Source organism: Streptomyces chengmaiensis, from assembly GCF_029846775.1.
GTDB lineage: Bacteria > Actinomycetota > Actinomycetes > Streptomycetales > Streptomycetaceae > Streptomyces > Streptomyces chengmaiensis.
Genome location: NZ_JARWBG010000017.1, coordinates 1 through 113068 on the forward strand (window position 1 = coordinate 1; position 113068 = coordinate 113068).

107 protein-coding genes, 3 pseudogenes and 1 riboswitch (1 of these 111 cut by a window edge) are annotated in these 113068 nt (G+C 71.6%); of the genes and pseudogenes, 59 read left to right on the plus strand and 51 right to left on the minus strand.

Features of this window, described 5'->3' with window-relative positions; genetic code table 11:
- Positions 1–169: 169 nt before the first annotated feature.
- The gene (locus QCN29_RS16155; RefSeq protein ID WP_279928786.1) at positions 170–1078 is read right to left on the minus strand and encodes a carbohydrate kinase family protein; all 909 of its coding nucleotides are present in this window, start codon (positions 1076–1078) and stop codon (positions 170–172) included.
- 202 nt (positions 1079–1280) lie between these two features.
- Between QCN29_RS16155 and QCN29_RS16160 the strand changes: the two genes are divergently transcribed.
- From QCN29_RS16160 to QCN29_RS16235, 16 genes are all read left to right on the plus strand, one after another.
- The gene (locus tag QCN29_RS16160) at positions 1281–1709 is read left to right on the plus strand and encodes a Rieske (2Fe-2S) protein (RefSeq protein WP_279928788.1); all 429 of its coding nucleotides are present in this window, start codon (positions 1281–1283) and stop codon (positions 1707–1709) included.
- Positions 1710–2093: 384 nt separating this feature from the next.
- On the plus strand, positions 2094–4169 hold the full coding sequence (uvrC, locus tag QCN29_RS16165) for an excinuclease ABC subunit UvrC (RefSeq protein WP_279928790.1): 2076 nt from the start codon (positions 2094–2096) through the stop codon (positions 4167–4169).
- Positions 4169–5107 carry an RNase adapter RapZ gene (gene rapZ / locus QCN29_RS16170; RefSeq protein WP_279928791.1) on the plus strand — a complete coding sequence of 313 codons (939 nt, stop codon included), beginning with the start codon at positions 4169–4171 and terminating at the stop codon, positions 5105–5107. Before uvrC ends, rapZ begins: the two co-directional genes overlap by 1 nt.
- A complete protein-coding gene (locus tag QCN29_RS16175; protein ID WP_279928792.1) occupies positions 5104–6138 on the plus strand; it encodes a gluconeogenesis factor YvcK family protein in 1035 nt (344 codons plus the stop codon). Before rapZ ends, QCN29_RS16175 begins: the two co-directional genes overlap by 4 nt.
- Positions 6129–7118 carry a DNA-binding protein WhiA gene (whiA, locus tag QCN29_RS16180; RefSeq protein WP_240135884.1) on the plus strand — a complete coding sequence of 330 codons (990 nt, stop codon included), beginning with the start codon at positions 6129–6131 and terminating at the stop codon, positions 7116–7118. Before QCN29_RS16175 ends, whiA begins: the two co-directional genes overlap by 10 nt.
- Positions 7119–7458: 340 nt before the next feature.
- Positions 7459–10434 carry a M14 family metallopeptidase gene (locus QCN29_RS16185; RefSeq protein ID WP_279928793.1) on the plus strand — a complete coding sequence of 992 codons (2976 nt, stop codon included), beginning with the start codon at positions 7459–7461 and terminating at the stop codon, positions 10432–10434.
- A gap of 204 nt (positions 10435–10638) precedes the next feature.
- Complete coding sequence (gene gap / locus QCN29_RS16190) at positions 10639–11643, plus strand: type I glyceraldehyde-3-phosphate dehydrogenase (RefSeq protein ID WP_279928794.1); 1005 nt, start codon at positions 10639–10641, stop codon at positions 11641–11643.
- A 119-nt stretch (positions 11644–11762) separates the two neighbouring features.
- On the plus strand, positions 11763–12974 hold the full coding sequence (locus QCN29_RS16195) for a phosphoglycerate kinase (protein WP_279928795.1): 1212 nt from the start codon (positions 11763–11765) through the stop codon (positions 12972–12974).
- Positions 12975–12981: 7 nt separating this feature from the next.
- Positions 12982–13758 carry a triose-phosphate isomerase gene (tpiA, locus tag QCN29_RS16200; RefSeq protein ID WP_279928796.1) on the plus strand — a complete coding sequence of 259 codons (777 nt, stop codon included), beginning with the start codon at positions 12982–12984 and terminating at the stop codon, positions 13756–13758.
- A gap of 124 nt (positions 13759–13882) precedes the next feature.
- Positions 13883–14113 (plus strand): preprotein translocase subunit SecG, encoded by a 231-nt coding sequence (secG, locus tag QCN29_RS16205; protein ID WP_226735004.1) that lies wholly within the window; start codon positions 13883–13885, stop codon positions 14111–14113.
- A gap of 135 nt (positions 14114–14248) precedes the next feature.
- A complete protein-coding gene (locus QCN29_RS16210; RefSeq protein ID WP_267241347.1) occupies positions 14249–14584 on the plus strand; it encodes an RNA polymerase-binding protein RbpA in 336 nt (111 codons plus the stop codon).
- A 92-nt stretch (positions 14585–14676) separates the two neighbouring features.
- A complete protein-coding gene (locus tag QCN29_RS16215; protein ID WP_279928797.1) occupies positions 14677–15909 on the plus strand; it encodes an MFS transporter in 1233 nt (410 codons plus the stop codon).
- Positions 15910–15965: 56 nt separating this feature from the next.
- On the plus strand, positions 15966–17618 hold the full coding sequence (gene pgi, locus QCN29_RS16220) for a glucose-6-phosphate isomerase (protein ID WP_240135878.1): 1653 nt from the start codon (positions 15966–15968) through the stop codon (positions 17616–17618).
- Positions 17619–17622: 4 nt separating this feature from the next.
- Entirely contained in the window at positions 17623–18123 is a 501-nt protein-coding gene (locus QCN29_RS16225) for a PH domain-containing protein (protein WP_279928799.1), read from the plus strand.
- Positions 18120–19754 (plus strand): PH domain-containing protein, encoded by a 1635-nt coding sequence (locus QCN29_RS16230; RefSeq protein WP_279928800.1) that lies wholly within the window; start codon positions 18120–18122, stop codon positions 19752–19754. The genes QCN29_RS16225 and QCN29_RS16230 overlap by 4 nt, the downstream gene beginning before the upstream one ends.
- A 34-nt stretch (positions 19755–19788) precedes the next feature.
- Entirely contained in the window at positions 19789–20619 is an 831-nt protein-coding gene (locus QCN29_RS16235) for a poly-gamma-glutamate hydrolase family protein (RefSeq protein WP_279928801.1), read from the plus strand.
- Between the two features lie 48 nt (positions 20620–20667).
- On the opposite strand, the gene pgl is transcribed toward QCN29_RS16235, so the two are convergent.
- From pgl to tkt, 5 genes are read right to left on the minus strand one after another with little or no spacing between them, the layout of a single operon-like run.
- Positions 20668–21444, minus strand: a complete 777-nt coding sequence (gene pgl / locus QCN29_RS16240; RefSeq protein WP_240135873.1) for a 6-phosphogluconolactonase — start codon at positions 21442–21444, stop codon at positions 20668–20670.
- Complete coding sequence (gene opcA, locus QCN29_RS16245; protein ID WP_279928802.1) at positions 21441–22487, minus strand: glucose-6-phosphate dehydrogenase assembly protein OpcA; 1047 nt, start codon at positions 22485–22487, stop codon at positions 21441–21443. Before opcA ends, pgl begins: the two co-directional genes overlap by 4 nt.
- Entirely contained in the window at positions 22484–24007 is a 1524-nt protein-coding gene (gene zwf / locus QCN29_RS16250) for a glucose-6-phosphate dehydrogenase (protein WP_279928803.1), read from the minus strand. The genes opcA and zwf overlap by 4 nt, the downstream gene beginning before the upstream one ends.
- Before the next feature lie 15 nt (positions 24008–24022).
- Positions 24023–25141, minus strand: a complete 1119-nt coding sequence (gene tal, locus QCN29_RS16255) for a transaldolase (protein ID WP_279928804.1) — start codon at positions 25139–25141, stop codon at positions 24023–24025.
- Between the two features lie 45 nt (positions 25142–25186).
- Positions 25187–27289: a transketolase gene (tkt, locus tag QCN29_RS16260; RefSeq protein ID WP_279928806.1), complete on the minus strand. Its 2103-nt coding sequence runs from the start codon at positions 27287–27289 to the stop codon at positions 25187–25189.
- Between the two features lie 512 nt (positions 27290–27801).
- Here tkt and QCN29_RS16265 point away from each other — a divergent pair.
- The 3 genes from QCN29_RS16265 (at position 27802) to QCN29_RS16275 (ending at position 30356) form a co-directional block, all read left to right on the plus strand.
- Entirely contained in the window at positions 27802–28749 is a 948-nt protein-coding gene (locus QCN29_RS16265; protein WP_240135868.1) for a heme o synthase, read from the plus strand.
- An 80-nt stretch (positions 28750–28829) separates the two neighbouring features.
- Positions 28830–29156, plus strand: a complete 327-nt coding sequence (locus QCN29_RS16270; protein ID WP_279928807.1) for a hypothetical protein — start codon at positions 28830–28832, stop codon at positions 29154–29156.
- 72 nt (positions 29157–29228) lie between these two features.
- Positions 29229–30356 carry an amidohydrolase family protein gene (locus QCN29_RS16275; protein WP_279928808.1) on the plus strand — a complete coding sequence of 376 codons (1128 nt, stop codon included), beginning with the start codon at positions 29229–29231 and terminating at the stop codon, positions 30354–30356.
- 168 nt (positions 30357–30524) lie between these two features.
- Here the strand turns inward: QCN29_RS16275 and QCN29_RS16280 are convergent, their stop codons facing one another.
- The 3 genes from QCN29_RS16280 to QCN29_RS16290 all read right to left on the minus strand — a co-directional run bounded on the left by QCN29_RS16280 (position 30525) and on the right by QCN29_RS16290 (position 33703).
- Positions 30525–31496 carry a COX15/CtaA family protein gene (locus QCN29_RS16280; RefSeq protein WP_279928809.1) on the minus strand — a complete coding sequence of 324 codons (972 nt, stop codon included), beginning with the start codon at positions 31494–31496 and terminating at the stop codon, positions 30525–30527.
- Between the two features lie 148 nt (positions 31497–31644).
- Entirely contained in the window at positions 31645–32412 is a 768-nt protein-coding gene (locus tag QCN29_RS16285) for an ABC transporter permease (protein ID WP_279928811.1), read from the minus strand.
- A gap of 364 nt (positions 32413–32776) precedes the next feature.
- A complete protein-coding gene (locus QCN29_RS16290; RefSeq protein ID WP_240135863.1) occupies positions 32777–33703 on the minus strand; it encodes an ABC transporter ATP-binding protein in 927 nt (308 codons plus the stop codon).
- 314 nt (positions 33704–34017) lie between these two features.
- Here QCN29_RS16290 and QCN29_RS16295 point away from each other — a divergent pair, with 314 nt between their 5' ends.
- The 8 genes from QCN29_RS16295 (at position 34018) to QCN29_RS16330 (ending at position 40743) form a co-directional block, all read left to right on the plus strand.
- Entirely contained in the window at positions 34018–34749 is a 732-nt protein-coding gene (locus tag QCN29_RS16295; protein WP_279928813.1) for a helix-turn-helix transcriptional regulator, read from the plus strand.
- Positions 34746–36167: a Fe-S cluster assembly protein SufB gene (gene sufB, locus QCN29_RS16300; RefSeq protein ID WP_240135861.1), complete on the plus strand. Its 1422-nt coding sequence runs from the start codon at positions 34746–34748 to the stop codon at positions 36165–36167. The genes QCN29_RS16295 and sufB overlap by 4 nt, the downstream gene beginning before the upstream one ends.
- A gap of 158 nt (positions 36168–36325) precedes the next feature.
- Positions 36326–37552 carry a Fe-S cluster assembly protein SufD gene (gene sufD / locus QCN29_RS16305; protein ID WP_398859266.1) on the plus strand — a complete coding sequence of 409 codons (1227 nt, stop codon included), beginning with the start codon at positions 36326–36328 and terminating at the stop codon, positions 37550–37552.
- Positions 37549–37866 carry a non-heme iron oxygenase ferredoxin subunit gene (locus QCN29_RS16310; protein WP_240135860.1) on the plus strand — a complete coding sequence of 106 codons (318 nt, stop codon included), beginning with the start codon at positions 37549–37551 and terminating at the stop codon, positions 37864–37866. The genes sufD and QCN29_RS16310 overlap by 4 nt, the downstream gene beginning before the upstream one ends.
- A 7-nt stretch (positions 37867–37873) precedes the next feature.
- Positions 37874–38638, plus strand: a complete 765-nt coding sequence (gene sufC / locus QCN29_RS16315) for a Fe-S cluster assembly ATPase SufC (protein ID WP_279928816.1) — start codon at positions 37874–37876, stop codon at positions 38636–38638.
- Positions 38635–39903 carry a cysteine desulfurase gene (locus tag QCN29_RS16320; RefSeq protein WP_240135858.1) on the plus strand — a complete coding sequence of 423 codons (1269 nt, stop codon included), beginning with the start codon at positions 38635–38637 and terminating at the stop codon, positions 39901–39903. The genes sufC and QCN29_RS16320 overlap by 4 nt, the downstream gene beginning before the upstream one ends.
- A 13-nt stretch (positions 39904–39916) precedes the next feature.
- Positions 39917–40408 carry a Fe-S cluster assembly sulfur transfer protein SufU gene (gene sufU / locus QCN29_RS16325; protein ID WP_240135857.1) on the plus strand — a complete coding sequence of 164 codons (492 nt, stop codon included), beginning with the start codon at positions 39917–39919 and terminating at the stop codon, positions 40406–40408.
- Positions 40405–40743 (plus strand): metal-sulfur cluster assembly factor, encoded by a 339-nt coding sequence (locus QCN29_RS16330; protein ID WP_279928817.1) that lies wholly within the window; start codon positions 40405–40407, stop codon positions 40741–40743. The genes sufU and QCN29_RS16330 overlap by 4 nt, the downstream gene beginning before the upstream one ends.
- 93 nt (positions 40744–40836) lie before the next feature.
- Here QCN29_RS16330 and QCN29_RS16335 read toward each other — a convergent pair whose 3' ends face one another.
- Positions 40837–41796 carry a DUF7847 domain-containing protein gene (locus tag QCN29_RS16335; protein ID WP_279928818.1) on the minus strand — a complete coding sequence of 320 codons (960 nt, stop codon included), beginning with the start codon at positions 41794–41796 and terminating at the stop codon, positions 40837–40839.
- Positions 41797–42038: 242 nt separating this feature from the next.
- On the opposite strand from QCN29_RS16335, the gene QCN29_RS16340 reads away from it, so the two are divergent.
- From QCN29_RS16340 to QCN29_RS16355, 4 genes are all read left to right on the plus strand, one after another.
- Positions 42039–42359, plus strand: a complete 321-nt coding sequence (locus QCN29_RS16340) for a DMT family transporter (protein WP_450169498.1) — start codon at positions 42039–42041, stop codon at positions 42357–42359.
- A complete protein-coding gene (locus tag QCN29_RS16345) occupies positions 42359–42898 on the plus strand; it encodes a TetR/AcrR family transcriptional regulator (protein WP_279928819.1) in 540 nt (179 codons plus the stop codon). Before QCN29_RS16340 ends, QCN29_RS16345 begins: the two co-directional genes overlap by 1 nt.
- Before the next feature lie 116 nt (positions 42899–43014).
- Positions 43015–44016 (plus strand): 2,3,4,5-tetrahydropyridine-2,6-dicarboxylate N-succinyltransferase, encoded by a 1002-nt coding sequence (dapD, locus tag QCN29_RS16350; protein WP_279928821.1) that lies wholly within the window; start codon positions 43015–43017, stop codon positions 44014–44016.
- A gap of 115 nt (positions 44017–44131) precedes the next feature.
- Complete coding sequence (locus QCN29_RS16355; RefSeq protein ID WP_240135851.1) at positions 44132–44338, plus strand: hypothetical protein; 207 nt, start codon at positions 44132–44134, stop codon at positions 44336–44338.
- Here the strand turns inward: QCN29_RS16355 and QCN29_RS16360 are convergent.
- Both QCN29_RS16360 and QCN29_RS16365 read right to left on the minus strand, forming a co-directional pair.
- Positions 44323–44505: pseudogene (locus QCN29_RS16360) on the minus strand (4-hydroxy-tetrahydrodipicolinate synthase); the annotation flags it as partial. The gene QCN29_RS16355 and the pseudogene QCN29_RS16360 overlap by 16 nt on opposite strands.
- Before the next feature lie 77 nt (positions 44506–44582).
- Complete coding sequence (locus tag QCN29_RS16365) at positions 44583–46424, minus strand: endonuclease/exonuclease/phosphatase family protein (protein WP_279928823.1); 1842 nt, start codon at positions 46422–46424, stop codon at positions 44583–44585.
- Positions 46425–46717: 293 nt separating this feature from the next.
- Between QCN29_RS16365 and QCN29_RS16370 the strand changes: the two genes are divergently transcribed.
- Both QCN29_RS16370 and QCN29_RS16375 read left to right on the plus strand, forming a co-directional pair.
- Complete coding sequence (locus QCN29_RS16370; protein ID WP_279928825.1) at positions 46718–48190, plus strand: hypothetical protein; 1473 nt, start codon at positions 46718–46720, stop codon at positions 48188–48190.
- A 191-nt stretch (positions 48191–48381) separates the two neighbouring features.
- Positions 48382–49824, plus strand: a complete 1443-nt coding sequence (locus QCN29_RS16375) for an alkaline phosphatase PhoX (protein WP_279928826.1) — start codon at positions 48382–48384, stop codon at positions 49822–49824.
- A gap of 135 nt (positions 49825–49959) precedes the next feature.
- Here the strand turns inward: QCN29_RS16375 and QCN29_RS16380 are convergent, their stop codons facing one another.
- Both QCN29_RS16380 and QCN29_RS16385 read right to left on the minus strand, forming a co-directional pair.
- Positions 49960–51174 (minus strand): TerD family protein, encoded by a 1215-nt coding sequence (locus QCN29_RS16380; protein ID WP_279928939.1) that lies wholly within the window; start codon positions 51172–51174, stop codon positions 49960–49962.
- A gap of 107 nt (positions 51175–51281) precedes the next feature.
- Positions 51282–51521, minus strand: coding sequence for a hypothetical protein (locus QCN29_RS16385; RefSeq protein WP_279928827.1), 240 nt, complete (start codon positions 51519–51521; stop codon positions 51282–51284).
- Positions 51522–51574: 53 nt separating this feature from the next.
- On the opposite strand from QCN29_RS16385, the gene QCN29_RS16390 reads away from it, so the two are divergent.
- Complete coding sequence (locus QCN29_RS16390) at positions 51575–52537, plus strand: AraC family transcriptional regulator (protein WP_279928828.1); 963 nt, start codon at positions 51575–51577, stop codon at positions 52535–52537.
- A gap of 111 nt (positions 52538–52648) precedes the next feature.
- Here the strand turns inward: QCN29_RS16390 and QCN29_RS16395 are convergent, their stop codons facing one another.
- The 6 genes and pseudogenes from QCN29_RS16395 to QCN29_RS16420 all read right to left on the minus strand — a co-directional run.
- A complete protein-coding gene (locus tag QCN29_RS16395; RefSeq protein WP_279928830.1) occupies positions 52649–52861 on the minus strand; it encodes a hypothetical protein in 213 nt (70 codons plus the stop codon).
- Positions 52845–53513: a response regulator transcription factor gene (locus QCN29_RS16400; RefSeq protein ID WP_279928832.1), complete on the minus strand. Its 669-nt coding sequence runs from the start codon at positions 53511–53513 to the stop codon at positions 52845–52847. Before QCN29_RS16400 ends, QCN29_RS16395 begins: the two co-directional genes overlap by 17 nt.
- On the minus strand, positions 53510–54895 hold the full coding sequence (locus QCN29_RS16405) for a sensor histidine kinase (protein WP_279928833.1): 1386 nt from the start codon (positions 54893–54895) through the stop codon (positions 53510–53512). Before QCN29_RS16405 ends, QCN29_RS16400 begins: the two co-directional genes overlap by 4 nt.
- Complete coding sequence (locus tag QCN29_RS16410; protein ID WP_279928835.1) at positions 54853–55848, minus strand: hypothetical protein; 996 nt, start codon at positions 55846–55848, stop codon at positions 54853–54855. The genes QCN29_RS16405 and QCN29_RS16410 overlap by 43 nt, the downstream gene beginning before the upstream one ends.
- A 100-nt stretch (positions 55849–55948) precedes the next feature.
- Positions 55949–56419: a GNAT family N-acetyltransferase gene (locus QCN29_RS16415; RefSeq protein WP_279928836.1), complete on the minus strand. Its 471-nt coding sequence runs from the start codon at positions 56417–56419 to the stop codon at positions 55949–55951.
- 91 nt (positions 56420–56510) lie between these two features.
- Positions 56511–56621 (minus strand): annotated as a pseudogene (locus tag QCN29_RS16420) (IclR family transcriptional regulator); the annotation flags it as partial.
- A gap of 135 nt (positions 56622–56756) precedes the next feature.
- On the opposite strand from QCN29_RS16420, the gene QCN29_RS16425 reads away from it, so the two are divergent.
- A complete protein-coding gene (locus tag QCN29_RS16425; RefSeq protein ID WP_279928838.1) occupies positions 56757–57296 on the plus strand; it encodes a GNAT family N-acetyltransferase in 540 nt (179 codons plus the stop codon).
- A 65-nt stretch (positions 57297–57361) separates the two neighbouring features.
- Positions 57362–58420: an aminotransferase class V-fold PLP-dependent enzyme gene (locus tag QCN29_RS16430; RefSeq protein ID WP_279928840.1), complete on the plus strand. Its 1059-nt coding sequence runs from the start codon at positions 57362–57364 to the stop codon at positions 58418–58420.
- A gap of 456 nt (positions 58421–58876) precedes the next feature.
- On the opposite strand, the gene QCN29_RS16435 is transcribed toward QCN29_RS16430, so the two are convergent.
- On the minus strand, positions 58877–59395 hold the full coding sequence (locus QCN29_RS16435; protein WP_240135838.1) for a MarR family winged helix-turn-helix transcriptional regulator: 519 nt from the start codon (positions 59393–59395) through the stop codon (positions 58877–58879).
- A 145-nt stretch (positions 59396–59540) separates the two neighbouring features.
- On the opposite strand from QCN29_RS16435, the gene QCN29_RS16440 reads away from it, so the two are divergent.
- On the plus strand, positions 59541–60623 hold the full coding sequence (locus QCN29_RS16440; RefSeq protein WP_279928842.1) for an alkene reductase: 1083 nt from the start codon (positions 59541–59543) through the stop codon (positions 60621–60623).
- Positions 60624–60687: 64 nt separating this feature from the next.
- On the opposite strand, the gene thpD is transcribed toward QCN29_RS16440, so the two are convergent.
- The 4 genes from thpD to ectA all read right to left on the minus strand — a co-directional run bounded on the left by thpD (position 60688) and on the right by ectA (position 64062).
- Positions 60688–61584, minus strand: a complete 897-nt coding sequence (gene thpD, locus QCN29_RS16445) for an ectoine hydroxylase (protein WP_279928845.1) — start codon at positions 61582–61584, stop codon at positions 60688–60690.
- Positions 61585–61588: 4 nt separating this feature from the next.
- Entirely contained in the window at positions 61589–61987 is a 399-nt protein-coding gene (locus QCN29_RS16450) for an ectoine synthase (protein WP_240135835.1), read from the minus strand.
- A gap of 167 nt (positions 61988–62154) precedes the next feature.
- Positions 62155–63426 (minus strand): diaminobutyrate--2-oxoglutarate transaminase, encoded by a 1272-nt coding sequence (ectB, locus tag QCN29_RS16455; protein WP_240135834.1) that lies wholly within the window; start codon positions 63424–63426, stop codon positions 62155–62157.
- Between the two features lie 105 nt (positions 63427–63531).
- Positions 63532–64062 carry a diaminobutyrate acetyltransferase gene (gene ectA / locus QCN29_RS16460; protein ID WP_279928847.1) on the minus strand — a complete coding sequence of 177 codons (531 nt, stop codon included), beginning with the start codon at positions 64060–64062 and terminating at the stop codon, positions 63532–63534.
- 400 nt (positions 64063–64462) lie between these two features.
- Here ectA and QCN29_RS16465 point away from each other — a divergent pair, with 400 nt between their 5' ends.
- Together QCN29_RS16465 and QCN29_RS16470 are read left to right on the plus strand one after the other, a co-directional pair.
- Positions 64463–65551, plus strand: a complete 1089-nt coding sequence (locus QCN29_RS16465; RefSeq protein WP_279928849.1) for an amidohydrolase family protein — start codon at positions 64463–64465, stop codon at positions 65549–65551.
- A 314-nt stretch (positions 65552–65865) separates the two neighbouring features.
- Positions 65866–66972: an SCO1860 family LAETG-anchored protein gene (locus tag QCN29_RS16470; protein ID WP_279928850.1), complete on the plus strand. Its 1107-nt coding sequence runs from the start codon at positions 65866–65868 to the stop codon at positions 66970–66972.
- A gap of 200 nt (positions 66973–67172) precedes the next feature.
- Here QCN29_RS16470 and QCN29_RS16475 read toward each other — a convergent pair whose 3' ends face one another.
- Together QCN29_RS16475 and QCN29_RS16480 are read right to left on the minus strand one after the other, a co-directional pair.
- Entirely contained in the window at positions 67173–67589 is a 417-nt protein-coding gene (locus QCN29_RS16475) for a VOC family protein (RefSeq protein WP_240135830.1), read from the minus strand.
- A 10-nt stretch (positions 67590–67599) separates the two neighbouring features.
- Positions 67600–68043: a helix-turn-helix transcriptional regulator gene (locus QCN29_RS16480; protein ID WP_279928851.1), complete on the minus strand. Its 444-nt coding sequence runs from the start codon at positions 68041–68043 to the stop codon at positions 67600–67602.
- Between the two features lie 133 nt (positions 68044–68176).
- Between QCN29_RS16480 and QCN29_RS16485 the strand changes: the two genes are divergently transcribed.
- The gene (locus QCN29_RS16485) at positions 68177–68587 is read left to right on the plus strand and encodes a VOC family protein (RefSeq protein ID WP_279928853.1); all 411 of its coding nucleotides are present in this window, start codon (positions 68177–68179) and stop codon (positions 68585–68587) included.
- Positions 68588–68724: 137 nt separating this feature from the next.
- Positions 68725–71118 (plus strand): excinuclease ABC subunit UvrA, encoded by a 2394-nt coding sequence (locus QCN29_RS16490; protein WP_279928854.1) that lies wholly within the window; start codon positions 68725–68727, stop codon positions 71116–71118.
- A 224-nt stretch (positions 71119–71342) separates the two neighbouring features.
- Here QCN29_RS16490 and cobC read toward each other — a convergent pair whose 3' ends face one another.
- Positions 71343–73091 carry an Rv2231c family pyridoxal phosphate-dependent protein CobC gene (cobC, locus tag QCN29_RS16495; protein WP_279928856.1) on the minus strand — a complete coding sequence of 583 codons (1749 nt, stop codon included), beginning with the start codon at positions 73089–73091 and terminating at the stop codon, positions 71343–71345.
- A 195-nt stretch (positions 73092–73286) separates the two neighbouring features.
- On the opposite strand from cobC, the gene QCN29_RS16500 reads away from it, so the two are divergent.
- Complete coding sequence (locus QCN29_RS16500) at positions 73287–74000, plus strand: ZIP family metal transporter (protein ID WP_279928858.1); 714 nt, start codon at positions 73287–73289, stop codon at positions 73998–74000.
- Between the two features lie 17 nt (positions 74001–74017).
- Here QCN29_RS16500 and QCN29_RS16505 read toward each other — a convergent pair whose 3' ends face one another.
- The 7 genes from QCN29_RS16505 to QCN29_RS16535 form a co-directional block, all read right to left on the minus strand.
- Positions 74018–75373, minus strand: a complete 1356-nt coding sequence (locus QCN29_RS16505; protein WP_240135824.1) for a cobyrinate a,c-diamide synthase — start codon at positions 75371–75373, stop codon at positions 74018–74020.
- Positions 75374–75410: 37 nt separating this feature from the next.
- Complete coding sequence (gene cobO, locus QCN29_RS16510) at positions 75411–76010, minus strand: cob(I)yrinic acid a,c-diamide adenosyltransferase (protein ID WP_279928859.1); 600 nt, start codon at positions 76008–76010, stop codon at positions 75411–75413.
- On the minus strand, positions 76010–78391 hold the full coding sequence (locus tag QCN29_RS16515) for a putative cobaltochelatase (RefSeq protein WP_279928861.1): 2382 nt from the start codon (positions 78389–78391) through the stop codon (positions 76010–76012). Before QCN29_RS16515 ends, cobO begins: the two co-directional genes overlap by 1 nt.
- 139 nt (positions 78392–78530) lie before the next feature.
- Positions 78531–80117: a cobyric acid synthase gene (locus tag QCN29_RS16520; RefSeq protein ID WP_279928862.1), complete on the minus strand. Its 1587-nt coding sequence runs from the start codon at positions 80115–80117 to the stop codon at positions 78531–78533.
- Positions 80118–80166: 49 nt separating this feature from the next.
- Positions 80167–81156, minus strand: a complete 990-nt coding sequence (locus QCN29_RS16525) for a cobalamin biosynthesis protein (RefSeq protein ID WP_279928863.1) — start codon at positions 81154–81156, stop codon at positions 80167–80169.
- Between the two features lie 53 nt (positions 81157–81209).
- A riboswitch (cobalamin riboswitch) is annotated at positions 81210–81354 on the minus strand.
- A gap of 132 nt (positions 81355–81486) precedes the next feature.
- Entirely contained in the window at positions 81487–81708 is a 222-nt protein-coding gene (locus QCN29_RS16530; protein ID WP_279928864.1) for a hypothetical protein, read from the minus strand.
- Positions 81709–81737: 29 nt separating this feature from the next.
- On the minus strand, positions 81738–83000 hold the full coding sequence (locus QCN29_RS16535) for an inorganic phosphate transporter (RefSeq protein ID WP_279928865.1): 1263 nt from the start codon (positions 82998–83000) through the stop codon (positions 81738–81740).
- Positions 83001–83277: 277 nt separating this feature from the next.
- Between QCN29_RS16535 and QCN29_RS16540 the strand changes: the two genes are divergently transcribed.
- Both QCN29_RS16540 and QCN29_RS16545 read left to right on the plus strand, forming a co-directional pair.
- Positions 83278–84402 carry an alpha/beta hydrolase gene (locus QCN29_RS16540; RefSeq protein WP_279928866.1) on the plus strand — a complete coding sequence of 375 codons (1125 nt, stop codon included), beginning with the start codon at positions 83278–83280 and terminating at the stop codon, positions 84400–84402.
- A 98-nt stretch (positions 84403–84500) separates the two neighbouring features.
- On the plus strand, positions 84501–85934 hold the full coding sequence (locus QCN29_RS16545) for a hypothetical protein (RefSeq protein ID WP_398859282.1): 1434 nt from the start codon (positions 84501–84503) through the stop codon (positions 85932–85934).
- Between the two features lie 67 nt (positions 85935–86001).
- Here QCN29_RS16545 and QCN29_RS16550 read toward each other — a convergent pair whose 3' ends face one another.
- A complete protein-coding gene (locus QCN29_RS16550) occupies positions 86002–86412 on the minus strand; it encodes a VOC family protein (protein WP_279928869.1) in 411 nt (136 codons plus the stop codon).
- A 244-nt stretch (positions 86413–86656) separates the two neighbouring features.
- Between QCN29_RS16550 and QCN29_RS16555 the strand changes: the two genes are divergently transcribed.
- The 3 genes from QCN29_RS16555 to QCN29_RS16565 all read left to right on the plus strand — a co-directional run bounded on the left by QCN29_RS16555 (position 86657) and on the right by QCN29_RS16565 (position 89802).
- Positions 86657–88255: an ABC-F family ATP-binding cassette domain-containing protein gene (locus QCN29_RS16555; protein ID WP_240135814.1), complete on the plus strand. Its 1599-nt coding sequence runs from the start codon at positions 86657–86659 to the stop codon at positions 88253–88255.
- Between the two features lie 396 nt (positions 88256–88651).
- The gene (locus QCN29_RS16560) at positions 88652–88873 is read left to right on the plus strand and encodes a helix-turn-helix domain-containing protein (RefSeq protein WP_240135813.1); all 222 of its coding nucleotides are present in this window, start codon (positions 88652–88654) and stop codon (positions 88871–88873) included.
- Between the two features lie 137 nt (positions 88874–89010).
- Positions 89011–89802 (plus strand): enoyl-CoA hydratase/isomerase family protein, encoded by a 792-nt coding sequence (locus QCN29_RS16565; protein WP_279928873.1) that lies wholly within the window; start codon positions 89011–89013, stop codon positions 89800–89802.
- A gap of 39 nt (positions 89803–89841) precedes the next feature.
- Here QCN29_RS16565 and QCN29_RS16570 read toward each other — a convergent pair whose 3' ends face one another.
- Positions 89842–90639: a hypothetical protein gene (locus QCN29_RS16570; RefSeq protein WP_279928874.1), complete on the minus strand. Its 798-nt coding sequence runs from the start codon at positions 90637–90639 to the stop codon at positions 89842–89844.
- 94 nt (positions 90640–90733) lie between these two features.
- On the opposite strand from QCN29_RS16570, the gene QCN29_RS16575 reads away from it, so the two are divergent.
- The 5 genes from QCN29_RS16575 to amaP are packed head-to-tail and all read left to right on the plus strand — an operon-like array spanning position 90734 to position 92973.
- The gene (locus QCN29_RS16575; protein ID WP_279928875.1) at positions 90734–91201 is read left to right on the plus strand and encodes an Asp23/Gls24 family envelope stress response protein; all 468 of its coding nucleotides are present in this window, start codon (positions 90734–90736) and stop codon (positions 91199–91201) included.
- 20 nt (positions 91202–91221) lie between these two features.
- The gene (locus tag QCN29_RS16580; protein WP_240135809.1) at positions 91222–91413 is read left to right on the plus strand and encodes a hypothetical protein; all 192 of its coding nucleotides are present in this window, start codon (positions 91222–91224) and stop codon (positions 91411–91413) included.
- A 6-nt stretch (positions 91414–91419) separates the two neighbouring features.
- Positions 91420–91776 (plus strand): hypothetical protein, encoded by a 357-nt coding sequence (locus QCN29_RS16585; RefSeq protein WP_279928877.1) that lies wholly within the window; start codon positions 91420–91422, stop codon positions 91774–91776.
- Positions 91773–92387: a DUF6286 domain-containing protein gene (locus tag QCN29_RS16590; RefSeq protein ID WP_279928878.1), complete on the plus strand. Its 615-nt coding sequence runs from the start codon at positions 91773–91775 to the stop codon at positions 92385–92387. Before QCN29_RS16585 ends, QCN29_RS16590 begins: the two co-directional genes overlap by 4 nt.
- A 7-nt stretch (positions 92388–92394) precedes the next feature.
- A complete protein-coding gene (gene amaP, locus QCN29_RS16595; protein ID WP_279928879.1) occupies positions 92395–92973 on the plus strand; it encodes an alkaline shock response membrane anchor protein AmaP in 579 nt (192 codons plus the stop codon).
- Positions 92974–92997: 24 nt separating this feature from the next.
- On the opposite strand, the gene QCN29_RS16600 is transcribed toward amaP, so the two are convergent.
- The 5 genes from QCN29_RS16600 to QCN29_RS16620 all read right to left on the minus strand — a co-directional run bounded on the left by QCN29_RS16600 (position 92998) and on the right by QCN29_RS16620 (position 97968).
- A complete protein-coding gene (locus QCN29_RS16600) occupies positions 92998–93753 on the minus strand; it encodes an SDR family oxidoreductase (protein ID WP_279928880.1) in 756 nt (251 codons plus the stop codon).
- Positions 93754–93758: 5 nt separating this feature from the next.
- Entirely contained in the window at positions 93759–95549 is a 1791-nt protein-coding gene (locus QCN29_RS16605) for a glycoside hydrolase family 15 protein (protein ID WP_279928881.1), read from the minus strand.
- A gap of 66 nt (positions 95550–95615) precedes the next feature.
- Complete coding sequence (locus tag QCN29_RS16610) at positions 95616–96410, minus strand: SURF1 family cytochrome oxidase biogenesis protein (RefSeq protein ID WP_279928882.1); 795 nt, start codon at positions 96408–96410, stop codon at positions 95616–95618.
- 78 nt (positions 96411–96488) lie between these two features.
- Positions 96489–96722: a hypothetical protein gene (locus tag QCN29_RS16615; RefSeq protein WP_240135802.1), complete on the minus strand. Its 234-nt coding sequence runs from the start codon at positions 96720–96722 to the stop codon at positions 96489–96491.
- 226 nt (positions 96723–96948) lie between these two features.
- Positions 96949–97968 (minus strand): DEDDh family exonuclease, encoded by a 1020-nt coding sequence (locus QCN29_RS16620; RefSeq protein ID WP_279928883.1) that lies wholly within the window; start codon positions 97966–97968, stop codon positions 96949–96951.
- Positions 97969–98076: 108 nt separating this feature from the next.
- Here QCN29_RS16620 and QCN29_RS16625 point away from each other — a divergent pair, with 108 nt between their 5' ends.
- Positions 98077–98784, plus strand: coding sequence for a VIT1/CCC1 transporter family protein (locus QCN29_RS16625; RefSeq protein WP_279928885.1), 708 nt, complete (start codon positions 98077–98079; stop codon positions 98782–98784).
- A gap of 72 nt (positions 98785–98856) precedes the next feature.
- Here QCN29_RS16625 and QCN29_RS37110 read toward each other — a convergent pair.
- Positions 98857–98955, minus strand: a pseudogene (locus QCN29_RS37110) (hypothetical protein); the annotation flags it as partial.
- A 15-nt stretch (positions 98956–98970) separates the two neighbouring features.
- Positions 98971–99111 (minus strand): hypothetical protein, encoded by a 141-nt coding sequence (locus QCN29_RS16630; protein WP_279928887.1) that lies wholly within the window; start codon positions 99109–99111, stop codon positions 98971–98973.
- A gap of 170 nt (positions 99112–99281) precedes the next feature.
- Between QCN29_RS16630 and QCN29_RS16635 the strand changes: the two genes are divergently transcribed.
- Both QCN29_RS16635 and QCN29_RS16640 read left to right on the plus strand, forming a co-directional pair.
- Positions 99282–100196: a sterol desaturase family protein gene (locus QCN29_RS16635; RefSeq protein WP_279928888.1), complete on the plus strand. Its 915-nt coding sequence runs from the start codon at positions 99282–99284 to the stop codon at positions 100194–100196.
- Positions 100193–100903: a lysoplasmalogenase gene (locus tag QCN29_RS16640; RefSeq protein WP_279928889.1), complete on the plus strand. Its 711-nt coding sequence runs from the start codon at positions 100193–100195 to the stop codon at positions 100901–100903. Before QCN29_RS16635 ends, QCN29_RS16640 begins: the two co-directional genes overlap by 4 nt.
- A gap of 25 nt (positions 100904–100928) precedes the next feature.
- Here QCN29_RS16640 and QCN29_RS16645 read toward each other — a convergent pair whose 3' ends face one another.
- Both QCN29_RS16645 and QCN29_RS16650 read right to left on the minus strand, forming a co-directional pair.
- On the minus strand, positions 100929–102371 hold the full coding sequence (locus QCN29_RS16645) for a CoA transferase (protein ID WP_279928890.1): 1443 nt from the start codon (positions 102369–102371) through the stop codon (positions 100929–100931).
- Between the two features lie 85 nt (positions 102372–102456).
- Positions 102457–103992 carry a S8 family peptidase gene (locus QCN29_RS16650; RefSeq protein ID WP_279928892.1) on the minus strand — a complete coding sequence of 512 codons (1536 nt, stop codon included), beginning with the start codon at positions 103990–103992 and terminating at the stop codon, positions 102457–102459.
- A gap of 255 nt (positions 103993–104247) precedes the next feature.
- Between QCN29_RS16650 and QCN29_RS16655 the strand changes: the two genes are divergently transcribed.
- From QCN29_RS16655 to moaA, 3 genes are all read left to right on the plus strand, one after another.
- The gene (locus QCN29_RS16655) at positions 104248–104631 is read left to right on the plus strand and encodes a DUF485 domain-containing protein (protein WP_279928893.1); all 384 of its coding nucleotides are present in this window, start codon (positions 104248–104250) and stop codon (positions 104629–104631) included.
- Positions 104628–106283 (plus strand): solute symporter family protein, encoded by a 1656-nt coding sequence (locus QCN29_RS16660; RefSeq protein WP_240135793.1) that lies wholly within the window; start codon positions 104628–104630, stop codon positions 106281–106283. Before QCN29_RS16655 ends, QCN29_RS16660 begins: the two co-directional genes overlap by 4 nt.
- 187 nt (positions 106284–106470) lie before the next feature.
- Entirely contained in the window at positions 106471–107460 is a 990-nt protein-coding gene (gene moaA, locus QCN29_RS16665; RefSeq protein WP_279928896.1) for a GTP 3',8-cyclase MoaA, read from the plus strand.
- Here the strand turns inward: moaA and QCN29_RS16670 are convergent.
- Together QCN29_RS16670 and QCN29_RS16675 are read right to left on the minus strand one after the other, a co-directional pair.
- The gene (locus QCN29_RS16670) at positions 107443–107682 is read right to left on the minus strand and encodes a hypothetical protein (RefSeq protein ID WP_240135791.1); all 240 of its coding nucleotides are present in this window, start codon (positions 107680–107682) and stop codon (positions 107443–107445) included. The genes moaA and QCN29_RS16670 overlap by 18 nt on opposite strands.
- 204 nt (positions 107683–107886) lie before the next feature.
- Positions 107887–108315, minus strand: a complete 429-nt coding sequence (locus QCN29_RS16675; RefSeq protein WP_279928897.1) for a DUF3099 domain-containing protein — start codon at positions 108313–108315, stop codon at positions 107887–107889.
- A 277-nt stretch (positions 108316–108592) separates the two neighbouring features.
- Here QCN29_RS16675 and QCN29_RS16680 point away from each other — a divergent pair, with 277 nt between their 5' ends.
- Complete coding sequence (locus tag QCN29_RS16680) at positions 108593–108868, plus strand: GlsB/YeaQ/YmgE family stress response membrane protein (protein ID WP_279928898.1); 276 nt, start codon at positions 108593–108595, stop codon at positions 108866–108868.
- A 126-nt stretch (positions 108869–108994) separates the two neighbouring features.
- Here QCN29_RS16680 and tyrS read toward each other — a convergent pair whose 3' ends face one another.
- The 3 genes from tyrS to QCN29_RS16695 form a co-directional block, all read right to left on the minus strand.
- Complete coding sequence (tyrS, locus tag QCN29_RS16685) at positions 108995–110266, minus strand: tyrosine--tRNA ligase (protein WP_279928900.1); 1272 nt, start codon at positions 110264–110266, stop codon at positions 108995–108997.
- 95 nt (positions 110267–110361) lie between these two features.
- A complete protein-coding gene (locus tag QCN29_RS16690; RefSeq protein WP_240135787.1) occupies positions 110362–111753 on the minus strand; it encodes a metallopeptidase TldD-related protein in 1392 nt (463 codons plus the stop codon).
- A gap of 82 nt (positions 111754–111835) precedes the next feature.
- Positions 111836–113068: the 3' portion of a TldD/PmbA family protein gene (locus tag QCN29_RS16695; RefSeq protein WP_279928902.1), read on the minus strand. The gene runs 291 nt beyond the window's last position; the window shows 1233 of its 1524 coding nt (coding positions 292–1524); the start codon falls outside the window, past its right edge — the gene reads right to left on this strand; the stop codon is at positions 111836–111838.

Below are 113068 nucleotides of genomic sequence, written 5' to 3' on the forward strand. Positions count from 1 at the left end.
CGCCTTCTGCACCCTGCAACGACTGGCCCGGGCCCCAAAAGACGCGGCGCCGGCCTGAGCCTCTACCAAGTCGTCCGCGAGCTGCAGACACTCCTCGCTCTCTGGACCGGTGCCTGCCCCACCTGCCATCGCGACATACCCGCACCGCTACGGATCTGACCAAGCACTACTAGGCCTCCAGCTCCCAGGCGTACGGCGGCTCGGCGCCGGTGCGGGAGCAGGTGATCGCGGCCGCACGGGCGGCAAAGCCGAGCACCTCGCGCCAACCGTCGGCGTCCAGCGTGTCCAGGGCGGTCGGGGCAAGAGCGCCGCGGGCCGCGAGGGCATGGAGGAGCGCCGCGTTCACCGTGTCGCCCGCGCCGATCGTGTCGGCCACCGGCACCGCCACGCCCGGCACGGACGCCTCCAGTCCGGCCCGGGTCCGTACGGACAGCCCCCGCGAGCCCCGGGTCACCACCACGGCCGGGGGCGCGGAGGCCGCCCCGGCGGGCGGCCCGCCCAGCCAGGCGGCGTCCTCCTCGGAGACCTTGAGCAGCGACACGGAGGGCAGCCAGCCGGTGAAGCGCGCCCGATAGGCGTCGGCGTCGGGGATCAGGCCCGGCCTGACGTTGGGGTCGAGCAGGGTGAACACGCCGCGATCGGCCTCCCTGCGCAGCAGCGCCTCATAGGCCGTGGCCCCCGGTTCCAGCATCAGCGAACAGGTCCCGACGGCCAGCGCCCGGACCGCTTCGGGCAGCCGCGGCGGCAGTTCGAAGAGGCGGTCTGCGGTGCCCTCCGCATAGAAGGCATAGCTTGCGGAGCCGCCGGTGCCCACAGCGGCTATCGCCAGCGTGGTCGGCTCGGGTCCACGCTGCACCAGGGAGACGTCGACACCCGCCGTGCGCAGTCCGTCGAGCAGCGCGTCGCCGAAGGGGTCGGTGGACACACGGGAGCAGAACGCGGCCTCGGCGCCCAGCCGGCCCAGAGCGACGGCGGTGTTGTACGGGCCGCCGCCGGGCCGGGGCAGCAGCGGGGACAGAGGGCTGCCGTTCTCTCGGGGGACCAGGTCGATCAGGGACTCTCCGGCGACGACGATCACAGCCCGAACGTAGCCCATCCGCCGCCCGGACAGCAGGCCTGCCGTAGCCGCCGCCGACGGGCCGCCGACGACGCGGGCCCGCCGTCGGCGGCCGAGGAGCCGGGCCCCGACCCGAGGAGCGCCGGACTCGCCCGGTATCGTCAGGTTCTGCCTGCCGGTGCGACGACAGGCGTCTCACCCCGCCAGAACCGTGGAGACCCCCATGCCCGCGCAGCCCTCCTCCCGCCGCACCGTGCTGAAAGGCGCAGCCCTCGCGGGCGTGGCCGGGCTGGGAGCGGCTGCCTGCTCCACCGACTCGAAGCTGGGCCACGCCCAGACGCCCACTCCTACGGCGCCCGTCGACCTCGGCGCCGCCGACGCCGTTCCCGTGGGCGGGGTCAAGCTCTACCGCGAGCAGCGGCTGGTGGTGAGCTGCCCGGCCGAGGGGCAGTACAAGGCCTTCAGCGCGCAGTGCACACATGCGGGCTGTGTTCTGGACAAGGTCGAGGGCACGGAGGGCAACTGCCCCTGCCACGGGAGCCGCTTCGACTGCACGACCGGCAAGGCGCTCAAGGGACCGGCGACCGTGCCGCTGCCCGAGGTCCCGGTCAGGGCGGAGGGCGGCAAACTGATCGCGGGCCCCGACGCCTGAACGCCCGACGCCTGAACGCCCGACGCCTGAGCGCCTGACGCCTGAGCGCCTGACGCCTCAGACGGCTGTCCGCCGCAGCCGTCGCCGCCGCCGCACCGTGCGCTCTGCCCGCGTCGACCCCGTCAGGCGGAGCCGCGCCCGTCCGCCGCCACGGCTCTGCCCGCCGCGGCTGCCGGGGCGGGTGCGGCCGTCGCCCGGTCCCCGTGCGCGGCTGCGCGGTCACCGCACGGCCGGAATCAGGGCACGGGTCGGGCACCAAGCGGTGGAAGGGACCCAGGGGGCGGAAGGGGCGGTGCGCCACGCCCCCTGACACCCTGTGCCCCAGGGCCGGGAAGGCGGAGACGGCGGCCCCCGTTGTCACTGCCCGCAAGTAGGGTGGGCCATATGGCCGACCCCTCCACCTACCGCCCCAAGCCGGGGGAGATCCCCGACTCCCCGGGGGTCTACAGGTTCCGCGACGAGCACCGCCGGGTGATCTACGTCGGGAAGGCGAAGAGCCTGCGCCAGCGCCTGGCCAACTACTTCCAGGACCTGGCCGGGCTCCACCCGCGCACCCGCACCATGGTCACCACGGCGGCCTCGGTGGAGTGGACGGTCGTCTCCACCGAGGTGGAGGCGCTTCAGCTGGAATACTCCTGGATCAAGGAGTTCGACCCCCGCTTCAACGTCAAGTACCGGGACGACAAGAGCTATCCCCACCTGGCCGTCACCCTCAACGAGGAGTTCCCGCGGGTCCAGGTCATGCGTGGCGCGAAGCGCAAGGGCGTGCGCTACTTCGGGCCGTACGCGCACGCCTGGGCGATCCGCGAGACGGTCGACCTGATGCTCCGCGTCTTCCCCGTCCGCACCTGCTCCGCAGGGGTGTTCCGGAACCACGTGCAGAAGGGCCGCCCCTGCCTGCTCGGCTATATCGGCAAGTGCTCGGCCCCCTGTGTGGGCCGGGTCACCCCCGAGGAGCACCGCGAACTGGCCGAGGAGTTCTGCGACTTCATGGCCGGCCGCACCGGCACGTACATCCGCCGCCTGGAGCAGCGGATGAACGAGGCGGCAGAGGAAATGGAGTACGAGAAGGCGGCACGGCTGCGCGACGACATACAGGCCCTCCGGCGCGCCCTGGAGAAGAACGCCGTCGTGCTCGGCGACGCCACGGACGCGGATCTGATCGCGCTCGCCGAGGACGAGCTCGAAGCCGCGGTGCAGATCTTCCATGTCCGCGGCGGCCGGGTGCGCGGCCAGCGCGGCTGGGTCACCGACAAGGTCGAGGCCGTCGACGCCGGCGGACTGGTCGAGCACGCACTGCAGCAGCTGTACGGCGAGGAGAGCGGCGACGCCGTCCCCAAGGAGGTCCTCGTCCCGGCCCTGCCCGAGGACCCCGCCGCCGTCACCCAGTGGCTCGGCGACCGCCGCGGCTCGAACGTCTCCCTGCGCGTGCCGCAGCGCGGCGACAAGAGGGACCTGATGGAGACGGTCCAGCGCAACGCCCAGCAGGCGCTGGCTCTGCACAAGACCAAGCGCGCCAGTGATCTGACCACCCGCTCGCGAGCCCTGGAGGAGATTGCCGAGGCGCTCGGCCTTGACTCCGCCCCGTTGCGGATCGAGTGCTTCGACATCTCCCACCTCCAGGGCGAGGACGTGGTGGCCTCCATGGTCGTCTTCGAGGACGGGCTGCCCCGCAAGAGCGAGTACCGCCGCTTCCAGATCAAGGGTCGTGCCGGAGACGCGCAGGACGAGCACAGCGCCGGCCAGGACGACGTCCGCTCCATGCACGAGGTGGTCAGCAGGCGCTTCAAGCGTTACCTCGCGGAGAAGGACAGGACGGGGGAGTGGATCGGGGCCGACTCGCCGGCGGACATCCCGGCGGACATCGCGGCGGACGCCCTGGAGGCCGACCCGGCGGGCATTCCGGCGGACGGAAGCACGGCCCCCGTCGACGACGGCCGGCCCAAGCGGTTCGCCTACCCGCCCCAGCTCGTCGTGGTCGACGGAGGACAGCCCCAGGTGGCCGCCGCCCAGCGCGCCCTCGATGAGCTGGGCATCGACGACGTCGCGGTCTGCGGGCTGGCCAAGCGGCTGGAGGAGGTCTGGCTGCCCGGCGAGGACGACCCGGTGGTGCTGCCCCGCTCGAGCGAGGGCCTGTACCTTCTCCAGCGCGTCCGTGACACGGCCCATGACTTCGCCATCCGCTATCAGCGCTCCAAGCGGACCAAACGCATCAGGACCAGCCCCCTGGACGCCGTGCCGGGCCTCGGCGAGAGGCGCAAACAGGCCCTGATCAAGCATTTCGGTTCGGTGAAGCGGCTGCGGCAGGCCACAATCGAGCAGATCACCGAGGTTCCCGGCATGGGCCGCAAGACGGCGGAGTCCCTCGTCGCGGCGCTTGCCGAAGCGGCTCCGGCCGCGCCCGCCGTGAACACGGCGACAGGAGAGATCATGGAAGAAGACAACGGGGGCAGCACGTGATGACCGAGCACGACGGAGACGGAGCAGCAGACGTGAGTACGGGCAATGGAACAGAGCCCGGCGAGGCCGCAGAGGCGGCCATCCCCGAGCTGGTGATCATCTCCGGTATGTCGGGCGCCGGACGCAGTACGGCGGCCAAGTGCCTGGAGGACCTCGGCTGGTTCGTCGTCGACAACCTGCCGCCCGCGCTGATCCCCACCATGGTGGAGCTCGGCGCCCGCTCCCAGGGCAATGTCGCCCGCATCGCCGTTGTCGTGGACGTCCGCGGACGACGGTTCTTCGACAATCTCCGCCAGTCCCTGGCCGAGCTGGACGCAAAGCAGGTCACCCGGCGGATCGTCTTCCTGGAGTCCTCCGACGACGCGCTGGTGCGCCGCTTCGAGTCCGTCCGCCGCCCGCACCCCCTGCAGGGGGACGGCCGGATCGTCGACGGCATCGCAGCAGAGCGCGATCTGCTGCGCGAGCTGCGCGGCGACGCCGATCTGGTGATCGACACCTCCAGCCTCAACGTGCACGAGCTGCGCGCCAAGATGGACGCCCAGTTCGCCGGGGACGAGGAGCCCGAGCTGCGGGCCACCGTGATGTCCTTTGGCTACAAGTACGGGCTGCCGGTCGACGCCGACCTCGTGGTGGACTGCCGCTTCCTGCCCAATCCGCACTGGGTCCCGGAGCTGCGGCCCTTCACCGGACTGAACGAGGAGGTGTCCGGCTATGTCTTCAACCAGCCCGGCGCCAAGGAGTTCCTGGACCGCTACACCGAGCTGCTCCAGCTGATCGCCGCGGGCTACCGCCGCGAGGGCAAGCGGTACGTCACCATCGCCGTCGGCTGCACCGGCGGCAAGCACCGCTCGGTGGCCATGTCCGAGAAGCTCGCCGCCCGGCTGGGCGCCGAAGGAGTCGAGACCGTCGTCGTCCACCGGGACATGGGGCGCGAGTGACCGGACGCAACCTCCGGCTGCGACGGCTGCGCAGGACCGGCCACGCCCCCTCCGGGCGCAAGCGCGGAGCCCAGCCCAAGGTCGTCGCTCTCGGCGGCGGCATGGGCCTGTCCGCCTCGCTCGCGGCCCTGCGCCGGATCACCGGCGATCTCACCGCGGTGGTCACCGTCGCCGACGACGGCGGCTCCAGCGGCCGGCTGCGCGAGGAGCTCGGCGTGCTGCCGCCGGGCGATCTGCGCAAGGCGCTCGCGGCCCTGTGCGGCGACGACGACTGGGGCCAGACCTGGGCCCGGGTCATCCAGCACCGCTTCCAGTCCAAGGGCGACCTGCACGAGCACGCCGTCGGCAATCTGCTGATCGTCGCTCTGTGGGAGCAGCTCGGCGATCACGTCCAGGCCCTGGACCTGGTCGGCAGGCTCCTCGGGGCGCACGGCCGCGTGCTGCCGATGTCCGCGGTGCCGCTGGAGCTCCAGGCGCTCGTACGGGGCCATGACCCCGCCCGGCCCGATGCGATGGGCACCGTGCGCGGGCAGGCGACCGTGGCGCTCACCCCCGGCGAGGTGCAGTCCGTGCATCTCGTCCCGCACGATCCGCCCGCCGTGCCCGAGACGGTCTCGGCGGTCCTGGACGCCGACTGGGTGGTGCTCGGGCCAGGCTCCTGGTTCTCCTCGGTCATTCCGCATCTGCTGGTGCCCGAGCTGCTCGAGGCGCTGACGGCGACCAAGGCCAGGAAGGTCCTGTCGCTCAATCTCGCCCCGCAGCCCGGTGAAACCGCGGGCTTCTCACCGCAGCGTCATTTGGAGGTTTTGGGACGACACGCGCCTAAACTCGCCCTGGACGTGGTGCTGGCCGACGAGGCCGCGGTGCCCGACCGCGAGTCCCTCTCCGACGCCGCCAAGCGGCTGGGCGCGGCGGTGGAGCTGGCGCCCGTGGCCAGGCCCGACGGCGTTTCGAAGCACGATCCGGAGCTGTTGGCCGCCGCGTACGACCGTATTTTTCGGATGCATGGAAGGATCGGCCCATGGCGATGACGGCAGCGGTGAAGGATGAGATCTCCCGGCTCCCCGTCACCCGGACCTGCTGCAGAAAGGCGGAGGTCTCGGCGATTCTTCGGTTCGCGGGCGGGCTGCATCTGGTCAGCGGGCGCATCGTGATCGAAGCGGAGCTGGACACCGGGATCGCGGCCCGCCGGCTCAAGCGGGACATCCTGGAGATCTTCGGACACAGCTCCGAGCTGATGGTGATGGCTCCCGGAGGGCTGCGGCGCGGCTCCCGCTATGTCGTACGGGTGGTGGCGGGCGGTGACCAGCTCGCCCGCCAGACCGGTCTGGTCGACGGCCGCGGCCGCCCCATCCGGGGGCTGCCCCCGCAGGTGGTCTCCGGCGCGACCTGTGACGCGGAGGCCGCCTGGCGCGGCGCCTTCCTGGCGCACGGCTCGCTGACCGAGCCGGGCCGCTCCTCCTCCCTCGAGGTCACCTGCCCGGGGCCGGAAGCCGCCCTGGCGCTCGTCGGCGCGGCCCGCCGGCTCTCCATCGCCGCCAAGGCGCGGGAGGTGCGGGGCGTTGACCGGGTCGTCGTACGGGACGGCGACGCGATCGGCGCGCTGCTGACCCGGCTCGGGGCTCATGAGTCGGTCCTGGCCTGGGAGGAGCGCCGGATGCGGCGCGAGGTGCGCGCCACCGCCAACCGGCTGGCCAACTTCGACGACGCCAACCTGCGCCGCTCGGCACGCGCCGCGGTGGCCGCGGGGGCGCGGGTGCAGCGGGCGCTGGAGATCCTGGGCGAGGAGGTGCCCGAGCACCTCGCCGCGGCGGGCCGGCTGCGCATGGAGCACAAGCAGGCCTCGCTGGAGGAGCTGGGCGCGCTGGCCGATCCGCCGCTGACGAAGGACGCGGTGGCGGGCCGTATCCGGCGGCTGCTGGCCATGGCGGACAAGCGGGCGGCGGATCTGGGGATTCCGGGTACCGAGTCCAACCTCACGGAGGAGATGGCGGACGGCCTGGTGGGGTGACGGTGTCCCCGTATGCGGGGCTTGCTCCCCACCCCACCCCTTCCCGGGACTGGGGCTCCGCCCCAGGTCCCGTTCTACGGGGGCTCCGCCCCCGGACCCCCGCGCCTCAAACTCCCCCAGCTACCTCCCCCAGACTCCGTCCGGGGGTACCCCCACGGAGGCGCCCCCAGGCGGGGCTGGGTTGCGCCGCCTCCGGCGCCTGGCGGCCTGCGCCCGGTTACGGGAAGCGGGAGGCTCCAGGGCGTAGGGCGAGGGGTGGGGAAAAACGCCTTATTGACATGATCATGTTGTATGACGAGCCTGTCCTCCTGTTCGTGGCAGACAACAGCAAGGGGGGCTCATGAGACGCAAGGCGAGATCGATCCTCGCAGCAAGCGCGCTACTCCTCGGCACACTCGCAGCCGCGCCGTTCGCCCAGGCCGAACCGCAGGCCGGGAACCAGGCCGGTGCGGGCAAGGCCGCAGACCCCGCGGCGGAGGCCGTCAAGGTCTTCGAGGCGGATGTCGCCGAGGAGCAGATTCCACTGCTCCTCGCACTGGGACAGGACGCCCATGAACTGGGCGAACGGGCCCCGGAACGGGGGACCGCGCGTGTGGAGCTGTTCCTCACCGACGCGCAGGCGGCCGGCCTGGAGAAGCAGGGTGTACAGGTCACAGAACGCAAGGTTCCGGCCAAAGCGCAGGCCCGCCTCCGAGCCGCGGGTGACGGCGTGTACCGGCCGTACAGCGGCAAGGGCAACCTCAGCGAGGAGATCGTCGAAACCGCCGCGGCCCACCCGGACATCGCCAAGGCGGTCTCCATCGGCAAGACCCGCCAGGGCCAGGACATCCTCGCCCTCAAGCTCAGCAAGCACGCAGGGAAGACGAAGGACGGCTCCAAGCCCGCCGTGCTGTACATGTCCAACCAGCACGCCCGCGAGTGGATCACCCCAGAGATGACGCGCCGGCTGATGCACCACTACATCGACAACTACGGCAAGGACGGGCGGATCACCCGGGTCGTGGACTCCGCCGAGCTGTGGTTCGTCATCTCCGCCAACCCCGACGGATACGACCACACCCACAAGTCCCCCGCCAATCGCCTCTGGCGCAAGAACCTCAGGGACAACGACGCCGACGGGGTGATCACCAACGCCGACGGCGTCGACCTCAACCGCAACTTCCCCTACAAGTGGGGCTACGACAACGAGGGCTCCTCCCCGAACCCCGCCAGTCAGACCTACCGAGGCACCGGCCCGGCCTCCGAGCCCGAGACCGTCGCCGTGGACCGCTTTATGAAGCGCATCGGCTTCACCTACGGCATCAACTACCACTCCGCCGCCGAACTGATCCTCTACGGCGTCGGCTGGCAGGTCGCCACTCCCACCCCGGACGACGTGCTCTACAAGGCGCTCGCCGGCACCCCGGAGAACCCGGCGGTGCCCGGCTACTACCCGCAGCTGTCCTCCGAGCTCTACACCACCAACGGCGAGACCGACGGACACGCGGCCAACGTCAACGGGACGATGATGTTCACCCCGGAGATGACCACCTGTCAGACGGCGTCCGACATCGACCCGGACGACCCGTGGAAGCGCGAGGACTGCCAGTCCGGCTTCAACTTCCCCGACGACGAGAAGCTGATCCAGGCGGAGTTCGCCAAGAACGTCCCCTTCGCGCTCTCCGTCGCCGAGACGGCCCTCCATCCCGACCGGCCGTCCTCGGTCGTCGGACTGGACGCCCCGGACTTCACCGTCGACCCGTTCGACGTCTCCTACGCCCGCGGCGGCAGCCAGGAAGTGTCGGTCGTCGCACGCAAGTCCGTACGCCACAAGGAGCTCAACTACCGCATCAACGGCGGGCGCGTGCATGACCAGAAGCTCCGGCCGTGGCGGGGCGGCGAACGCTACGGCGGCGAGGACAACATCAGCTTCGACGAGTACCGCGCCCGGGTCAGAGGCGCCGGCGTCGGAGACCGGGTCGAGGTCTGGTTCACCGGCAGAACCGGATACGGCCAGCGCACATCGAGCGAGCACTTCACATACACCGTGGCCGAGCGGCCCCGCGCCCGCACCCTCGTGATCGCAGAGGAAGGCGCCCCCGCCCGGCACACCCGGACCTATGTCGACGCCCTGCGGGCGGCCGGCCGCACGGCAGCCGTCTGGGACGTCGCCACCCAGGGCGCCCCGCATCCGCTCGGCGTGCTCTCCCACTTCTCCGCAGCCGTCCACTACACCGGCGACCGGGCGCCCGGCGGCGAGACCCAGCTCGCGCTCCGCGACTACCTCAACGAAGGCGGCCGGCTGATCGAGGCCGGGGAGGCCGCAGGCGGCAGCGCCCAGGTCGGCCGGGCGGTCACCAACGACTTCAGCCAGTACTACCTCGGGGCGTACAGCAGGGCCTCCGCGCAGACCGCCACCGGGCTGATCGGCGCGGGCCGGCTCGACGGCTTCACCGGACCGCTGGCGGGCGCCGCCGGCAATCCGCTGGAGGCCGCCGGCGCCTACACCGTGACTTCCGACAGCCTGCCCGCGGAGGACTTCCCGCAGTTCACCGCCGCCCAGGCGGGCAGTTACAGCGGGGTGAGGAACCCCTACGCCCCGTACGCCGGAGACTGGATGGCTTCCGCGCCCCACGCCGACAACGACTGGAAGCGGCTGGCGCGCACCGTGGACCTCACCGGCGTCACCGCCGCCGACAGGCCCCGGCTCGAGCTGGCGCTCAACTGGAACCACGAGCCCGGCTACGACCATGCGCTGCTGGAGGCGCACACCGTCGGCGCCGACGACTGGACGACCCTCCCCGAGGAGAGCGGACTGACCGGCACGGCCGTGCCCACCGAGTGCGACGCCGGGTTCTTCGTCAACGGCCATCCCTTCCTGCGCCACTATCTGACCCTGGACTCGGGCGGCTGCACCGCGACCGGCTCCACCGGCGAATGGCACAGCTTCACCGCCTCCTCCGGCGGCTGGCGGCAGGTCTCCTTCGACCTGAGCCGCTACGCGGGCCGGCAGATCGAGCTCTCGCTCAGCTCGGTGACCGACCCCGGCACCGGTGGCCGCGGGGTCTTCGCGGACGAGGCGCGGCTGGTCGTCGGCGGGGCGGAGCAGCAGGCGGAGGGGTTCGAGTCCTCGCTCGGCCCCTGGGCCGTGCGGACCGCACCCGAAGGCTCCCCCGAGGTGGCAGGCGACTGGGGGCGCACGGGCGAGCTCTTCACGTCCTACGCCGCGGTCACCACGCGTGACACCGTGCTCCTCGGTTTCGGCCTGGAGCACATCCCCTCGGCGGCCGACCGCGCCCGGCTCGTCCGGAAGGCGCTGAGGGCCCTGCACCGCTGATCCGACCGGGACCCGCCCCTGAACAGCGGCTCCGCGGTCCGTCGCCCTACTGGCGGGTACGGACCGCGGGGTCACATCCGGGCCATATACGGCACCCGTCGATGTCACTCCGGGGCCGTCCGGGAGGTAGGGTCGGGGGTGGTCGGGGACATCCCATTACAGCCGCCGGCGTCGAAACCGGCATACCAACGAGGAGATCGGTTCGTGACGATCCGCGTAGGCATCAACGGCTTTGGCCGCATCGGTCGTAACTACTTCCGCGCGCTGCTGGAGCAGGGTGCAGACATCGAGATCGTGGCTGTCAACGACCTGGGTGACACCGCGACCACCGCCCACCTGCTGAAGTACGACACCATCCTGGGCCGCCTCAAGGCCGAGGTCACCCACACCGACGACACCATCACCGTCGACGGTCACACGATCAAGGTGCTCTCCGAGCGCAACCCCGCCGACATCCCGTGGGGCGAGCTGGGCGTCGACATCGTCATCGAGTCGACCGGCATCTTCACCAAGAAGGCCGACGCCGAGAAGCACCTCGCCGGCGGCGCCAAGAAGGTCCTGATCTCCGCGCCCGCCAAGGACGAGGACATCACGGTCGTCATGGGTGTCAACCACGACAAGTACGACGCGGCCAGCCACCACGTCATCTCCAACGCCTCCTGCACCACCAACTGCGTGGCGCCGATGGCGAAGGTCCTCGACGAGAACTTCGGCATCGTCAAGGGCCTGATGACCACCGTCCACGCGTACACGAACGACCAGCGCATCCTGGACTTCCCGCACAAGGACCTGCGCCGGGCCCGCGCCGCTGCGGAGAACATCATCCCGACCTCCACGGGCGCCGCCAAGGCCACCGCCCTGGTCCTGCCGCAGCTCAAGGGCAAGCTGGACGGCATCGCGATGCGCGTCCCGGTCCCGACCGGCTCCGTCACCGACCTGGTCGTCGAGCTCGACCGCGAGGTCACCAAGGACGAGATCAACACCGCCTTCCAGAAGGCCGCCGAGGGCCAGCTCAAGGGCATCGTCGAGTACACCGAGGACCCGATCGTCTCCTCCGACATCGTGAACTGGCCGGCCTCCTGCACCTTCGACTCCTCCCTGACCATGGTCCAGGGCAAGCAGGTCAAGATCGTCGGCTGGTACGACAACGAGTGGGGCTACTCCAACCGCCTGGTCGACCTGACCGTCTTCGTCGGCGGCCAGCTCTGATCCCGGGCCGTTAGCCATCCCGATGTGAGCGATGGGGCTCGGACAGCGCGCACAGCGCCGTTCGGGCCCCATCGCTTGCGTCGACCCCTCGTTGCCGTCCCAAGGAGCAGTGTGACCACATGAAGACCATCGACGAACTCCTCGCCGAAGGGGTCTCGGGCAAGCGCGTATTTGTCCGCGCTGACCTCAATGTGCCGCTCGACGGCACGACCATCACGGACGACGGCCGTATCCGCGCCGTCCAGCCGACCATCGCCAAGCTGGCCGAGGCGGGCGCGCGCGTCGTCGTCGCCTCCCATCTGGGCCGCCCCAAGGGCGCCCCGGACCCGGCCTTCTCCCTCGCCCCGGCCGCCGAGCGGCTCGCTGAACTGCTCGGCGCCGATGTCGCCTTCGCAACCGACACGGTCGGCGAGTCCGCCCGCTCCGTCGTCGCCGGCCTGGCCGACGGGCAGGTCGCCGTCATCGAGAACCTGCGCTTCAACGCCGGGGAGACCAGCAAGGACGACGCCGAGCGAGGCGCGTTCGCGGACCAGCTCGCGCAGCTGGCGGATGTGTACGTCGGCGACGGCTTCGGAGCCGTCCACCGCAAGCACGCCTCCGTCTACGACCTCCCCGCCCGTCTTCCGCACGCGGCCGGCCACCTCATCGCCGCCGAGGTCGACGTGCTGAAGAAGCTCACCGACGAGGTGCGGCGGCCGTATGTCGTCGTGCTCGGCGGTGCGAAGGTCTCCGACAAGCTCGGCGTCATCGACGAGCTGCTCGGCAGGGCCGACCGCATCCTCATCGGCGGGGGCATGGCGTACACCTTCCTCAAGGCCAAGGGGTACGAGGTCGGCATCAGCCTCCTGCAGGAGGACCAGGTCCCGACCGTGACGGAGTACATGCGGCGCGCGGAGAAGAACGGCGTAGAGCTGGTGCTCCCGGTCGACGTCCTGGCCGCCAAGGCCTTCCCCGACCTCAAGGGCAAGACCCCCGCCGAGTACGTCACCGTCGACGCCGACGCCATCCCCTCCGACCAGGAGGGCCTGGACATCGGCCCCAAGACCCGGGAACTGTTCGCCTCGAAGATCGAGGACGCGGCCACCGTCTTCTGGAACGGCCCGCTCGGCGTCTTCGAGCACCCGGACTACGCGGGCGGCACCCGCGCCGTCGCCCAGGCGCTGCTCGACAGTGACGGCTTCACCGTCGTCGGCGGCGGCGACTCGGCCGCGGCCGTGCGCACGCTGGGCTTCGACGAGAACGCATTCGGCCATATCTCGACCGGCGGCGGCGCCAGCCTCGAATACCTCGAGGGCAAGACGCTTCCCGGCCTCGCCGCATTGGAGGACTGACCCCTTTATGAGTAATCGCATCCCGCTGATGGCGGGCAACTGGAAGATGAACCTCAACCACCTCGAGGCCATCGCCCACGTCCAGAAGCTCGCCTTCGCGCTCGCCGACAAGGACTACGAGGCCGTCGAGGTCGCCGTCCTGCCGCCGTTCACCGATCTGCGCTCCGTGCAGACTCTGGTCGACGGCGACAAACTGAAGATCAAGTACGGCTCGCAGGACATCTCGGCACAGGACTCCGGCGCGTACACCGGTGAGATCTCCGGGCTGATGCTGTCCAAGCTGAAGTGCACCTTCGCCGTGGTCGGCCACTCCGAGCGCCGCCAGTACCACACCGAGAACGACGAGCTGTGCAACGCCAAGGTGAAGGCCGCCTTCAAGCACGGTCTGACCCCGATCCTGTGCGTCGGCGAGGGGCTCGACATCCGCAAGGCCGGGCAGCAGGTCCAGTTCACCCTGAACCAGCTCGAGGGCGGTCTGAAGGACGTCCCGGCGGAGCAGGCCGAGACCATCGTGATCGCCTACGAGCCGGTGTGGGCCATCGGCACCGGTGAGGTCGCGACCCCCGAGGACGCCCAGGAAGTCTGCGGCGCGATCCGCCAGCGGCTGGCCGACCTGTACTCGCAGGACGTCGCGGACAAGATCCGCATCCAGTACGGCGGCTCGGTGAAGTCCGGGAACGTCGCCGCGATCATGGCGCAGCCCGATGTGGACGGCGCACTGGTGGGCGGGGCTTCGCTGGACGCCGACGAATTCGTCAAGATCGTCCGCTTCCGCGACCAGTGAGTAGGCGCTAGCGCCGATACGTCGTACCCTTGCGGGGGTCCGGGGAGTGCCCGAGGGAGCCCGGACCCCCGCAGTCTGTTTCTTGATTCCGTCAATGTCCGAGGAAGTTGGTCCAGCCGTGGTTATGGGGTTCTCGATCGCCCTGATCGTCTTCAGCCTGCTGCTGATGCTGCTGGTGCTGATGCACAAGGGGAAGGGCGGCGGCCTCTCCGACATGTTCGGCGGCGGCATGCAGTCGTCCGTCGGCGGCTCCTCGGTCGCCGAGCGCAACCTCGACCGGATCACGGTCGTGGTCGGTCTGCTGTGGTTCGCGTGCATTGTCGCACTCGGTCTGCTGATGAAGCTGGACAGCTGACCAGGACTTACCCGTCTCGGGGGTGGGGTGTAACTCCAATCACTGGACGAGCGTTGGGCCTTACGTAGACTGGGGCACCCGCGGCGCAGCCGCTCCGAGACGCTGTGCAGCACCATCACGCAGGGAGTTACGACCGTGGCAAGTGGCAACGCGATCCGGGGGAGCCGGGTCGGAGCGGGGCCGATGGGCGAGGCTGAGCGAGGCGAGTCAGCACCCCGCCTGCGCATCTCCTTCTGGTGCTCGAACGGGCACGAGACACAGCCGAGCTTCGCCAGCGACGCACAGGTCCCGGACACCTGGGACTGTCCGCGCTGCGGCTTCCCCGCGGGGCAGGACCGGGACAATCCGCCGGACCCGCCGCGCACCGAGCCGTACAAGACACACCTCGCGTATGTGCGCGAACGGCGCACCGACGCGGATGGCGAGGCGATTCTCGCGGAGGCGCTCGCCAAACTGCGGGGCGAGATCTAGGAGATGCGGTCCGGTTGGACGCCGAAAGGTGGCCGACCGGACTTTTTCGTTGCTGAACCGGGGGCGGAGCCCCCGGTTGCGGGGAGGGCGGGGTGGGGGAAACAGCACCGGTCACCGAGCGCGCGCAGACACATGCACCCGCATGGCGCGGAGGATTCGGCCGGCTCTGGGCGGCCGCTGCGGTCTCCAAGTTCGGGGATTCCCTGCGCATCGCGGCCATGCCGCTGCTCGCCGTCTCGCTCACCGACGACCCGCTGCTCATCGCGTCGGTCACGGCCTGCGGCTATCTGCCGTGGCTGCTGTTCGGGCTGGTCGGCGGGGCGGTCGCCGACCGGGTGGACCAGCGGCGGGCGATGTGGATCGCGGACGTCGTCCGCGGGGTCCTGATGGCCGGCTTCGCCGTGGCCGTCTGGCTGGACGCCCATTCGATCGCCTTGCTGATCGCGGTGGCCTTCGTGCTCACCGTGCTCCAGACGGTGTTCGACAACGCCGCCACCGCCCTGCTGCCATCCCTCGTGCCGGCCGCGGCGCTGGGCAGCGCCAACGCCCGGCTGATGACCACCCAGCAGATCGTGGGGAGCTTTCTGTCCACTCCGGCGGTTCCGGTGTTGCTCGCGGCGGGCGCGGCCGTGCCCTACGCGGTCGACGCGGCCACCTATGCCGCGGCAGCCGTCCTCGTCGCCTCGCTGCGGACTCCGCGGACTCCGGGGCCGCCGCGGGCCCCCGGACCCGCCGGAAGCACCCTGCGCGGCCAGATAGCGGAGGGGCTGCGCCATCTGTGGCAGGACCGGGCGCTGCGCGGCCTGTGCATCGCCTCCACCATCTGCAACATCGGCATGGGCGCGCTCATCGCCACCCTCGTCGTCCATGTCACCGACTGGCTGGACGCGGGGACCGCCGGATACGCGGCCGTGCTCACCGCCTTCGGAGCGGGCAGCGTCGTCGGCGGTCTGACGGCCCGCCGTCTCGCCGACCGGATCGGACGCATACGCAGCGTCTTCCTGGCCGGTCTGGTGCAGACGGGCGCCCTGCTTGCGATGGGCTCGGTACGCGCCCTGTGGGCGACCGTCGCGGCGATGGCCGTGTTCGCCGTGATGGGCATGGTGTGGAACGTCAACCAGACGACGCTGACGCAGCAGCGCAGCCCCGCCGGAATGCTGGGCCGTGTCAGCGCGGCCATCCGCACCCTCACCGTCGCGGGGGTCCCGCTCGGCGCGCTGCTCGGCGGCGCGGTGGCCGGAGCCCTGGGGCCCAACGCCCCCGCATTGTTGGCCGCGGCGCTCTTCGTGCCGGCAGTGGCCGCACTGAGCGGTCTGATCAATTAGGTTGGTGACGCAGCGGGGCATGCAGGCAGGTACGAGAAGAATGGGCGATGTCCTAGATGAACGCACAAGGACGCACGCGACTTAACCAGACCCCCGAATGGGCCGCTCTCGGCAAGCACCGCGAACAGCTCGGAGACACCCATCTGCGGGAGCTGTTCGCAGCCGACGCCGCCCGCGGCGGGCGGTACACCCTCCAGGTCGGCGATCTGTACCTCGACTACTCGAAGCATCTCGTGACGGACGAGACACTGCGGCTGCTGCGCGAACTGGCCGCCGCCACCGGCGTCGCCGAGCTGCGGGACGCCATGTTCCGCGGCGAGAAGATCAACACCACCGAGGACCGCGCCGTGCTGCACACCGCGCTGCGCGCGCCCCGGGACGCCGTCGTCGAGGTCGACGGCGAGAACGTGGTGCCGGGCGTGCACGCGGTGCTCGACAAGATGCGCGCCTTCTCCGACCGGATCAGGTCCGGCCGGTGGACCGGCCACACCGGCAAGCCGATCAGGAACGTCGTCAACATCGGCATCGGCGGCTCCGACCTCGGCCCGGCCATGGCCTATGAGGTGCTGCGCTCATACACCGCACGGGATCTGACGTTCCGTTTCGTCTCCAACGTCGACGGCGCGGATCTGCACGAGGCCGTCAGGGATCTGGACCCGGCAGAGACGCTGTTCATCATCGCGTCCAAGACCTTCACCACCATCGAGACCATCACCAACGCGACATCCGCACGCGCCTGGCTGCTCGACGGCCTCGGCGGCGACGAGAGCGCCGTCGCCAAGCACTTCGTCGCCCTGTCGACCAACGCCGAAAAGGTCGGCGAGTTCGGCATCGACACGGCCAATATGTTCGAGTTCTGGGACTGGGTCGGCGGCCGGTACTCCTACGACTCCGCGATCGGCCTCTCCCTGATGATCGCGATCGGCCCCGACCGGTTCCGCGAGATGCTCGACGGTTTCCACCGTGTCGACGAGCACTTCCGCAATGCCCCGCCGGAGGCAAACGCACCGCTGCTGCTGGGACTTCTCGGGGTCTGGTACGGCGCGTTCTTCGACGCCCAGTCGCACGCCGTGCTGCCGTACTCGCACTATCTGAGCAAGTTCACCGCCTATCTCCAGCAGCTCGACATGGAGTCCAACGGCAAGTCCGTGGACCGCCAGGGCCATCGGGTGGACTGGCAGACCGGACCGGTCGTCTGGGGCACTCCGGGCACCAACGGCCAGCATGCGTACTACCAGCTGATCCACCAGGGGACCAAGGTCATCCCGGCGGACTTCATCGGCTTCGCCAAGCCCGTCGACGATCTGCCGCACTTCCTTCTCGCCCAGCATGATCTGCTGATGGCCAACTTCTTCGCGCAGACGCAGGCGCTCGCCTTCGGCAAGACGCCGGAGGAGGTGCGGGCGGAGGGCGTGCCCGACGAACTGGTCGCGCACAAGACATTCCGCGGCAACCACCCGACGACCACGATCCTCGCCGAAGAGCTGACCCCCTCCGTGCTGGGCCAGCTGATCGCGCTGTACGAGCACAAGGTGTTCGTACAGGGCGCGGTCTGGAACATCGACTCCTTCGACCAGTGGGGCGTCGAACTCGGCAAGGTGCTGGCCAAGAAGATCGAACCCGTGCTGACCGAAGGGGCGGGCGGGGACCAGCTCGACTCCTCGACTGCCACGCTCGCCGCCGAGTACCGCACCCGGCGAGGCCGCTGATCCGATGGCGGGGGAGAACACGGTCCGGCTCAGACCGCCCGCCAACCGCCTGGACCGGCGGGCCGTCACCTGGTGGCGTGTGCAGTGCCTGCTGACCGCGGCCGTGCCCGTCGGGGTGCTCGTCGTGCTGGCCGCGTTCATCGAGCCCGCCGGCCGCTGGCTGCTCGTCGCGGCCGGAGCGCTGGCAGTGCTGGGGCTCGCCGGAACCGCCTTCTTCCCCGCCTGGTGGTATCGGGTGCACCGCTGGGAGGTGACCGACGAGGCCGTGTACGTCCGCACGGGCGCGCTCTGGCAGGAGTGGCGGATCGCGCCCATGTCCCGGATCCAGACGGTGGACACGATGCGTGGACCGCTGGAGCAGGCGTTCCGGCTGGCGACGGTGACCGTCACCACCGCCTCCGCGCGGGGCGAGATCAGGATTCAGGGCCTGGACCATGAAACGGCGGCGGACCTCGCCGAGCAGCTGACCAGGATCACCCAGGCCACGCCGGGAGACGCGACATGAACGCGCCTGCACCCGGCGCCGGAGGCCATGGGGCGTCCACGCCCGCGCCCGCGCCCGTGCCCACGCCCGTGCCCGGGCCCGCACCCCGGTCCGGGGCCGGGTGCGGGCCCGCGCCGCACGGCGACGTATGGCGGCGGCTCGACACCCGCACCGTCTGGGTGACAGGGCTCGTCATGACCGGCGTCGCCGGGGGCGCGGCCCTGCCCGCGTTCTTCGGGCTCGCCGGGGCCCTTCCGCTGTGGCAGGCAGCCGCTCTGGTGCTGGCCGGGGGCGTCCTGGTCGTCGCGGCGGCCGTGGCCGCGGACTATGTGCGCTGGCGCAGAACCCGCTATCGCATCGGGCCCGAGCGCGCCGAACTCCACACCGGGCTGCTGCTGATAAAGCGCCGCTCCCTGGCCAGAGAACGGATCCGCAGCGTCGATCTGACGGCCAATGTGCTGCAACGGGTGTTCGGTCTGGTGAAAGTGCGCATCGGCACCGGAGAACAGACCGGGACCGGCGAGTCCACGCTGGAGCTGGACCCCGTCCCCAAGGCGGAGGGGGAACGGCTCCGCCGGGAGCTGATCGCAGGCGCCCCACGTGCCGAGTCCGCGGAACACCACCGCGACGGCCTGCTCGCGGCACTGGATCCACGGTGGATCCGCTATGCGCCGGTCTCCTTCGTCGCGCCCGTCCTCGGCGGTGCGGCGGTGGGCGCGGTGATGCAGGTCAGCGAGTGGTTCGGGCTGCAGGGTGAAGTAGTCGAATGGACCCGGGACCGGTTCCTGACCACGCCTGTCGCGCTGACCGTCGCGGTCCTGGCCCTCGCGGCGCTCGTCGCCGGCGTCGTCGGCGCCCTCGCCTTCTGGGTCGAGATGTGGTGGGGCTACCGGCTGGAGCGGGAGCCGGGCGGCGCCCTGCGGGTGCGCAGGGGCCTGCTCACATCCCGCTCGATCTCCATCGAGGAGCGGCGGCTGCGCGGAGTCGACCTCGTCGAGCCGCTCGGCGTACGGCTGTTCGGAGCGGGACGGCTGGACGCGGTCGCCACCGGACTGGTCAGGGAGGACGACCACAAGCACGCAGGTCACCAGGCGCTGCTCCCCGCGGTTCCCGCGGCCACGGCGCACGAGGTGGCGGCGCGGGTCCTCAAGGAGTCCTCGACGCCCACGGGCACGCCGCTGACCGTCCATCCGCCGGCGGCACGGACCCGCAGGCTCCGACGGGCGGTCACAGGCGTGCTGGCCCCGGCCGCGCTGTTCGCCGCGCTGGGCGTCCGGGTCGATCCCGTCCTGCTCTCCGTCGCCGCGGGATGGACGGCGGTGGGAGTGCCGCTCGCGGCGCTCCTCGCGCGCGACGCGTACCGGAACCTGGGGCATGGGCTCAGCGGCGCGTATCTGGTCGCACGCAGCGGCACGATGCGGCGCTCCACAGTGGCGCTCCAGCGGAGCGGAGTCATCGGCTGGACGGTCCGTCAGTCCTGCTTCCAGCGGCGGGCGGGGCTGATCACCCTCACCGCGACGACGGCCGCGGGAGCGGGCGGGTACGACGTCCACGACGCGGACGAGAGCGAGGGGCTGTGCTTCGCGGCCGCAGCGGTCCCCGGCGTACTTGGCCCCTTTCTGCGGCCCGCCCAGGAGAAGGAGCCCGGTTGATCGCGGCGGCCGAAGGGGGGTGATCATGGTGGGCATGACATCAACGAGCCGTCGCACGATCCTCACCGCCTTCGCTGCCGCCGCCGTCACCGGCCCCCTGCTCGGCGGCGTCGCCGCACCGCCCGCCCATGCCGCCGATGACCTCTACGACTCCAACACCGACCTGTACACGCAGCTTGCGGGCATGGAGGGCACGGACTTCGCCCGCCGCTACCGGCGGCACCAGTACTTCGACGACAGCCTCGGCCAGTCCTCCCCCTGCAACCGCACCACCGTCATGGCACTGCACGGCGGCAGCATCGAGACCGGCACCTCCGAGCTCTGCCTCGGCATTGCCGGCTACCGGCCCGACAGCCTGACGCCGATTCAGGACGGCCACGGCGTCCACGACTACTGGATGTTCGAAGGGCTGAAGAGCGGGGGGAACAGCGTGCTGCATGTGACCTCCACCCACAACGACGACCATGTGGCGGTGTCCATGGCCGCGAGCAGCCTCAATGTGCTGAGCCTGCACGGCTGCTCCACCACGTCGGCCGGGGGGAGCGACGTCGTGGTCGTCGGCGGCCGCAACGAGCGCTTCAAGACGCTGCTGAAGCAGGAGTTCACCGCGGCGGGCATCGGCTGGCGGGACGGCAGCGAGGTCCCGCACCTCGCGGGCGTCTCCACCGCCAATCTGTGCAACCGCACCATGCTCGGAAAGGGCGCACAGCTGGAGATCACCTCAGATCTGCGGGCCGCGATGTTCGACGTCAACACCCGCGCAGGCCGGGCCGGCAGCACCAACGAGGACTTCGACGCCTTCGTGGGCGCCTGCCGCAGGGCGATCGCCACCCTGGAGACCGACCCCGACCAGGTCATCCTCTGAAGACGACGGCGGGGACCGGTCCGCAGCCTCGCGGCCAGAGCCGCCTTACTACGCCGGGGGATACAGATCCCGCGGAAGCCGGGACGCCGCGGCCGCGTCGAGCAGCCAGAGCGTCCGGCTGCGGCCGTACGCGCCCGCGGCAGGGGCCTGGATCTCACCCGCGCCGGAGAGGGCGATCGCCGCCGCCTTCGCCTTGTCCTCGCCCGCCGCCAGCAGCCACACCTCACGCGCCGATCGGATCGCGGGAAGCGTCAGCGAGATCCGGGTCGGCGGCGGCTTGGGCGCGCCATGGACGCCGACGACCGTGCGCTCCGTCTCGCGGACCCCGGGAAGCTCCGGGAAGAGCGAGGCGACATGTGTGTCCGGGCCGACGCCCAGCATCAGGACGTCGAACGACGGCACCGCGGCGTGGTTCTCCGGCCTTGCCGCGGCGGCGAGTTCGGCCGCGTACGCGGCGGCTGCGGCATCCGCGTCGCCGCCCCACTCGCCGTCGGAGGCGGGCATGGCGTGCACCCGCGACGGATCGACCGGCACCCGGTCCAGCAGCGCCTCCCGGGCCTGCGTGACATTGCGCTCCGCATCGCCCTCGGGAAGGAACCTCTCGTCGCCCCACCACAGGTCCAGCCGCCGCCAGTCGACCGCGTCACGGGCCGGGGAGGCGGCGAGCGCGGCCAGCAGGGCGTTGCCGTTGCGGCCGCCCGTGAGCACCACGGAGGCCGTGCCGCGTGCGGACTGGGCGTCCACGATCCGGGTGATCAGCCGGGCGGCGGCGGCCTGCGCCATCAGAGCCTTGTCGTGGTGCACCACGAGCTGACGGGCGGTCATTTCGCCGCCGCCTTCTTCGCGGCCGCCGACTTTCCGTCGGCCTGGCCTCTCGCCGCCCCCTCGGTCCCGGTCCCACCGGAGGCGGAGTCACCGGCCGCGTGCTCGGCGGCCGTCGCGGCGGAGAGGTTCTCCACACCGAACCGGAGCGCCGACGCATAGGTGTCGTCCGGGTCCAGCCGCCGCAGCTCCTCCGCGATCAGCTCGGCCGTGTCGCGCCGCTTCAGCGCCACCGCACGCTTGGGCTGACCCTGGATCGACAGTGTCGCCAGCGAACCGTCCGCGCGGTCCAGCACGATCGGCCCGCAGGTCGTCTCCATCCGCACCGCCGTCAGCCCGGGGCCCTTCGACCGAATCCGCCGCACCGGCACCTGCAGCCGGTCCGCCAGCCACATGGCGAGCAGCTCGCCACTGGGGTTGAACTCCTCACCGGCCACCTCCACCGAGGTGACATCGCAGTCGACCTGGTCCAGCGCGGCCGCCAGCATGGAGCGCCACGGCGTGATCCGGGTCCAGGCCAGATCCGTGTCGCCGGGTGTGTACGCCGCGGCGCGCGCGGCCAGCTCCCGCACCGGGTGCTCGGCCGCGTACGTGTCCGTCACCCGGCGCTGCGCCAGCGCGCCCAGCGGGTCGTGGGCGGGGTCGACCGGCGCGTTCACCGGCCACCACACGACCACCGGGGCGTCGGGCAGCAGCAGCGGCAGCACCACCGACTGGGCGTGGTCGACCACCTCGCCGTACAGCCGCAGCACAACCGTCTCACCGCCGGTCCCGGCGTCCGCGCCGACGCGCACCTCGGCGTCCAGCCGCGCCTTCGCGCGGTCGCGCGGCGAGCGCGAGATCCTCTTGATGACCACCAGGGTGCGCGAGGGGTGTTCGCGGGAGGCCTCGCTCGCCGCCTTCAGGGCGTCGTAGGCGTTCTCCTCGTCGGTGACGATGACCAGGGTCAGCACCATGCCGACGGTCGGCGTGCCGATGGCCCGCCGCCCCCGCACCAGCGCCTTGTTGACCTTGCTGGCCGTGGTGTCCGTAAGGTCGATCTTCATGGCCGACGCCAGCTCCGTCCGTCTCGTGCGAGCATCTCGTCCGCCTCGGCCGGACCCCAGGTGCCGGCGGGATACTGCGCGGGCCTGCCGTTCTTGCTCCAGAACTCCTCGATCGGATCGAGGATCTTCCAGGACAGTTCGACCTCCTCGAGCCGCGGGAAGAGGTTGGAGTCGCCCAGCAGCACATCGAGGAGCAGCCGCTCATAGGCTTCCGGGCTGGACTCGGTGAAGGACTCGCCGTATGCGAAGTCCATCGAGACGTCCCGCACCTCCATCGACGTCCCCGGCACCTTGGAGCCGAACCGCATGGTCACGCCCTCGTCCGGCTGCACCCGGATGACCAGGGCGTTCTGCCCCAGCTCCTGGGTCGCCGTGTGGTCGAAGGGCGAATGCGGAGCACGCTGGAAGACCACCGCGATCTCCGTCACCCGGCGGCCCAGCCGCTTGCCGGTGCGCAGATAGAAGGGGACGCCCGCCCAGCGGCGGTTGTCGATCCCAAGCTTGATCGCGGCGTAGGTGTCGGTCTTTGACTGGGGGTCGATGCCCTCTTCCTCGAGATAGCCGACGGCCTTCTCACCGCCCTGCCAGCCGGCCGCGTACTGTCCGCGCACGGTGCCCTCCGCCAGGTCCTTCGGCAGCTTCACCGCACCGAGCACCTTGGTCTTCTCCGCCGCGAGGGCGTCCGCGTCAAAGGACAGCGGCTCCTCCATCGCGGTCAGCGCCAGCAGCTGGAGCAGATGGTTCTGGATGACGTCACGGGCCGCGCCGATGCCGTCGTAGTAGCCCGCCCGGCCGCCGATGCCGATGTCCTCGGCCATGGTGATCTGCACATGGTCGACGAACGACCGGTTCCAGACCGGTTCGAAGAGGGTGTTGGCGAAGCGCAGCGCCAGAATGTTCTGGACGGTCTCCTTGCCCAGATAGTGGTCGATCCGGAAGACCTGCTCCGGCGAGAACACCTCATGGACGATCGAGTTGAGCTCCTTAGCGGAGGTCAGATCATGGCCGAAGGGCTTCTCGATGACGGCGCGCCGCCAGGAGCCGCCCTGTTGGTCCGCCAGTCCGTGCTTCTTGAGCTGCTGCACGACCTTGGGGAAGAACTTCGGCGGCACGGAGAGGTAGAAGGCGAAGTTGCCACCGGTGCCCTGGGCCTTGTCGAGGTCCTCGATGGTGGCCTTGAGCTGTTCGAAGGCGTCGTCGTCGTCGAAGTTGCCCTGGACGAAGCGCATTCCCTGGATGAGCTGCTGCCAGACCTCCTCACGGAAGGGGGTGCGCGCATGCTGCTTGACGGCGTCGTGCACCTCCTGAGCGAAGTCCTCGTCCTGCCACTCACGACGGGCGAAGCCGACCAGCGAGAAGCCCGGCGGCAGCAGCCCGCGGTTGGCCAGGTCATACACCGCCGGCATCAGCTTTTTACGTGACAAATCGCCCGTGACGCCAAAGATGACCAGACCCGACGGCCCCGCGATCCGCGGGAGCCGTCGGTCTGCAGCGTCACGGAGCGGGTTCGCTCCGATCACACCGGACAAGGTGGGTCAGCCCTCCGACGGGGTGAGGCGCTCGAGCTCCGCCTCGGTCGACTTGAGCAGGTCGTTCCAGGACGCCTCGAACTTCTCGACGCCCTCGTCCTCCAGCAGCTGCACCACGTCGTCGTAGGAGATGCCGAGCTTCGCCAGGGCGTCCAGGTCGGCGCGCGCCTGCTCGTAGGAGCCGCGCACCGTGTCGCCGGTGATCTCGCCGTGGTCGGCGGTCGCCTCCAGCGTGGCCTCGGGCATGGTGTTCACCGTGCCGGGCGCGACCAGCTCGTCGACGTACAGCGTGTCCTTGTACGCCGGGTCCTTCACACCGGTCGACGCCCACAGCGGACGCTGGCGGTTGGCCTGCGCCTTGTCCAGCACCGCCCAGCGGTCGGATGCGAACACCTCTTCGTACGCCTCGTACGCCAGGCGGGCGTTGGCGAGAGCCGCCTTGCCGCGCAGCTCCTTGGCCTCAGGGGTGCCCAGCGCGTCCAGCCGCTTGTCGATCTCGGTGTCCACACGGGACACGAAGAACGACGCCACCGACTGGATCTTGGACAGGTCCAGGCCGCGCTCCTTGGCCTTCTCCAGACCGGCCAGGTAGGCGTCCATCACCTCGCGGTAGCGCTCCAGCGAGAAGATCAGCGTCACATTGACGCTGATGCCCAGGCCGATCACCTCGGTGATCGCCGGCAGGCCCGCCTTGGTGGCCGGGATCTTGATCAGCGTGTTCGGCCGGTCCACCAGCCAGGCGAGCTGCTTGGCCTCGGCGACGGTGGCCGCCGTGTTGTGGGCAAGGCGCGGGTCCACCTCGATGGAGACCCGGCCGTCCTGACCGCCGGTGGCGTCGAAGACCGGACGCAGGATGTCGGCCGCGTCCCGCACATCCGCCGTCGTGATCATGCGGACGGCTTCCTCGACGGTCACCTTGCGCACGGCGAGGTCCGCGAGCTGCTGCTCGTAGCCGTCGCCGCCGCTGATCGCCTTCTGGAAGATCGAAGGGTTGGTGGTGACGCCCACGACGTGCTGCTCGTCGATCAGCTCGGCCAGATTGCCGGAGGTGATCCGCTTGCGCGACAGGTCGTCCAGCCAGATCGCGACGCCTTCGTCGGAAAGGCGCTTGAGTGCGTCTGTCATGAGAGTTGCATCTCCTAGTCCTTGTGCAGAATGCGTATGACGCCGTCAGCGCGCGGCGGCCGCGATCGATTCCCGCGCGGCCGCGGCGACCGCCTCGGCAGTGAAGCCGAACTCGCGGAAGAGGACCTTGCCGTCCGCCGAAGCGCCGAAGTGCTCCAGCGAAACGATGCGGCCCGCATCTCCCGCATAGCGGTGCCAGGTCAGACCGATCCCGGCCTCGACCGCCACCCGCGCCTTCACCGACGGCGGCAGCACGTTGTCGCGGTACCCCTGCTCCTGCTCCTCGAACCACTCCACGGACGGCATCGACACCACCCGGGTCGGGATGCCCTCGGCCTGCAGCTGCTCCCGCGCCGCGACCGCGAGCTGCACCTCGGAGCCGGTGCCGATCAGCACGACCTGCGGCGCGGCGCTCTGCCCGGACGGCCCTTCGGCCTCGAACAGCACATAGCCGCCCTTCGCCGCGTCCTCGTTGCGGTCGTACGTCGGCACGCCCTGCCGGGTCAGCGCCAGACCGTGCGGGGCGCCGACGCCGAACTCCTTGGTGTGGCGCTTGAGGATCTCGCGCCAGGCGATCGCCGTCTCGTTCGCGTCGGCGGGGCGGACGATGTTCAGACCCGGGATAGCGCGCAGCGACGCCAGATGCTCCACCGGCTGGTGGGTCGGGCCGTCCTCGCCCAGGCCGATCGAGTCGTGCGTCCAGACGTACGTCACCGGCAGGTGCATCAGCGCGGACAGCCGCACCGCGTTGCGCATGTAGTCGGAGAAGACGAGGAAAGTGCCGCCGTAGATGCGGGTGTTGCCGTGCAGCGCGATGCCGTTCATCACCGCGGCCATCGCATGCTCGCGGATGCCGAAGTGGATCGTGCGGCCGTACGGGTCGGCCTCCGGCAGCGGGTTGCCCTCGGGCAGGAACGACGACGTCTTGTCGATCGTGGTGTTGTTGGAGCCCGCCAGGTCGGCGGAGCCGCCCCACAGCTCGGGCACGACCGCGCCCAGCGCCTGGAGCACCTTGCCGGAGGCGGCGCGTGTGGCGATGGAGTGGCCGGTCTCGAACTCGGGAAGGGCGTCCTCCCAGTCCGCCGGCAGCTCGCCCGCGCGGATCCGGTCGAACGCGGCCGCACGCTCGGGGTTGGCGGTGCGCCAGGCGGCGAACCCCTTCTCCCACTCGCCGCGCGCCTCACGGCCGCGGTCCAGCGCCCGGCGGGTGTGCTCGATGACCGCGTCGGACACCTCGAAGTCCTGCTCCGGGTCAAAGCCCAGGACGCGCTTGGTGGCCGCTACCTCCTCGTCGCCCAGCGCCGAGCCGTGCGCGGCCTCGGTGTTCTGCGCGTTCGGAGCCGGCCAGGCGATGATCGAGCGGGCGGCGATGAAGGACGGCCGCTCGGTCTCCTCCTGCGCCGCCTTCAGCGCGCGGTAGAGGCCCGCCGGGTCGAGGTCGCCGTCGGGCAGCTGCTCCACGCGCTGCACATGCCAGCCGTAGGCCTCGTACCGCTTCAGGGTGTCCTCGGAGACGGCCGTCTCCGTGTCGCCCTCGATCGAGATGTGGTTGTCGTCCCAGAGGAGGACCAGATTGCCCAGCTTCTGGTGACCTGCCAGCGAGGACGCCTCGGCGGCGATGCCCTCCTGGAGGCAGCCGTCACCCGCGATCACCCAGACGGTGTGGTCGAACGGGCTCTCGCCCTGCGGCGTCTCCGGGTCGAACAGACCGCGCTCGTAGCGGGCGGCCATGGCCATGCCCACGGCGTTGGCGACGCCCTGGCCCAGCGGGCCGGTCGTCGTCTCGACGCCCGCGGTGTGGCCGTACTCCGGGTGGCCGGGGGTCTTGGAACCCCAGGTGCGGAAGGCCTTCAGATCGTCCAGCTCCAGCCCGTACCCGGCGAGGTAGAGCTGGATGTACAGGGTCAGAGACGAGTGGCCCGCGGACAGCACGAACCGGTCACGGCCGGTCCAGTCGGGGTCCGCCGGGTCGTGCCGCATCAGCTTCTGGAAGAGAACATAAGCGGCGGGGGCCAGGCTCATGGCCGTACCCGGATGGCCGTTGCCGACCTTCTGTACGGAATCCATGGCCAGGACCCGGGCGGTGTCAACGGCCCGCCGGTCCGATTCGGTCCACTCGAGGTCTGTCGTGGTCGGCTTGGTGCTCACCCTGAGTCAGGGCTCCTCTCCACATGTCGAATCCCGGTGACTGAGAGCGCACCGGGCGCTGTCGAGCCTACCCTCGCCCGGACGCTCATCCATTCGAGCGCCTGATCGGGCGCGGACGGCGGACGATACGGGCATCCGTACTGCCAGAGTGCCGCCCGCTCCGGTGCTTCGCCTCCCGGCGGCAGGCGTGGGCGGCGGCCGGGGCGGCGGCGGGTGTGACGGCACGGTTCCCGGGCCGGATGCCGACTCGAACAACGCTGCGAACGACGCCGCGGACGATGCCGCAACAACGCTGTCAACGACGCCGCGGACAAAGCCGCGAACGACGGCGCGAATGACGGCTCGACCATGGGCATGACCGTGTATACGCGCGGCATGCGGTTGCCGCTCAACACGATCCCACCCCGGCGGAGAACGGCATATGGGCAACGTCTAGAGTGGCGTGGTACGCGCAAGTCTTTACCGGGTCTTCACTCCCGGAGCTTGCTGGGATTTCTCTGTCAGGGGTGTGCGTGACGGCCGTCGAGTCCCGACCCGCAGGGGTCGTCTTGACTCCCAGCCCGGGGGGCCATCGGCCGTTCGGGGCCCGCGTCAAGGCATTCGTGGCTCTGACCAAGCCGCGGATCATCGAGCTGCTGCTGATCACCACCGTGCCGGTGATGTTCCTGGCCGCTCAGGGGGTACCGGACCTCCGGCTGGTGCTGGCCACCTGCATCGGCGGCTACCTCTCCGCGGGCGGCGCGAACGCGCTGAACATGTACATCGACCGCGACATCGACGCGCTGATGGACCGCACCGCGCAGCGTCCCCTGGTCACCGGCATGGTCTCGCCCCGTGAGGGCCTCGTCTTCGGCGTCACCCTGGCCTTCGTCTCCACCCTCTGGTTCGGGCTGCTCGTCAACTGGCTGTCCGCCGCCCTCGCCCTCGGCGCGCTTCTCTTCTATGTCGTCGTCTACACGATGATCCTCAAGCGCCGCACCGCGCAGAACATCGTCTGGGGCGGCATCGCCGGCTGTATGCCGGTGCTGATCGGCTGGTCCGCGGTGACCGACTCGATGTCGTGGGCCGCGGTGATCCTCTTCCTCGTCATCTTCTTCTGGACGCCGCCGCACTACTGGCCGCTGTCGATGAAGGTGAAGGACGACTACGCGCGCGTGGGCGTGCCGATGCTGCCTGTCATCGCCTCCAACCGGACCGTGGCGCGGCAGATCGTCGTCTACAGCTGGGTCATGGTCGGCGTCTCGCTGCTGCTGCAGCCACTCGGCTACACCGGCTGGTTCTACACCGCGGTCGCCCTGGCCACCGGCGGCTGGTGGCTGTGGGAGGCGCATGCGCTCCAGGCGCGGGCCAAGGCAGGCGTCACCGGCGGCAAGCTCAAGGAGATGCGGCTCTTCCACTGGTCGATCACCTATGTGTCGCTGCTGTTCGTCGCGGTCGCCGTGGACCCGTTCCTGCGGTAGCCGCCGTCCCGCCCGCGCGTGGTCCACGCCACCGTGCCCGGCGGTCGCCATGTGATCTACTCGTCGGTAGCATCGTGGTTATGGAGACCCAGTCAGACGCCCGCGCCGAGCGCCGCGCGGCCAAGCTCGCCAAGCAGATCAGCGCGTTCGCCAAGCAGCACGGCGGCGCCGAGGGCCAGCTCGCCTACCTCGGCCAGATGGGCACCCGCATCGTGCTCGTCGGCGAGGACGGCGGCTGGGGCGACCTGGTGGCCCCGAGCCATGCGATCGCCCAGGCGGCGGCCGAGAAGGCCGGGCTCACCCTGCACGAGTCGTTCGACGGCGACTTCGCGGCGAAGGTGCGGACCGGGCCGTACGAGTGGACGAGGATGGCCGGCATCCAGCTGGGCGGCCCGGCCAATCCCTGAGGCCAGGCAACACCTCCACCCGGGGCCGCGCGTTAGGACTGTGACTGCACGGTCTGCGCCTGGGAGCCCCGGATGATCGACGCCGCGTCTGTGGCGAACCTCGTGGATCAGCACTGCCACGGCGTGCTCCGCACCGAGCTCGGCATCGGCGCCTTCGAGGCGTGTCTCGGCAGGACGGCGAGCCCGCCCGCGCCGGGCACCACGTTCTTCGACACGCAGACCGGCTTCGCGGTACGGCGCTGGTGTCCGCCGCTGCTGGACCTGGAGCCGCACTGCCCGCCGGCCCGCTATCTCGCCCGGCGCCGGGAGCTCGGCGTCCTGGAGGCGGCGCGGCGGCTGCTGAGGGGGAGCGGCATCGCCACCTACCTGGTGGACACCGGGCTGCCCGGGGACCTCACCGGGCCGTCGGAGATCGCCGCGGCGGGCACGGCCGAGGCGCGGGAGATCGTCCGTCTCGAACTCCTCGCCGAACAGGTCGCCGACACCTCCGGCACCGTGGAGTCCTTTCTGGCGAACCTCGCCGAGGCCGTCCACGGCGCCGCGGCCGACGCCGTCGCCTTCACCTCGGTCGCCGGCGTGAAGACGCCGCTGGCCGACTCATCCGACCCCCCGGGGCCCGGCGAGGTCCGCTGTGCTGCAGGGCGCTGGCTGGCCGGGCGCGCCGTCGGCGACCGCCTCGACGACCCCGTCCTCGTACGGCATCTTCTGTGGATCGCCGTGGCCTCCGGGCTGCCGCTGCAGCTCCACGTCGGGGTGGCGGACCCGCTGATCCTCGCGTCCTTCGCCGAGGCGACCGCCGGGCTCGGCACGGATCTCGTCCTGCTCGGCGGCTATCCGCGCCACCGCCACGCGGCGCATCTGACGAGCGTCTTCCCCCATGTGTACGCGGATCTCGGCCCAGCCCTGACGCACACCGGCACCCGGGCGGCGGCCGTTCTCGCCGAGATCCTGGAGCTCGCTCCCTTCGGGAAGCTCCTCTTCTCCAGCGGAGCTCGCGTGCTGCCCGAACTCCACGTCGTCGGAGCCCGGAGCTTCCGCGAGGCACTGGGCCGGGTGCTGGGCGGCTGGGTCGCCGAAGGGGCGTGGAGCCTTCAGGACGCCCGGCGGGTCGCAGCGATGATCGCCGAGGGCAACGCCCGCCGCGTCTACGGCCTCGCGCCGGCGGACCGGCTCCGGGCCCCCGCCGTCTGCCGGGGCTGACGGCGGGGCGGAGGGCCGGACCAGCCCCTGCCCCACCACGGCGGGAAGCCGTCCCCGGCGGGAAGCCGGAGCCGGTCGTACGGCGGGGCTGTGGTCGGCTCGCAGCCGCGACAGACGTGCTGGGAGCGGGGCGCGCCGGAACGGTCGCACCCGGACGGCCGGTCCGGCTCAGGCCCGCACAGCCGGCGTCGGCTCCGCACGGGACGGAATCCCCGGGGCCGTGACCTCCCGCTCGCGCAGGCTGAGCGCCAGCCGCAGCACCGCGACCCACATCAGGGCCGAGCCGAGCATATGGGCCGCCACCAGCACCTCCGGGACGCCGGTGAAGTACTGGAGATAGCCGATGCCGCCCTGGGCCAGCAGGACCAGCAGCAGATCGCGGGCGCGCGCCCGGATGTCGTCGGGGGCGTCCACCACCCGCAGCCCCAGCCACATCGCCACCGCCAGCGCACACACCGCCCAGGCCGCGGCCGCGTGGACGTGCGCGACGTCCGCCCAGTGCCACGGCATGCGCGGGACCTCGCTGCTGTCGCCCGCGTGCTTGCCGGAGCCGGTCACCGCGGTGCCCAGCACGATGAGCGCCACCGAGGCGGCCACGATCGCCCAGGACAGCTGCCGTACGGGTTTCGGCACACGCACCCGCGGCCTGCCGTCGCCCTCGCGGGCGCGCTGCCAGGTGACGACGGCAACCGTGAGCAGACCGTTGGCCAGCAGAAAGTGTCCGGCCACCGTCCATGGATTCAGGCCCGCCAGCACCGTGATGCCGCCGAGCACCGCATTGCCCATCACGATCCAGAACTGCGACCAGGCGAGCCTGCTCAGGCCCCGCCGCCGCGGCTTCACGGACCGCGCCGCGATGATCGTCCAGCCGACGGCCGCCGACAGCACATAGGTGAGCATCCGGTTGCCGAACTCGATCACCCCGTGGATGCCCTGCTCGGGCGTGGTGAACAGCGAGTCGTCCGTGCACTTGGGCCAGGTGTCGCAGCCGAGGCCGGAGCCGGTCAGCCGGACCGCCCCGCCGGTGACGATGATGACGACGCTCATCACGACGGCGGACAGCGCGGCACGCCGGAGCGTCTTCGGGGACGGCGTCCAGCGCTGGGCGATGAAGGCGAGAGGGGTCTGCACGGCCCTCATCGTAAGAGGCGGGCTTGTGCAACCGTTCACGAGGGGTGCGAGTCAGGCCAGTCGGACCATTCCCCCGCCCGACCGGGGCCCGGACCGGACGCGGGTCAAGACCCGGACCGGGGCCCGGACCGGGGCCAGTGCCCGGACCGCTCCGGGGCTACTCCCACCGGAACAGCCGCGCCGCAGCCCCCAGCCCCACGGCCGCCCAGACGGCCAGCACGCCCAGATCGGTCCACGGCAGCGCCGCGCCGTGCTGGAGCACCTCGCGCAGCCCCTCGGAGAGCGCCGAGATCGGCAGCAGTCCGAGCGCCGAGGCGACCGGACCGGGGAACTTTTCCAGCGGCACGATCACCCCGCCGCCGATCAGCAACAGCAGGAACACCAGATTCGCCGCGGCGAGCGTCGCCTCCGCCCTCAGGGTGCCCGCCATCAGCAGACCGAGCCCGGAGAACGCGGCGGTGCCCAGCGCGAGCAGCAGCAGCACGGAGAGCGGATTGCCCTCGGGCGACCAGCCGAGGCCGAAGGCGATGGCCGTCAGCAGGCCGATCTGCAGCAGCTCGGTGGCCAGCACCGACAGCGTCTTGGCACACATCAGCGCCCAGCGCGGGATCGGCGACGCCCCGAGCCGTTTGAGCACCCCGTACCGCCGCTCGAAGCCCGTGGCGATGGCCTGACCGGTGAACGCCGTGGACATCACGGCGAGCGCGAGCACGCCGGGGGTGAGGAAATCCACCGGCTCGCCGCTGCCGGTGTCGACGATGTCGACCGTCGAGAACAGCACGAGGAGCAGGGACGGGATGATGACGGTGAGCAGCAGCTGCTCGCCGTTGCGCAGCAGCATCTTCGTCTCGAAGACGGCCTGCGCGGTGATCATCCTGCCGAGAGGGGCGGCACCCGGCTTTGGTGCGTATGTGCCGACGCTCATCCGCGCAGCTCCTTGCCCGTCAGTTCCAGGCTGTGCTTTTCCGGGGGGCGACCCCCGGACCCCCAGTCGCGTTCGTCGTGGCGCGCCGTCATCCGCGCAGCTCCTTGCCCGTCAGTTCCAGGCTGTGCTTTTCCGGGGGGCGACCCCCGGACCCCCAGTCGCGTTCGTCGTGGCGCGCCGTCATCCGCGCAGCTCCTTGCCCGTCAGTTCCAGGCTGTGCTTTTCCGGGGGGCGACCCCCGGACCCCCAGTCGCGTTCGTCGTGGCGCGCCGTCATCCGCGCAGCTCCTTGCCCGTCAGTTCCAGGCTGTGCTTTTCCGGGGGGCGACCCCCGGACCCCCGGTCGCGTTCGTCGTAGTGCGCCGTCATCCGCGCAGCTCCTTGCCCGTCAGTTCCAGAAACACGTCTTCGAGGGTGTGCCGCTCCACGGAGATGCCGTCCGGCATCACGCCGTGCTGGGCGCACCAGGAGGTCACCGTGGCCAGCAGTTGGGGGCCCACTTCGCCGGTTATCCGGTAGGCGCCGGGCGTCAGCTCGACGGCGGCCGAGCCGTCCGGGAGGGCCTTCAGCAGGGAGCCGAGGTCCAGCCCCGGCCGTCCGGTGAAGCGCAGGGTGTTCTCCGCACCGCCCCGGCACAGCTCCTCCGGGCTGCCCTGGGCGATCACCCGGCCCGTGTCGATGATCGCGACATCGTCCGCAAGCTCCTCGGCCTCGTCCATGAAGTGCGTGGTCAGCACGGTGGAGACGCCGTCGGCGCGCAGTTCCCGCACCAGTTCCCAGGTGGCGCGGCGGGCCTGTGGATCGAGGCCCGCCGTGGGCTCGTCCAGGAAGACCAGCTCGGGGCGGCCGACCACGGCCAGCGCCAGCGCGAGCCGCTGCTGCTGGCCGCCGGACAGCCGCCGGTACGGGGTGCGGCCGCAGGAGCCGAGCCCCAGGCGCTCTATCAGTGCGTCCACATCGAGCGGATGGGCGTGCAGCCGCGCCATGTGCCGCAGCATCTCGTCGGCGCGCGCGCCCGTGTAGACGCCGCCGGACTGGAGCATCACACCGATGCGGGGCCGGAGCTTCGCGGCGTCGGCGACCGGGTCGAGGCCCAGCACCCGCACCGCGCCCGCGTCCGGGCGGCGGTATCCCTCGCACATTTCGACGGTGGTGGTCTTCCCGGCGCCGTTCGGGCCGAGGACCGCGGTGACCGAGCCCGCGCGTACGTCGAGATCGAGGCGGTCCACGGCCGTCTTCGTCCCGTACCGCTTGACCAGACCCCGGATCTCGACGGCGGACTCGCTTCGCATGCCGGGAAGTCTAGGCGGGGCGCGGGGGCCGTCGGGCCATGGGGGCGAAGCTCCGCCGCCCCGCGTACGTCCCCCGTCCGGGCGTGGGCATCAACGGAATCTTCGGTACCGGAAATACCCTGGCGCGGCCGGCGTCCCGTGCCACGCCATTCCGCCGGAATTTCCGGAGTAAGGGCAGGCCACAGCCGATTGTCCGGCTGCTTCAGACCATCCGGAGCCGCCCCTTCCTTAGGTGACCCTTAGTGACGAAGCGCACCGGCTCGCGGAGCAGGCGTTGGTTGTCACGGTCAGAAGAATTACGCAACAATGGCGTTGTGAAAAACGGCGAGAGCGGGCGGGAGACGCCGCAGGAGGAGCTCGCGACCGGGGAGCGCTCGACGCGCAACCGGGTCGCGCGGTCGATCCTGGATCACGGCCCGTCCACAGTGGCCGATCTCGCCGGCCGTCTCGGTCTCACCCAGGCCGCCGTCCGTCGCCATCTCGACGCGCTCGTCGCGGAGAATGTGGTGGAAGCCCGTGAACAGCGGGTCTACGGAACGCGTACACGGGGACGGCCCGCCAAGGTGTTCGCCCTGACCGACTGCGGCCGGGACGCCTTCGACCAGTCGTACGACGAGCTGGCCGTGGACGCCCTCCGCTGGATCGAGCGGACCGCCGGCGAGGAGGCCGTGGCCGCCTTCGCCAGGGACCGCGTCGCGGCACAGGCCGAGGCGTACCGCAGGGCGGTCGACGAGGCCCCGGCCGAGGAGCGGACCCAGGCGCTGGCGAAGGCCTTGAGCGCCGACGGGTACGCTGCCACGGCGCGTAATGCGCCCCACAACCAGCAGGGCGAGCAGCTCTGTCAGCACCACTGCCCGGTCGCCCATGTAGCCGAGCAGTACCCGCAGCTGTGCGAGGCGGAGACCGAGGTCTTCTCCCAACTGCTCGGGACGCATGTGCAGCGACTGGCCACGATCGCCCACGGCGACGGGGTCTGCACCACGTTCATTCCCAAGAAGACTTCATCCACAGCATCTGCAAGCACGGCCGGGAGGAACCCCGCATGACTCTCCCCACGGAGACTGCCCACCCCGAACTCGAGGGTCTGGGCAGGTACGAATTCGGCTGGGCCGACTCCGACGCAGCCGGTTCCGCTGCCAAGCGCGGCCTTTCCGAGGACGTCGTCCGCGACATCTCCGAGAAGAAGAACGAGCCGGAGTGGATGCTGAAGCTGCGGCTCAAGGGTCTGCGGTTGTTCGACAAGAAGCCCATGCCGACGTGGGGCTCGGACCTGTCGGGCATCGACTTCGACAACATCAAGTACTTTGTGCGGTCCACCGAGCAGCAGGCGGCCTCCTGGGAGGAACTGCCGGAGGACATCAAGAACACCTACGACAAGCTCGGCATCCCGGAGGCGGAGAAGCAGCGCCTCGTCGCCGGCGTCGCCGCCCAGTACGAGTCCGAAGTCGTCTACCACCAGATCCGTGAGGACCTGGAGGCGCAGGGCGTCATCTTCCTGGACACCGACACCGCGCTGAAGGAGCACCCGGAGCTCTTCAAGGAGTACTTCGGCACCGTGATCCCGGTGGGTGACAACAAGTTCGCCTCGCTGAACACGGCCGTGTGGTCCGGCGGATCGTTCATCTACGTCCCCAAGGGCGTTCACGTCGACATCCCGCTCCAGGCCTACTTCCGCATCAACACGGAGAACATGGGCCAGTTCGAGCGGACGCTGATCATCGTCGACGAGGACGCCTACGTCCACTACGTCGAGGGCTGCACCGCCCCGATCTACTCCTCGGACTCGCTGCACAGCGCCGTCGTCGAGATCATCGTCAAGAAGGGCGGCCGCTGCCGCTACACGACGATCCAGAACTGGTCGAACAACGTCTACAACCTGGTCACCAAGCGTGCCGTGGCCTACGAGGGCGCGACCATGGAGTGGGTCGACGGCAACATCGGCTCCAAGGTCACCATGAAGTACCCGGCCGTCTACCTGATGGGCGAGCACGCCAAGGGCGAGACCCTCTCCATCGCCTTCGCGGGCGAGGGCCAGCACCAGGACGCGGGCGCGAAGATGGTGCACATGGCCCCGAACACCTCCTCGAACATCGTCTCCAAGTCGGTGGCGCGAGGCGGCGGCCGCACCTCCTACCGCGGACTGATCGAGATCGGCGAGGGCGCCCCGGGCGCCAAGTCCAACGTGCTGTGCGACGCGCTGCTCGTGGACACGATCTCCCGCTCCGACACCTACCCGTACGTCGACGTCCGCGAGGACGACGTGTCCATGGGCCACGAGGCCACCGTCTCCAAGGTCTCCGAGGACCAGCTCTTCTACCTGATGAGCCGGGGCATGAGCGAGGACGAGGCGATGGCGATGATCGTGCGCGGCTTTGTCGAGCCGATCGCCAAGGAGCTGCCCATGGAGTACGCGCTGGAGCTCAACCGGCTGATCGAGCTGCAGATGGAAGGCGCGGTGGGCTAGCCGCCCTCTGCCGTCACTCCCTGACCCCGGGACCCCAGGTCCCATCCGGCTCACCCCATGAGCCTGCGAGCGAGCCGAAGGGCACGCCGATGCCCGCCGGGCACGGCGCCCGGAGGCGACACGCACTATGAATGCAGAAAGTGAGCACTAGGACAGCCATGGCTGAGGCTCAGAACTCCCCCGAGGACCTCCGCAGGACCACGGTCCAGGGGGGACCCCCGCCGGCGGGATCCACCACCGCCGGCTCGATCGCGGTGGCCGCCGAGTCGACCGTCGCCACCCGGATGAGTGCGCCCCCGTCCTTCGACGTGGCGGACTTCCCGGTGCCGCACGGCCGCGAGGAGGAGTGGCGCTTCACCCCGCTCGAGCGGCTGCGCGGGCTGCACGACGGCACGGCCGTCGCGAACGGCGCCGGCGTCAAGGTGGCCGTCGACGCGCCCGACGGCGTCACGGTCGAGGCCGTCGGGCGGGACGACGAGCGGCTCGGCACGGCCGGCACCCCCGTCGACCGCGTCGCCGCCCAGGCGTACAGCTCCTTCGAGCAGGCCTCGGTCGTCACCGTGCCCAAGGAGGCCGTGCTCACCGAGCCGATCCGGATCGCGGTCCACGGCGAGGGCGGCACCGCCTTCGCCCACCAGGTGATCGAGCTCGGCGCCTTCGCCGAGGCCGTCGTGGTCATCGACCACACCGGCGACGCCGTCCTCGCCGCCAATGTCGACTTCGTCCTCGGCGACGGCGCCAAGCTCACCGTCGTCACCGTCCAGGACTGGGACGACAAGGCCGTCCACTGCTCCCAGCACAATGCGCTGATCGGCCGGGACGCCTCCTTCAAGTCGGTCGTCGTCACCTTCGGCGGAGACCTCGTACGGCTGCACCCGCGGGTCGCCTACCAGGGCACCGGCGGCGAGGCGGAGCTCTTCGGCCTGTACTTCACCGACCGGGGCCAGCACCACGAGCACCGGCTGTTCGTCGACCACAACACCCAGCACTGCAAGTCCAACGCGGTCTACAAGGGCGCGCTGCAGGGCGACGACGCACACGCCGTGTGGATCGGCGACGTTCTGATCCAGGCCGCGGCCGAGGGCACGGACACCTATGAGATGAACCGCAACCTCGTCCTGACGGACGGCGCGCGGGTCGACTCGGTGCCCAACCTGGAGATCGAGACCGGCGAGATCGTCGGCGCCGGCCATGCCTCCGCCACCGGCCGCTTCGACGACGAGCAGCTGTTCTACCTGATGGCCCGCGGCATCCCGGAGCAGGAGGCCCGCCGTCTGGTCGTCCGCGGCTTCTTCGCCGAGCTGGTCCAGCAGATCGGCATCGACGACGTCGAGGCGCGGCTGATCGCCAAGATCGAGGAAGAGCTGGAGGCGTCCGTCGCATGACGTACGTACGCGCCTGCGGCCTGAGCGAGCTGGACGAGGACACCCCCAAGCGGGTGGAACTCGAGGGCACGCCGGTCTCGGTCGTCCGCACCGAGGGCGAGGTGTTCGCCATCTACGACGTCTGCTCGCATGCGAACGTCTCCCTCTCCGAGGGCGAAGTGGAGGACTGCCACATCGAATGCTGGCTGCACGGCTCCAGCTTTGACCTCCGCACGGGCAAGCCCGACAGCCTTCCCGCGACGCAGCCCGTCCCCGTATACCCCGTAAAGATCGAAGGGGACGACGTGCTCGTCTCCGTCACCCAGGAGTCCTGAGGCACCCATGGCAACGCTTGAAATCCACGACCTGCACGTCTCCGTCGAAGCGGAGGCCGGCCCCCGCGAGATCCTCAAGGGCGTCGACCTGACCGTCAAGCAGGGCGAGACCCACGCCATCATGGGCCCCAACGGCTCCGGCAAGTCCACGCTCGCCTACTCGCTCGCCGGCCACCCCAAGTACACGATCACCGGCGGCGCCGTCACCCTGGACGGCGAGGACGTCCTGGAAATGAGCGTCGACGAGCGCGCCCGCGCCGGCGTCTTCCTCGCCATGCAGTACCCGGTCGAGGTCCCCGGCGTCTCGGTCTCCAACTTCCTGCGCACCTCCGCCACCGCGATCCGCGGTGAGGCCCCCAAGCTGCGCACCTGGGTCAAGGAGGTCAAGGAGACCATGGAGCGTCTCCACATGGACCCCTCCTTCGCCGAGCGCAACGTCAACGAGGGCTTCTCCGGCGGTGAGAAGAAGCGCCACGAGATCCTCCAGCTGGAACTGCTCAAGCCGAAGATCGCGATCCTCGACGAGACCGACTCGGGTCTGGACGTCGACGCGCTGCGCATCGTCTCCGAGGGCGTCAACCGCGTCCGCGAGACCGGCGAGGTCGGCACCCTGCTGATCACCCACTACACGCGGATCCTGCGCTACATCAAGCCCGACTTCGTGCATGTCTTCGCGAACGGCCGCATCGCCGAGTCCGGCGGCGCGGAGCTCGCGGACAAGCTGGAGGCCGAGGGCTACGAGGCATATGTGAAGGGTGGCGTATCGGCGTGACTGCACCCCGCCAGGGGCTCCCCGGCCTCCTCGACACCGAGGCGATCCGCAAGGACTTCCCGATCCTGGACCGCCGACTCCACGACGGCAAGAAGCTCGTGTACCTGGACAACGCCGCGACGTCCCAGACGCCGCGCCAGGTGCTCGACGTGCTGAGTGAGTACTACGAACAGCACAACGCCAATGTCCACCGCGGCGTGCATGTGCTCGCCGAGGAGGCAACGGCGCTGTACGAAGGCGCCCGCGACAAGGTCGCCGCCTTCATCAACGCACCCAGCCGCGACGAGGTGATCTTCACCAAGAACGCCTCGGAGTCGCTGAACCTCGTGGCGAACATGCTGGGCTGGGCCGACGAGCCGTACCGGGTGGACCGTGAGACCGAGATAGTCATCACGGAGATGGAGCACCACTCCAACATCGTTCCGTGGCAGCTGCTCTCGCAGCGCACCGGAGCAAAGCTGAAGTGGTTTGGCCTCACCGACGACGGCCGGCTCGATCTGTCCGACATCGACGAGATCATCACCGAGAACACGAAGATCGTCTCGTTTGTGCTGGTCTCCAACATCATGGGCACGATCAACCCGGTCGAGGCGATCGTCCGCCGCGCCCAGGAGGTCGGCGCGCTCGTCCTGATCGACGCCTCGCAGGCCGCCCCGCACATGGTGCTGGACGTGCAGGCGCTGCAGGCCGACTTCGTGGCCTTCACCGGGCACAAGATGTGCGGTCCGACCGGCATCGGCGTCCTCTGGGGCCGGCAGGAGCTGCTGGAGGACCTGCCGCCGTTCCTCGGCGGCGGCGAGATGATCGAGACCGTCTCGATGAACTCCTCCACCTATGCGCCCGCGCCGCACAAGTTCGAGGCGGGCACGCCCCCGATCGCCCAGGCCGTCGGCCTCGGCGCGGCCGTGGACTACCTCAGCTCGATCGGCATGGACAAGATCGCCCAGCATGAGCACATCCTGACCGAGTACGCGGTCAAGAGACTGCAGGAGGTCCCCGACCTGCGGATCATCGGCCCGACCACGGCCGAGGACCGGGGCGCGGCGATCTCGTTCACGCTCGGCGACATCCACCCGCACGATGTGGGGCAGGTGCTCGACGAGCAGGGCATCGCGGTCCGCGTCGGCCATCACTGCGCACGGCCGGTCTGCCTGCGGTACGGAATTCCTGCGACCACGCGAGCGTCCTTCTATCTGTACTCCACGCCGGCGGAGGTCGACGCCCTCGTTGACGGGCTGGAGCACGTCCGTAACTTCTTCGGATGAGGGGCTGCTGACCTTGAAGCTGGATTCGATGTACCAGGACGTCATCCTGGACCACTACAAGCACCCGCACGGGCGCGGTCTGCGGGATGGCGACGCCGAGGTGCACCACGTCAATCCGACGTGCGGCGATGAGATCACCCTCCGAGTGAAGTACGACGGTCTGCGCATCGCGGACGTCAGCTACGAGGGCCAGGGCTGCTCCATCAGCCAGGCCAGCGCCTCCGTGCTGAACGAGCTGCTGGTCGGCAAGGAGCTGTCCGAGGCCAGGAAGATCCAGAGCGTCTTTCTGGAGCTGATGCAGTCCAAGGGCCAGATCGAGCCGGACGACGCCATGGAGGAGGTGCTGGAGGACGCGGTGGCCTTCGCCGGCGTCTCCAAGTACCCGGCGCGAGTGAAGTGCGCTCTGCTGAGCTGGATGGCGTGGAAGGACGCGACCGCCCAGGCGCTGGGCGACGGCGCCGACGAGTCCGATGACGCCGACGAGGCTGTGAGGAAGACGGCATGACCGATAACGCAGGGGCCGTGGCGAAGCCGGCCTCGGAGGAAGAAGTCCGCGAGGCGCTGTACGACGTCGTCGACCCCGAGCTGGGTATCGACGTGGTCAATCTGGGCCTGATCTACGGCATCCACATCGACGACTCCAATGTGGCGACGCTGGACATGACCCTGACGTCGGCGGCGTGTCCGCTGACCGATGTGATCGAGGACCAGGCGAAGTCCGCGACGGACGGAATCGTCAACGAGCTGAAGATCAACTGGGTCTGGATGCCGCCGTGGGGCCCCGACAAGATCACGGACGATGGTCGTGAGCAGCTGAGGGCGCTCGGCTTCAACGTGTGACGCGGACACGCGCGACGCGCGCCGCGGCGTGTGGAACGGCCGTGCCCGCCGGACGAACCGTCCGGCGGGCACGGCCGTTTGCGTCGCCCGCCGTCATCCGGCCGGCGCGTGCTGTGCCGCCGCCTGGGCCAGCGCGGGGGCCAGGTTCTCCTTGCGGATGCGCTGGTCGACGTAGAGCAGGCTGTTGACCAGCTGAGGGAAGATCGCTGCGGCGATCTGGCCGATCAGCGAGCCGATGACGAACGTGATCAGGCCGACCGCCATGGCGGCGACGGCCTGGGCCGGTGAGGCGTCGGCGTCCACGACGGAGCCCGGCAGCATCGTCGCAAAGCTGAACGGCAGCTGGATGATGTACGCCGCCGCCGCGGCCATGATCCAGGCCAGCAGTGAGATGCCGAAGATCCGCCACCAGTCGCCGCGCACCAGCTGGGACGAACGCCGCAGTGCCGCGACCGGGCCCTGCCGCTCCATAACCGCCGCCGTCGGGGCGAACAGGAACTTCACCCAGAGCCAGATCGACAGCGGAACGGCGGCGAAGAGCAGCAGCAGCGGCAGCAGCGCCCAGGCGGCGGTCGCGCCGTTCTGCGTTGCCGCGCCCGTCATGAGCAGGCCGATGCCCGTGCCCCACAGGATGAGCGGGACGGCGCAGACGGCCAGGTTCCCCAGCAGGACGGCGCCGAGCACCGCGGGCAGCCGTCCCCAGGCCCGCCGCCAGACCGCGCCGAAGGTGACCCGGCGGCCGATCACGGCGTCCTGGAGCACGGCCGGGCAGGCCGCGGAGAGCAGCGCCTGGGCGAGCACCATCACGGCCACGCCGATGAGCCAGGCGCAGACGAAGGCGACGATGAGCGGACGGATGTCCTCCCACGGCGGGTCCTCGTAGGCCGACGCGTGCACAAGGACGTCGACATGGTCGCTGACCGCGGCGTAGGCGAGCGCGACCACGCCCGCGAAGAGCGCGGCTGCGCCTCCGTAGACCGCAAGGGCCATGCCGAAGAGCTGCTTCCAGCACCGGCCGATCGTCGCGAAAGCACCCCCGTACACATCGCCCATCCCCAGCGGTCTGAGGGGTATCACGCCCGGCTTGGGCGGAGGGGGCGGAGGCGTCCAGCCGGCGCCCCACCCCGGCGGCGGGTCTGCGTAAGGCGGGTTCCCGTAAGCCACTGATGTCTCATCCTCCCCTTGTGCACATGAACGGCACACCGTAGCGCTCGGTGTTCGCCACGGGTTCGCGGGGGTGTCGACCGTTGTATGTACACCCGTACGCATCGATGTGTACGCTTGTACGCATGGGGATGGGATACGGACTGCTCGCCGCGGCGATAGCAGCGGAGGTGGCCGGCACGACGGCCATGAAGTACAGCGACGGCTTCACCCGGCTGTGGCCCTCGCTGCTCACCGTGGCGGGCTACGGACTGGCCTTCGCGCTGCTCGCGCAGACGCTCAGGACGCTGGCAGTCGGGACGGTGTACGCGATCTGGTCGGGGGTGGGCACCGCGGCGGTCGCCGCCATCGGCATGATCTGGCTGGGCGAGTCAGCCGGCCTGGTCAAGATCGCCGGGATCGCGCTGGTGATCGCCGGGGTCGTCGTGCTGAGTCTGGACGGGGCGCACTGATGGGCCGCCGCTACGACCCCGAGCGGAGGCAGCGCATCATCGACGCGGCGATCCGGGTCGTCGGACGCCACGGGATCTCCGGGCTCAGCCACCGAGCGGCCGCGGCCGAGGCGGATGTGCCGCTGGGGTCGACGACGTACCACTTCCGCTCGCTCGACGAACTGCTGGTCGCCGCACTGCGCCAGGCCAACGAGGGCTTCGCCACGGCGGTCCGGGACAGCGGCGCGCTCGCCGACCCCGAGGCCGACGTCGCGACGGAGCTCGCCCGGCTGATGGGGCAGTGGCTCGCCGGCGACCGGGCGGGCGCGGAGCTGGAGTACGAGCTGTACCTGGCGGCCCTGCGCCGGCCGGCTCTGCGCCCCGTCGCCGCGGAATGGTGCCAGGGCGTCGCGGACACCCTGGCCCGCCGCACGGACGCGGTCACGGCGCGGGCGGCCGTGGCGCTGATGGACGGGATCTGTCTGCAGGTGCTGCTGACGGGGGCGGAGTATGACGAGGGGTATGCGCGGGAGGTGCTGGCGCGGGTGCTGCGGGGGTGAGGCGGGGTGAGGCGGGGAGGGGAAGCGGTCCGCCGAGGGCGCCGGGGCCGGCTCTGCGGCGACCGGGAGGTGAGACCGGTTCGCCCCCGAAGCCCGCGGCCGGTTAGGTTCATGGCATGACTGACTCGCCCGACAGCACCACAGTTCCACGCACCACCGGCGCCGTCGCCGCCGGACTCGCGACGATCACCTCCGAGGGCGCCGTCCTCGACACCTGGTTCCCCGCGCCCGCGCTCGTGGAGGAGCCCGGGCCCGCCGGGACCGAGCGGGTTTCGGCCGAGCGGGCCGTCGAGCTGCTCGGGGACGGCGCGGCCAAGGCGATCGGACCCGACCCGCGCCGCGGCGTCGAGGTCGTAGCCGTACGCACCGTCATCGCCTCGCTCGACGACAAGCCGCTGGACGCGCACGACGCCTATCTGCGGCTCCACCTGCTCTCCCACCGGCTGGTGAAGCCGCACGGGCAGAACCTCGACGGCGTCTTCGGGCTCCTCGCCAATGTGGCGTGGACGAGCCTCGGCCCGGTCGCGGTCGACCAGGTCGAGAGCGTCCGGCTCAACGCCCGCGCCGAGGGGCTGCACCTCCAGGTGACCAGCGTCGACAAGTTCCCGCGTATGACGGACTATGTCGCCCCCAAGGGCGTGCGGATCGCCGACGCCGACCGCGTCCGGCTCGGCGCCCACCTCGCCGAGGGCACCACCGTGATGCACGAGGGCTTCGTCAACTTCAACGCGGGCACCCTCGGCACCTCCATGATCGAGGGCCGGATCTCCGCCGGCGTGGTCGTGGGAGACGGCTCCGACATCGGCGGCGGCGCGTCCACCATGGGTACCCTCTCCGGCGGCGGCAACGTCCGGATCGTCATCGGCGAGCGCTGCCTCATCGGCGCCGAGGCGGGCATCGGCATCGCGCTCGGCGACGAGTGCGTCGTCGAGGCCGGTCTGTACGTCACCGCCGGCACCCGGGTCACCATGCCCGACGGCCAGATCGTCAAGGCCCGGGAGCTGTCCGGCGCGAGCAACATCCTCTTCCGCCGCAACTCCGTCACCGGCGCGGTCGAGGCCCGTCCCAACAACGCGGTCTGGGGCGGTCTCAACGACGTGCTGCACAGCAACGACTGAGCCGGCCGGCTGAGCGCCACCCGTTCAGGTGCCTCTGCGTGACCTCGCCCCGCGAAGAGCGGATGAACAGGTCGTACGCAGGGGCACTTGAGGTTTCGAGGATGGAGAGGCACCTATGAGGCTCAGGACGACCGCCGTCGGCACGCTCGCGGTCATCGCATCGCTGGCGCTGCCCGGAGCTGTCGCGCACGCCGACGAGACGCACCAGGACTCGCACAACGGGCCCGTCGTCACCCTCGTCAACACCGGTCAGATCGACGACCCGATGGAGGACGTCCTGGAGCACGCCGCGATTCTGGGCTTCACCTACGTGTTCGACTGAACCAGCGCCTCGTACGCCGCCAGCAGCCCGCCGGTCGCCTCGCGTCCGGCGGGCCGCAGCGGTTCCCGCACCCCGCCCGACGGCAGCCCGAGCGCCCCCAGCAGCGCCTTCGCGGTGACCGTGCCGGGCAGCCCGGCCGCCATCATCAGCTCCGTCAGCGGCAGCGCCAGCGCATGCACCGTCAAGCGGCACCCGCCCGCGCTGTGGCTCAGCGCGGGCGTGTGACGGCGAAGCGGCGGCGGCCCTACGGGCGGAAGCGCAGCACCTGCGGGTCGTGGTCGCTGTTCTGGTCCGCGAACTCCGCGTTGATGTGCACGCTGTCGTAGCTGAAGCGGCGGATGGCCGGGCTGGTCAGAATCTGGTCCAGGACCTGGCTGTTGCCGTCGTACACATACGAGTAGCGCTCGGAGCGCGGCAGGGAGGTGATCGCGGTGCAGAGCACCCCGCCGTCCGTCAGCGTCTTCGTCGTCCCGGAGAACTCGAAGTCGTTGATGTCGCCGACGACCAGCACCCGGGCGCGGCGGTCGGCCTTGAGGAGGTCCTTGACGAAGGTGTTGACCGCCTTCGCCTGGAGGTGGCGCTGTACCTCGGAGGAACGGTTCGGCGGCTGGTGGTGGGAGACCAGCGACTCGTCGCCGCCCTTCGAGGCGAAGTGGTTGGCGATCACGAAGACCGTGCGGCCGCGGAAGGTGAACTCGCCGGCCAGCGGCTTGCGGCTGTTCTCCCAGGCCTCGTTCGCCGGGTCGATCCGGCCGGGGGAGTGGGTCAGCGCGGCCCCGCCGTACTCCTTCGTCACCCCGGTCGAGGTCGTCGCGTCGCCGCCCGCGCGGTCGGTGAAGGAGACCCGCTCCGGGTTGACGAGGAACACCTGGCGGATGTTGCCGCCGGGCTGGCCGCCGTCCTTGTTGTTCTCCGGGTCGATGCCGCGCCATTCGTACGCGGGACCTCCCGCCGCCTTGATCGCGTCCGTGAACTTCCTCAGCGTCTCCTCGGCGCCGACCGTGCCGTCGTTCTTCGGCCCGCTGTCGTCCTGGATCTCCTCCAGGGCGAGGATGTCGGGCGACGCGAGGTTGTTCACCACCCCGGCGGCGAGCGCGTCGAACTTCTCCTGCGGGTCGGACGGATCGAGGTTCTCCACGTTGTACGTGGCGACCGCAAGCTCGCCGCGGTACTGCTTGCGGGTCTTCTCCCGCGTCAGACCGCGGTCGACGACCGTGCCGAGGGTGCGCGCGGCCAGCGTGTAGCCGCCGTACTGGCTGAAGTCCAGCGGGCCCTCGGTCCGGCCCGCCAGCACATCGCCGACGTTCGCCTTGGGGAACGGCTGCTCGGCGGTCGGGGTCAGCGACTGGATCTTCAGCCGCCCGGTGTTCTGGGAGGTGTACGAGCCGTAGACGGTGCCGCCCCGGTGGTTGCGGTGCTCGAACGGGTTGACCGTCACCCACATGTCGGCGTACCGGCTCGTGGCCCCGACGACCCGGGAGGAGCCGACGCGTACGTTCATCCCCTCCAGGGACTCGTAGTAGTCCAGCGCATAGCGGTGGGGCCGAAGCGGCAGGGCGTTGATGCTGCCGTCCGCGTCCGGGTCGCCGGACGGGGCATACGTCCACGGCACCGACCACAGGGAGATCGCGGCGGGGGCGGGCACGGGATTGCCGGAGGAGACGACGGTGACGGCCGGCCTGCTGATTTCGGTCAGCGACTGGTTGCCCGAGGACGTGCCTCCGGGGACGTACTCCGTGACGGTGCCGGAGACCGTCACCCGGTCGCCCACTGCCACGGTCGGCGCGGAGCCGGTGTAGACGAACAGGCCCTCGCTGGTGGCGTCGTCGCCGTCACCCTCGGCGTCCTGGAACCAGAATCCCTTGGAACCGTAGGTCCGTACGCCCGTGACGATGCCCGGGACGTCGGAGACCCGCTGGCCGGCGAGCGGGGATATGCGGGTGGAGCCCTGGATGTCATGGATGCGGACGGCGTCGTCCGAGCCTGCGGCGGAGGCGGGGGAGACGCCGGCGAGCAGACCGGCGGCCAGCGCTGCTGCGACGACGGCCGAGAGCGCGGAGGGTCTCGGCAGGGCGGAGGAAGGCATGCGAACTCCGGTGTGAGGGGTGGTCAGAGAGAAAGAGCGGAGCTGTGCGATGGCTCTACGCGCGTCAATCTCTTGGCTGAGAAGGGTACTTGTCAAGGCTTGACAGATGTATGTGCGATGGCCCGGTGATGAATCGCGCGACGGACGGCGCGGCGAGGGGCCCCGAGTCGGCCGTGCGGCCGTCGCCTGCTCGTGGGGCGAGCGCGGCGAAACGGGCGGCATTGCGTCTACGCTGGGGCTCTCGCAGACCACGCCAGAATCCGTTTCGCGTACGCGCCGAGGAGAACGACCAGATGCCCGAAGACCGCCCCACCCTGCCCCCGGTGCGTCTGCACACGGACGCGGAGCTCGCACGGGACGCGCTCGCCGCGCCGCTGCTCTCCAGGGCCGTACGGCTCGCCCGCTGGGCGGGCCCTGCGACGCGGGTCGGCGCGGGCGGCGAACTGATCGAGGAACAGCTCCCGGCGGCCGCAGCGGAGTTGGGGCTCCCGGCCGACGAGGACGGCGCGGCTGATGCGAGCGAGGCGTGGCGCATCGCGGTCGACACCGGACTCGTCGACGTCTCGGAGCCGGACGAGCAGGCCGAGGGCGAGGAGGCCGAGTACGGCGGGGCCAGCGCCGGGGAGGGCCTGCCGCTCGTCACCTCCGGCGGCCCTCAGGACGTGCTCGCCATCTGGCAGGAGGCGTTCGAGGCCGTCCACGCCGATGCCACCGCGCCCGTCCTGGACGACCTCGAGGACATCGTCGGGGAGGACGGAGCAATCGACCTCTCGGCGCTGGACTGGGACCCGGAGGCGGAGATCGAGTTCCTCGACGGGGTCCTCGGGAACCTGTACCTGCTCACCGTCTCCGGTGGCGGCGCGGCGGCCGAGGAACCGGTGCCGCTGCCCGCACTCGCCGCGTCGATGATCGTGCCCGACGACATGGGCGAGCCCACGGACGACGTCCTGGAGCAGGTGTCCGAGGCGATGATGCGGCTGGACGACCAGTTCCGGATGTTCGAGCCGCTCGGACTCGTCGAGTACCGACCGGTGGACGAGGCGCTGCTGGCCGAGGAAAGTACCGAAGAAGCGGCTGTGGCGCCGCCGTCGGACGAGGAGGACGTGTCCCGGTACGGGCTGGTGCGGCTGACGCCCCTCGGGCTGTACGGCGTCCGGGCCCGGTTGCTGGAGGCCGGGGTCGACGCCCCGGCGGTCGGGGACCTGGCGGACAAGGACGCGGACGCACTGCTGGACGGGCTGGCCCGCTATCCGGAGGTGGCGGCGCGGGCGGAGACGGAGCAGTGGCTGGCGCGGCGCGGGGCAGGGGACGCGGCGGTCGAGCTCCTCGCGGCGGCGAAGGGCGACGACGAGGGCGCTCCCCTGCGCCGGCTCCACTGCCAGCAGGCGCTGACCCTCGTCGGCGCCCAGGCGGAGCCCGCGGTGCGGGCGGTGCTGGACGACCCCGAGCTGGGCGGCCTGGCGCGTGTGTGGCTCGTCGAGCGCGGGGCGACGGATGTGCCGGCCCCGTCCGAGTCGATGATCTTCTGGCTGGCCATTGACACGATCGCCGCGCAGCTGGACGCGGAGGGCGAGCCCCAGGAACTCCAGGAGCTGGTGGAGGGCCTGGTCGGGCGGCACGGCGGGTTCTTCGAGGAGGCGTGGCGGGTGGAGCATCCGGCGACGGCGGAGGTGCTGGAGGCGATGGGGCGGCTGCACGCGGACAAGAAGCTGGCCAAGGAGGCCCGCAAGGCGGCCTTCAAGGCCCGCTCCCGGCAGGCGCCCTGACACCTCGCGGGCCGTCGACGCTCCAGGTCCCGCGGAAAGGCGCGGGAAGCGTACGGGTGCGTGGACGCGTGGGGCGCAATCAGCCGCGAGAAGTGCCGCGATGTCGGGTCTCGTTCAGGCGGTGTTTATACGGGGGCGCAAGGGTGACGCCCGACATCAGCCACGCTGGATGCGTCCCTCAGGAGACCTCGATGCCGCTCACCCGCAGGGAGTTCACCAGACAGTCCGCCCTCACCGGCGCAGGCGTCGCCCTCACCGGCGCCGTCGGCTCGCTCGCCACCGCGCCCGGCGCCCTCGCCGCCGAGGAGGGCGACACCCCCGGCCAGGCCGTCCCCGACGAGGGCGACGGCCACCGCTGCCGCCCCGGCTACGGCCCGCTCCTCCCCGACCCGGAGGGCATCCTCGCGCTGCCTGCCGGCTTCCGCTACCAGATCGTCACGCACAGCGGCGTCACCCGGCTGGAGTCCGGCGAGTTCACGCCCGCCAAGCACGACGGCACTGCCGCCTTCGACGGCCCGCGCGGAGTGACGCTGCTGGTGGTCAACCATGAACTGAAAGGGCCCCGGGCCCGCTGGGAGCACCCCGTGCCGCTCACCGAGGGCCTCGTGTACGACCCGGCCGCGGCCGGCGGCTGCACCGTCGTGGAGACCCGCCGTGACGGCCGTACCGCCGAGTGGGTCGGCATCGCCGGCACCTCCACCAACTGCGCCGGCGGCGGCACCCCCTGGGGCACCTGGCTGACGTGCGAGGAGAACTCCGACCGCGCCGGCGAGAACGGCATGACCAAGGACCACGGCTATGTCTTCGAGGTGGACCCCTACGACCGGCGCGCCAACCGCGACCCCCGGCCCATCAAGGCGTTCGGCCGCTTCGACCACGAGGCCGTGGTCATCGACCCCCGGCGTGGCCACGCCTATCTGACGGAGGACGACTCCAAGCCGAACGGTCTGCTCTACCGCTGGGTCCCGCCGCGCGGCTTCACCCACCGCCGCGGCCGGCTGCGCCACCTCGCCGACGACGCGGGCGTCCTCCAGGCGCCCCGCTGCTTCGACTCGGGCGGCCGGTTCGTCGACGACCTCTCCCGTGCGACCCGCATCGGCACGGTGTACGGGGTCGACTGGATCGACGTCCCCGACCGCGATGCCCGGGAGACCCCCGTCCGCGAGCAGTTCGGGGAGGGCGAGGTGACCCGCGCCCGCAAGCTCGAGGGCATGTGGTGGGGCGACGGCGGGGCGTACTTCGTCTCGTCGTACGCCCGTGACGAGAGCCCCGGCGAGCCGCACGACGGACAGGTCTGGTTCTACAACCCGCGCCGCCGCACGCTCACCCTCAAGGTGCTGCTGGGCGTCAACGCGAGCCCGGACGAGGACGGGGCGTTCGACGGCCCCGACAACATCACCGTCTCCCCGTACGGGGGACTGGTCCTCGCCGAGGACGGCGAGGGCGTGCAGCACCTGTTCGGCGCGACCGACCGCGGCCGCACCTATCCGATAGCCCGCAACGACCTCAACGACAGCGAGTTCGCGGGCGTCGTCTTCTCGCCCGACGGACGCACGCTGTACGCCAGCATCCAGGAGCCCGGCATCCTCCTGGCCGTCACCGGCCCGTGGCGGCGCCACTCGCCCCGCCACTGACGACGGGTACGCGGCCGGCTTGACCATGCCGCGGACGGTGCGGGACTTCACAAACTGGCCCAGTGCGGTCATCTCCCACTCGCCCGAGANGGCCCCCCGCCGCCGGGACAGGCGGCGGGGGGCCGGCCGCACGGGTCACAGGGCCTGCGCGGCCGGCTTGACCATGCCGCGGACGGTGCGGGACTTCACAAACTGGCCCAGTGCGGTCATCTCCCACTCGCCCGAGAACTGCCGGATGAGCTTGGCCATCATCACACCCGTCTGCGGCTCGGCGTTGGTCAGGTCAAAGCGGACCAGCTCCTCGCCGGTCATGGCGTCGATCAGCCGGCAGTACGCCTTGGCGACCTCGGTGAACTTCTGTCCGGAGAAGGAGTTCACCGTGAAGACCAGGCCCGTCGCCTCCGCGGGGAGCCGGCCCAGGTCCACGACGATCACCTCGTCGTCGCCCGCGCCCTCACCCGTGAGATTGTCGCCCGAGTGCTTGACGGACCCGTTCAGGATCGACAGCTTGCCGAAGTAGCAGCTGTCGAGGTGGTTGCGGCTGGGGCCGTAGGCGATGACGGAGGCGTCCAGGTCGATGTCCTTGCCCCGGAAGGCGGGCTCCCAGCCGAGGCCCATCTTGACCTGGGACAGCAGCGGCCGGCCGCCCTTGACCAGGGACACGGTCTGGTTCTTCTGGAGGCTTACCCGCCCCTTGTCCAGATTGATCTTCCCGGCGCCGGGCGCGGCGGGCGCTGCGGCCGCCGCGGCCGGGGGCGTCGAGGGCATCGGCGGGGCGGCCACGCGCGGATCTGCGGCGGCCGGGGCGGCGGCTGCGGGAGGCACTGCCGGGGCGGCGGGCGCTGCGGCCGCCGGCTCCTCGTCGACCGAGACGCCGAAGTCCGTGGCGATGCCGGCCAGCCCGTTCGCATAGCCCTGGCCGACCGCGCGCGCCTTCCACGCGCCGTTGCGCAGATAGATCTCGACGACGACGAGCGCCGTCTCCGCACCCAGCCGCGGGGGAGTGAAGGTGGCCAGCGCCGTCCCGTCGTCGGCGTTGCGGACGGTGGCGGTGGGCTCGATGCCCTGGAAGGTCTGCCCTGCCGCGTCCGGGCTGGCGGTGACGACGATCTTCTCGATGCCGGGCGGCACCGCTGAGGTGTCCACGATGATCGCATCGGGGGCCGTCCCGCCGCCCGAGCGGTAGGTGACACCGGGGCCCGCGGGCTGGTTGTAGAAGATGAAGTCGTCGTCGGAGCGCACCTTGCCGTCGGCGGTGAGCAGCAGGCCCGATACGTCGAGCCGCACCGGAGCGGCGACGTCCACCGCCACACGCACGGCGGAGAGAGGAATGTTCGAGCCGGGGGTCATAGCTGTCATGCCAGGGGTAACGACCGAGGTGGCTTTACCGTTCCATTGCCTTCGCCCTGACGTGTCCCCCCGTCGCCGTCGCCGTCGCCGTCGCCGCCGACCGCCGGCTATGCGCGCCGCCGACCGCGCCCCTGGTTGCGCGGGTGATCGCGGGCCGTGCGCTCGTTGCCGAACCGGTACGCGCCGGTCCAGCGCGCCATCGTCAACTGGGCGTCGCCCGACTCCGCCTGCGCCAGGAACTTCTCCGCCCGCGCTCCGCGCAGCACGGCGGCGGAGCGCCCGCGGTGCTCGATCAGCACGCTGCCGTCGCCGCGCCGGGTGAAGGTGAATCCGGATGGTCTGCTCATCCGCCCATCCTGATGTGTGCGCGGCGGCGTGGCACATGAATATCCTTCACCGTGTGGGTGGAAGCTCCTTCCGTACGGAAGATGTGGACGAGGCGCGGGCGGAGATCGGCGACAAGTTCTACGCGACCTCCATCGACGTGCTCGGACGGGAACGGGCCTTCGCGGCCCGGTTCGACACCGTGCGCCTCGGGGCGCTGACGATGGGCGACTTCTCCTTCGAGGCCGATGTGCGGCTGCGCTTCGGAGACCTGGGCCACTACCACGTCGACGCGCCGCTCTCCGGCTGCCTGGACTGGCGGCAGGGCGAGCGGAGAGCGGCCACCGCGACCGCCGACGAGGGCGTGTTCTTCGACCCGGCGGGCAAGGTGCTGCTGGACCGCTGGAGACGCGACTGCCGGCTGCTCGCAGTCAAGATCGACCCCCATGAGCTGCGCGGCCATATGGAGCGGCTGCTCGGCCGCACCCTGCCCGCCCCGCCGCAGTTCGCTCCGCGGATCGACCTCTCCACCGCCGCCGGGCGCGGCTGGGTGCGGCTGGTGCAGAGGACGGTCGAGGAAGCAGCCCGGGACGACTCGCTGCTGCGGCGGCAACTCGTGGCCGCCCCCCTGCAGGAAGCGCTGCTCAACGGCCTGCTGCTGGCCGCCGACCATCCCTACCGGGACGAGCTGGAGCGTCCGCCGCCCGCCTTGCGGCCCGCACCGGTCAAGCGGGCCGTGGACGCCATCCAGGAACGCCCCGAACATCCCTTCAGCACCGCGGAACTCGCCCAGATCGCCCAGGTCAGCGCCCGCTGGCTGCAGGAGGCCTTCCGCAGATACGTCGGGATGTCGCCGATGGCCTATCTGCGGGACGTGCGCCTGACGCGGGTGCGGGAGGAACTGCGGCGGGGCGATCCCGCCGAACTGAGCGTGAGCGATGCCGCCTGGCGCTGGGGCTTCGGACACACGGGGCGGTTCGCCGCCCAGTACCGGGCGAGGTTCGGCGAGGCGCCCTCCCAGACGCTCCGGGAACGCTGACCGGGGCCCGCGTACGGTCGGGTGCGTTTTCCGGACTGACCGTGCGCGGAACGGACCGGCATCGGGAGCAAACGCTTCTAGGGTCCTGACCACGGGTGAGTGGCGTCGGCGCTACTCACCCTCGCCCCTCACCGCCCACTCGCCCGTGCGAGTGGGCGGTTCGGCGCGCGGATCCGCACCCGGCGGGCCCGGGGCGCCCTCGGGCAGCGTTGGCGGCGACCCGTCGCCGGCGAGGACAGCGGACACCACCGCGATCTGCAGCGGAGCGGCGGGGACGTCGAACTGCCCGATGCCCGTCTGCGTCTCGTCAGCGGGGCGAGACATAGCCCGACTCATAAGCGGCGATCACCGCCTGGGTGCGGTCCCGCGCGCCGGTCTTCGCCAGGACCGCCGCCACATGCGTCTTCGTCGTCGCCGGACCCACCCCCATCCGCCCGGCGATCTCCGCGTTCGTCAGGCCCGTCGCCATCAGCCGCAGCACCTGGGCCTCCCGCTCTGTCAGCCGTGCCGCCCACGCAGGCGGGGACGGCGCGGGGCCGCGTGTGTGCTCCGCGGCCAGCGACCGCAGCGCCGACGGAAAGAGCAGAGAGTCGCTGCGGGACACCAGCCGCACGGTCTGGACCAACTCCTCGGCCGCGGCCCGTTTGAGCAGAAAGCCCGCCGCACCCGCGCGCAGCGCGTCGTACACATAGGAGTCGTTCTCGAACGTGGTCACCACCACGATCCGCGGCGGTCCGTCCGTGAGCCCGGCCAGGATCTGCTCCGTGGCCCGGATGCCGTCGATCTCGGGCATCCGCACATCCATCAGCACCACGTCGGGCCGCAGTTCGCGCACCACGGAGACGGCTTCGGCACCCGTCGCCGCCTCCCCGACGACCCGGAGGTCGTCCTCGGCGTCGAGGATGACGCGCAGCGCGGTGCGGACCATGCGTTCGTCGTCGGCGAGGACGATCCTGACCTGCGGCTGCTCGCTCATCGTTGGTGTCCTTCCAGCGGACTCCTGAGGGGACTCCTCAGTGGACTCCTCAGCGGTCTTCGCAGGGGCAGCACGGCCGACAGCCGCCAGACGCCCTGCCGCGGGCCGGCCTCGGCGTGACCGCCGAGCAGCGAGGCACGCTCGGCGACGCCGCGCAGCCCGCGGCCGCCTCCCGGGCGCACCGGGCCGGGCCGCCCCGGCAGCGGATTCTCCATCGTGATCACCAGTTTCTCGTCGCCCACCAGGACCGAAAGGGCCGCCGGAGCGGCCTCCGCGGGTCCGCCCGCGTGGCGCAGGACATTGCTCAGGCCCTCCTGGACGATGCGGTACGCCTCGCGGGAGACGGCCGGCGGGACGGCGGCCGGATCGCCCCCGGACGTCAGGGACACGCGTACCCCGCTGCGGGCGAGCAGCCCGTCGAGGGCGTCGAGCCCCGGCCCGGTCAGATCGCCGGCCGGGTCGGCGCCGCCGTCCTCGCCGTGCCGCAACAGGCCCAGCACACAGTCCAGTTCGCCCACGGTACGCCGCGCGGTGTCCTCGATCGCCGCCAGCGCCTCCCGTACGAACTCCACATCGCCGGGCGCGTCGCTGCCCAGCACCCGGCGCGCCGCACCCGCCTGGAGGGTGACCGCGCTCAGCGCATGGCCCACCGAGTCATGCAGCTCCCTGGCCAGCCGGTTGCGTTCGGCCAGTTCGGCCGCGCGCCGCTCGGCGGAGGCCAGCCGGTCCTCCGGGGTGGGGCCGAGCAGCAGCGGCGCCACACGGGCCAGCAGCGCCCCGGCGGCAGCCGACCACGCCGCGAGCGCCAGCAGCATGGCGACCCCCGCGAGCGGGGCGAGAACCCGGGCGGCCGGCTGCGCCAGGAACCCGGGGGCCCCGAGCCAGTCCCGCACCGACCCCGAGAACGGCACGATCATCACCGAGACGGCGAACGGAGGAAGCGCGAGCGACGCCCCGCTGATCAGCGCGCCGACCCCGAAGTGCAGCGTGCACCAGGCCGAAGTGCGCAGCCGCGCGGCCCGTGTGCGCGCGAGCCCCGCCGCGCCGTCCACGAACCGCTCCGGAGGCACCCCGCACAGGGGCCGGGCGAGGGCCACGGACAGCGGTCGGGCGACCGGGGCGAGGGCGGTGACCGCGACGAGCGGCAGGGCCGCGGCATACGCGCCGAACTGCAGGGCGACAGAGTTGTCGAGGAAGCCTTCCGCGCCGCTGAGCGGGCCGACGAACACGGCCGCGAGCAGCCAGTACGGCATCAACAGCGCGCCGCCGAGGACCAGATGGACCCACCGCAGCCTGGCCCGCCTTCCGAGCAGCGCGGCCAGCGCTCCGCACAGGGCGCTCACGCCGTGCCGCGCCGCCGCAGCAGCGTGGCGATGCCGCATGCGAACAGGGCGCCGGAGACCATCTCCACAGCGTAGGCGAGGGACGGCAGCGCCGACACGCCACCGGTCCCGTCCGACACGGGCAGCAGCGCCACGAGCGTGAGGCAGCCGCCCCAGGCGCCGAGCGCCGCCGACCCCGTCCAGGCCGCGGCCAGGGCCGTGCGCACCCGCGTGCCCGGGAAGCGGCGGAACGCCAGCGACACCGCCCCGCCGAGGGCGAGGGCCGCGAACAGCACGCGGACGGCTTCCAGCACCCGGAAGCCCGCGGTCCCGGTCCCGGACGAGGCCGTCTCCGCGGGCAGCCCCACGTCGGCCCCCAGCGCCCACATCACATGAAGGACCGCGGGGCCGAGCGCGGCCAGGGCCCCGGCCGCGACGGCCGCACGCATGAACGGCCCGGTCGCCGCGGACGGCAGGTCCCATATCCGGCCGCGCCACACCCGGCTCCAGCGTGCCCGCGCGTACAGCACGAAGAGCCCCCCGAGGGCGAGGCCCTGGGCGATGAAGCCCCCGTAGACGACTGCGAACACCCAGGAATCGAGGAAGGCCGCCTCGGACGCCTCCTCCACGCTCGTCGACCCGCCGAGAGCGGCGACGGCGAGCTGGAGCGGAAAACCCACCATGATCGGGGCCAGCAGCCCCGTGGCGACCCAGATGGGCGCCGCGAGCAGCCAGGCCCGGACGCGCAGCCCCCACGGCCGGGTGAGCAGCAGCGCCAGAAGCACGACACAGGCGTCCATCAGGAGCGTGACGCCATTGGCGACGATCATCGTGCCCCGGTGCTCCAGCAGGACGCTGCCTTCGGGGATGCCGATCCGGCTCCCGGCGATCCATGCGGCCTTGAGCGTGATGTACGGGACGCAGGCGGCGATCGCGACGGCCCGCAGCGCGGCGGGCAGCCGGCACGCCGCGCCGGGGGCCTCCGGCGCGGTGGCGAACGTGGTCGGTGTCATGCCTCCACGCTCCCCGGCCCGACCCCGGCGCACCTCGTGCGCCGCGACGATCTCCCTCCCCCTCACGGGGGAGGAGGGCATCCGACCGGGCCGCCGGCGCTCAGCCGCCGAGCGTCAGCACATACTCGTCGATCTCCTTGCCGCGGGCGTGGGCGAAGCCCCGGTCCTTCCCGGTGACGCGGAAGCCGCACTTCTCGAGGACCCGCAGGGAGCCCGTGTTGTCGGCCGCCGCACGCGCGTGGAGCGGCCGCTCCGGCACCAGCTCCAGCAGTGCCCGCAGCGCGGCGGTGGCCACACCGCGGCCCCAGTGGTCGCGGCCGATCCAGTACGTCACCTCACGCTCTTCCTCGGGCCCGTACACCGCGGCGTGGCCCACGGGCGCGCCGTCGGCCAGCACCGTGCGGTTGACGTCCCCGGAGGCGAGCACGCGCGCCCAGTGCGCGTCGAAACGGGCGCGGTCGGCCGGGTCTTCCGGCATGAAGGCGGCCATCCGGGCGGCCTCGGGGTCCTGCATCTGCTCGAAGAACAGATCCAGGTCCTCCGCGCGCACCTCACGCAGCGATATCTCCATGTCAAAGCCTCCTGGTGGCGAGTGTCAGCCGGTCCCGCGTGTCGAGGAGCGCGTCCTTGACCGTCTGCTTGTGCGCGGGCGTGAGCCGCGTGGGACAGCCGACGGCCTTCTGGACCGCGGCGAGCGAATGCATGCCGGGACGCCCCGCGAAGAACTCCAGCAACTCCACGGTCCGCACCGCGGACTTGACCTGGGCCCCGCCGGAGTCGGCTGCGGCCATACCCCCTCGCCCCCTTCCGTGTTCACCACCAGGAACGCCGTTGAGCCTATCGGGGGGACGGCTCGGCGACGACCGAACGCCGCAACCGCAGCCGTGCCCTCCGGCGTCCCTCGCACCATGATCCGAAACGCGATCCACGCCGACCTCGACGCCGTCGTCCGGACGCATGCCGAGGCCCGGGCCGCGTACTACCGCGGACACATCCCCGACGAGTTGTTCGACAGCCCCGAGGTGCACGCCCGCAGCAGGGCGGCCTGGGAGGCGGCCATCGGACGCGGCGCCGTGCTGTGCGCCGAGCACGGTGGCACCCTGGCCGGGGTCGCCGCGTTCCGGGAGGGGGAGGAGGGCGAGGGGATGACGTTGACACAGCTGCACGTGGCCCCCGCGCACTGGCGGCGCGGCATCGGGACGGCGCTGCACGACGCGTGTGTGCGCCGCTGGCAGACCGCCGGAGTGAGCCGGGCGCGGCTCGAGGTGTTCGAGCGCAACCTGCGGGCCCAGGCCTTCTACGCCGCTCACGGCTGGCTGCCGCACCCGCTGACGCCGAGACAGGGAAATCATTTGGTGCTGGTCCTGGTCCTGGCCGTGGCCGCGGCGGACGCCGGCACCCGTGACGCCGACGGCGTGTGCGCGGCGGGCGGCGACGGCAGCGGCTGAGCACCACGGAGGAGGACCGAGAGTAACGGGTTGACCGCCGGCGCACAGCGGCCAAGAGTGGCGGCATGGAGATCAAGGACGCCCAGGCCGAGTTCACGCCCGAGTCGGTTTATCTGAACAGCTCCACCTGCGGGCTGCTGCCGCGCCGCGCCGTGCGCGCCATCACCACGCTGGCGGAGGAGGTGGCCGCCGGACGCGAGGCCGGGGCCGGGGACATGGCGGCCGTCGACGCGGCCCGCGGCTCCTTCGCGCGGCTTGTGGGGGTGCCCGAGGACCGGGTCGCCGTCGGCGGCTCGGTCTCGGTCCACGTCGGGCTGATCTCCGCAGCGCTGCCGCCAGGCGCGGAAGTCCTCCTCCCCGAAGGGGAGTACGCCTCTGTGATCACGCCCTTCACGGTGCGCGGCGACCTCGAGCTCCGCTACGCGCCGCTGGACTCGCTCGCCGACGCCGTACGGCCCGGCACCCGTCTGGTGGCCTTCTCGGCCGTGCAGTCCGCCGACGGCCGGCTCGCCGACCTGCCCGCGCTGCGGGACGCGGCCGCCGCCTGCGGGGCCCGTACGCTCGTCGACGCCAGCCAGGCGGCCGGCTGGCTGCCGCTGGACGCCGGGGCCTGGGACTACACCGTCACCGGCGGCTTCAAGTACCTGCTCTGCCCGCGCGGCGCGTCCTTCCTCACCCTCACCGAGGACGCCCAGCGGGGGCTGACGCCTTTTCACGCCGGAACCTATGCGGCGGAGGACGAGTCGGGCAGCCTGTACGGGCCGGTGGAGCGGCTCGCCCGCTCCGCGCGCCGCTTCGACGAGCCCCCGACGTTCCTCGCGTACCACGGTGCGCAGCAGTCACTGGCGCTGCTGGAGGAGGTCGGGGTCGATGCGGTGTACGCCCATGACACCGCGCTCGCCGAGCAGCTCCGGGCGGGTCTGCGGCGGCTGGGGCACGAGCCCCTGGACAGCGGGAGCGGAGCGTCCGCGATCGTCGCCGTGCCGGGGCTCGGGCGACGGGCGGCGGAGCTGGCACGGGCGGGCGTCATCGCGGCGGACCGCTCGGGCAGCCTGCGGGTGTCCTTCCACCTCCACAACACGGCCGCCGACGTCGACCGGCTGCTGGACGCGCTGTCCGGCTGACCGGCGCGCCCCCCGGTTGCAGTCCGCTGTCCGGCTGACCGGCGCGCCCCCCGGTTGCAGTCCGCTGTCCGGCTGACCGGCGCGCCGCGGTCGCAGCTCGGTGTGCGGCGTACTCCGGAGGTCCTGCCCCGCTCGGGACCCGTGCCCGGCGACGGACGCGGTGCGTCCGAGCCCGGCCGCCCGCGCTGCGCGCGGATGCCCTGTGGACGTCTGCCTCCCCGCGCGACGCCCCGCCGCCACCGGCGTCGATTCGGCCCGATGCGCAAGCTCCGTACGGCGAGCGACAGCTGACGGCGACGTCCGTCGGGGCGGCCTGGCCGACGGGCGCGCCGCCGGAGGGGGTCCTGCAGGGAAGGCCGACGCCGGAGGAGGCCAGTGCTGGGGAGGCCGGTGCTGGGGAAGGCCTGTGTGCATGGCGTGCCGTGCAGCGGGCATCGCCCCTGGTGCGGCGCCGGCTCAGCCGCGGCGCTCCGGGCAGCCCGCCGCCTCGGGGCACAGACCGGCCTCGACCTTGGACAGCAGCCTGGCCAGTTCCGCCCGCTCCTCGGGGTCGAGGCCCGAGAGCGTGTACTCCTCCAGTTCGCCCCAGGCCGCGGTGACGTCGCACAGCAGCGCACAGCTGCTCTCCGTGGCCTCGACGAGCACCGCTCGCCGGTCCGCCGGGTCCGGGCGCCGCCGCACATGCCCGCTCTGCTCCAGCCGCTGCAGCATCTTGGTCACCGTGGACGGGTCGAGTTCGACGGCCTTGATCAGCTCGGACTGACGGACCGGCCCGGCCTCCCACAGGTGCATCATCACGAACTCCTGGCCCGGATACAGCCCCAGCCCCTTGAGCAGCCTGCCCGCGGCGATGCGGTGGAGACGGGCGACCCGGCCGATGGCGTGGCTCACCGGTCCGCTGGCCGCGACCTGCGGCAGCTTCGCGCAGGCAGGTCCCTGCTCCCCCTGCCGACTCTGTGGTGTCGCGGACCTCATCGCGGGCCTCCCTGGCCTTTCGACCTCCTGTGACGCTGCTTCGCCAGTCTCCCAGAAAGAATAACTTGGCCGACCAATAGTTTCTGCTACAGTGTCCCGCACGCCTTACTTGGCCGACCAATGATATGTCTTCACGGGAGTTCGCATGACCACCGCATTCGACCCGATCGACCTCTCCGGCGCGCAGCTCGCCAACCGCATCGCCATGGCTCCCATGACCCGCAGCCGGGCCTTCGGCCCGGGACTGACCCCCACGGAATCCGTCGCCACCTACTACGCCCAGCGCGCCTCGGCCGGCCTCATCGTCTCCGAGGGCATCCAGCCCTCCGCCGTCGGCCAGGGCTACCCCGACACCCCCGGCCTGCACAGCGCCGAGCAGGTCGCAGCCTGGCGCAAGGTCACCGACGCCGTCCACGAGAAGGGCGGCGTGATCTTCGCCCAGATCATGCACTCCGGCCGCATCGGCCACCCCGTCCTGCTCCCGGAGGGCCTGCACCCCGTCGGCCCCTCCGCCGTCGCCGCCCGGGGCCAGGTCTACACCCACGACGGTCCCAAGGACTTCCCCACGCCCAAGGCGCTGACCTCCGACGAGGTGCGCGCCACCATAGGCGACTTCGCCACGGCCGCCCGCAACGCCGTTGACGCCGGCTTCGACGGCGTGGAGATCCACGGCGCGAACGGCTACCTGGTCCACCAGTTCCTGGCGTCCGGCGTCAACCAGCGCACCGACGAGTGGGGCGGCTCGGCCGAGAACCGCATCCGCTTCGCCGTCGAGGTCGTCAAGGCCGTCGCGGCCGAGATCGGCGCGCACCGCACGGGGCTGCGGATCTCCCCGGCCAACCCGTACAACGACATGGCGGGGTCCGAGCCCGACGCCGAGGAGACGTACACCAGGCTCGTCGCCGCACTCGAACCGCTGGGGCTCGGCTACCTCCACCTCATGGAGGCCCTGCCCGAACTGCGGGAGACGACCCTCGCCCTGCGCAAGCAGTTCTCCGGGACCTTCGTCCTCAACCCGGCGACCGAGGGGTTCACCGGGCCCGAGGCGCTCACGCTGGTCGAGGACGGCGTCGCCGACGTCCTGGCCTTCGGAGCGCTGTTCCTCGCCAACCCGGACCTCCCGGCGCGGCTGCGGGCCGGCGGCCCGTACAACACCCCTGACCCGGCCACCTTCTTCGGGGGCGGGGACAGCGGCTTCACGGACTACCCGGCGCTGACCGCCGCCTGAGCGCGACAAGGGGGCCGGTCCGCACCGGACCGGCCCCCTCAGGGCGTCTGCTGCTGACGCTGCGTCACCGCACCGGAGTGAAGTCCCGCGCCCCGATGAACTCCGGACGCCGCACCGGCGCCGCGAACGGCTCCACGGCCGCGTTCTCCACGCTGTTGAAGACGATGAAGACATTGCTGCGCGGGTACGGGCTGATGTTGTCCCCCGAACCGTGCATGCAGTTGCAGTCGAACCAGGTCGCCGAGCCGGCCTTGCCGGTGAACAGCCGGATGCCGTGCGCGTCCGCGAACTTCGTCAGCGCCTCGTTGGACGGGGTGCCCGCGTCCTGCATCTGAAGGGACTGCTTGTAGTTGTCCTTCGGCGTCGCGCCCGCACAGCCCAGGAACGTCCGGTGCGACCCGGGCATGATCATCAGGCCGCCGTTGGTGTCGTAGTTCTCGGTCAGCGCGATGGACACCGAGACGGTCCGCATGTTCGGCAGACCGTCCTCCGCGTGCCAGGTCTCGAAGTCCGAGTGCCAGTAGAACCCGGACGCGCCGAAGCCCGGCTTCACATTGATGCGGGACTGGTGGACGTAGACGTCCGAGCCGAGGATCTGCCGGGCCCGGCCCACCACGCGCTCATCGCGCACCAGGCCGGCGAACACCTCGCTGAGCTTGTGCACCTCGAAGACCGAGCGCACGTCCCGGGACTTCGGCTCGACGATGGCGCGCTCATCGGCCCGCACCGCCGGGTCGGCGACCAGCCGCTCCAGTTCGGCGCGGTAGACCGCGACCTCGTCCTCGGTGATCAGCTGGTCGATCGCGAGAAACCCGTCCCGCTCGTAGCCGCTGAGATCGGCCGGGGTGATCGGGCCGGGCGCGCCCGGCGCGGAGTAGACGACCGGGTCCTGGCGGGGGACGGTCACCTCGCTCGTGCCACGGGTCGGGTACAGGTCGGTCAGTGCGGCGGCGGTCGCCATGGGTTCAGCCCTCCTCGGTCAGCAGCGGGTAGACGCCGTTCTCGTCGTGGTCCTCCCGTCCGGTCACGGGCGGGTTGAAGACGCAGACGCAACGGAAGTCGGTCTTGGGGCGCAGAGTGTGCTTCTCGTGCCCGTCCAGCAGATACATCGTGCCGGGCGCTATCCAGTGCTTCTCGCCCGTCTCGTCGTCGGTGAGCTCCGCCTCGCCCTCCACGCACAGCACGGCCTCGACGTGGTTCGCGTACCACATCGACGTCTCCGTGCCCGCGTACAGCACGGTCTCGTGCAGGGAGAAGCCGACCTTCTCCTTTGCGAGCACGATGCGCTTGCTCTCCCAGGTGCCGGACGCCGATTTCACATGGCGCTCGGTGTTCTCGATGTCCTTCAACGATCGGACGATCACGGTGTGATGTTGCCTTTCTCTTGCGTACGGGTGCAGCAGGCGGTCGCGGACGGGCGGCCCGCTCGGCTGACCGGGGCGGACGCACACGGGCGTCCACCCCGGTCGACGACATCGCCGACGCCCTCCCGGCAGGTTTCCCCGCCGCGGCGCCGGGGGCGGGAAAACGGTCAGGCCGTCTCGCGGACGGCGCGCGCCAGGATGCGCAGGCCCTCGTCCAGTTCCTCCGGGCTGACGGTCAGCGGCGGCAGCAGTTTGACCACCTCGCTCTCCGGGCCCGAGGTCTCCAGCAGCAGCCCCAGCTCGAAGGCGCGGGCGCAGACCGCCGTGGCGCGCGCCTTGTCCTCGAACTCCAGGCCCCAGACCAGGCCGCGGCCGCGGAAGGAGGCGCCGGCCTCGGAGCCGCTCTCCTCGACGACCGACAGCAGCGCACGCTCGACCTGCTCGCCGCGCGCCATGGTCTGCTTCTCCATCTGGCCGTCGGCCCAGTAGGCGTCGAGCGCGGCCGCGGCCGTGACGAAGGCCGGGTTGTTGCCGCGGAAGGTGCCGTTGTGCTCGCCCGGCTCCCAGATGTCCAGCTCCGGCTTGAACAGCGTCAGCGCCATCGGCAGGCCGTAGCCGCTGATGGACTTGGAGAGGGTGACGATGTCCGGGCTGATGCCGGCCTCCTCGAAGGAGAAGAAGCCGCCGGTGCGGCCGCAGCCCATCTGGATGTCGTCGACGATCAGCAGCATGTCCTGGCGGTGGCACAGCTCCTGCAGGGCGCGCAGCCACTCGACGCGGGCGACGTTGATGCCGCCCTCGCCCTGCACGGTCTCCACGATCACGGCGGCGGGCTTGTTCAGCCCGGAGCCCTGGTCCTCCAGCAGCCGCTCGAACCACAGGAAGTCCGGCACCTGGCCGTCGAAGTAGTTGTCGAACGGCATCGGCGTGCCGTGCACCAGCGGGATGCCGGCCCCGGCGCGCTTGAACGCGTTGCCGGTGACGGCGAGCGAGCCGAGCGACATGCCGTGGAAGGCGTTGGTGAACGACACGATCGCCTCGCGGCCCTTCACCTTGCGGGCCAGCTTCAGAGCTGACTCCACGGCGTTGGTGCCCGTCGGGCCGGGGAACATGACCTTGTACGGCAGGTCGCGCGGCCGCAGGATCACATTCTGGAAGGACTCCAGGAACGCCCGCTTGGCCGTGGTGGCCATGTCCAGGCCGTGGGTGATGCCGTCGCGCTCGATGTAGTCGATCAGCGCGCGTTTCAGCACCGGGTTGTTGTGCCCGTAGTTGAGTGATCCGGCGCCGGCGAAGAAGTCGAGGTACGTATGGCCGTCCTCGTCGTGGAGGTAGCTGCCCTGCGCACGGTCGAACACGGCGGGCCAGCCGCGGCAGTAGCTGCGCACCTCCGACTCGAGGGTCTCGAAGACGCTCAGGGCGGGCGGGGTGATGGTCACAGCGTTTCTCCAGGGAGATGGGGGTGGTGGTCTGGTCGGTGACAGCCGGTCTTGCGGGACGCGGCCGGATCCAGGGGAGGACGGCCGGTCACCCGGGTGCGGCGGTCAGATGGCGACGGGGCCGATGCGGTAGAGCACTTCGGGCTGGTGGGTTCCCTCGGGGAACAGCCCTCCGTCGAAGAGGACCTCACGCTCCAGGGACGCTCCGTGACGCTTGGCATACGCGGTGAACAGCCGGTCGGAGGCGGTGTTGTCCGGAGTGATGGTCGTCTCGATCTCCCGGATTCCGCGCGTCTCGACGACCTTGGCGGTCAGCGCGTCCAGCAGCCTGCCGGCCAGCCCCTTCCCCTGGTGCGCCCGGTCGACGGCGACCTGCCAGACGACCAGCGCCTCGGGGCGGTCGGGGCGTACATAGCCCGTGACGAAGGCGACGGGCTCGCCGTCGGCGCCGCGCGCCACGACGGAGGTCGCCGCGAAGTCGCGACACCACAGCAGGTAGCTGTACGAGGAGTTGAGGTCCAGGACCTCGGAGTCGCGGGCGATGCGCCAGATCGCGGCTCCGTCCTCCACTCGCGGGGTGTCGATCTCCATGAATTCGCTCGGGCCTCGTACAAGGTCTTCTTGTGCGGCGGTCATGTCCAGCAAATTTACCGAGCTAATTTTGAAATTGCATCGGGGGAAGGGGTTGGGCAGGGCGCGATGATGTGTTATCGCGCGGGCGCGACCCGGATACGATCGCGCCGTGAGTATGTCCGTGTTTGCGCTGTATATAAGGGGTGAATCGGGCGGCCTGTCGAGTAGGTCACACGTTAGTAACTGTCGCGAGACCTGTCCGAATTACGGTTGCCGATCCTGTCGAAACCTTGGCGTTTAGGATCGGAGAACCGGGGCAGAAGAATATGGGAAGCTGCCCTCAATAAACCGCTTTCGAGTATTCGGGAATTCGTCAGGAATTTCTTCTGCGGGAAATCGGGAGGGCGGCCGGGTCGCTGCCGGGCGCATCCGGGCCCTCGCGCGGTCCTCGTACAGTGCAGGCATGAGCGATCACGTGGTGCTGCATGTGAAGGGGAGGGTGCTCGTCGGGCCCGAGGAGGTGCGCGACGAGCTGTGGGCGGTCGACGGCCGCATCACCTACCAGCGGCCGCGCGACCTCGAGGCCCTCACCGTCGAGGGCTGGGCGCTGCCGGGGCTCGTCGACGCGCACTGCCACGTCGGCCTCGACCGGCACGGCGCGGTCGACGCCGCGACCAGCGAGAAGCAGGCCGTCACCGACCGGGACGCGGGCACCCTGCTGATCCGCGACGCGGGCTCCGCCGCGGACACCCGCTGGATCGACGACCGCGACGACCTGCCGAAGATCATCAGGGCGGGCCGTCATATCGCCCGCACCCGCCGCTACATCCGCAACTACGCGCATGAGATCGAGCCGGGCGATCTGGTCGCCTATGTCGCCCGGGAGGCGCGGCGCGGCGACGGCTGGGTCAAGCTCGTCGGCGACTGGATCGACCGGGAGGCGGGGGACCTGACCGCCTGCTGGCCGCGCGGCGAGGTCGAGGCGGCCATCGCCGAGGCCCACCGGCTGGGCGCGCGCGTCACCGCCCACTGCTTCGCCGAGGACTCGCTGCGCGATCTCGTCGAGGCGGGCATCGACTGCATCGAGCACGCGACCGGCCTCACCGAGGACACCATCCCGCTCTTCGCGGAGCGGGGCGTCGCCATCGTGCCGACGCTGGTGAACATCGCGACGTTCCCGCGGCTCGCGGCGGGTGGCGAAGCCAAGTTCCCGCGCTGGTCGGCCCATATGCGCGCGCTGCACGCCCGCCGGTACGACACCGTGCGCTCCGCCTACGACGCGGGCATCCCGGTCTTCGTCGGCACCGATGCGGGCGGCTCCCTGGCGCACGGCCTGGTGGCGGCGGAGGTCGAGGAGCTGGTGAAGGCGGGCATCCCGCCCGTGGAGGCGCTCTCGGCGACGACCTGGGGCGCGCGCGCCTGGCTGGGCCGCCCCGCGCTGCAGGAAGGCGCACCGGCGGATCTGGTGGTGTACGACAGCGACCCGCGCGCGGACGTCAGAGTGCTGGCCGGGCCGCGGCGGGTGATCCTCAACGGCCGGGTGATCGGCTGACCGGTCGGCGCCCTGCGTCCGCTGCCGTTGACGGGCCGTGACCCCCGGCGCACGGCGTTCGCTTCTCCGCTCTGCGGACGCGCCTGTGAGTCAACCGGCGTACTCCCCCTCCGCCGCCACAGGAGCGACCCAGGGGAACAGTCGTACCGAATGAATCGAATGCGAGCGCGGAAACCCCACTTTGGGGTGAACTCACGTCAGGTGTCTGTCGGTTCACTCTCAGTGCGTAAAGATGCCGGTGTCTGACGTCGCTGCCGTCCCTGTGTCCCCAGGGGCGGCAGCGACACCGTGTCTCTTGTGGGGGTTCCACCGTCTTGAACAGCAACACCTTCCGCATGCCCGCACGCCGCCGCGGCGCGTCCCGCCGCCGTGCCGCCGCCGTCACGGCGGCCGCCGTCGCCCTCGCGTCGGGCTCCGTCGTCCTCGCCGGTCCGGCGCATGCCTCCGGGGGCGAGGGCGGCAAGGGGCGGGCAGCGGCGGCCGTGCTCCGCACCGACCTCGACGTGTCTCTGCTCGACAAGGCAGTGGTCCCGCTCACGGCCACCCTCAACGAGGTGAAGGCCCCCGCAAGCGCCGAGAAGACGGCTCTGACCGCGAAACTCGACGGGGTCGACCGGGGCAGGCCCTTTCAGGTGCTGCGGGCGGACGTCGCCACCGCCAAGGCCACCGCGGACCGACGCCGGGCCGAGGGCTACGTCCATCTCGCCCGCGCCCGGGTCCATGTGCCGGGGCTGCCGCTGCTGTCCCTGATCGAGGTCCGGAAGGTCACCTCCAAGGCCGTGTGCGAGGTCGGCGAACACCCCGTCGTCAAATCGAACGTGCTCGGGGATGTGAAGGTCCTCGGCAAGGAGGTCAATCTGACCGCCGGCGGCACGGCGGACGTCGACGTCCCCGGCGTCGGCAGGGTGACCCTGCATCTGTCGAAGACCCAGACCACCTCCCGCACGGCGGCCGCCACGGCCCTGGAACTCAAAGTCACCGTGAATCCCGTGCGGCTCAATGTCGCCGACGTCCAGGGGACGGTCACCCTGGCCAAGGCGACCTGCGAGTCACCCGGGCAGGGCGGCGGGCCCGGCGACGGCTCGGAAGCAGCAGAGGCAGCGGAGGCAGAGCAGGCAGAGCAGGCAGAGCAGGCAGGGAAGCCGCAGCAGCCCGGCCGGGAAGGACAGCCGGAGCAGCCGCAGGACGACGCCAAGGCCGCGGAGCCGGGCGGGGAAACCGGGGGGCAGGGCGCATCGGCCGGGACCGGCAGCACGCTCTCCGTGCAGTCCGACGCTGCCCAGCCGGCCAAGGAGAACCTGGCCGCCACCGGCAGCAGCTCGGCGACGCCCTACCTCGCGGGCGGCGCGGCCCTGCTGCTGGCCGCGGGCGGCAGCGTACTCGCCTTGAGCCGCGCCCGCCGGAGCCGCGTGCAGAACTGAGCCGCGCCAGCCCGGGCCGCGTGCAGAACTGAGCCGCGCCCGGCCGCGTCCGCGGGTCTTCCCCCTCCCCACCCCTTCCCGTATCCGAGGCTCCGCCCCGGACCCCGCTCCTCAATCTCCCTCAGCCGCCTCCCGGACGAAGTCCGGGGGGGATTGGGGAGATTGAGGACACGGCCGAAGGCCGTACGGCCGATCGAGGCTCACTTCCCGAGAGGCTGCGTGAAGCGCAGCAGATTGCCCGCGGGGTCCCGGAACCCGCAGTCGCGTACGCCGTAGGGCTGGTCCATCGGCTCCTGCAGCACCTCGCCGCCCGCCGCCCTGACGCGCTCGAAGGTGGCGTCGCAGTCGTCCGTCGTGAAGATGACACCGCGCAGCAGGCCCTTGGCCATCAGCTCCGCCATGGCCTGCCTGTCATCCGGTGAGGCGTTCGGGTCGGCGACGGGCGGCTCCAGGACGATGTTCACGTCCGGCTGCGAGGGCGCCCCGACGGTCACCCACCGCATCCCCTCGAAGCCGACGTCGTTGCGTACCTCAAGACCGAGCACATCGCGGTAGAACGCGATCGCCTTGTCGTGGTCGTCGACGGCGATGAAGCACTGCGAAAGCCTGATGTCCATGCTGCTCAGGCTACGGCCGGGCGGCAGGGCGCGCTTCTCCGTTCCTGACCGGTCCGCTTCTGACCGGCCGCGTATGGATCTTGGCCATGCATGCCGGGATGGCGGCGCCGTCGTCATGGCTCCGGGCCCGGTAGGCACTCGGGCTTTCACCGACCAACTGGCTGAAACGCGAGCTGAACGACCCCAGCGACGTACAGCCGACGGCAAAGCAGACCTCGGTCACCGTGAGGTCGCCGCGCCGCAGCAGAGCCTTGGCCCGCTCGATGCGGCGGGTCATCAGATAGCCGTACGGCGTCTCGCCGAACGCGACGCGGAAGCTGCGCGAGAAATGGCCCGGAGACATCAGGGCGTCACGGGCCAGCGCCGGGACGTCGAGAGGCTCGGCGTAGTCGCGGTCCATCCGGTCGCGGGCCCGCCGCAGCCGGACGAGGTCGTCGAGATCCTGCCGTCTCACCCGATCATTTTCCCACAGCGGCCGCGGCGAGGAACGCGAAACGAGGTCGGCGAAGCGAGCGCCGAGGGAACGCCGACGGGCCGGTCAGGAATGGAGAAGCGCCGGTCGCCGGGCCGTGCCTAGCCTGGCCGACATGGACGTCACCATTCACTGGACCTTCCTCCCGCATCACGACCCGGACGCCTCCCTGGCCTTCTACCGCGACACCCTGGGCTTCGAGGTCCGCAACGACGTCGGATACGACGGGATGCGCTGGCTCACCGTCGGCCCCGCCGGCCAGCCCGGCACGTCCGTCGTCCTGGAGCCGGCGGGCGCCGCGCCCGGCATCACCGACGACGAACGCCGCACCATCGCCGAGATGATGGCCAAGGGCGCCTATGCCCGCCTCACCCTGGCTGCCGCCGACCTCGACGGCGTCTTCGCGCGGCTGCGGGCCGGCGGCGCCGAGGTCGTCCAGGAGCCGACCGAGCAGCCGTACGGCATCCGCGACTGTGCCTTCCGCGATCCCGCCGGCAACCTGATCCGCATCAACGAGCTCCGCTGAGCCGAGATGCCGGATCGCGAGCAGATGGATGACGGTCGGACGTACGCTCGAACCCGGTCGGATCGAGCCGGGCGGCGACGCCGACGCCGACGCGGGACCGCGGGGGCGGTCCGCGTGACTCAACAGATGGAGACGGGATGAGCATGGCCAAGAGGACGGACGCGCAGTCGCCTGAGCCGCACGCTGCCGACAGCCACGATCTGATCCGTGTGCACGGCGCACGCGAGAACAATCTCAAGGACGTCAGCGTCGAACTCCCGAAGCGCCGGCTGACGGTGTTCACCGGAGTCTCCGGCTCGGGCAAGAGCTCGCTGGTGTTCGACACGATCGCCGCAGAGTCGCAGCGGATGATCAACGAGACCTACAGCGCCTTCGTACAGGGCTTCATGCCGACGCCGGCCCGGCCCGAGGCCGACGTACTCGACGGGCTGACCACCGCGATCACCGTCGACCAGCAGCGGATGGGGGCAGACCCCCGCTCCACCGTCGGCACCGCCACCGACGCCAACGCGATGCTGCGCATCCTCTTCAGCCGGCTCGGCAAGCCGCACATCGGCCCGCCCGGCGCGTACTCCTTCAACGTCGCCTCGGTCTCGGCGAGCGGCGGGTTCACGGTCGACCGCGGCGCAGACAAGACCAAGACCGAGAAGGTGACCTTCAGCCGCACCGGCGGCATGTGCACGCACTGCGAAGGCCGGGGCACGGTCTCCGACATCGACCTCACCCAGCTCTACGACGACTCCAAGTCGCTCTCCGAGGACCCCTTCACCATCCCCACCTACACCGGGGGCGGCTGGGTCGTGCGGGTCATCACCGAGTCCGGCTTCTTCGACCCGGACAAGCCGATCCGCGACTACACCAAGAAGGAGCGGCACGACTTCCTCTACCGCGAGCCGACCAAGGTGAAGATCAACGGCATCAATCTCACCTACGAGGGTCTGATCCCCAAGCTCCAGAAGTCCATGCTCTCCAAGGACCGGGAGGCGATGCAGCCGCACATCCGGGCGTTCGTGGACCGGGCGGTCGCCTTCGCCGAGTGCCCTGAGTGCGACGGCACCCGGCTCAGCGAGGCCGCCCGGTCGTCGAAGATCAAGGGTGTCAACATCGCCGACGCCTGCGCGATGCAGATCAGCGATCTGGCCGAATGGGTACGCGCCCTCGACGACCCCTCGGTGACGCCGCTGCTCGCCAAGCTGCAGCACACCCTCGACTCGTTCCAGGAGATCGGCCTCGGCTATCTCTCGCTCGACCGCGCGTCGGGCACGCTGTCGGGCGGCGAGGCGCAGCGCGTCAAGATGATCCGCCATCTCGGCTCCTCGCTCACCGACGTCACCTATGTCTTCGACGAGCCCACCATCGGCCTGCACCCGCACGACATCCGGCGCATGAACGACCTGCTGCTGAGGCTGCGGGACAAGGGCAACACCGTGCTCGTGGTGGAGCACAAGCCGGAGGCGATCGCCATCGCCGACCATGTGGTCGACCTCGGCCCCGGCGCCGGCACGGCGGGCGGCGCCGTCTGCTTCGAGGGCACCGTAGAGGGGCTGCGGGCCAGCGGCACCGTCACCGGCCGTCATCTCGACGACCGCGCCGCCGTCAAGGAGACGGTGCGCCGGCCCTCAGGCGCGCTGAAGATCCGCGGCGCGACGGCGAACAACCTGCGGAACGTCGACGTCGACATCCCGCTGGGGGTGCTCACCGTGGTCACCGGAGTCGCAGGCTCCGGCAAGAGCTCGCTTGTGCACGGGTCCGTCCCGGCCGACGAGGGCGTGGTGGCGGTCGACCAGAGCCCTATCCGCGGCTCCAGGCGCAGCAACCCGGCGACGTACACCGGGCTGCTCGACCCGATCCGCAAGGCGTTCGCCAAGGCCAACGGCGTCAAGCCGGCGCTGTTCAGCGCCAACTCCGAAGGCGCCTGCCCCAACTGCAACGGCGCCGGGGTGGTCTACACCGATCTGGCGATGATGGCCGGTGTGGCCACGACCTGTGAGGAGTGCGAGGGGAAGCGGTTCGACGCATCGGTGCTGGAGTACCACCTCGGCGGGCGCGACATCAGCGAGGTGCTCGCGATGCCGGTGACCGAGGCAGAGGTGTTCTTCGGCGCCGGCGAGGCGCGCACTCCGGCCGCTCACAGGATCCTCGGCCGGCTCGCCGACGTCGGGCTCGGCTACCTCACCCTCGGTCAGCCGCTCACCACCCTGTCCGGCGGGGAGCGCCAGCGCCTCAAGCTGGCCACGCACATGGGGGAGAAGGGCGGCGTCTTCGTACTCGACGAACCCACCACCGGACTCCACCTCGCCGATGTGGAGCAGCTGCTCGGCCTGCTCGACAGGCTCGTCGACTCCGGCAAGTCGGTCATCGTCATCGAGCACCACCAGGCGGTCATGGCGCATGCCGACTGGATCATCGACCTCGGCCCCGGCGCCGGACACGACGGCGGCCGGGTGGTCTTCGAGGGCACGCCCGCCGACCTCGTCGCCGCCCGTTCGACCCTCACCGGCGAGCACCTCGCGGACTACGTCGGGGCCTGACCGAAGGCCCTCGCGGTCCGGGCGCCGGAGCGGCGTCCGGACCGACGGCGGCCGACGGCGGCCGACGGCGGCCGACGGCGGCCGATGGCGGCTGACGGCGGCCGATGGCGGCTGACGTGGCTGTCATCCCGTGATCCCGTGATTCGGATGCCGAGCGGCCCTCCGCGCGATCCTGTCCGGTGCGCACGGAGGGGCCGCTCGGCTGCCGAAGGCCGAACTGCCGGTCAGCAGCCCGCCATCGTCAGCGCCTGGTCGAGCGCCTGCAGAAAGCGGTTGGTGGTCGCCCGGTCCCGTACCGCCAGCCGCATCCAGTCGGGCCCGAGCCCCGGGAACGTGTCGCCGCGGCGGGCCGCGAAGCCGAGGGACCGAAGCTTCTCGCGGACCTCGGCGCCGTGCCGCACTCGGACGAGGACGAACGGCCCCTCAGCCGCCTGAACCGCCCGCACCTCCTCGAACTCCGCGAGCCCCGCCAGCAGATGCGCGCGGTCCGCCGCGATCCGATGGGCCGCCTGGGCGGCCTCCGCGAGGGCGTACTGCTCCATGCACGCCTCCGCAGCCGTCAGCGCGGGCGTCGAGACCGGCCACAGCGGCTGGGCCGCCGCGAGCTCCGCGATCGTGCCCGGCTCCGCCAGCACATAGCCGATCCGCAGGCCTGCCAGTCCCCAGGTCTTGGTGAGGCTGCGCAGCACCACGAGCCCGGGTACGTCGAGGCGTTCCGCGAGCGACGCCCGCTCTCCCGGGACGGCGTCCATGAACGCCTCGTCCACCACCAGCACCCTGCCCGGGCGGGCCAGCCGCGCGATATGCCCGGCGGGGTGCAGCACGGACGTCGGGTTCGTCGGGTTGCCGATCACGACCAGGTCCGCCGAGTCGGGCACCGCGGCCGGATCGAGCCGGAACCCGTCCTCCTCGCGCAGCAGCACCCGTTCCACCTTGTGCCCGGCGTCCTTCAGAGCCGCCTCCGGCTCGGTGAACTGCGGGTGCACGATGACCGGGTGGCGCACCGTCAGCGCGCGGGCCAGCAGGACGAACGCCTCCGCGGCGCCCGCAGTCAGCAGCACCCGCTCCACCGGAACCCCGTGCCGCGCCGCGATCGCGGCGCGTGCCCGCCGCCCGTCCGGATAGGCGGCGAGGGAACCGAGCGAGTCCGCGACGCGCTCGCGCAGCCACCGCGGGGGAGTGCCGGACCGCACGTTGACCGCGAGGTCCGTCAGCCCGACGCCGTCGTCCCGCAGCTCCGCGTCGCCGTGATGCCGCAGATCGCAGACATCGGCGTCAGCGCTCAGCTGAAGCGACTCAGGTCGGTATGACGATCTGACCTGTGGTGCTTGTGGGGGAGGGGAGGCCATGCCGTCTCCTTGAGGTGGGGGTGGAGGGCAGGGAGCAGGTGGGGGTGTGCCCTGCTGCCCTGACTGAAGAGGCTCCTGAGACAGTGGTGCAATGGTCCGGGGCGGCGCCGGCTCGGGGTCTCGCGTCGCCGTGGCGTCGACCGCCGTGTCCGTCATCTTCTCCCCGCGCGCACCGTCCACTCCGGGCCGGGCGGCCAGGTGGCTGGAATCCGCCGCCCGCGCACCGTCCGGACGCTGGCGCGCAACGGCGCACGTCACTCGTGGCCGTCCGCCGTTCTGGGGCTGTGACCTGCGCTTGGGCACGACGAGTTCTCCACCGCCCGCGAGCGCCGCCGCCTCCGCGACCGACCCGGCGCCCACGGAGGAGAGTGCCACGGCTGACGGATTCGGCACCCTGATGCGGGCCAGCACCGCCGCCGGGTAGGTCACCAGCGCCACGCCGAGCCGCTGCGCGGCCCGTACGACCCCGTCCTCCTCCGCCTTTGCGTCGATCGTCGCGAGCGCCGCGACGTCCGCGGCCGACAGCCCCGCGGAGGCCAGCGCCTCGGCGATCGCGTCGTACACCTCCTCGGCCGGAACCCCCCTGGACATGCCGACGCCGACCGTCAGCGATGCGCGGACCATGCGTCGGCTCCTCTCGTACGGGACGGGGCTGCGGATTCGGCGGGCGGGTCGGCGGCGGGGACTGACGTCGGGGGCTGTCGGCTCGTACCGGCGGCTCGTACCGGCGGCGGGGCAATCGGGTGAATCCCGGGCGCCGGCGTCCTTGACGCGCTCAGCAGGATCTCAACAGGCCCGACGATCGGCTAGCAAAGGCCCATGGCGGTGTTCGTCGCGCTCGGCGCGTTTGCAATGACGCTGTTCGGCGGCTGGACGGCGCAGCGCGTCACCGACCGCAGGCATCTGGTGCTGGGTCTCGCGGGCGGACTGATGCTCGGCGTGGCCGGCCTCGATCTGCTGCCGGAGGCGCTTCAGGCGGCGAGCGGCGGAGTGTTCGGAGTCCCGCAGGGGCTGCTGCTCTTCGTCGGCGGCTTCCTCGCCGCGCACGTCGTGGAGCGGCTCCTCGCCGTACGCGGCCGGGCGGCCCACGGGCGCGTACCCCAGGTGGGCCTGACCGCCGCGGCGGCGATGGTCGGCCACAGCCTGATGGACGGCATCGCCATCGGCGCGGCGTTCCAGGTGAGCGGCGGCATGGGCGCGACCGTGGCCCTGGCCGTCGTCACCCACGACTTCGCCGACGGGTTCAACACCTACACGCTGGCCAGCCTGTACGGGAACAGCCGCGCGAAGTCCCTCACACTGCTCGTGGCCGCCGCGCTCGCCCCGGTGGCGGGCGCGACGTCCACCCTGCTGTTCACCATCCCCGAGGAGCTGCTCGGCAGCTACCTCGGGTTCTTCGGCGGCGTCCTGCTCTATCTCGCCGCCGCCGAGATCCTCCCCGAGGCGCACCACGACCACCCCGGCCGCTCGACACTGATGTGCACGGCGGTCGGCGTGGGCTTCATCTGGCTGGTGGTGGGCCTCGCCGAGTGATGCGAGCAAGCCGAGCATCATCGTCCGCACCGCTCGACGAACCTGCGCGCCAGCCCCGGCGCCTGCGCCCAGTGCGTATGCACATAGCTCGCGTGCACACCCTGCTGCACGAAGCCCTCAACACGCCGCTCGGGCCGGTGCAGCCCCCACGCCGGCGCGGGCCCCGCACCCGGTTCGAGCACCGTGCGGTGGAACTCGTGTCCGCGCAGCCGCGTCCCGGCCGCCGCCAGCACGCTGTCGCTCACCGCGACCGCCTCCCGGTAGCCGAGTGTGAGCCGCGGGGACATACGCGCCTCGGCGTCCAGGACCCCGCACATCGGCCTGCCGTCCAGCTCCCGCGACAGATACAGCAGCCCGGCGCACTCCGCGGCCACCGGCGCACCGGAGACGGCCAGATCGGCGACCGCCTTGCGCAGCGGCTCGTTGGCGGACAGTTCGGGTCCGTACATCTCGGGGAACCCGCCGCCGATGACGAGTCCGGCCGTTCCGTCCGGAAGCCGCTCGTCCCGCAGCGGGTCAAAGGGGACCACGTCCGCGCCCGCGGCGGCGAGCAGTTCGGCGTGCTCGGCGTACGAGAACGTGAACGCGGCCCCTCCGGCCACCGCGACCACCGGCCGCGCCGCCCGTACGCCCTCCGGCGGCGCGACGGCCTCCTCCGGGTCCCAGGCCGCCGCCGACCAGGCGGGGGCGCTGCGTGCCAGGGCAAGCAGCGCCGGAAGGTCGCAGCCCGCCCGCACCTGCTCGGCCATCGCCCGCACCGCGTCGACCGCCTCCGAGTGCCGCTCGGCCGCGGGCACCAGCCCCAGATGGCGGGAGGGCGTGTCGACCCGGGGCGCCCGGCGCAGCACTCCGAGCACCGGGGTGCCCGCCTCGTCCAGTGCCTCCCGCAGCAGCGTCTCGTGCCGGTCCGAGGCGACCTTGTTGAGGATCACCCCGCCCATCCGGACCTCGGGGTCCCAGGAGGCGAAGCCGTGCGCCAGCGCCGCCACCGACCGCGACTGCGAGGAGGCGTCCACCACCAGTACGACGGGCGCGCCGAGCACCTTCGCCACCTGCGCGGTCGACGCCAGCTCGCCCGCGCCCGCGGCCCCGTCGTACAGCCCCATCACGCCCTCGACCAGCGCCAGGTCGCAGCCGGACGCGCCGTGTGCGAACAGCGGGGCGATCAGCTCCGTACCGCACATATACGCGTCCAGATTGCGGCCCGGGCGGCCGGTGGCGAGCGCGTGGTAGCCGGGGTCGATGTAGTCGGGGCCCACCTTGTGGCCCGAGACGGCGAGCCCCGAAGCGGCGAACGCGGCCATCAGGCCCGTCGCGACGGTGGTCTTGCCGCTGCCGGACGACGGCGCGGCGAGGACGAGTCGTGCGGTCACCGGTCCGCTGCCCTTCCGGCCGCCGTGCCTGCCGTGCTCACCATTCGATGCCCCGCTGGCCCTTCTGGCCCGCGTCCATCGGGTGCTTGACCTTCGTCATGTCGGTGACCAGATCGGCGAAGTCCATCAGCTTCTGCGGGGCGTTGCGGCCCGTGATCACCACATGCTGGTTCCCGGGACGGTCGCGCAGCGCCTCGATCACCTCGTCCACGTCCACCCAGCCCCAGTGCAGCGGGTAGGCGAACTCGTCGAGCACGTACAGTCGGTGCGTCTCGGCCGCCAGCTCGCGCCTGACCTGCTGCCAGCCCTCGCGCGCCGCCTCCTCGTTGCTGAGCTGTGCGTCGCGCTGCACCCACGACCAGCCCTCGCCCATCTTGTGCCAGGCGACCGAGCCGCCCTGGCCGCTCGCGCCCAGCACCTTGAGCGCGTTCTCCTCGCCGACCTTCCACTTGGCCGACTTGACGAACTGGTACACCCCGATCGGCCAGCCCTGGTTCCAGGCGCGCAGCGCGAGCCCGAACGCGGCCGTCGACTTGCCCTTGCCGATGCCCGTGTGGACCAGGACGAGGGGCCGGTTGCGGCGCTGACGGGTGGTGAGTCCGTCGTCGGGCACGACGGACGGCTGTCCCTGCGGCATTACGCGACCCTCCTGGTCTTGTCGCCGGTGGTCTTGGCGGTCTGGGTGGTCTGGGTGGTCTGGGTGGTCTGGGTGGTCTGGGTGGTCTTGGTGGCGGCGGTGGCGGTGGCGGTGGCGGTGTCAGCGTTCGCGCCGGCATCCTTGCGGACGTCCCGCTGTGACTGGTGTGGCTGAAGGGACTGGCGTGAGCGCGGCTGCTGTGTGCGCTCCGTGCGACCGTCGCCGCCCCGCCCCGCGCCGGGGTCCTTGGCCGCGTCCCCGTTCAGGTCCGCGCGTACGTCCTTGACGAGCCCGGCGATCGCCTCGGCCCGCAGCTCGTCGAGCGCGACGGCCGTGCCGCCGAGATCCGCCGCCAGCTGCGCGGCCAGCCCGAGCCGCACCGGCCCGGCCTCGCAGTCCACGACGACCGAGGCGACGCCGTCCGCGGCGTGCAGGCCCGCGGCACGGCGCACCAGCGTCATGGCGTCCGCCCCCGCGCCCCCGGCGGCCGCCCGGCCTCCGGAGGTCGCGCGCCCGTCCGTCACCACCACGAGCAGCGGACGGCGCGCCGGATCGCGCAGCCGTTCCACACGCAGCACCTCGTGCGCCTTGAGCAGGCCGGCCGCCAGCGGAGTGCGCCCGCCTGTCGGCAGCGACTCCAGCCGGGACGCTGCGGTGTCCACCGACGACGTGGGCGGCAGCACCAGTTCCGCCTCCGTCCCGCGGAAGGTGATCAGCCCCACCTTGTCCCGCCGCTGATAGGAGTCCAGCAGCAACGACAGCACGGCGCCCTTCACCGCGCTCATCCGCTGCCTGGCCGCCATCGACCCCGAAGCGTCCACGGCGAACAGGACCAGGTTCCCCTCGCGGCCCTCCCGGGTCGCCTGGCGCAGATCATGCCGGCGCACCACCAGACCGCGGCCGCTGCGCCCGCGCGCCCGCTGGTGCGGGGCGGCAGCCAGCAGAGTCGCGGGCAGATGCACCTTCGTCAGCGGCCCCTGAGGCTGCCGGGCCCCGGTCGTGCGGCCCTGCTCGGTGCGCGCCCGCGACCGGCGTCCGGACGCGCCTTCACCGAGCCCCGGGACGGTCAGCACCTTCGTACGGAACGGCTCACCGGCGCCCACCGCGCGCTGCTCGCCCGCACCGACTCCCTCTTTGGGCCGAGGCTGGGCAGGCACCTCGGGCGCATCAGACTCCGACGCCGCCGACGTCGCGTCGGTCTCGGACCCCTCGGACCCCTCGGGCGCATCGGAGGTCTCCGGGGCCGTCGGCGCAGGGCCCTCCTGCGGCGGCTGCCCACCGCCTCCGCCAGGCCCGTCGGGACCGCCCGGACCGTCGTCCGGCCCCGGATCGCCGCCGTCGCCCTCCTCCTGCTCCTGGGGCTGCTCCCGCGGGGCGAACTCATCCAGTGTCTCGTCGAGCCTGTCCTCGTCCAGTCCGGGTGCGTCGAACGGATTCCGCCGCCTGCGGTGCGGCAGCGCCAGCAGCGCCGCCTGCCGCACGTCGTCCGTCGTGACCTCGGCGCGCCCCGCCCACGCGGCCAGCGCCGTCGCCGTACGCGCCATCACGATGTCGGCCCGCATGCCGTCCACCTCGAACGCCGCGCAGGTCGCCGCGATCTGCCGCAGCGCTCCGTCACCCAGCACCACGGACGGCAGCAGCGCCCGCGCGGCCACGATCCGCTCGCACAGCGCCCGCTCCTCGTCGGCCCAGCGTGCGGCGAAAGCCTCGGGACCGTCGTCGTACGCCAGCCGCCGCCGTACCACCTCCACCCGCTGCTCGGGGTCGCGCGAGGCGCTGACCTCCACGGTGAGCCCGAACCGGTCGAGCAGCTGCGGCCGCAGCTCGCCCTCCTCCGGATTCATCGTGCCGACGAGCAGAAAGCGGGCCGCGTGCCGTACGGAGACCCCCTCACGCTCCACGTACGACGCGCCCATCGCGGCCGCGTCCAGCAGCAGGTCGATCAGATGGTCGTGCAGCAGATTGACCTCGTCGACGTAGAGGATCCCGCGGTGCGCATCGGCGAGCAGCCCGGGCTCGAACGACTTCACGCCCTCCGCCAGCGCCCGTTCGATGTCCAGTGCGCCCACCAGCCGGTCCTCGGACGCCCCGACGGGCAGCTCCACCATCCGCGCCGGGCGCCGGGTGCCGGTGCTCGGTTCGTGCGGGCCGTCGGGACAGTCCGGGTCGGGCGCGGCGGGGTCGCAGGAGAAGCGGCATCCGCCGACCACTCCGACATCGGGGAGCAGCGCCGAAAGGGCCCGTACGGCGGTCGATTTCGCGGTGCCCTTCTCGCCGCGCACGAGCACACCGCCGACGGCCGGCGAGACCGCGTTCAGCAGCAGCGCCAGCCGCAGGTCGTCCTGCCCGACGATCCCGGTGAACGGATAGGGGGTGCTCATGCGTACGTGCCCTCCAGGTCTGGCATTTCCAACAGCTCGCTGCGTGTCGTACGGGCGGTCCCGGCCCGTACCCCGGCCCGTTGCCCGGTCCGTTGCCCGGTCCGTTGCCCGGTCCGTTGCCGGGCGTGTGCTCCGGCGTTCACGGCGCTCCCGGCGGGATGAACGGCAGGCCGGCCGGCGGGCCCTGCTCGATCAGCCGCAGCAGCGCGTCCGTGTCCGCGTGCTCCTCGATCAGATCGCCCAGCCGGTCCAACTGCTCCTCGCGCAGCGCGCCGAAGCAGGTGTCGGGAGCGGGTGTGAACCGCCGCCCCGCAGCCGCCGCCACCTCCCGCAGGAACGCCCGGCGGAACGCGTCGCTCTCCAGCGACCCGTGCCAGTGCGTACCCCACACCGAGCCGACCCGGCAGCCGTCCAGAAAAGGCTCCCCGCCGAGCACTTCGGCGACGCCGTGGTGGATCTCGTAGCCCTCGACATGCTCGCCGAGAGCCTTGCCGGCGGGCCGCGCGAGCGTCTTGTCATGTGCGAACCGGACCCGTACCGGCAGCAGTCCCAGCCCCTCGACCTCGCCGGCCCGCGACTCCACCTCGTCCTCGATCCGCTCGCCCAGCGCCTGGAAGCCGCCGCAGACGCCCAGCACCGGGCGGCCCTCGGCGGCCCGCCGGGCGAGGGCGTCGGCGAGCCCGCGCTCCCGCAGCCACGCCAGGGCGCGCACCGTTCCGCGCGTGCCGGGCACGATCACCAGGTCGGCGTCGGCCAGTTCCTGCGGCCGGTCGGCGAAGCGCACCACGACGCCCGGCTCGGCCGCCAGCGCGTCCACATCGGTGAAGTTGGACATCAGCGGCACGGCGCACACGGCGACCCGCAGCACGTCCTCGCCGAGCGGCGGCGCGACGACCGACTCGCGCACCGCGCCCCGCAGGGAGACCCGCAGCCCGTCCTCCTCGTCGATGCCCAGGCCGTGCGCATAGGGCAGCACGCCGTACGTCCCGCGGCCCGTCAGCCCGCGGAGCATGTCGAGCCCCGGCTCCAGCAGCGTCACATCGCCGCGGAACTTGTTGACGAGATAGCCCGCGACGAGCCGCTGGTCCTCGGCGGCCAGCAGCGCCGTCGTGCCGAAGAACTGCGCGAAGACCCCGCCGCGGTCGATGTCCCCGACCACCAGCACCGGCAGCTGCGCGGCCCGGGCGATGCCCATGTTGACGATGTCGGTGCGCCGGAGATTGATCTCGGCCGGACTGCCCGCCCCCTCGCAGATCACGGCTTCATATGTGCCCCGCAACTGCTCCAGGCACTCCACGACGGTGTCGCGCAGCGAGGCCCGCCGCCCTCCGTGCTGTGTTTCCCCGGCGGACCGGGTGTCCGACGGCGGCTTCCCCGCGGGCCCGGCGTCCCCGAAGAACCCGCGGGCGCTCATCTCTCCCACCGGCTTGCCCAGCAGCACCACCTGGCTGGTCCGGTCGCCCCCGGGCTTCAGCAGGACGGGGTTCATCAGGGCGGTCGGCTCGACCCGGGCAGCCTGCGCCTGCATGGCCTGCGCCCGGCCGATCTCCGCCCCCTCGCGGGTCACGAAGGAGTTGAGCGACATGTTCTGGCCCTTGAAGGGCGCGACGCGCACACCCTGCCGGGCCAGCCAGCGGCAGATGCCGGCGGTGACGACGCTCTTGCCCGCGTCCGATGTGGTTCCGGCGACCAGCAGCCCGCCGCCGCGCCGTCCGCTCCCGCTCATGTTCCCGTTCCCCGTCCCGTCCCGCTCGGACCGCCGCTCACGCCCCCGCTCATGACCTGGCCTTCCGCGCCCGGCGGACGACCGCGTCCGTCCCCGTGCGCCCGGCCGCGCAGACCGCCAGCGTCAGCAGGCTGACGCGGCGCGAGAGCCGCACGGCGCGTTCGATGTCGCCGTACCCCACCTCACGGCCGGCCGCGTTGAGGACGGGCCGGTGCTCGATCCGGCCCCCGTACGACAGGGTGCCGCCGAGCCGTACGCCGAGCGCCCCCGCGAACGCGGCCTCCACCGGGCCCGCGTTGGGGCTCGGGTGCCTGGCGGCATCCGTGCGCCAGGCCCGCGCCGCGCCGCGGGCGTCGCCGCCGGCGAGCACCGCGAGGCCCGCGGTGAGCCGGGAGCCCGGCCGGCCGGCCACATCGTCGAGTCGGGCGGCGGCCCAGCCGAAGCGGCGGTAGCGCGGCGACTTGTGGCCGACCATCGCGTCCAGGGTGTTGACCGCGCGGAACCCGACGAGCCCCGGAACGCCCGCTGCCGCACCCCACACGAGCGCGCCGACGACGGCGTCGGAGGTGTTCTCGGCCACCGACTCGACCACGGCGCGGGCGATCTGCCGCTCGTCCAGCGCCTGTGGATCGCGCCCGCACAGATGCGGCAGCCGCCGGCGTGCGGCCTCTGTGTCCCCGGCGGCCAGAGCCGCTCCGATCGCGCGCGCCTCCCGCGCGAGCGACGTCCCCCCGACGACGGCCCAGGTGGCCGCGGCGGTCAGCGCGATCTGCGCCGCATCGGCTGCAGGGCGCCGAAGGCCGGCGTCTGCGGCTCGCGCCGTCCGTGCGAGCAGAGCCCCCGCCGCCGCCGCGCCGCCGGCGCATAGCGCTGTATGAAGTGCGCCCCAGCCGCGGTGGTCGCGCCAGAGCGCACGCTCTGCCGCGCCCGCAGTGCGCCCGAACGCGGCGACCGGATGTCCCCGGCGTGGATCGCCGAACAGAGCGTCGCCCAGGAGGCCGAGGGCCGTGCCAAGGGCGAACGCACGGTCGGCACGCACCGCTGAACCGCAGCCATGCATGGCGATATGTCCTCACTCAGGGTCCGCGCCCCGGCTTGACGTGAACGGCGGTGAGAGTTCCTGGCTCCCGGGGCGGCGGACGCCCCGGTGACAGTGGCGGGACCGCGCCGGATTCGCACCGGCTTCCTCTGCTGCCGCCGTAGTTGGCCTCGGCAGTCCACCATGCCCGCCAAAGCCCGTCAACTCGCCTTGACCTGCGACGGGACAGTGTGCTGAGCCCCACATTCCACGCATGCGAAGGCCGGTTCGGGCGCCGGACAGGCGCCGGAACCGGCCGACGGGGGTTTCGTGGGGTGCTCGCGCGGGTCCTCAGGCGACGATCAGGGAGATCCCGTACGCCACGGCCGCGGTGCACAGTGCGAAGCAGACGTACGCACCGGTGCGCGCCAGCGGCGCGGAACCGCCCTCGGCGGCAGCGGCTTCCTGCTTGCTGAGGCCCTGGATGCCCAGGGTGAACAGGCCCACGAGGGCGACGGTGGCCACGAGGCTCACGCCGAAGACGGAGCCGAGGGCTGCCCAGTCGATGTCCATGTCGTTTCCGTATCTTCCGTGGAGCTGCTTCAGACGGCGGCGGAGCGCGCCGACTCGGTGGGGGGAGCGGACGGAGCCGGGATGGTGGCCGACAGGTCGGCCGGGGCGCCGGCGGGCGGCGGGGTGACGGCCGCGATCGCGGTGGTGACGACACCGGGCTGGGCGTCGCCGCTGTCGGGCGTGCCGTCGGCGTCGACGTCGTTGACGTTGGTGTGGTTGACCACCTGACGGCGGGAGATGATCCAGATCGCGGCGCAGGAGACGACCAGGAAGGCGGCGACGGCGGCCACGCCCCAGTCGCCCTGCCGGGCGACGAACTCCGCGACCGCGGCGACCAGGCCCGCGGCCGGCAGGGTCAGACCCCAGGCGACGAACATCCGGGTCGCGGTCGACCAGCGGACCACGCCGCCCTTGCGGCCCAGGCCCGCGCCCATCACCGCGCCGGAGCAGGAGTGCGTGGTCGACAGGGAGAAGCCCAGGTGGGAGGAGGCGAGGATGACGGTGGCCGCGCTGGTCTGGGCGGCGAAGCCCTGCTGCGGCTGGAGGTCGGTCAGGCCCTTGCCCATGGTGCGGATGATGCGCCAGCCGCCGAGGTACGTGCCCAGTGCGATGGCGAGACCCGCGGAGAGGATGACCCACATCGGGGGGTTGGAGCCGGGTGCGAGCACTCCGCCGGCGACCAGCGCCAGCGTGATGATGCCCATGGTCTTCTGCGCGTCGTTGGTGCCGTGGGCGAGCGAGACGAGGCCCGCGGAGGCGATCTGGCCGCTGCGGTAGCCCTTGGCCTGGGCCTTCGGGGCGGTGTTCTTGCCGATCTTGTACGTCAGCCGGGTGGAGAAGTACGCGGCTATGCCGGCCACCAGCGGGGCGGCTATCGCGGGGATCAGCACCTTGGTCACGACGACGCCGCCGTTGACGCCGCTGAGGCCGATGGAAGCGATGGTGGCGCCGATCAGACCGCCCATGAGCGCGTGCGAGGAACTGGAGGGCAGGCCGATCAGCCAGGTCAGAAGGTTCCAGAGGATGGCGCCGACGAGCGCCGCGAGGATCACTTCCGGGGCGATGCCTGTCTCGTCGACCAGTCCCTTGGAGATCGTCTTGGCGACCTCCACCGAGAGGAAGGCGCCGACGAGATTGAGTACGGCGGACATGGCCACCGCAGTCTTTGGCTTCAGAGCGCCGGTCGAGATGGTCGTCGCCATCGCGTTGGCGGTGTCGTGGAAACCGTTCGTGAAATCGAACACGAGAGCTGTCACGATCACGATCGCGAGCAGCAGCGTGATGTGTTCCATTTACCCAGGCAATCTCTTGATGTCAGTGGCCGGCCGACCGTAAGTAACCTAGATGAACGAGAGGTGAACTGGGCAGGGCTGTGCGGTGTCTGTGGCTTGTTCCGGGGTGTGAGTCAGGTATCACCCTTTTCGATTCCGCACCGTCGAATCCACGAGCACCCGAGCGCACCCGGGCAGAGCCGGGCAGAGCCGGGCGGAACCGGGTCGCAGCCCAGGCCCTGACCCCCGTGGCCCCCGTCCGCTGGCAGCGCGGGGACCGGCTGCCGACACTGGAACGGTGCGCCCGGCTACCACGGCGGCAGCGGCCGCCACCACACTGATCGGCGTCGGAGCGGCCGCGGTCGCGGCCGGCCGCTACGCGAGCGCCGCCGCGCTCAGGGCGCCCTCACGGCAGCCCCTGCCCGGCGACCCCCGGCTCACCGTCCACGCCACCGCCCCCGGTCGGGTGACCCTCACCCGCAGCCTGGCCTCGCTCCGCCCCGGCCTGTACGGCATCGAGGGCCCGGGGCTGCATGCCGTCGTCGGCCCCGTCCTCGACGGCGCGCACCCCGCGGACGCGGTGGTGCGCAGACTGGAGCGCGTCAGCCACGGCAGCCTCGAACCGGGCACCCGCGTCCGGCTCACACCGCGGGTGCACAGCGGCGACCCCGGGCATGCCCTCGGCCTGCCCTGCCGCGATGTCACCGTCCCGGGGGAGCTGGGCGGCCTGCCCGCGTGGTTCGTCCCCGGCGCCCGCACCACCTGGGTCATCACCGTGCACGGCCTGGGCGCCACCCGGGAACACCCCATGAACCTGATCCCTTTTCTGCACGCCCAGCGGCTGCCCGTCCTCGACCTCGCCTACCGCGGCGACGACGGCGCGCCCCGGCCCCCGGACGGCCTCGGCCACCTCGGTGACTCCGAGTGGCGCGATCTGGACGCCGCCGTCCGCTACGCGCTGCACCACGGGGCGCAGCGCGTCGTCCTCCACGGCTGGTCCACCGGTGCGTCGATGGCCCTGCACGCCGCCGCGCACTGCGCCCTGCGCGACCGGATCAGCGGACTCGTCCTGGACTCCCCGGTCCTCGACTGGGAGTCGACCGTGCGAGCCCTGGCCCGGGCACGCAGAACCCCGGCCCCCCTGCTGCCGCTCGCCGTGCGCGCGGCGCAGGGCAGAACCGGCCTGCACGCGGACCGGCTGCGCTCCACCACGCTGCCGGCCGCCCTGCGGATGCCGACCCTCCTCTTCCATGGGCCCGACGACGTCATCGCCCCCTGGCGGCCGTCCCGCGAACTCGCCGCCCGCAACCCCGGGATGATCGCCCTGCACACCGTCCGCCACGCCCCGCACGCCGCCATGTGGAACGCCGATCCGGCCCGCTATGAGGAAGCGCTCCGGCGCTTCCTCATCCCCTTGATGTAACCGCTCCCTTTGATGTCGCCGCCTGCTCACACGGCCGCCAGGTCCGGCCGAGCAGGTTCCGTTTGGGCTTTCGGGCCGTCAGCGGGAAGACTGCTCCCGTGACGTCCCGAAAGCCTGATGAGCAATTGGCGCGCAACTCCAGACTCCGTCTTGTCCGCCCGCGATCCCTGGCCACCGCTCGACGGGCCGTGACGACCCGGCGCACTCGCCCCGCCCCCCGCCCGCCCGAGGGCACCCCGGCCCCCGCCGAGCTCGCCCGCCAGGCGAGGGCGGTGCTCGCGGACGCGGTGCGCGTCGCCCGCTGGGCGGCCGCCGGGCACGCGGCCGCCGGCACCGCCCCGCTCACCGGCCGGGCGTCGCTGGAACAGGCCGCCGCCGCGCTGGAACTGACAACGCTCCAGGTACGCGCCGGATGGGACCGCGCCCGGCTCGCCGGGCTGGTCGAGGTGCACGGCGACACCGTCCGCCCCGGCTGGCGGCTGCGTGCGTGGGACCGCGACGACATGGCCGTGCTGCGCGGCTGGGTCGCCCTCTTCGACGCCTGGTCGCTGGCGCACCCCGCCCCCGGCGCCGCGGCCCCCGCCGCCGTCGCGGAGGTCGTCGAGGCCGTCCCCCAGGTCCTCTCCCTCCTGCAGCTGTCCGCCGGCCCCGTGGCCGTGCCGGCCCTGCTCGACCTGCTGCAGCAGCGCGTCGCCGAACTGCGCGAGGAACGCTGTGAAGTCCCCCTGGCCCGCAGCGAGACGGCCCCGTGCGCCGCAGTTCCGGACGCGACGGTGCCGGACGCGACGGTGCCGGACGCGACGCCTTCCCCGACGCTCCCCTCTCTCCTCGACTGGGCCATGGAAGGCCTCCGCGCCGTCGGCGCCCTGACCCTGGACCAGGGCCAGGCCACTCTCACCCCCCTCGGCAACTGGGCGGTCTGGGTCAAGCTCGAGCAGATCTGCGTCGCCGCCCAGAGCCCCGCGGGCAATATCGAGCAGTCGGCGGAGGACATGCTGCGCGGCTGCGCCCGCCTCACCCCCGGCCCTGCCCGCAACGAATACCGTGCCTGGCTGGCCGCACGCCCCGTCTCCAGCGCCGTCGCCGAACTTCTCGCCGTCGCCCGCGGCGAGGACGCGCTGCTGCGCGGCCTCGCCTTCGAGGCCCTCCGGGCCGTCGGCGCGCCCGCGGAGCCCGATGTGCGCGCCGCCGCCGACGAGTCCTCGCTCCGCCCCTACGCCCTGCTCTGGCTCGCCGAGTACGAGGGCGTCGACCCCGAGGACGCGGCCGACGTCCTCACCCGCGAAGAGGCGACCTGGCTCTGGGTGGACACCGCGGCGGCGGTCACCGACCACGGCGAACCCCAGCTGCTGCTGCGCCATCTCGACTCCGCCGTCCAGAACACCGTCCCCGCGCTCCTCGAGGAGGTCCGCGCCGGCGGCCATCCGCGCACCGTGCAGGTCCTGGTGGCCCTGGCCGCCGCCCATCCGGACCCCGCCCTGGCCAAGGCCGTGCGCCGCGCCGCCTTCCAGGTCCACACCGGAGGCGTCTGAGGGCGCCTCCCGGCGCCGCCGGCCGCCACGGCCGGGCCCCGGCCGGGTGGGCGGCGGTCGGGACGGGCTAGGTCTCCGCCGCCTCCGCGGCCGGCTCGTAGGTGCCGAAGCTCCAGAGATTGCCCTCCACATCGCGCGCCATGTAGTCGCGCGAGCCGTAGTCCTGGTCTCTGGGGGCCATCACGATCTCCGCCCCCTGCTCCACGGCCCTCGCATGGTGGGCGTCCACATCGTCGACATGGACGAAGACGCCCATCGGCCCCGCGTCCGCCATCAGGTTGTCGTACTCCCCGCCGGTCCCCTTGCTGCCCAGCATCACCATGCCGTTCCCGAACGTGAGTTCCGCGTGCACCACACGGCCGCCCTTGTCCTCGTACACCGCGTGGCGGGCGAAGCCGAAGGCCTTGGTGAGCTGCTCGATCGCGGCGCTCGCGTCCGCGTACAGCAGTGCGGGACAGATGCTCGGAGACTGGGCCATGACCATCACTCCTCGAAACGACGATCGGATCCGTGTGATCTGGCTCTCAGTCTGGCAGCCGCCACTGACAACGGCGCTCAGGCCGCCCGCCTGCCGTAGTCCGTCAGGGTGGCGGCAGCGTGCGGAAAACCACTTGCGCCGCCCCGCTAGACTGGCCGGTATGGCAATTCTCCTTGTGCATTAGGCGGCGTCGAAGCTCGCGCGCCCGTCCCTTCCGCCGTCCACACCGCCCTGGAGTCTTTCCGTGATCACCGCCTCCGGTATCGAGCTGCGCGCCGGCGCGCGCGTTCTCATCGAGTCCGCTTCCTTCCGTGTCGCCAAGGGCGACCGCATCGGCCTCGTCGGCCGCAACGGAGCGGGCAAGACCACCCTCACCAAGTGCCTCGCGGGCGAGGGGATCCCAGCCGCCGGCGCCATCAGCCGCTCCGGCGAGGTCGGCTACCTCCCGCAGGACCCGCGCACCGGAGACCTCGACACGCTCGCACGCGACCGCATCCTCTCCGCCCGCGGCCTCGACTCCGTCCTGCGCAAGATGCGGGAGAACGAGGACCGCATGGCGAACGGCAAGGGCGCGACGCGCGAGCGCGCCATGAAGAAGTACGAGCGCCTGGAGACGGAGTTCCTCACCAAGGGCGGTTACGCCGCCGAGGCCGAGGCCGCCACCATCGCTGCAGCGCTCGGACTGCCCGACCGGGTGCTCGGCCAGCCCCTGCACACCCTCTCCGGCGGTCAGCGCCGCCGCGTCGAGCTCGCCCGCATCCTGTTCTCCGACGCCGACACCCTGCTGCTCGACGAGCCCACGAACCACCTCGACGCCGACTCGATCCTCTGGCTGCGGGACTACCTCAAGACCTACCGCGGCGGCTTCATCGTGATCTCCCACGACGTCGACCTGGTCGAGACGGTCGTCAACAAGGTCTTCTACCTGGACGCCAACCGCGCCCAGATCGACGTCTACAACATGGGCTGGAAGCTCTACCAGCAGCAGCGCGAGGCCGACGAGAAGCGCCGCAGGCGCGAGCGCCAGAACGCCGAGAAGAAGGCCGCGGCCCTCAATGCGCAGGCCGACAAGATGCGCGCCAAGGCCACCAAGACGGTGGCCGCGCAGAACATGGCCCGCCGTGCCGAGCGGCTGCTCGCGGGGCTGGACGAGGTGCGCGTCGGCGACAAGGTGGCCAAACTCCGCTTCCCCGACCCCGCGCCGTGCGGCAGGACCCCGCTGTCCGCGGAGAGCCTGTCGAAGTCGTACGGCTCGCTCGAGATCTTCACCGATGTGAACCTGGCCGTCGACAAGGGCTCCCGGGTGGTCATCCTCGGACTCAACGGCGCCGGCAAGACCACGCTGCTGCGGCTGCTCGCCGGCGTCGAGACGCCGGACACCGGCGCCGTCACCCCCGGACACGGGCTCAAGCTGGGCTACTACGCCCAGGAGCACGAGACGCTCGACCCGGACCGCACGGTCCTGGAGAACATGCGCTCGGCCGCTCCGGACCTCGACCTGGTCGACATCCGCAAGACGCTCGGCTCCTTCCTCTTCTCCGGGGACGACGTCGACAAGCCCGCGGGTGTGCTCTCCGGCGGTGAGAAGACCCGGCTCGCGCTTGCCACCCTGGTGGTCTCCTCCGCGAACGTGCTGCTGCTCGACGAGCCCACCAACAACCTCGACCCGGCCAGCCGCGAGGAGATCCTCGGCGCACTGCGCACCTACAAGGGGGCGGTCATCCTGGTCACCCACGACGAGGGCGCCGTCGAGGCGCTGGAGCCGGAGCGGATCATCCTGCTGCCGGACGGGGTGGAGGACCTGTGGGGCGCGGACTATGCGGATCTGGTCGCCCTCGCCTGAGCCGCGCCTCTGAGCCGTGCTTCTGCGCCGCGCCTCCGAGCCCTGCCGCTGATGCGGCCGCTGATCCCTGCTGATCCACTCCGTATGGATCATTCGGCCTACAGGTGATCCTTCATCTGTGTGAGGGCGTCTCGTATCGCGGCGTGCCGCCGAGCGGAGGCCCGCGCTCCGGCTCCCGAGCGCAGCCTGACTCGGGGCGCGCCCCTGACCTGGGATTTCTCAGGGGATGCAGGCCGGACGCCGGAATCCGACAGACCGGAATCTAGCCCTCCGGTCGTGATCGGCGGTCCCTGCCGGGCAAAGCCGTCTGCATTGACCTTGTCGAATGGGTGGCCAGGATGCCCGTAAGGGGTGATCATGAGAGTCCAAAGGCGCACTTCCCATGAGGAGGCACGGGTGGCCGAGACTCTGAAGAAGGGCAGCCGGGTGACCGGCGCCGCGCGTGAGAAGCTCGCGGCAGACCTGAAGAGGAAATACGACAGCGGTGCGAGCATCCGGGCGCTGGCCGAGGAGACCGGCCGCTCCTACGGATTCGTGCACCGCATGCTCACCGAGTCCGGAGTCATTCTGCGCGGACGCGGCGGGGCGACGCGGGGCAAGAAGGCCGCCTCGGCCTGACGGCTCACGGCCCCTTCGGCCGGCCGGTTCGGCGGTGACCACGGTGACCACCCGGTCGGTCAGCCGACCGGACGGGTGGTTACTGTGCAGTCACTTAGTCTCTGCACAGGAGACCGAACCCGAACCGGAGGCGCTCCATGACTTCGCCCGACTCTGTGCTCGACAAGGACGGCGTACGGCTCACCGTCGAGGACGCGGTCGCCACGGTGACCCTGACCAACCCGGACAAGCGCAACGCCCAGTCACCCGCACTGTGGCGGGCTCTGGTCCAGGCGGGACGGTCGTTGCCGGGCAGCGTGCGGGTCGTGGTCCTGCGTGCCGAAGGCAAGTCCTTCTCCGCGGGGCTCGACCGGCAGGCCTTCACCCCCGAGGGCTTCGACGGCGAGCCGTCCTTCCTCGCTCTCGCACGGAGCGTGGACGCGGAGCTCGACGCGGTCATCGCCGAGTACCAGGAGGCGTTCACCTGGTGGCGGAGGAATGACATCGTCTCGATCGCCGCCGTACAGGGGCATGCGATCGGGGCCGGCTTCCAGCTCGCCCTCGCCTGCGATCTGCGGGTCGTGGCGCAGGACGTGCAGTTCGCCATGCGTGAGACCAGCCTGGGACTCGTCCCCGACCTCACCGGCACCAAGCCGCTGGTGTCGCTCGTCGGCTATGCCCGCGCCCTGGAGATCTGCGCCACCGGCCGGTACGTTCACGCGGACGAAGCGGAGCGCACCGGCCTGGCCAATCTGGCAGTGCCCGGCGAAGAGCTCGACAACGCGGTACGGGACCTGACGTCGGCGCTGCTCGCCGCCCCGCGCGACGCGGTGATCGAGACCAAGGCGCTCCTCGAGGGGGCTGCGTCCCGCACCTACGAGGACCAGCGCACCGCGGAGCGCGCGGCGCAGGCCCGCCGTCTGCGTGACCTGGCGGCCGCCTCCGACTGACATCCACTGCCCGGGCGACCGCCGCCGCGGCGGCGGCCGTCAGAGGACCGAGCTGATCAGGACCGTCACCGGGCGGTCGTCCCCAAGGGCCCGCGAGGCCGCCGCACGCACCGCCCGCGCCACATCCAGGGCGCGAGCGTCACGCGCCGCCGCCACCTCGACCCGGGCGTGACCGGCGGCGATGTGTACGGCGGGACCCAGCTCGGAGGCCAGGAACGCCACGCCCGCAGTCCCGGCGGCGGCGCGCGCCACCGGGTCCTCCTCCGTCCGCGCGACCGGATGGCGCACGGACTCACCCCCGGCCGGGTGACCGGCGTCCTCCGCCGAGGCCGGCGCTTCGTCCAGCAGTTCCGTCACCGCCAGATCCGCCCGTACGACATGGAGGCCCAGCCGCTCCTCCGCGGCCGCGAGCAGCGCCCTCCGCAGCGCGGCGGCCAGGTCCGGCAGAGGCTGCCGTGGCCAGGCCGCGAACTCCGCCGCGATGCACAGCGGTTCGCGCGGCAGCGCGCCCGGAGGGACGGGACCCTCCACAGCGGCGGGCCGCCCCGCCTCCCCCTCGGCGCCGGGCCCTGCCTTCCCCGCGGCGCCCGGCGCGCCCGAGTCCCGCTCGCCCGGCGCGCCCGTGGCCTCGCCCGGTGCGGCCAGTCCCAGCCGCAGCCAGGTCAGCCTGGCATCCGGCGCCGCGGCGGCCGCCTCCCGCCGCAGCACCGCATCGGCAGCACGCTCGGCGATCCACGTCCCGTCCGAGGGACCGCCCAGCGGAAGCAGTCTGCCGGGCCCGAGCACCTGGCGGACCCGCCGCAGCGCACCGGTGCGCCACGCGTCAGCAGAGGTCATTCCTCCAGCGTGCCGCATCCCCGGCGCGTGAGTGGGCAACCCCACTTAGTGTGGGCAGCGAAGGGTTCTCACAGCCCGGAGAGGACGGCCGGAGATGACGGACACCCCAGAGCGAGAGGTGGCGGCCTCGGGTGACGAGCCCAGGAAGGCGTCCCCAGGCAGGCGCGCGGCAGACCCAGGCAGCCGCGGCCGCACCACCATCGCCGACGGGGTGGTCGAGAAGATCGCGGGACTCGCGGCCCGCGATGTGCTCGGCGTCCATGCCATGGGCAGCGGTCTGTCCCGCACCTTCGGCGCGGTGCGCGACCGGGTCCCCGGAGGCAGACCCAGTGTCACCCGCGGGGTCAAGGCCGAAGTCGGAGAGGTGCAGACGGCGCTCGACCTCGAGATCGTCGTCGACTACGGAGTCTCGATCGGCGACGTGGCCCGCGCGGTCCGCGAGAACGTCATCTCGGCGGTGGAACGTATGACGGGACTGGAGGTCGTCGAGGTCAACATCGCCGTCACCGATGTGAAACTGCCCGAAGAAGAGGAAGAGGAGCCGGAGCCACGGCTCCAGTAGCTCCGGCGGAGGAGCTCGATATGAGCATGGCAGTGGTCGGCATGATCGCCGGCATGGCACTCGGCTTCGCCGGGTACTTCGGCGGATTCGGTGCGTTCCTGCTGGTGGCCGCGTTGGGCGTGGTCGGTTTTGTGGCGGGCAAGTTCCTCGACGGGGACCTTGAACCCGGTGACTTCTTCCGCAGCCGCGACCGCGGCAACCGGAGGCGGTGAGGCACGGTGGCCGCTGCCGCACTCGCCAGGGTCCCGGCCGCCGAGCGGGGGGCGACGACGATCGCGGACCGGGTCGTGGCGAAGATCGCCGCACAGGCGGCGCGGGAAGCGCTCATCGAGCGGGCGCACGGCGGTGCGCCGCCCTGGGCGTCGGTCACCGTCCACCACGGCGCGGCACGCGTACGTGTGACGCTGGAACTCGACTACCCGTCCGACCTCGGCGCACAGTGCACGGCGGTGCGCCGCCGCGTCGTCCAGCGGGTGACCTCCCTGGCGGCCATGGACGTACCCGAGGTGGCCGTGCAGATCGAACGGCTCCACTCCGCGCATGTGCCCGGCGGGGGGCAGGGGAGGACCCGATGAGCGAACCGCCGTCCCGGCCGGACGCCGAGGCCACCGAGGGCGACGGCGGCGGCGAAGGCGGCGTCCCCGGCCGCTTCTGGTCGGTGCGCCGGGTGCCTGCCGCTCTGGCCGCGCTGACCGTCCTCGCGGCGGCGGGACTGCTGCTGTACGACGTCGCGGCGGTACGGGCCGGCCGGCCGGGCATGGCATGGCGGCGCGCCCTCGCGGAGGACCTCGCGACGCTGCGGCTGGACGAGACCCCGGTGCTGGTGGGCGCCGGGATCGCGGCAGCGCTGGGCGTCTGGCTGATCGTGCTGGCTCTCACTCCGGGACTCCGCGCCGTCCTGCCGATGCGGCGCGCCGAGGGGATCGTGCGGGCGGGGCTCGACCGGGACGCGGCGGCGAGGGTGCTGCGCGACCGGGCGACGGAGGTGGCCGGGGTGCAGTCCGCGCGGGTGCGGGTCGGACGCACCAGCGTCTCCGTGCGCGCCCGGTCGCACTTCCGTGAGCTGGACGAGGTGCGGGCCGATCTCGACGCCGTGCTCGACGCCGGCCTGCGGGAGCTGGGCCTCGCCGTCCGGCCGGCCCTGTCCGTGTACGTCGACCAGCCGTCGGCGCCGAGGGAGAGGTGAAGCCGCCGTGCTGAAGGCCGCCAACCGGATCGTGCTGGGAGTGATGGGGCTGGCCCTGCTGGGCGCGGGCGGCGCGGCGCTGGCGGCGGGGGCCGGACTGGCGGTTCCTTCCTGGTGGCCGTTCGACGGTCCCGACGATGTGCTGCTCAGCGAGGCGGCCCGGGAGCGCTGGCGTGACCAGGGCTGGTGGTGGCCCGTCGTCATCTCGGCCCTCGCGGTCACCGTGCTGCTGGCCCTGTGGTGGCTGGTCGCCCAGCTGCGGCGGCGCCGGCTGGCGGAGCTCCTTGTGGACACCGGCGACGGCGAGGGAGCGCTGCTCAGAGGGCGGGCGCTGGAGGGAGTGCTGGTCGGCGAGGCGGAGGCGATGCAGGGGGTGGGGCGGGCGGCCGTGGCGCTGTCGGGCGACCGGAACGAGCCGACGGCGCGGGTGACGCTGCGGGTCGAGCCGGAGGCGGTGCCTGCGGAGGTGGTGGGACGGCTGGCGAGCGAGGTGCTCGGGCAGGCGGCGGCGTCGACGGGCCGGCACTCGCTGCCGGCGGAGGTCCGCCTCCACTCGGCCAAACATGCGCCGCACCGCGTTGCCTGACCCCGAGGGGCACCGGTCGCGGCACTAGATGCCGCGGCGGGCGCCGCCGTCGACCGAGAGCATCACACCCGTCAGATATGACGCCGCCGGCGACAGCAGAAACGCCGCCGTCCGGCCGAACTCCTCCGGTGTCCCGTACCTCCGCAGCGGAACCGCCGACTCGTTTGCCGCCCTCGTCCCCTCCGCATCGCCCGACAGGGCGTCCAGCTCCCGCAACCGGTCCGTGTCGATGCGGCCCGGCAGCAGGCCCACGACCCGGATGCCCCGCGGGCCCACCTCGTCCGCGAGGGACTTGGCGAAGCCCGCCAGCCCCGGGCGCAGCCCGTTGGAGATGGTCAGGCCGGGGACCGGCTCATGCACCGAGCTGGAGAGGACGAAGCCGATCACCCCGCCCTCGCCCAGCGCCTCCGCCGCGGCGCGCGCCATCCGCACCGCGCCCAGGAAGACCGTCCGGAACGCCGTCTCCCACTGCTCGTCCGTGTTGTCCGCGGAGAAACCCGGCGCGGGACCGCCCACGCTGACGAGCATGCCGTCGAAGCGCCCGAAGTGCGTCCGGGCCGCCGCGATCAGCCGATCCGCGGCCGAGGGATCCGCGTTGTCGCAGGCGAGCCCGACCGCGTCCGGCCCGATTCCGGCAGCCGAGTCGGCGACCGTCTTCTCGTCGCGGCCGCTGATCACGACCTTCGCGCCGTCTTCGACGAGCGCCCGCGCCGAGGCGTTGCCCAGCCCGCGCGACGCCCCCGTCACCACGTACACGCGGTCCTTGAGTCCAAGATCCATGGCCCCTATCCTGCCGTCTCTTCCCCGGACAGCGCGAGAGCCGTGTTCACCAGCGCGATATGGCTGAACGCCTGGGGGAAGTTCCCCAACTGCCGGCCGCCCGCCACGTCGTACTCCTCGGCCAGCAGACCGACGTCATTGCGCAGCGTGAGCAGCTGCTCGAACCGCTCTCGCGCCTCCTTCACCCGGCCGGTCATCCGCAGGGCGTCCGCCAGCCAGAAGGAGCATGCGACAAACGTTCCTTCCCGGCCGGGCAGCCCGTCTGCCGCCGCGCCCGCCGGGCTGTAGCGGCGCACCAGCCCGTCCGCGCCCAGTTCGGCCCGGACCGCGTCCACCGTTCCGATCACCCGCGGGTCGTCCGGCGGCAGAAAGCCCAGCCTGGGGATCAACAGCGTGGCCGCGTCCAGCTCTCGGGAGCCGTACGACTGGGTGAACGTGTTCCGCTCCGCGTCGTACCCCTTCTCGCACACCTCCCGGTGCACCTCCTCCCGCATCGCCCGCCACCGCGCCGCGTCGCCGTGCAGCGCCGGGTAGTCCTCCAGGGTGCGTACGGCACGGTCCGCGGCCACCCACGCCATCACCTTGGAGTGCACGAAGTGCCGCCGCGGACTCCGTACCTCCCACAGCCCCTCGTCGGGCTCCCGCCAAGTGGACTCCAGGAACCCCAGCAGGCTGAGTTGCAGATTCCAGGCGTGCTCCTCGCTGGTCAGACCCGCGTCACGGGCAACGGCGAGGGCGTCCATCACCTCGCCGTACACGTCCAGCTGCAGCTGGCCGACCGCCTCGTTGCCGACCCGCACCGGTGCGGAGCCCGCGTACCCGCTCAGCCAGGGCACCTCCGTCTCCGGCAGTCTGCGCTCACCGGCCACGCCGTACATGATCTGAAGGTCCGCGGGATCGCCCGCGACCGCGCGCAGCAGCCAGTCGCGCCACGCCCTGGCCTCGTCGAGGTAGCCGGCCGACAGCAGGGCGCCGAGGGTGAGGGTGGCGTCGCGCAGCCAGCAGTAGCGGTAGTCCCAGTTCCGTACGCCGCCCGGCTCCTCCGGCAGCGATGTGGTGGCCGCGGCGACGATGCCGCCGGTGGGCGCGTAGGTGAGCGCCTTGAGAGTGATCAGCGAACGGACCACCGCATCCCGGTACGGCCCCTCGTACCGGCAGCGCGCCGCCCATGTGCGCCAGTCGTGCGTGCTGTGCTCCAGGGCGGCCAGGGGGTCGATCTGTGGGGGCCGGGGCTTGTGCGACGGGTGCCAGGTGAGGACGAACGCCACCTTCTCACCTTCGCCGACCGTGAACGACGAGCAGGTGCTGTACTGCTGGCCCCAGGTCTTGACCTGCGGCTCGCTGCGCAGCCATACGGAGTCGGGTCCCGCGATCGCCACCCGGCTGCCGTCCGCCCGCCGCATCCACGGCACGATGGAGCCGTAGTCGAAGCGCAGCCGCAGCGTCGCGCTCATCTCGACGGAGCCGCTGACGCCTTCCACGATCCGCATCACGTCCGGCGCGGTGTCGCGCTGCGGCATGAAGTCGACGACCTTGACCGTGCCGGTCCTGGTCTCCCACTCGGACTCCAGGATCAGGGTGTTCTCCCGGTAGCCGCGCCGGGTGCAGTGGCCCGCGCCCTTCGGAGCGATCCGCCAGTGGCCGTTCTCCTCGTCACCGAGCAGCGCGGCGAAGCAGGCGGCCGAGTCGAAGCGGGGCAGACACAGCCAGTCGATCGACCCGTCCTTGCCGACCAGGGCGGCGGTCTGCAGATCGCCGATCAGGGCGTAGTCCTCGATACGTTGCGTGGGCGTCACGCTCTGGCGTGTTCCCGCCAGGTGTGTTTGCTAAGCAGCGGTGTGGTCGGTGCGGCGGCGGCACGGTCAGACGGCGGTGGCCGCCGACGGCGCACCGGTGTCGGCCCGGTCCGCGGCGGCCTCGCGGTCGCGCTTCTCCCGGCGCACCAGGATCACCCAGCCGACGGGCACGGCCGCGGCGAAGAGCCACCACTGGACGGCGTACGCCATATGCGCGCCGATCGACTGGTGGTCGGGCTCGGGAACCTGTTCCGGACGGCCGTCCGACGGTGTGGGCCCGGTCTGCTCCAGATAGCCGCCGAGGACCGGGCGGCCCAGCCGCTCGGCCTGCTGCCCGCTGTTGATCAGCATGGTCTGGCGGGGCGGCAGCCCGGCCAGATCCTTGATGCCGCTCGCTTCCGTGGTCTCGTCGGCCTTGAGCCGGCCGGTGACCGTCACCGTGCCCTCGGGCGGGGCCGGGACGGCCGGGTACGCCTTCTGGTCGGCGGCGGCCGGCACCCAGCCGCGGTTGACCAGGACGACGCGGCCGTCGTCGAGAACCAGCGGCGTCAGCACATGGAACCCGACCCGTTCGTCGGCGTTCGTACGGCGGCGTACGACGACCTCGTGCTCGGTGTCGAACGCGCCGGTCGCGGTGACCCGCCGCCAGTAGTCCGCGCGGGGAACGGTGTGCCCGGGCGAGGTGAGCTCCGTCACGGGCACGGGCGCGGCGCGCAGATTCCCGGCGATCAGCTCGTTCTGCGTCACCCGGCGCTCATGGCGGTGCAGCTGCCAGAAGCCCAGCTCGACCATCGTGGGAACGAGGACGAGGGCGAGCAGGGTGAGGATCACCCACTGCCGGGACAACAGGAAGCGGTACACGCATCGACGGTACCCGCCGCCTCCCGCCGCGCCGCCGCCGGGTGCCGCCTACCTCCGGTCGGGCGCCGCTCACCACGCTCACACGTGGTCGACGATGCCCGCCTTGCCCTCGGCGCGGGCGCAGTGGGCTCCGCAGTAGAAGTGGCCGTCGGCCTCGACGCCCTGGCCGATGATCTGGACCCGGCAGTGCTCGCAGATGGGCGCCAGCCGGTGGACGGCGCAGGCGAAGCAGTCGAACACATGCACAGCGCCCTGTGCATGCACCTCGAAGGACAGGTGGTACTCGTTTCCGCAGACCTCGCAACGTGACATGCGCCGCATGCTCCGTCCCCCGGCCGCCGCGGGCAAGGCTATGGCGGGTGGGTCGGCGCCCCTGCACCCGACCGGCCCAGCCGCCCGGAGCCCCACGGCCGGCCGGGCGCCGCCAGGGGCCCATGGCCGGCCGGGACCGGACGGTGACGGGCCGTTGGCCGACACACGGCCGGTCAGCCGCGCGAGGGGGCAAAGCTGCCGGGAGACGGGACTTTGACGACGCGACCTAGTCCGCCGGGGCCGCCGCCGGAGCCACATCGCGCAGCAACTGGGTGAAGGCGGCCTCGTCGACGACCGGCGTGCCGTATGAGCGGGCCTTCACGACCTTGGACGTGGCGGCGTCCGGATCGTTGGTCACCAGCAGACTCGTCAGCCGCGAGACGGAGGTGGCGATATGCAGCCCTGCCTCGATCGCACGGTCTTCGAGCAGCTCACGCTCCACGGAGGTGTCCCCGGAGATCGCCACCCGCATGCCCTGCACCAACGGCCTGCCCGGCTCATAGCGCCCCGGGTTGGGATGGGGGCACGCGGGCCTTTTGCGCGAAGGCCGCCAGCTGCGCTGCCCGTATGAGCCGTACGCGCGGTGCGCCGCGCTGCGCGAGCCGGGCGAGGCCTGGTAGCCGATGCGCGGCGCCGCGGGGGAGTCGGACCACTCGGTCAGGGGACGGCACTCCAGCAGCGGCAGCCTCAGCCCCTCGCGCGCGGCCGTGTGCAGACTCGGCCGGAACGCCTCCGCCAGCACACGCGCATCGTCCAGCGCATGGTGCGCCCGCTGCTGTACGACGCCGAAGTGCGCGGCGAGCGACTCCAACCGGTGATTGGGCAGCGGCAGCCGCAGCTCCTTGGCGAGGGCGATGGTGCACAGCCGCTGACGGGTCGGGGCCGTGCGCTCGGCACGCGCATACTCCCGGGCGATCATCGACCAGTCGAAGATGGCGTTGTGCGCGACCAGTACACGCCCGTCGAGCCGCTCGGACAACTCGCCCGCGATGTCGCGGAAGAGCGGAGCGCCGTGCAGCATCTCGCTGGTGAGGCCGTGAATCCACACGGGGCCCGGATCGCGCTCCGGGTTGACCAGCGTGTACCAGTGGTCCTCCACTTCGCCCTGCGCGCCGAGACGGTAGACGGCGGCGGACACTATCCGGTCATCACGCGCGAGTCCGGTGGTCTCCACGTCGACGACCGCGTATCCCTGCGGATACGCGTCCGGCCACGCTGTCGCTGCTGTCGTACGGTCGTCGAGCATGGTCCCAGAGAATACGGGCCGCCACTGACAGCGATGGCGGCCGCCCCGAACCTGCCGCCGCGCGGGTCGGTGCGCGTCCGGCGACGCAGCCGGTGAGAACCTCCCCACGTGACCGAACCCACCCACGCAGAAGCCCATGGGGCGTTGGGCGCCCGGCTCAACTGGCTGCGCGCCGCCGTGCTCGGGGCGAACGACGGCATCGTCTCCACCGCGGGCCTCGTCGTCGGCGTCGCCGGGGCGACCACCGACCGCTCCACGCTGCTGACCGCGGGGCTCGCGGGGCTCCTCGCGGGCTCCATGTCGATGGCGGCCGGCGAGTACGTCTCCGTCTCCACCCAACGCGACTCGGAGAAGGCGGCACTCGCGGTGGAGCGCCGGGAGCTGCGCGACCAGCCGGAGGAAGAGCTCGACGAGCTGACCGGGCTGCTCAAGGACCGCGGACTGAGCGAGGACGTGGCCCGGGAGGCGGCGGAGCAGCTCACCGCCAGCGATGCGCTGCGCGCCCACGCCCGCGTCGAACTGGGCATCGACCCCGACCAGTTGACCAACCCCTGGCATGCCGCGGCCGCCAGCTTCTTCGCCTTCACGGCGGGCGCGCTGCTGCCGCTGCTGGCCATGGTCCTCCCGCCGGCTTCGGAGCGCGTGTACGTCACGGTCCTGTCGGTCCTCGCCGCCCTCGCCCTCACGGGCTGGTGGAGCGCCCGGCTGGGGGCCGCGTCTCCCGGACGTGCCGTGGTGCGGGTCGTGGGCGGGGGAGCGCTGGCGATGGCGGTGACGTACGCGGTGGGGTCGCTGCTGGGGGCGGCGGGGGTCTAGTGAATGACGATCCGTCCGGGGGCGAAGGGCTCCAGGCCCGTGAGCAGCATGTCGAGAGCCGCGTCGCGGGTCCAGGTCCAGCCGGAAGAGCCGTTCCGCGTCGATCGCGCCCGCCGCGGCGAAGCCGTCCCGCACCGCGTCCACCGCCGCCAGCCGCTCATGCTCCGGCAGTGCGGCGTACGACTCCTACAGCCGCGCGGACAGCGCCTTCGCCAGTCTGTCGGGTGAGGCGGGCCGGGGGAGGGGGCGCGGCGCGAGAAGGGGCTTGACCGCCGTGCTCAGCACCGTGCCGGCGAGACGGGCGATGACGACTTCCAGGCTCTGCACGGCAGTTGGCCCGCCGGTTGGTCTCCCCGGACGCGCTTCCCGCGGTGATCGTATGCGCCGCAGAACGCCCCTGTTGGCGGAAGTCGCCAAAACTCGCTGACAGATCGTCTCGCATACTTGTCGGTAACAACCTCTAGTCGCAGCCCCGCACCCGCCTCTACGGTGCACGCATGCCGAACCTGCCCGATGTCGTGCTGTGGTCGATACCCGCCTTCGTGCTGCTCACCGTGGTCGAGATGGTGAGCTGCCGCCTCCACCCCGACGAGGACGCCGCCGGGTACGAAACGAAGGACGCCGCCACCAGCGTCACCATGGGGCTCGGCAGTCTCGGCTTTGATCTGCTGTGGAAGATCCCCATCGTCGCGATCTACACGGCCGTCTATGAACTGACCCCCGCCCGGGTGCCCGTCCTGTGGTGGACCATCCCGCTGATGCTGCTCGCCCAGGACTTCTTCTACTACTGGTCGCACCGCGGACACCACGTCATCCGCATCCTGTGGGCCTGCCATGTCGTCCACCACTCCAGCCGGAAGTTCAACCTCACCACCGCGCTGCGCCAGCCGTGGACCTCGCTGACCGTCTGGCCGTTCTATCTGCCGCTCATCGCCTGCGGCATGCACCCCGCGGCCCTGGCGTTCTGCTCCTCGGCCAACCTCGTGTACCAGTTCTGGGTGCACACCGAAAGGATCGACAAGCTGCCGCGGCCCTTCGAGTACCTACTGAACACGCCCTCCCACCACCGGGTGCACCACGCCTCCCAAGGCGGCTACCTCGACCGGAACTTCGGCGGAATCCTGATCGTCTGGGACCGGCTCTTCGGCTCCTTCACCCCCGAGACCGAGCGCCCCGTCTACGGACTCACCAAGAACATCGACACCTACAACCCGCTGCGGGTCGCCACCCATGAGTACGCGGCCATCGCCCGTGATCTGAAGGCCGCACGCAGCTGGCGCGAGCGCGGCGGGCGGCTCTTCCGCGGGCCGGGCTGGCAGCCCCAGCCGACCCCCGCGGATCCGGAGCCCGCACCGCCCGCGGCGCAGGACGGCGGCAGCCGGGCGGCAGCGGCCCCGGAGCGGGTCGCATGAACGCGCACGGGCTCTCGCCGACCCGTCGGCCGGACGCCGCCGCCCCCCTGGCCGGGGCCGCCGGCGGCACACGGGAGTCAGTCGCCCGGCTGCTGCTCACCGCCTTCCTGGTCGCCCTCGCCGCCGATCTGCTCTCGCTGGCTCTGGGATACGGCACGGGCCACACCGCCGCCAAACCGCTCCTCATGCCGCTCCTCGCCGGATACGCGGCCGCCCGCCACGCGCCCCCGCTCCTGATCGCGGCCCTGCTGTTCGGCTGGGGCGGCGATGTGTTCCTGCTCGGCGAGGCGGACTGGGCCTTCCTCGTCGGCATGGCCTCCTTCGCCGCCGGCCACGTCTGCTACCTGCTGCTGTTCCGCCCGCACGCCCGCCGCACCCCGGCGACACCGGCACTGGCAGCCGGGTACGCCGCCGCCCTCGTCGTCACCGTCGCCTTCCTCTGGCCCGACCTGCCCGGCGAACTGCGCGTCCCCGTAGCCGGATACTCACTGCTGCTCACTGCCATGGCGTGGCGGGCGAGCACGCTCGGACTGCTCGCGGGCGCGGGCGGGGCGCTCTTCCTGCTCTCCGACACCCTCATCGCGACGGGTGTGGCCGAGTGGCCCCAGCTGCCCGCGCCCGACCTGTGGATCATGCTCACCTACGGTGTGGCCCAGCTGATGCTGACGGTGGGGGTGCTGGCGGCCCGACGGCGGCCACAGGGCTGACCACCGCCCGCAGGTCGTTCAGCGGTCAGAGCCACTCCGGCGTATCCACGCCCCACCGGCCCGACGGGCGGGCCCAGTTCGACGGGCCGCCGTCGAGCAGCACCGGCGGCAGGGCGTGGCGCAGCCGGCCCCTCGGGCTGTCCGTCTCGGTGATCCAGGGCTCCGGGTCGTACGGCAGCGGCTCCTGACGCGGCGCGTCCTTCTCCAGGCCCTGCGTCAGCCACGCCGCCGTACGGGCCAGCGCCACGTCCACCAGGCGCGCGCCGCCCTCCTCGCACCGGTCCGTCAGCGCCCGCAGGACGCCCGCCGCCAGCAGATAGCCCGTCGCATGGTCCAGGGCCTGCGTCGGCAGCGCCCCGGGGGCGTCTTCGCCCGCGGCCTCGGTCACGGCGATGCCCGTCGCCGCCTGCACCAGGCTGTCGAAACCGCGCCGTGCGGCCCACGGCCCGTACCGGCCCCACGCGGACAGCCGGCCGATCACCAGGCCGGGGTGGCGTGCGGCCAGCTCTTCCGGGGACAGTCCGGGCAACTGCTCCAGCGCGCCGGGCCGATAGCCCAGCACCACCACGTCCGCCCGTGCCAGCAGCTCCTCGAAGACCCGGCGGTCACCGCCGCTCCCGCGCAGATCGAGCAGCGTGGACCGCTTCCCCAGGCCCGTGTCGTCGTAGACGTCCTGGGATTCGGCGAGCCCGGGGTCGTCGACGCGCAGCACGTCCGCGCCGAGCAGCGCCAGTGTGCGGGTCGCGATGGGCCCGGCCAGGACGCGGGTCAGGTCCAGCACCCGCAGCCCCGCGGCCGGTGACGGCGTCCCGTCCGCCGGACCCGCCGGACCCGCCGGACTCCGCCGCGGCCCGCCGCCCAGCCGTTCGACCGTCAGCAGCGGATGCTTCGCGGACAGCGCCCCCTGCTCGTGCGCCGCCCACTCCTCCGGGCTGCGCACGGCGACGGCCAGCCCGCCCGCCGCGTACACGGTCTCCTCGACCTCCAGCGCCCGCCGTACAGCCAGCTCCGCCGCAACGGCCTCCGCCTCCGCATCCGCGTTCGCGCCCGCCCGGTCCGGCAGGCCCAGCGCCGCCAGCAGCCGCGCCCGGTGGTGAGGGTAGTTCGCATGCGTACGGACCCAGCCGTCGGCCGTCCGCCAGAACCGCGACAGCGGGGCGAAGGTCGTCGGGGCGGCGCCGTCCACCCGGACCAGCCGGTCGCTGAGGAACGCGGCCGTCACCGCGCCGTCGTCCACCCGCACACCCGGTACGGAGCCGCCCTCCCGGCGCCGTGCGGCGAACTCCGCGGCGGCCAGCGAGCAGCCGGCCACGGCCGCCCGCGCCAGCTCCATGACCGGCAGCGCCGACGGCAGCGCCCCCTCGCCTCCGTACCGGACCCGGCTCAGCAGTGCGGGATCCCCGCCGAGCGCCTCCCATACCCGAGCCGTACCCCTCGCACGCGCCGATGCGCCAGAAGTGTCAGTCATGCACGCACTATGGCACCCCGTGCCACCCCGGCATACGGAAGGGCCGGGCGCGAATGCCGCGCCCGGCCCGTGTCCTGACGGGGTGCTACCAGCGCACCGCGTCCAGCGCGTCCACGATGCCGGAGCCGTAGAAGCCGTTCTTGAACGTGCTTCCCTCGCACACCGCGTCGACGGTGCCGTCGGCGTTGATGTCGTACGGGTTGGTGCACGCCTTGTCGTCCGCCTGGAGCGACAGCAGCGTCTTCACGATCCCCGGTGTGGCATACGGGTGCTTCGACTTGATCAGCGCAGCGACGCCCGCGACATGCGGCGAGGCCATCGACGTGCCGGCCTTGTAGCCGAAGCCGCCGCCCGGCAGCGTGGACAGGATCAGACCGTTGGTGGCCGGGGCCTCCGGCGGCTGGTACTGGGTCCGGTCGCCGCCCGGAGCGGAGATGTCGATGACGCCGTTGCCGTAGTTGGAGTACGACGCCTTGAGGTCCTTCGCACCCAGCGCGGACACCGTCACGACCCCCGGGATCTGGGTCGGGATGTCCAGGCACTCACGCGGGTTGATGATCCGCTCGGTCGGGGTGGTGTCGTTGGGGCTGGTGGTGTCGGTCAGCTCGTCGGCCGCCAGGTCCATACGGGAGTTGCCGGCCGCGGCGACATTCACCGCGCCCTTGCGCTCGGCGTACCGCGCGGCCCGGGAGACCGCCTCGACCAGGGCCTTCTGGTCCTCGTCGTTCTTGCAGTTGAACAGCCACGGGTCGGTGTAGTAGCTGTTGTTGGTGACGTCCACGCCGTGTTCGGCGGCCCAGACGAAGCCACAGACCACGGCCTCCGTGTAGAAGAAGCCGTCCGGCTGGGAGACCTTGATGCCGGAGACCTTCACACCCGGGGCGACGCCCGTGATGCCGTAGTCGTTCTTCGCGGCGGCGATCGTGCCCGCGACATGGGTGCCGTGGTCGGACTCGTCGGGGCCCGGACGCCAGGCGCCGTCGGCCGTGTTCGGCACCCCGCCGACACAGCTCACGGAAGCCTTGCGGTCGAAGTTGGGCGCCAGGTCAGGGTGGGTGTCGTCCACGCCGGTGTCGATGACGGCGACCGTCACCCTGCTGCTGCCCAGCGTCTTCTTGTGCGCCTGGTCCGCCTTGATGGCGGGCAGGTCCCACTGCAGGGGCTCCAGCGGGTCCTGGCCGTCCTCGGCCTTCGCCGCCGCCTCCTCGGCCTCCTGCGCGCTCAGCGGCTGCTCGGCCTCGATGGCCGTGTCCCCCGCGGACTCCAGCGGCGCGGTGCGCGTGGCGCCCGCCGACTCGACCCCCCTGGTCTTGCGGATCGTCTCGGCGAAGTCCGGGTTCTGCGAGTGGACGACGATGACGCCGATCTGGTCGTAGGCGTACACCACCGTTCCGCCGGCCTTGGATATCGCCTTCTTCACGGACTTGGCCACGCCGTATCCGCGCTTCACGTTCACGACGTACGACAGTTTCTCGCCGGAGGTCGACACCGCCGCGGGCGATGTCTCGTCCACCGGGGCGGCGGTCGCCGCGCTGGTGGGGAGGAAGCCGAGTGAGGCCGTGAGCGCCAGGCCGACGGGGAGCGCGAGTGCGCGCCGCCGCCTGGATCCCAGATGAGCCATGGGTTCTCCACATCATCGGTCAGAACCGCCCAGACACCCCTGTGCGAATGGGCGGGTACATGACGAAGGAAGCTATCGCCGATCACGCCCGCGCATCAATGACTTACGGCGGAAACCGGTAACAAAAAGACCGGTGCTGAACCGGTTCTCTTCGCTCTCCGTGCCGTTGACAGGGGGACGAGAGACATCACCCCACCCCCCACCGTGAGGTCCCCCTTGTCCGTCCCCACCGCACCCGCGTCGCGAGGAGATTCCGTGGCCACCGATGCACCGCCGCCCCGAGCCGGCACGGACGCCGGCGCCGTTCAGCCCACGACGGAGGCGTTCGTCGAGGTGCAGCAGAGCGCTCAGTTCGGCGAGCTGCGCCGCACCTACCGTTCCTTCGCCTTTCCGCTGACGGTCGGTTTCACCGTCTGGTACCTGCTCTACGTCCTGCTGTCGAACTACGCCGGCGGATTCATGGGCACGAAGGTCTTCGGCAACGTCAACGTCGCCCTGGTCTTCGGCCTCGCCCAGTTCGCCACCACATTCCTGATCGCCTGGCTGTACTCGCGGCATGCCGCGGCCAAGCTTGACCCGAAGGCCCAGGCCATCAGATCCCGTATGGCGGCCGAGTCCCGCATGGAGGCCGGCGCATGACCGACACGCTCCACCAGCTGGCGGCCTCCGGCGATGCGACGCTCCATCTGGGCGCCTCCAGCGCCACCTCCGAGCACCGGGGTCTGATCATCTCGCTGTTCGCCGCCTTTGTGATCGCGACCCTCTTCATCACGGTCTGGGCCGGCCGTCAGACCAAGGACGCCGCCGACTTCTACGCCGGCGGACGCCAGTTCACCGGCTTCCAGAACGGTCTGGCGATCTCCGGCGACTATATGTCCGCCGCGTCCTTCCTCGGCATCGCCGGCGCCATCGCCCTGTACGGATACGACGGCTTCCTCTACTCCATCGGCTTCCTGGTCGCCTGGCTGGTCGCCCTGCTGCTGGTCGCGGAACCGCTGCGCAACTCCGGCCGATTCACCATGGGCGACGTCCTCGCCTACCGGATGCGCCAGCGGCCCGTGCGCACCGCCGCGGGCACGTCCACCATCGTCGTCTCGATCTTCTATCTGCTCGCCCAGATGGCCGGGGCGGGCGTCCTGGTCTCCCTGCTGCTCGGCATCACCAGCGACGGCGGAAAGATCGCGATCGTGGCGCTGGTCGGCGTACTGATGATCCTCTACGTCACCATCGGTGGAATGAAGGGCACCACCTGGGTGCAGATGGTCAAGGCCGTCCTGCTCATCGCGGGCACCCTTCTCATCACCTTCCTGGTGCTGTGGAAGTTCGACTTCAACGTCTCCCAGCTGCTCGGCACCGCCGCCGAACGCAGCGGCCGGGGCGCGCAGTTCCTGGAGCCGGGTCTGAAGTACGGCGTGGACGGCATGACGAAGCTGGACTTCCTCTCCCTGGGCATCGCCCTCGTCCTGGGCACCGCGGGCCTGCCGCACATCCTCATCCGCTTCTACACCGTGCCCACCGCCCAGGCCGCCCGGAAATCCGTCAACTGGGCCATCGGCATCATCGGCGCCTTCTACCTGATGACCATCGCCCTCGGCTTCGGCGCCGCGGCGCTCGTCGGTCCCGAGGAGATCAAGGCGTCCAACCCGGCGGGCAACACCGCGGCCCCGCTGCTCGCCCTGCACGTCGGCGGGGTCGACTCGGCAGGCGGCGCGATCCTGCTCGCCGTGATCTCGGCGGTCGCCTTCGCCACCATCCTCGCCGTGGTCGCCGGCCTCACCCTCGCCTCCTCCTCGTCCTTCGCGCACGACATCTACGCCAACGTGATCCGCAAGGGACAGGCCGATGAGAAGGAGGAGGTCCGTGCGGCCCGCTGGGCGACCGTCTTCATCGGGGTCGTCTCCATCGCGCTGGGCGCCATGGCCCGCGATCTGAACGTCGCCGGCCTGGTCGCCCTCGCCTTCGCGGTCGCGGCCTCCGCCAATCTGCCCACCATCCTCTACAGCCTCTTCTGGAAGAGGTTCACCACCCGGGGAGCGCTCTGGTCGATCTACGGCGGCCTGACCGCCTCCGTGACCCTGGTGCTGTTCTCGCCGGTCGTCTCCGGCAAGGCGTCCTCGATGTTCCCGGACGCCGACTTCGCCTGGTTCCCGCTGTCGAACCCCGGCATCATCTCGATCCCGCTGGGCTTCCTGCTCGGCTGGCTCGGGTCCCTGCTGTCCAAGGACGAACCGGACACCGGCAAGTACGCGGAGCTGGAAGTCAAGTCCCTCACGGGCATCGGAGCCCACTGAGGCGCCTCACCGATGCGAGTGCCGACGCGCCGGCACGGCCCTGTCGCAGACACCCGTCGTAGGGATCTACGACAGGGCCGTGCCGCTCATCGTGAGAATTGCGCCACTCGGTTGTCACAGGTGTGCCGTAGGCTCAAAAGAGTCCTGATCGCCATCCGGGGGAACGCCGTCCGGGAGGGGGCCTGCCGTGCTCATCGACACTTATGGCCGAGTCGCCACCGACCTGCGGGTCTCACTCACCGACCGGTGCAATCTGCGCTGCACCTACTGCATGCCCGAGGAGGGCCTGCAGTGGCTGGCCAAGCCGGACCTGCTCACCGACGACGAGATCGTCCGGCTGATCGGTATCGCCGTCACCGACCTCGGTGTGACCGAAGTCCGCTTCACCGGAGGTGAGCCGCTGCTGCGGCCGGGCCTCGTCGGGATCGTGGAGCGGTGCGCCGCCCTCGAGCCCCGCCCCACGATGTCCCTGACCACCAACGGCATCGGGCTGCAGCGCACGGCCGAGGCGCTCAAGACCGCCGGCCTCGACCGGGTGAATATCTCCCTGGACACCCTGCGTCCCGATGTCTTCAAGACCCTCACTCGCCGTGACCGGCACCAGGACGTCCTGAAGGGCCTCGCCGCGGCGCGCGCCGCCGGTCTCACCCCCGTCAAAGTCAACGCGGTGCTGATGCCCGGGTTCAATGACGACGAAGCCCCCGACCTGCTGGCCTGGGCCATGGAGCACGACTACGAGCTGCGTTTCATCGAGCAGATGCCGCTCGACGCCCAGCACGGCTGGAAGCGCGACGGAATGATCACAGCCGGTGACATCCTGGCGTCCCTGCGCACCCGCTTCACCCTCACCCCCGAGGGCGACGACGAGCGGGGCTCCGCCCCCGCCGAGCGCTGGGTCGTTGACGGCGGACCGCACCGGGTGGGCGTCATCGCCTCCGTCACCCGCCCGTTCTGCCGGGCCTGCGACCGCACCCGGCTCACCGCCGACGGCCAGGTCCGCACCTGCCTGTTCGCCCGTGAGGAGACGGATCTGCGGGCCGCACTGCGTTCGGACGCCCCGGACGAGGAGGTCGCCGCGATATGGAAGCAGGCGATGTGGGGCAAGAAGGCCGGTTCCGGACTGGACGACCCGGCGTTTCTGCAGCCGCAGCGTCCGATGTCAGCGATCGGCGGCTGAGTCGGAGCCCTGCTCCCGCTGGCGCCACTCCGCCAGGGTCACCACGTCCTTGAGGAAGCCGCGCAAACCGAGGAACTGGGACAGATGTTCCCGGTGCTCTTCACAGGCCAGCCAGGTCTTGCGCCGCTCGGGGGTGTGCAGCTTGGGGTTGTTCCAGGCCAGCACCCACACGGCGGCCGCGCGGCAGCCCTTCGCGGAGCAGATCGGTGTCTCGTCAGTCACTGTGGTGTCCAGATGTCGCACATGAACGACGCCGAGCAGCCACGGGGGGAGCTGCCCGGCGTCGGTCTGTCGCTCCGACGGGGGATGCGGAGCGCGTAGGAAGTATGTCACGGGGAACGGGGTGCGGTGCACCGGAACGTCATGATTGATCTGAGCTTTTCCCGAGCTTTGCAGCCCCGCAACATACACCCGGGCCGGTCCCGGTCAGCTCCGCCCGCCACCGGGAGCGGTGCGCTCCCGCTGCTCCGCCGCAGGCCCGGCAGGTGCGTCCGCGCCGTCCGAGGCAGACTGCCGGCCGTCGGCGCCGTCCGTCCCGTCGTCCGGTTCCGCCCGTTCGGGCGGGCCCAGCATCGGCCGGGGCGGAGCGGCGGCAAAGCTCGACGGCAGGGAGGGCGTGCTCTCCCTGCCCGCATTGGCGATCACCACCGCGATATACGGCAGCAGCGCCCCGAGCACCAACGCCACGATCGCCACATGGCGCTCCACGTTCCACAGAGCCGCCGCCAGGACCACCGACACGGTGCGCACCGACATGGAGATCACATAGCGCCGTTGACGGCCGCGCACATCCTCGGCGAGCCCCTGCCGGGCCCCCGTGATCCGGAAGACCTGCGCTCCGCCCTGCTTCCGCATCACGTTCCACCACCCGCTTTCCCGCCCGGCCGTTCCCCGGCCGCTCCCGGGTCCCGCCGTATCCGCTCCGGGGTCCCGTCGTGTCCACGGTACGCCCGGGCCTCCAGGGTCAGGAGGCCGGGCCCGGGCCCCGTCGACCGTACGCGCTGCGCAACCGCGGCGAACGCAGTACTGCAGACGGCGTGCCCGGCATGCGCTGTTCGGCGGACCATCCGAGACTGACCTCCGTAGTGCTCGCGCAGAGCGCGACACCCGGCGGCGGTGCAGGGAGGCGGCCATGGGCTGGTTGTGGGCGATCATCGTGGGACTGGTGCTGGGCCTGATAGCCAAGGCGCTCATCCCCGGCAAGCAGCACAGCCCGCTGTGGCTGACGACCGTCTTCGGCATGGCCGGCGCCATCGTCGGCAACTGGATCGCCATGGGCCTCGGCATCGACGAGACCCGCGGTGTCGACTGGGGCCGCCATGCGCTGCAGCTCGGCGCCGCAATCGTGATCGTCCTGCTGGGCGACATGGCGTACACGGCGGTCCGCGGCCACAAGGAGAGAGTCTGAACGGTGGCCGGAGCACCGCGGGGCAGCGCGGCTGAACGGCTGACGGCGGCCGGACGGGTTGAGGCCCGTCCGGCCGCCATCAGCCGCTCCCGCCTGTCAGGGGCGGTTCGCACCCGTCAGCACGCGTCAGCCCTCCGGGGCCACCTCGATGGCCGCCAGGTTCTTCTTGCCGCGGCGGAGCACCAGCCAGCGGCCGTGGAGGAGGTCCTCCTGCGCAGGTGCCGCGTCCTCGCCGGTGATCTTGACGTTGTTCACATACGCACCGCCCTCCTTGACGGTGCGGCGCGCGGCGGACTTGCTCGGCACCAGGCCGACCTCCGCGAACAGGTCCACGACCGGGGCCAGCTCGGCCACCCGGGCGTGCGGCACCTCCGAAAGCGCCGCCGTCAGCGTCGCCTCGTCGAGCCCGCCCAGCTCGCCCTGCCCGAACAGCGCCTTGGACGCGGCGATGACGGCCGCGCACTGGTCTGCCCCGTGCACCAGCGTCGTCAGCTCCTCGGCCAGCGCACGCTGTGCGGCCCGCGCCTGCGGACGCTCCGCCGTCTGCTTCTCCAGCTCCTCGAGCTCCTCTCGGCTCTTGAAGCTGAGGATCCGCATGTAGGGGGAAATGTCCCGGTCATCCACGTTCAGCCAGAACTGGTAGAACGCGTACGGAGTGGTCATCTCCGGGTCCAGCCAGACCGCGCCGCCCTCGGTCTTGCCGAACTTGGTGCCGTCCGACTTCGTCATCAGCGGCGTCGCAAGCGCGTGCACCTCCGCATGCGGCTCCAGGCGGTGGATCAGATCCAGCCCGGCCGTGAGGTTGCCCCACTGGTCGCTGCCGCCCTGCTGCAGCGTGCAGCCGTAGCGCCGGTACAGCTCCAGGAAGTCCATGCCCTGCAGGATCTGGTAGCTGAACTCCGTGTAGCTGATGCCCTGTTCGGACTCCAGACGGCGGGCGACGGAGTCCTTGGCGAGCATCTTGCTGACCCGGAAGTGCTTGCCGATGTCCCGCAGGAACGCGATCGCGGACAGCCCCGCGGTCCAGTCCAGGTTGTTGACCATGACCGCGGCGTTCTCGCCCTCGAAGGACAGGAAGGGCTCGATCTGGGCCCGCAGCCTCGTCACCCAGTTCGCGACGGTCTCCGGGTCGTTCAGCGTCCGCTCCGCCGTCGGCCGCGGGTCGCCGATCTGCCCGGTCGCCCCGCCCACCAGCGCCAGCGGCTTGTGCCCGGCCTGCTGGAGCCGGCGGACGGTGAGCACCTGCACCAGATGCCCGACGTGCAGGCTCGCCGCCGTCGGGTCGAAGCCGCAATAGAACGTGACGGGACCGTCCGCGAGCGCCTTGCGCAAAGCGTCCTCGTCAGTGGACTGGGCGAACAGCCCGCGCCACTTCAGCTCGTCGACGATGTCCGTCACGGTTCTCGGTCTCCTCGGAGTGATGTCTGTCGCAGTGGTGGACCACATCAGGTGTGCGTGGATCCGAGCCCAGTCTATGGGGGGCTCTGCAAGGCTCAGACCCCCTGGCTGACGGAGCTCATATTGAAGTCCGGCACCCGCAGCGCGGGCATCGCCGCCCGGGTGAAGTAGTCGCCCCACTCCCGCGGCAGCGTCTTCTCGCTCCGCCCGGCCTCCGCGGCCCGCGACAGCAGATCCACCGGCGACTCGTTGAAGCGGAAGTTGTTGACCTCCCCGACCACCTCGCCGTTCTCGACGAGGTAGACGCCGTCCCTGGTCAGCCCGGTCAGCAGCAGCGTCGCCGGATCGACCTCGCGGATGTACCACAGGCAGGTCAGCAGCAGTCCCCGCTCCGTGCCGGCGGCCATCTCCGCCAGCGACCGCTCGCCGCCGCCGTCCAGCACCAGATTGCCGACGGCCGGAGTCACCGGCAGCCCGGTCAGCCCCGCGCTGTGCCGGGTGGTGATCAGGTGCGACAGCTCGCCGTCCCGGATCCAGTCGGTCGCCGTCAGCGGCAGACCGTTGTCAAAGACCGACGAGTCGTCCCCCGACGCATGCGCGACCACGAACGGCGCGGACTCCAGACCCGGCTCGTGCGGATCGCTGCGCAGGGTGAGCGGCAGCTCGGACAGGGTCTCGCCGACCCGGGTGCCTCCGCCGGCCTTCGAGAAGACGGTACGGCCCTCCGCCGCGTCACGGGCCGACGACGACCAGAACTGGTAGATCAGCAGATCGGCCACGGCGGTCGGCGGCAGCAGCGTCTCGTACCGCCCGGCGGGCAGCTCCACACGCCGCTCGGCCCAGCCGAGCCGTTCACCCAGCTCCGCGTCCAGCGCGATCGGGTCCACGTCCTTGAAGTCCCGTGTGGCACGGCCAGCCCACGCGGAACGGGTGCGGTCCGGGCTCTTGCCGTTCAGCTCCAGCGTGCCGTTGGGCTGGTCGTGCCGCAGCCGGATGCCGGTCGAGGTGCCCAGATAGGTCGAGGTCAGCTCGTGGTTGGCGAACCCGTACAGCTCACGGCCGCCCGCCCGTGCCCGGGCGAACGCCTCACCCAGCGCGGGCGCGAAGTCCGCGAACACGCCGGACGACGTCTCGGCGGGCGCGTCGGTGAAGTCCGGAGCCGCCGGCACACCCGCAACCAGCGGCTGCGCGTCCTCGGCCGGCCCGGCGGCCCGCGCGGCCGCCTCCGCGGCACGCACCAGCGGCTCGAGATCGTCCGCGGTCACCGCCGACCGGGACACGACCCCGGAGGCTGCCCCCTCGGCCCCGTCGACGGTCGCCACGACCGTGACGGTGCGCCCGCGGGTGACGCCGTTGGTGGTCAGCGCATTGCCCGCCCAGCGCAGATTCGCCGAGGAGTGCTCATCGGCGATCACCACGCAGCCGTCGGCCGTGGACAACTCCAGGGCCCGCTCGACGATCTCGTACGGCTTGCTGACACTGCTCATCGGCCGGCCTCCTGCGTCGTGTTGAGACTGTGCTTGCCCGGGGGGCGACCCCCGGACCCCCGGCGGGTTCCGCGGTGCCCGCTCACCGGCCCGCCTCCTGCGTCGTGTTGAGGATGTTCACGCCCCGGAACAGGGCCGACGGGCAGCCGTGGGAGACCGCGGCGACCTGGCCCGGCTGGGCCTTGCCGCAGTTGAACGCGCCGCCCAGGACGTACGTCTGCGGGCCGCCCACCTTCTCCATCGAGCCCCAGAACTCCGTCGTCGTCGCCTGGTACGCGACGTCCCGCAACTGCCCGGCCAGCCGCCCGTTCTCGATGCGGAAGAACCGCTGCCCGGTGAACTGGAAGTTGTAGCGCTGCATGTCGATCGACCACGAACGGTCGCCGACCACATAGATCCCTTTCTCCACGCCCCCGATCAGGTCCTCCGTCGACAGCCCCCCGGGATCGGGCTGCAGCGACACATTGGCCATCCGCTGCACCGGCACATGCCGGGGAGAGTCGGCGAAGGCGCAGCCGTTGGAGCGGCCGAGGCCCGTCAGCCTCGCGATCCGCCGGTCCAACTGGTAGCCGACCAGCGTGCCGTCCCTGACCAGGTCCCAGGACTGCGCCTCGACGCCCTCGTCGTCGTAGCCGATCGTCGCGAGCCCGTGCTCGGCCGTCCTGTCGCCCGTCACATTCATGGCCGAGGAGCCGTAAGCCAGCTTCCCCAGCTGGTCGAAGGTGGCGAAGGAGGTCCCCGCGTACGCCGCCTCATAGCCCAGCGCCCGGTCCAGCTCGGTGGCGTGGCCGATCGACTCGTGGATGGTGAGCCACAGGTTCGACGGATCGACCACCAGGTCATACCGGCCCGCCTCGACGCTCGGCGCACGCATCTTCTCCGCCAGCAGCCCGGGGATCCGTTCCAGCTCCGCGTCCCAGTCCCAGCCGGTGCCGGTCAGATACTCCCAGCCGCGGCCGACCGGCGGCGCGACGGTGCGCATCGAGTCGAACTCGCCGGTCGTCTCGTCCACGGCGACCGCCGTCAGCTGCGGATGCAGCCGCACCCGCTGCTGGGTGGTCACCGTCCCCGCGGTGTCGGCATAGAACTTGTTCTCATGGACGGTCAGCAGGGAGGCGTCCACATGCGCCACGCCCTCCGCCCGCAGCAGCCGCCCGCTCCACTCGGCCAGCAGCGCCGTCTTGTCCTCGTCGGGGACGGTGAAGGGGTCGATCTCGTACGAGGAGATCCAGGTCTTCTCCGCGTGCACCGGCTCCTCGGCGAGCTCCACCCTTTCGTCCGAGCCGGCCGCCGCGATCACCTTGGCGGACAGCTT

Bases quoted from the DNA above. Each gene is read 5' to 3' on its own strand.
- QCN29_RS16310 (WP_240135860.1), top strand. From the start codon at position 37,549: ATGACGTACGTACGCGCCTGCGGCCTGAGCGAGCTGGACGAGGACACC.
- QCN29_RS16550 (WP_279928869.1), bottom strand. From the start codon at position 86,412: ATGGCCCAGTCTCCGAGCATCTGTCCCGCACTGCTGTACGCGGACGCG.
- QCN29_RS16490 (WP_279928854.1), top strand. From the start codon at position 68,725: ATGAGCATGGCCAAGAGGACGGACGCGCAGTCGCCTGAGCCGCACGCT.
- secG (WP_226735004.1), top strand. From the start codon at position 13,883: ATGGGGTTCTCGATCGCCCTGATCGTCTTCAGCCTGCTGCTGATGCTG.
- tal (WP_279928804.1), bottom strand. From the start codon at position 25,141: ATGACAGACGCACTCAAGCGCCTTTCCGACGAAGGCGTCGCGATCTGG.
- QCN29_RS16280 (WP_279928809.1), bottom strand. From the start codon at position 31,496: ATGAGGGCCGTGCAGACCCCTCTCGCCTTCATCGCCCAGCGCTGGACG.
- QCN29_RS16485 (WP_279928853.1), top strand. From the start codon at position 68,177: ATGGACGTCACCATTCACTGGACCTTCCTCCCGCATCACGACCCGGAC.
- QCN29_RS16615 (WP_240135802.1), bottom strand. From the start codon at position 96,722: ATGTCACGTTGCGAGGTCTGCGGAAACGAGTACCACCTGTCCTTCGAG.
- QCN29_RS16335 (WP_279928818.1), bottom strand. From the start codon at position 41,796: ATGGGCGATGTGTACGGGGGTGCTTTCGCGACGATCGGCCGGTGCTGG.
- QCN29_RS16235 (WP_279928801.1), top strand. From the start codon at position 19,789: ATGACATCAACGAGCCGTCGCACGATCCTCACCGCCTTCGCTGCCGCC.
- opcA (WP_279928802.1), bottom strand. From the start codon at position 22,487: ATGAAGATCGACCTTACGGACACCACGGCCAGCAAGGTCAACAAGGCG.
- cobO (WP_279928859.1), bottom strand. From the start codon at position 76,010: ATGCCGCAGGGACAGCCGTCCGTCGTGCCCGACGACGGACTCACCACC.
- QCN29_RS16355 (WP_240135851.1), top strand. From the start codon at position 44,132: ATGAGGCTCAGGACGACCGCCGTCGGCACGCTCGCGGTCATCGCATCG.
- QCN29_RS16440 (WP_279928842.1), top strand. From the start codon at position 59,541: ATGACCACCGCATTCGACCCGATCGACCTCTCCGGCGCGCAGCTCGCC.
- pgi (WP_240135878.1), top strand. From the start codon at position 15,966: ATGAACGCACAAGGACGCACGCGACTTAACCAGACCCCCGAATGGGCC.
- QCN29_RS16415 (WP_279928836.1), bottom strand. From the start codon at position 56,419: ATGGAGATATCGCTGCGTGAGGTGCGCGCGGAGGACCTGGATCTGTTC.
- QCN29_RS16575 (WP_279928875.1), top strand. From the start codon at position 90,734: ATGACGGACACCCCAGAGCGAGAGGTGGCGGCCTCGGGTGACGAGCCC.
- QCN29_RS16385 (WP_279928827.1), bottom strand. From the start codon at position 51,521: ATGAGCAGACCATCCGGATTCACCTTCACCCGGCGCGGCGACGGCAGC.
- QCN29_RS16340 (WP_450169498.1), top strand. From the start codon at position 42,039: ATGGGATACGGACTGCTCGCCGCGGCGATAGCAGCGGAGGTGGCCGGC.
- ectA (WP_279928847.1), bottom strand. From the start codon at position 64,062: ATGACCGCCGCACAAGAAGACCTTGTACGAGGCCCGAGCGAATTCATG.
- QCN29_RS16515 (WP_279928861.1), bottom strand. From the start codon at position 78,391: ATGAGCACCCCCTATCCGTTCACCGGGATCGTCGGGCAGGACGACCTG.
- QCN29_RS16430 (WP_279928840.1), top strand. From the start codon at position 57,362: ATGGAGATCAAGGACGCCCAGGCCGAGTTCACGCCCGAGTCGGTTTAT.
- QCN29_RS16690 (WP_240135787.1), bottom strand. From the start codon at position 111,753: ATGAGCAGTGTCAGCAAGCCGTACGAGATCGTCGAGCGGGCCCTGGAG.
- QCN29_RS16330 (WP_279928817.1), top strand. From the start codon at position 40,405: ATGACCGATAACGCAGGGGCCGTGGCGAAGCCGGCCTCGGAGGAAGAA.
- QCN29_RS16225 (WP_279928799.1), top strand. From the start codon at position 17,623: ATGGCGGGGGAGAACACGGTCCGGCTCAGACCGCCCGCCAACCGCCTG.
- thpD (WP_279928845.1), bottom strand. From the start codon at position 61,584: ATGGCGACCGCCGCCGCACTGACCGACCTGTACCCGACCCGTGGCACG.
- QCN29_RS16680 (WP_279928898.1), top strand. From the start codon at position 108,593: ATGGGCTGGTTGTGGGCGATCATCGTGGGACTGGTGCTGGGCCTGATA.
- QCN29_RS16520 (WP_279928862.1), bottom strand. From the start codon at position 80,117: ATGAGCGGGAGCGGACGGCGCGGCGGCGGGCTGCTGGTCGCCGGAACC.
- QCN29_RS16600 (WP_279928880.1), bottom strand. From the start codon at position 93,753: ATGGATCTTGGACTCAAGGACCGCGTGTACGTGGTGACGGGGGCGTCG.
- QCN29_RS16475 (WP_240135830.1), bottom strand. From the start codon at position 67,589: ATGGACATCAGGCTTTCGCAGTGCTTCATCGCCGTCGACGACCACGAC.
- QCN29_RS16405 (WP_279928833.1), bottom strand. From the start codon at position 54,895: ATGCGGCATCGCCACGCTGCTGCGGCGGCGCGGCACGGCGTGAGCGCC.
- QCN29_RS16500 (WP_279928858.1), top strand. From the start codon at position 73,287: ATGGCGGTGTTCGTCGCGCTCGGCGCGTTTGCAATGACGCTGTTCGGC.
- QCN29_RS16435 (WP_240135838.1), bottom strand. From the start codon at position 59,395: ATGAGGTCCGCGACACCACAGAGTCGGCAGGGGGAGCAGGGACCTGCC.
- QCN29_RS16660 (WP_240135793.1), top strand. From the start codon at position 104,628: ATGACCGACACGCTCCACCAGCTGGCGGCCTCCGGCGATGCGACGCTC.
- whiA (WP_240135884.1), top strand. From the start codon at position 6,129: ATGGCGATGACGGCAGCGGTGAAGGATGAGATCTCCCGGCTCCCCGTC.
- QCN29_RS16380 (WP_279928939.1), bottom strand. From the start codon at position 51,174: ATGACCCCCGGCTCGAACATTCCTCTCTCCGCCGTGCGTGTGGCGGTG.
- QCN29_RS16640 (WP_279928889.1), top strand. From the start codon at position 100,193: ATGAACGCGCACGGGCTCTCGCCGACCCGTCGGCCGGACGCCGCCGCC.
- QCN29_RS16650 (WP_279928892.1), bottom strand. From the start codon at position 103,992: ATGGCTCATCTGGGATCCAGGCGGCGGCGCGCACTCGCGCTCCCCGTC.
- QCN29_RS16185 (WP_279928793.1), top strand. From the start codon at position 7,459: ATGAGACGCAAGGCGAGATCGATCCTCGCAGCAAGCGCGCTACTCCTC.
- QCN29_RS16370 (WP_279928825.1), top strand. From the start codon at position 46,718: ATGCCCGAAGACCGCCCCACCCTGCCCCCGGTGCGTCTGCACACGGAC.
- sufB (WP_240135861.1), top strand. From the start codon at position 34,746: ATGACTCTCCCCACGGAGACTGCCCACCCCGAACTCGAGGGTCTGGGC.
- QCN29_RS16400 (WP_279928832.1), bottom strand. From the start codon at position 53,513: ATGAGCGAGCAGCCGCAGGTCAGGATCGTCCTCGCCGACGACGAACGC.
- QCN29_RS16270 (WP_279928807.1), top strand. From the start codon at position 28,830: ATGGAGACCCAGTCAGACGCCCGCGCCGAGCGCCGCGCGGCCAAGCTC.
- uvrC (WP_279928790.1), top strand. From the start codon at position 2,094: ATGGCCGACCCCTCCACCTACCGCCCCAAGCCGGGGGAGATCCCCGAC.
- QCN29_RS16395 (WP_279928830.1), bottom strand. From the start codon at position 52,861: ATGTCTCGCCCCGCTGACGAGACGCAGACGGGCATCGGGCAGTTCGAC.
- sufD (WP_398859266.1), top strand. From the start codon at position 36,326: ATGGCTGAGGCTCAGAACTCCCCCGAGGACCTCCGCAGGACCACGGTC.
- dapD (WP_279928821.1), top strand. From the start codon at position 43,015: ATGACTGACTCGCCCGACAGCACCACAGTTCCACGCACCACCGGCGCC.
- QCN29_RS16160 (WP_279928788.1), top strand. From the start codon at position 1,281: ATGCCCGCGCAGCCCTCCTCCCGCCGCACCGTGCTGAAAGGCGCAGCC.
- cobC (WP_279928856.1), bottom strand. From the start codon at position 73,091: ATGGTCCGCGCATCGCTGACGGTCGGCGTCGGCATGTCCAGGGGGGTT.
- QCN29_RS16645 (WP_279928890.1), bottom strand. From the start codon at position 102,371: ATGACTGACACTTCTGGCGCATCGGCGCGTGCGAGGGGTACGGCTCGG.
- pgl (WP_240135873.1), bottom strand. From the start codon at position 21,444: ATGACCGCCCGTCAGCTCGTGGTGCACCACGACAAGGCTCTGATGGCG.
- QCN29_RS16590 (WP_279928878.1), top strand. From the start codon at position 91,773: ATGAGCGAACCGCCGTCCCGGCCGGACGCCGAGGCCACCGAGGGCGAC.
- QCN29_RS16290 (WP_240135863.1), bottom strand. From the start codon at position 33,703: ATGCGAAGCGAGTCCGCCGTCGAGATCCGGGGTCTGGTCAAGCGGTAC.
- rapZ (WP_279928791.1), top strand. From the start codon at position 4,169: ATGACCGAGCACGACGGAGACGGAGCAGCAGACGTGAGTACGGGCAAT.
- QCN29_RS16275 (WP_279928808.1), top strand. From the start codon at position 29,229: ATGATCGACGCCGCGTCTGTGGCGAACCTCGTGGATCAGCACTGCCAC.
- QCN29_RS16365 (WP_279928823.1), bottom strand. From the start codon at position 46,424: ATGCCTTCCTCCGCCCTGCCGAGACCCTCCGCGCTCTCGGCCGTCGTC.
- tpiA (WP_279928796.1), top strand. From the start codon at position 12,982: ATGAGTAATCGCATCCCGCTGATGGCGGGCAACTGGAAGATGAACCTC.
- QCN29_RS16465 (WP_279928849.1), top strand. From the start codon at position 64,463: ATGAGCGATCACGTGGTGCTGCATGTGAAGGGGAGGGTGCTCGTCGGG.
- QCN29_RS16580 (WP_240135809.1), top strand. From the start codon at position 91,222: ATGAGCATGGCAGTGGTCGGCATGATCGCCGGCATGGCACTCGGCTTC.
- QCN29_RS16675 (WP_279928897.1), bottom strand. From the start codon at position 108,315: ATGCGGAAGCAGGGCGGAGCGCAGGTCTTCCGGATCACGGGGGCCCGG.
- sufC (WP_279928816.1), top strand. From the start codon at position 37,874: ATGGCAACGCTTGAAATCCACGACCTGCACGTCTCCGTCGAAGCGGAG.
- QCN29_RS16375 (WP_279928826.1), top strand. From the start codon at position 48,382: ATGCCGCTCACCCGCAGGGAGTTCACCAGACAGTCCGCCCTCACCGGC.
- QCN29_RS16195 (WP_279928795.1), top strand. From the start codon at position 11,763: ATGAAGACCATCGACGAACTCCTCGCCGAAGGGGTCTCGGGCAAGCGC.
- QCN29_RS16565 (WP_279928873.1), top strand. From the start codon at position 89,011: ATGACTTCGCCCGACTCTGTGCTCGACAAGGACGGCGTACGGCTCACC.
- QCN29_RS16425 (WP_279928838.1), top strand. From the start codon at position 56,757: ATGATCCGAAACGCGATCCACGCCGACCTCGACGCCGTCGTCCGGACG.
- QCN29_RS16285 (WP_279928811.1), bottom strand. From the start codon at position 32,412: ATGAGCGTCGGCACATACGCACCAAAGCCGGGTGCCGCCCCTCTCGGC.
- QCN29_RS16570 (WP_279928874.1), bottom strand. From the start codon at position 90,639: ATGACCTCTGCTGACGCGTGGCGCACCGGTGCGCTGCGGCGGGTCCGC.
- QCN29_RS16635 (WP_279928888.1), top strand. From the start codon at position 99,282: ATGCCGAACCTGCCCGATGTCGTGCTGTGGTCGATACCCGCCTTCGTG.
- QCN29_RS16410 (WP_279928835.1), bottom strand. From the start codon at position 55,848: ATGACACCGACCACGTTCGCCACCGCGCCGGAGGCCCCCGGCGCGGCG.
- QCN29_RS16535 (WP_279928865.1), bottom strand. From the start codon at position 83,000: ATGGAACACATCACGCTGCTGCTCGCGATCGTGATCGTGACAGCTCTC.
- QCN29_RS16345 (WP_279928819.1), top strand. From the start codon at position 42,359: ATGGGCCGCCGCTACGACCCCGAGCGGAGGCAGCGCATCATCGACGCG.
- QCN29_RS16620 (WP_279928883.1), bottom strand. From the start codon at position 97,968: ATGCTCGACGACCGTACGACAGCAGCGACAGCGTGGCCGGACGCGTAT.
- QCN29_RS16530 (WP_279928864.1), bottom strand. From the start codon at position 81,708: ATGGACATCGACTGGGCAGCCCTCGGCTCCGTCTTCGGCGTGAGCCTC.
- QCN29_RS16230 (WP_279928800.1), top strand. From the start codon at position 18,120: ATGAACGCGCCTGCACCCGGCGCCGGAGGCCATGGGGCGTCCACGCCC.